Here is a 115343-nt window from a genome sequence, read left to right on the forward strand (position 1 = left end):
GCCGGTGTCACGGTCGAGGCCGGCGATAGGCGAGCTCCGCCGTCCCGGAGCCGCCCGTTCAGTGGCAGGGGAACCCGAGGAGATGGCGTCCGTCATGGACGAATTCGTGGACATAGGCGCTGTTGAAGATCGCAGCCGCGCCCTCTTCGACGCCGACGAAATAGATGCCGAGCACGAGCATCAGGCCACCGAAGATCGCCCACGGCAGAATCTCGCGGACGGGAATGGCGGGCAGAGAGACCGGAAGAGACGTCGCTGTTGCCACGGTGAGGCTCCTTGAATTGCATCTTAGATTGCGGCGCGGGTCGCCGAGGCGGCGCCGGACCGGCGCGCCAGGGCAACATTGATCACGACCGACACTATAAGCGCGGCCACCGGGGGTCGGAAGTCGAAAATGATCCTCAGCGCCTCCGGGGACGCGGCGAAACCGTCACGGCCTGCGTCAGCTGTCGAGAAGCCGGACAGGCCGATTGACATCATCGAGGATGGGCTCCTAACCTGATTTCCGACGGTGCCCCTTGACCGGGGCTCAAAAGGGAATGCGGTGCCGGACACGTCTCGCAAGGGACATGATCGAAGGCCGCAGCTGCCCCCGCAACTGTAAGCGGCGAATCTCGCGCCAAATGCCACTGGGAAATCTCGGTCCCGGGAAGGCGGCGTGGAGGTGACGACCCGCGAGCCAGGAGACCTGCCGTCAGCCGTGGTCACACGCGAAGGTGCCGGTCGGGGCGTCTATTGGCATCGTTTCTACGTCGGATCGCATTGTCCGGTGTGGAACCTCGTTCGCGGTGACGTGCCACTGACGTCATGCCGAGGTTCCCTCGTGTTCTCCTTCCTGTCTGTCGCCCGGCGCGAACGCGCCGGCCTGTTGTCGTCGACCGTCCTGTTCATCATCACCACGCTCGGCACGGTTCCGGCCGCCGCCCAGCAATCCGCCTCTCCCAGCCTGTTGCCGCCGGTCGAGGTCGACGCGCCGCGGCCGCTGGCAACGCCAAAGCCTGCCGCGCAACGCGGGGCGCAGCTGCCGCGCGCACGCTCATCGCAGCCGGCAGCCGCGCCAAACGCCGCCGCCAACGCCCAGCTGGTGGTCAGCCCGACCGGCATCGTGACGCCGGCCGCCAACGTGGCCAACGCGATCACGGTCGTCACGGAGAAGGACATCGCCACGCAGCAGTTCCGCAGCGTACCGGACATCCTCGCGGCCATTCCCGGACTGAACGTCGGGCAGGCCGGCGGCCCCGGCGGCCAGACCAACGTCTTCATGCGCGGCACCAATGCCAACCACACCAAGCTGATCATCGACGGCATCGATGTCGGCGACGTCACCAATGGCAATGGCGCGTTCGATTTCGCGCATCTCCTGGCCGCGGACATCCAGCAACTCGAGGTGCTCCGCGGGCCGCAGAGCGGCCTTTATGGCTCGGATGCGATCGGCGGCGTGATCTCGGTGATCACCCGCAAGGGCGACGGCCCGGCGCGGGCGACCGCCTCGCTCGAGAGCGGCGCGTTCAAGACGTTCAACCAGAGCGCCGGACTGAGCGGCTCCCAGGACAATGTCAACTACGCGGTCAATGTCGCCCATCTGCATGCCGGCGACGTGCCGGTGACGCCGTGGCAATTGCTGCCGGCGGGACAGAAGGCGATCGGCAACGCCTACGACAACCTCACCGCCTCGACCAAGCTCGGCGTCGACCTCAACGAGGCCTGGACGCTGAATTCGGTGATCCGCTACACCGACGCAACCCTGCTGTTCACCGGCGACAGCGGCTTTCCCAGCACTCCCGACACGACTCAGAGCAACCACACCATCCACCAGCTTGCGATGCGCGAGGAAGCCGTCTGGTCTCTGCTCGGCGGCCGCATCAAGAACTACTTCGGCGTCAACTATGTGAACGACTGGTCGTCCGACCTGACGGCCGGCAATCCGGTGGCAGCGGTCGCGACCGGCGAGCGCTTCAAATATGACTGGCATGCCGTCACCGAGCTGGCGCCGCACAACAACCTGATCGTCGGCCTGGAGCAGCAGACCGAGCGGCTGAAAACAGCCGATCTATCCGCCGAGAACGGCAACAACGCCGGCTTCATCGAGCTGCAGACCGAGTTCGCAAGACGGGTATTCCTGGTCGCGAGCCTGCGCAACGACGTCAACGACCAGTTCGGCAGCCATGGCACCTACCGGATCGCGCCGGCGGTGATCCTGCCGGTCACCGAGACCAAGCTGAAGGCAAGCTACGGCACCGGCTTCAAGGCGCCGACCTTGAGCCAGCTCTACCAGGATTTTCCGGTCTTCAACTTCTTCGCCAACCCGAACCTCAAGCCGGAGGAGAGCACCGGCTACGATGCAGGGTTCGAGCAGCCGCTGTTCGACGACCGCTTCCGCTTCGGCACGACCTACTTCCACAACAGCATCACCAACCTGATCAACTTCAACGACACGTTCACCTCCTACGCCAATGTCGGGCTCGCCACCACCGAGGGCACCGAGAGCTTCGTGGCGGCGAAGCTGACGGACCGGCTGTCGCTGCGTGCCGACTACACGTTTACACGCGCGGTCGATGCGGCGACGGGTCTGCAGCTGCTGCGACGGCCGAAGGAAAAGTGGAGCGCGACGGCGGTGTGGACGCCGCTGGACGCGTTGACCTTGTCAGCCACGGTGCTGCGCATCAGCGACTGGCTCGACGTCAGCCGCGACGGCATGACCACCGGCCTCGTCGCGCCCGGCACCACGGTGGTGAACCTGCGCGCCGACTACGCGGTCTCCGACCAGGTCAAACTGTTCGGCCGCATCGATAACCTGTTCAACCGCCACTATCAGAACCCGACTGGCTTCCTGGCCCCAGGCCTCGGCGTGTTCGGCGGCATCCGCGTGGCGAGTTTTGGGGTGCAGTAGCACGTCCCCCAGCCAGCGAAGCCCTGTCATCGACGTCACGAATGCACTACCATCAACCCAAGAGGAGACGACCCATGGCTCTCGATAACATGACATCATCAGCGGAGGCCCGCCTCACGCCCGTCCCGCAGCGGCATGCTGCCGTGTTCTGCTTCGCGTTGCTGGTCGTCGCCTGTGGCCTGGCGAGCTTCGCCTTTGCCTGCGCCACGCCATTTGCGGCCTTCGCCGTGATCGCCGCCGCGCTGCTGCCGCTGCGGTCGGCACTGCCGGTGATGCTCGGCGCCTGGCTGGTCAACCAGGGCATCGGCTTCGGCGCCCTGCACTACCCGGTCGATGCCACCACGCTGGCCTGGGGCGCGGTGATCGGCACGGCCGCGCTGGTTGCCACCGTCGCGGCCCGCGGCATTCTGCAGGCCCTGCGCGCAAGCCCGGCTCCAGTCGCCTTCGTCGCCGCCCTGCTCGGCGGCTACGCGGCCTACGAGCTGGTGCTGCTGGCCGCCACGCCCGCGCTCGGCGGTGGCGCGAGCTTCACGCTGCCGATCATCGCCCGCCTCGGCCTCACCAGCGCCGCCTGGCTGGTCGGCCTCGTCGCCGTCAGCGAAATCGTCCGCCTGCTGAGCCCGCTGGCCTCGCGCCGCGCGGCGTCCTGACTGGCGCTCTTTTTCGATCGATCAAACAAAAACGGCGGGCCGAGGCCCGCCGTTTCCATGTCTCGCTTGTCGTCGTAGACGCTCAGTTCTTGGTCTTGTCGACCAGCGCGCCCTTCTTGATCCAGGGCATCATGTCGCGCAGGCGGGCGCCGACTTCCTCGATCGGGTGCTGGGACAGGCGGGCGCGGGTGGCCTTGAACGAGGACTGGTTGACCTTGTTCTCGAGCATCCAGTCGCGCGCGAAGCGGCCGGACTGGATGTCGTCGAGCACGCGCTTCATCTCGGCCTTGGTCTCGGGGGTGATGATGCGCGGGCCGGTGACGTACTCGCCATACTCCGCGGTGTTGGAGATCGAATAGTTCATGTTGGCGATGCCGCCTTCATAGATCAGGTCGACGATCAGCTTCACCTCGTGGAGGCACTCGAAATAGGCCATCTCCGGGGCGTAGCCGGCCTCGGTGAGGGTCTCGTAGCCGGCCTTGATCAGCTCGACCAGGCCGCCGCACAGCACGGCCTGCTCGCCGAACAGGTCGGTCTCGCACTCTTCCTTGAAGGTGGTCTCGATGATGCCGGCGCGGCCGCCGCCGATCGCCGAGGCATAGGACAGGCCGAGGTCATGGGCGTTGCCCGAGGAATCCTTGGCGATCGCGATCAGGCAGGGCACGCCGCCGCCGCGCTGGTACTCGGAGCGGACGGTGTGGCCGGGGCCCTTCGGCGCGATCATCAGCACGTCGAGATCGGCGCGCGGGTCGAGCAGGTTGAAGTGCACGTTGAGGCCGTGCGCGAACACCAGCGCGGCGCCCTGCTTCATGTTGTCGTGCAGGTGCTCGCGGTAGATGTCGCCCTGCAGCTCGTCCGGGGTCAGCATCATCACGAGGTCGGCCCACTTGGCGGCCTCGGCGACTTCCATCACCTTGAAGCCGGCGCCTTCGGCCTTCTTGGCCGAGGCCGAGCCCTTGCGCAGCGCGATCGCAACGTCCTTGACGCCGGAATCCTTCAGGTTGAGCGCATGGGCGTGGCCCTGGCTGCCGTAGCCGACGATGACGACCTTCTTGCCCTTGATCAGGTTCAGATCGGCGTCGCGATCGTAGTAGACACGCATTGTCGTTTCCTCTTTGAGATGGCCGGAATTGGCTGAAAAGTCAGACGCTTGGGTGAGGCACGGGCGGCTGCGCCCGGACAAAATCCGGCCCGTGTCTAGAGCATTTTGGGCTCCGATGGAAACCCCGATCTCGCATGGCGCTGGCGTCCCTCATGCGTCCATGAACACGGGATAGAGCGAGGCCAGGAGCAGCACCGCCATCAGGATGTTGAAGCCGCGCACCGCACGCTCGGAGCTGAGCAGCGGCCGCAGCGCGGTGCCGAACAGCGTCCAGGTGACGGTCGAGCCGATCGCCATCACGAAGCTGATCGCGACCTGCAGTGCAACATTGGCGGGAAAGCGCGCGATCGCGGCATAGGCGGTGATGGTGCTGATCACCATCACCCAGCCCTTGGCGTTGACCCACTGAAACAGCGCCGCGCCCCAGAACGACATCGGGCCACGCGGCGTGGTGTCGTCGGGCTTGGCGGCGCCCGAGAAGGCGATCGCGACCGCCAGGTAGATCAGGTAGGCGGCGCCGAGATATTTCAGCACCTCCTGCAGCACCGGATAGGTGATGAACACGGTGGCGAGCCCGACGCCGACCGCGCCGACCATGAAAGCGAAGCCGAAGCTGACCCCCATCATGTGCGGCACCGTGCGGCGGAAGCCGTAGGTCACGCCGGACGACAGCAGCATGATGTTGTTCGGCCCGGGGGTGAACGACATCACGAAGGCGAAGGCGACGAAGGCGATGAGGAGCTGCTGGGACATCTAGTGCGCTCCCACTGCACGGGCACTCTTCACCCTCCCCTGGAGGGGGAGGGTCGATCGCGCATGAAATGCGCGATCGGGGTGGGGTGGGCCCCAGGCACAGCTCGCGCGTGGAGGCATCACCCCACCCCGTTCCACATCGCGGCTTCGCGCGATGTGGAACGACCCTCCCCCTCCAGGGGAGGGTGGCAGCGTGCTCGCCTCACCGTCTCGCGCAAACATCAACACGCTCGCTTCAGCCCTGCCCCGCCGGCTTCTGCAGCACATACGTGGCGTGCATCGGGGCGTGATAGTCCGCGGACATCGTGATGAACCCGACCTCGCTCAGCATGCGCTCCATCACCCAGGCGAAGGTCGAGTTCTCGTCGCGCATGTGGGTGATGACGCTGTCGCGGGCGAGGTCGTGGTTCTTGATGTTGAAATCGGCCCATTGCTCGACCGAGCGCTCGGCGCCGTCGGGCATGGCGACATAGACGATGTCGCGCAGGAAGAACTGCGCGCCCGGCTTCAGCGCCGCGAAGATCCGCGCCAGCGCCACCGCCTTCCAGAAGTCCGGCAGATGATGCAGCGTGAACTCGCTGGCGATCAGGTCATAGGAGTTCGGCTCGTAGGCGAACGACAACAGGCCGGCCGCATGCATCCGCACCGCAGTGCGGCGGTCGCGGGTGTAGATCCTGGTCAGCGCCAGCATCGCCGGCGAGATGTCGATGGCGTCAACGACAGCGCCCATCAGCGCGGCTTCCGTCGCCAGCACGCCGTTGCCACAGCCGATGTCGGCCACCCGCCAGCCCGGCCTGACGCCGAGCATCCTCAGCGCGGCGCGCGCGCGCTCGTCGGCATCCTCTCCCGAGCCGTAGATCGAGGCCACGGCATGATCGAGTCCGAACCGGTTGCGTTCGTTGTAGTACCAGTCGCGCGCCAGCATGGCTCACATCCCTTCCGGTCCCCGCCCGATCGCCGCAACGCCCGTCCTGGCGACTTCGACCAGGCCGAGCGGACGCATCAGATCGATAAACTGCGTGATCTTGTCGGTATTGCCTGTGATCTCGAACACAAAGCTCTCGGTGGTCGCATCGATCACGCGGGCGCGGAACGCATCCGCCAGCCTGAGCGCCTCGACCCGCGGCTCGCCGACGCCGCGCACCTTGACCATCGCCAGCTCGCGCTCGATCGCGCGTTTGGTCAAGGTCATGTCGACGACGCGATAAACCGGGATCATGCGGTCGAGCTGATGCTTGATCTGCTGGATCACCATCGGGGTACCGGTCGTCACGATGGTGATGCGCGAGAGATGCTTCTGGCTCTCGGTCTCGGAGACGGTGAGGCTCTCGATGTTGTAGCCGCGCCCCGAGAACAGGCCGATGACGCGCGCGAGCACGCCGGGCTCGTTCTGCACCAGGACGGAGAGCGTGTGGGTCTCGTTCGGATCGTGGCGGTCTTCGATGAAGTAGGCGGAGGCTGGCTGGTTCATTGGTGTCCCCTCAGAATTTCATCCGTCATGGCCGGGCTTGTCCCGGCCATCCACGTCGAGCGTCGCGCGTGCGGCTCGTGGATGCCCGGGCCTTCGCCGCGCCGAAGCGGCTTCGGCCGCGCAGGCGGGTCAAGCCCGGGCATGACGGCGGTATTTGGAGTTGGCCGGGTGCCCATCATGCAGCCCCCGCTTCGGCATGGGCGGCCGCCGGCATGACCCAGCGCCTGAACAGGTCGAGATCGATGTTGCCGCCGGTCAGCACCAGGCCGACGCGCTTGCCGGCCAGCCTTTGCTTCTCCTGCAGGGCGGCCGCGAGCGGCGCCGCGCCGGCGCCCTCGGCGAGATTGTGGGTGTCGGTCCAGAGGATGCTGATGGCCTCGGCGATCTCGGCATCGCTGACCTGCACGATGCGCGAGGCGCCCTTCAGGATGATCGCAAGCGCCTCGGCATCCGGGCTGCGCGTCGCGAGCCCGTCGGCATGGGTATCGGCGCTGTTGGTCGTCACGACGGTGCGCGCCGTGAACGACAGCGCATAGGACGGCGCGCCGGTCGATTGCACGCCGACGATCTCGGTCTTCAGTCCCAGCAGATCGCGCGCCAGGATGCAGCCGCAGATGCCCGAGCCCTGCCCGATCGAGACGTAGAGCACGTCGAGATCGGGAGCGCTGCGCAACAGCTCCAGCGCGTAGGTGGCGACGCCGCGGACGAGATCGCGATGGAACGACGGCACCATCTGCAGGCCGTCGCGCGCGGCGTGGCGGCCGGCCTCCTCGCGTGCCTCCTGGAAGTCGCTGCCATGCTCGATCAGCTCGGCACCGAACGCCGCCATGGCGCGGTTCTTCTCGACCGAGTTGCCCCTGGGGACGTAGATCGTCACCGGCAGCCCGTTGCGGCGGCCGGCGAAGGCGACGCTCTGGCCGTGATTGCCGCGCGTCGCGGTGATCAGCCCGCGGACATCCGGCTGCGTGCGCTTGAGAGCGTCGACGTAAACCAGCCCGCCACGCACCTTGAAGGCGCCGGCCGGCGTGTGGTTCTCGTGCTTGACGACGACCTCAGTCCCCAGCCGCTGCGCCAGCAGCGGCCACGCGTGCGCCGGCGTCGCCGGCACGGCGGCCGCGACGATGGCGTGAGCCTGCTCCAGCTCTGCTAATGTGAACATGGCCGCCCCCTCATACGAGCTGTCATGCCCGCGAAGGCGGGCATCCAGTACGCCGCGGCCGTCGTGGGACTCACGATGGCCGCGGCGTACTGGATCGCCCGGTCAAGCCGGGCGATGACAGTGGAATTTTGGGTTGGCGTCGTGCTCACGTTACGTCCTCACACCAGCGCCTTGCCGCCCGCGAACGCGGCAGCCGGATCGCTCGCCTCGGCCGGCAAGATCATCTCGTTGTGCGCCTTGCCCGACGGGATCATCGGGAAGCAGTTCTCCAGCGCCGCGACGCGGCAATCGAACAGCACCGGCTTCTTGACCGAGATCATCTCCTTGATCGCGCCGTCGAGATCGCCGGGCTTCGACACCTGCAGGCCGACGCCGCCATAGGCCTCGGCCAGCTTGACGAAGTCCGGCAGCGCCTCCGAGTAGGAATGCGACAGGCGGTTGCCATGCAGCAGCTGCTGCCACTGCCGCACCATGCCCATGTACTGGTTGTTCAAGATGAAGATCTTGACCGGCAGCTCGTACTGCACGGCCGTCGACATCTCCTGCATCGTCATCTGCACCGAGGCGTCGCCGCCGATGTCGATGACCAGGCTGTCGGGATGCGCGACCTGGACGCCGATCGCCGCCGGCAGGCCGTAGCCCATGGTGCCGAGACCGCCCGAGGTCATCCAGCGGTGCGGCTCGTCGAAGCCGAAGAACTGCGCCGCCCACATCTGGTGCTGGCCGACCTCGGTGGTGATGTAGGTGTCGCGGCCGCGCGTCAGCTCGAACAGCCGCTGGATGGCATATTGCGGCATGATGACGTCGCGGTTCGGCCGGTAGGCCAGCGAGTTGCGCGCGCGCCAGACGGCGATCTCCTGCCACCACGACTTGATGTCGGGCTTCTTCGCTTCCGCCTTGAACACCTGCAGGATGTCGGCGAGCACGTCACCGCAATCGCCGATGATCGGCACGTCGACGCGGATGTTCTTGTTGATCGACGACGGATCGATGTCGATGTGGATCTTCTTGGAGTTCGGCGAGAACGCGTCGGTGCGGCCGGTGATGCGGTCGTCGAAGCGCGCGCCGACGCACAGCATGACGTCGCAATCATGCATCGTCATGTTGGCTTCGTAGGTGCCGTGCATGCCCAGCATGCCGAGCCAGTTGGGACCCGACGCGGGATAGGCGCCCAGCCCCATCAGCGTGGAGGTGATCGGAAAGCCCGTGACCTCGACCAGCTCGCGCAGCAGCTTCGAGGCTTCAGGTCCCGAATTGACGACGCCGCCGCCGGAATAGATCACCGGCCGCTTGGCGCCGGCCAGCAGCGCCACGGCTTTGCGGATCTGCATCGCATCGCCCTTGACGCGCGGCGAATAGGAGATGTGGACGTCCGACTTGCGCGGCGGATGATAGGTGCCGGTGGCGAACTGCACGTCCTTCGGCACGTCGACGACGACCGGACCCGGGCGGCCCGTGGTCGCGACATAGAACGCCTCGTGCAGCACCTTGGCGAGATCGTTGACGTTGCGGACCAGCCAGTTGTGCTTGGTGCAGGGCCGGGTGATGCCGACGGTGTCGCACTCCTGGAACGCGTCGTTGCCGATCAGATGCGTCGGCACCTGGCCGGTGATGCAGACCAGCGGGATCGAGTCCATCAGCGCGTCCGCCAGCGGCGTCACCATGTTGGTGGCGCCCGGGCCCGAGGTCACCAGCACGACGCCCGGCTTGCCGGTCGAGCGCGCATAGCCTTCGGCGGCGTGGCCGGCGCCCTGCTCGTGGCGGACCAGGATGTGCTCGACCTCGCTCTGCTGGAAGATCTCGTCATAGATCGGAAGCACCGCGCCGCCGGGATAGCCGAAGATGTGCTGCACGCCGTGGTCGATGAGCGCGCGCACGATCATCGCGGCGCCGGTCATCTGGTTCGGATCGTGGCTCTTGTCGGTCATGGTGGGCTCCGGATCGCTGGGTCTCAGCGGCTTGTCGTTTTGGTCGGTCGGATGGTTTCGGGCGGTTCAGCGTGGTCGAGGTCGTTTCGGGCAATAAAAAAGGGCCCTGGAAGGCCCTGCGCACCGCTCGGATCATGGATGGCCGCTAGCCATCCCCGGCGATGCGCCTGGGTACGACTACGATAAGGAGGGCAATAAAGTTGCGCATGATGCCGAGCAAGCTTCCCAAAGGTTGCGCGAAACATAGCCATGGTTGCCTCGATGTCAAGGCAAAGCCGGCTCATCAGCGCGATTTATAGATGTTAACGCGGATTCCGCTGTTCGGCGAGCGGTAATTTGGCCGTTGCCGAGGCAAAGGGCCATCGCTCACGCCGACCTAGTTTTCCCAAGGGTTGATCAATGAAAGACCGAGCCCGGCGAAGTCGCCGACATTTCGGGTCGCGAGGTCGAGACCATAGGCGGACGCGATACCCGCGATCTGCAAATCAGCAAGCTTCGTTGGGATCTGATGGAGCGGGAGTCCGCTCGCCCTCGCCTGGGCGAGCAAACGCGCTGCGGCCTGCGCTGCGGCTGCATCGAACGCGTAGATGCGGCTTCCAAACCGCCTGACCGTCCGTACAATCGCATTCTCCAGCGCATCCTTGCGCTTACCGGGGCTAAGCATCGCGAGCCCGGCACCGAGCTCGAATATCGTGATGCTCGAGAGCGCGCTGCCGGCAAAGTTCGAGTCGAGCCAGTTGACGACATGAGCCGATGGCGCAGGCTTCAACGCCTCAGAAATGACGTTGGTATCGAGCAGGATCATTCCAGCACGGCGGGCCGGATCGGCGCAGAACGCAGTTGATCGAGCACTTCATCGAGATCGACACCCGGCCGGGAAATCGCCACCAGCCAGCTGCCGAACGGCTCAGCATCGTCAGGCGATTCTGCTTCCTCGCGCGCGAGCCTCTCCAGCGTCTCCCTGAGATCAGCCTCCAAGCTCTTGCCACGGCGTTCGGCGCGAAGCCGCAGCAGCTCCTTGGTCGCGTCGTCAACTTTGCGGATCAAGATGTCAGCCATCGGAGCCTCCATCGGTTTGATATCACGATATCAATTCTCCTTCAACGACGCCACCCACGCCTTTGCCGCCTCCGGGCTCATCCATTCGAACTCCGGCAACTGGTGGCGAAACCAGGTGAACTGGCGCTTGGCGTAGTGACGGGTATCAGCCTTGCCGATGGTGGCCGCCTCCTCCCGCGTGATCTCGCCCTTGAGGTAGCGGATCAGCGCCGGGACGCCGTGGGCCTTCATCGCCGGCAGCAGCGGGTCGAGGCCGCGGCCGGCGAGCCGTTCGACCTCTTCCAGCGCGCCGCGCTCCAGCATGATGTCGAAGCGGGCATCGATCCGCTGATAAAGCGCTTCCCGCTCCGGGGCCATGAACAGCGCTTTCGTGCTGCCCCCGGGCAGCAGCGGCGGCGTGGTCTCGGCATGCCAGTCGGCCAATGGCCGACCGGTCGCCTCGATCACCTCCAGGGCCCGGGCAATGCGGGTGCGGTCGCGCAGGTTGAGCCGCGCGCCCGCAGCCGGGTCGCGCCGCGCCAGCTCGGCATGCAGCGCCTCGACGCCGTCGCGCGCGAGCCTGCGGCGCACCGCCTCGCGAACGTCCTCCGGCACCGGCGGCACCGCTGAGAGCCCTGATGTCAACGCCTTGAAGTACAGCCCGGTGCCGCCGATGAAGATCGGCAGCCGGCCCGACCGCCTGGCATCATCGAGCACCTCAGCGGCATCCCGGACAAAATGGCCGGCCGAGTAGTTCACGGCGGCGTCGACGTGACCGTAGAGCCGGTGCGGCATGGCCGCTTCTTCCTCGACTGTCGGCCGCGCCGTCAGAACCCTGAGATCACGGTAGACCTGCATGGAATCGGTGTTGATGACGACCCCGCCCGCTTTTTGCGCAAGTTCCATGGCCAGGGCCGACTTGCCGCTGGCGGTCGGCCCTGCGATAAGCACCGCTTTATTGTTGTCTGGCAAAGTCACCTGATGTCTCTCGTCGCCACCTTCATCTGCAATCCCGCCGATCCCGCGTTGGATACCACGATCGTGGAGGCCTTCCTGGCCGTGTTGCCAGAGCCGGGCACGCCGCGCTGGCTGTTCGACGAAGTCGCCATCGACATCCCGTTCGGCGGCGACGGCGAAGTTCACAAGATCGAGGCCCGCTTGCGCGACCTGCGCGGCGACATGCCGATCGACATCGTCGTGCAGGCGGAAGCCGTCAGGCGCAAGAAGCTTTTTCTCGCCGACATGGATTCCACCATGATCGGCCAGGAATGCATCGACGAGCTCGCCGATTTCGCCGGCCTGAAGCCGCACGTGGCTGCGATCACCGAGCGGGCGATGCGCGGCGAGATCGCGTTCGAGCCGGCGCTGCGCGAACGCGTCGCCCTGCTGAAGGACCTGCCGGTCAGCGTGGTCGACGACGTCCTGGCCAAGCGCATCGCGCTGACGCCGGGCGGCCGCCATCTGGTGATGACGATGCGCGCCAACGGCGCCTATACCTGCCTGATCTCCGGCGGCTTCACGCTGTTCACCAATGCCATCGCGGCGAAGATCGGCTTCCAGGAGAACCGCGCCAACGAGCTCGTCGTCGCCGGCGGCAAGCTGACCGGTGAAGTCCGCGAGCCGATCATCGGCCGCGACGCCAAGCTCGCCACCCTGATCGAGCTGCGCGAATCATTTGATCTCGACGCCATCGACACGCTGGCGGTCGGCGACGGCGCCAACGATCTCGGCATGATCGAGGCCGCCGGCCTCGGCGTCGCCTACCACGCCAAGCCCGCCGTCTCCGCCGCCGCGTCAGCCCGCATCGACCACAGCGATCTCACCGCCCTGCTCTACGCCCAGGGCTACACGCGCGATCAGTTCGTCGACTGACAAGGCTGCCGCCAGAGTCCTGTAGGGTGGGCAAAGCAGCCGCCCGCAGGGCGGTCGCGTGCCCACCGTCCGTCCGCACGGAAGCAGGAAACCAATCAACCTCGCCGCGAGCGCGACGGCCGTGACTGCGCCCTCGCCCCTTGTGGGAGAGGGCATGGACGGCAGCGCAACGAGCTCGGTCGGGTGAGGGGTCTGTCTCAACGAGTCGCGCTCGCGGAGAGAACCCCTCACCCGACCGAGCCTGCGGATCAGCCAGCGCTGCCCTCTCCCACAAGGGGCGAGGGCAATGCATCGCGCAGCGGTGCGGAGGATCCAGGCTGGTTCGAATGCGATCATCAAAGGACAGCGGGAAGAGGGTCCGGCTCAAAGGCCAGAGCGCCACACGGTCTGCGAGCAGCGTGTTGATGGAGGGCAGCCACTCGCTCGTCATTGCGAGCGCAGCGAACGGTGAACGCTGCGATCATCCGTGACATTTTGATGAACTCTGCAAATGCTGGACGATCGCAATCGCGCCTCGTGCCTTTATCGCGACCGCAAGCGAGATTCGCTCCGAGAGGACGCGATGTCATTGGCACTCGCGATCAGCTCCGCAGGATTTTATTTCAATCCCTAGCGCTCTCGCGCAACACCATTCCAATTCATTCCGGATCGCAAATCAGATCATTCGCTCTCCACATCGAAGCAGGTCGCGCGTCACAGGATTAACCGCATCACCATCAGATGAATTGCAAAATCATGCTGCATCGCATATAAATCTGACTGCGCTAGGGAGCGTCCAAGGACACGAAAACGGTTGCACGACGATGCAATCGATCATCGTTACAGAAGGACTCTCCCGATGACCATCAAACACATCATTCCCGGCTCTCTCGTCGCGCTCGCCTTGCTGAGCGGCGCCGCCGTCGCGGCCGAGCTGCCGAACTACGAAGTCGGCGCACTGCCGGCCACCCCGCATCAGCTCTCCGTCGTGGGCGCGTCGTCCGCGCAGGAGATCGCTGCCGTCAAGACCGACAGCACCGCCTCGCCGCACCAGCTCGCCGTGCTCACCCATCATCGCCGCAGCGCGGCTCTCGTCGTTCCGACCACGGTCGGCAGCGTGCGCAACTGAGCGAGCGGCACGGCGTCCTGCCTGATAGGTGGCGCGCGCCTTGCTGAGCAAGGCCGCGCTTCCTCTCCCACCATACGTGGCCGCCGATACGACGTAGCGGGACTGCCGGACGACAATGGCATCCGGCCGCCGCGATCGACGACTTCGCCTCGTCCGCGTCCGCAATTCGTGCCGCGACTTCGTGCCACGCACATCCCACCCATCCTGCGCCGGAGCTTCTGAGCTGCGGCATTGAAGCCGACGGGCGGGCCGCAGGAATGCAGCGGCGTTGCAGCCGCCGCTGATTCGGCGCATCAGCGTCGCCTGCGACACTCATCCGGCTTCATTCCCGTCGCGCCTGCATCGTTGTCAGCTTCGCCGCGCTGCGCACGCGTCAGCCGTCGTCGGCAACTGGCGAAACCTGCCCACCGCCTGTCGCGATCCGCCATGCATTCCATACGCGGCGCTTATTATATGCGCTATTGCGCAAATACGAAATTATGAATATGTTTCCGCCATGTTCGATCCTGTCCCGTTGCTCGCGGCTCTCGCCGAGCCGACCCGTCTCGCCGCCCTGCGCATCCTTTCGGATGGTGGCGAGCACTGTGTCTGCGAGCTCACGCAGCGGCTCGGCGCCAGCCCGTCGCGCATGAGCCGGCACATGGGCGCGCTCAGGAGCGCCGGTCTCGTCATCGACCGGCGCGACGCCCAATGGGTCCGGTATCGACTGAGACCCGATCTTGCGCCGGAGCGGCGCGCCATCCTCGACGCCGTCATGGCGGCCATGATCGAACCGGACAGGAGCGCAGCATGACAGAGGACGTCCCGACCTATGCCGACGGATCGGCATCGGCTCCGATCTGGGTCATGGCCACGGCGACCGCCATCGCCATCTGGTTCGCGGTCTACTGGCAGCTGCAGCCGTTTTCGGCCTGGCTGGTGTCGGCGCTACCGGTGACGCCCGGCAGCCATCTGGACGAAGCGGCGCGCTTTTTCGTGTTCGACGCGCCCAAGGTCCTGATGCTGATGACGCTCGTCGTGTTCGGCATGGGCATGGTGCGCAGCTTCTTTTCAGCCGAGCGGACCCGTGCATTGCTCGCCGGTAGGCGCGAGGGCTTCGGCAACGCCGCAGCGGCAATCCTCGGCGTCTTCACCCCGTTCTGCTCGTGCTCGGCGGTGCCGCTGTTCGTCGGCTTCGTCTCGGCCGGCGTGCCGCTCGGCGTGACCTTCTCGTTCCTGATTGCAGCGCCGATGGTGAACGAGGTCGCGCTCGGCCTGCTGTTCGCGCTGGTCGGCTGGAAGATCGCGGCGATGTATCTCGGCTTCGGCCTGACCTTGGCAATGCTCGCCGGCTGGATCATTGGACGTCTGCACCTCGAAGCATGGCTCGAGGAATGGGTGCGCAACGTTCGCGCGAGTGCGGCCGACCTGCCAGCGAACGCGCACACCGTCGTCGATCGCATTCAGGCCGGCATCGAGGCGGTGCGCGACATCGTCGGACGGGTCTGGGTCTGGATCGTCGTCGGCATCGCCGCCGGCGCGTTCATTCACGGCTATGTCCCGAACGACCTGCTGGCCGCGATCATGGGCAAGGGCCATTGGTGGTCGGTGCCGGCGGTCGTGCTGATCGGCATTCCCATGCACGCCAACGCAGCGGGCATCATTCCGGTGGTCGAAGCGCTGCTCGACAAGGGCGCCGCGCTCGGAACCGTGCTCGCCTTCATGATGAGCGTGATCGCGCTGTCGTTCCCCGAAATGCTGATCCTGCGCAAAGTCCTGACGCTGCGGCTGATCGCCGTGTTCGCCGGCGTCGTTGCCGCCGGCATCGTCGCCGTCGGCTATCTCTTCAATGCCCTGTTCTCTTGAAAGGATTGATCCAATGAAGAACGTGAAGATTCTCGGCTCCGGCTGCAAGCGCTGCATCCAAACGGCGGACATGGTCGCGGCCGAGGCAAGCCGGCTGGGCATCCGGGTCGCGCTCGAGAAGGTCACGGACCTCGCCACGATCGCACAATACGGCATCGCCTCAACGCCAGGCATCGTTGTCGACGGCCGGGTGGTCCACACCGGTGGACTGCCAAAGCCGGAGGAGATGGCGAAATGGCTGACCGCGTGATCACATACCGAGGCCGGCGGCCGGCAGGTCGGAGCGTCCGGCGCGCCGGGAGGCGACAATGACGATGTCTGCGCGAAGGCCGGCATCGAGTTCTGATCGCGCTTGCCGCGCTCCGGTTTCGTTGCGAAATACGACGCGCAGAGCGTGATCCGGAGGAGCGCAACGGCTCTCCGAGAGGATCACGCTCCAACCGAAGGATCAGAGCATGACGCGATTGCCTGGAAGCGCCCTGCTCCGGCCTTGAAGCGCGAGGATGCCGCATTGCCTGATCGCCTGCCGCAGTTGGATGAAGCCTCGTTTCAGCCGATCGATCACGCGAAGCTGCTGCAGCCCGCGCGCTCGTCCCACCCGCCGCGTATTCTGCTGCTCTACGGTTCGCTGCGGCAGCGCTCGTTCAGCCGGCTGCTCACCGAAGAGGCCGCGCGGATCCTCACCCGCCTCGGCGCGGAAGCGCGCACCTTCAATCCACGCGGACTGCCGCTGGTCGACGATGCGGAGCCCGATCATCCCAAGGTACGCGAGCTGATGGACGTCGTGACCTGGTGCGAAGGTATGGTGTGGTGCTCGCCCGAGCGGCACGGTGCGATGACCGGCGTGATGAAGACCCAGATCGACTGGATCCCGCTGTCGATTGGCGCCGTCAGGCCGACACAGGGCAAGACGCTGGCGGTGATGCAGGTCAGCGGCGGCTCGCAGTCGTTCAATGCCGTCAACCAGCTTCGCGTACTCGGGCGCTGGATGCGCCTGATCACCATCCCCAACCAGTCCTCGGTGCCAAAGGCGTTCGCGGAGTTCGACGACAGTGACCGCATGAAGCCGTCGCCCTACTACGACCGAGCCGTGGACGTCATGGAGGAGCTCGTCAAGTTCACGCTGCTGACCCGCGACCGCGCCGACTATCTGGTTGACCGCTATTCCGAGCGCAAGGAAAGCGCCGAGGAGCTCTCGAAACGGGTTAATCAGCGAGCGCTGTGAGCCGCCAGGTGCATCGACAGCGGCTCGGGGCGCCGTATCGCACGTGCGGCGAGCGACCGCTTTGATTCTGATAAAAATAAATCACTTGCTATTTTTCAGAATTCATGATTGTCTGCGCCCATCCCGCCTCACTGCAAGGGGCGTTGCGCGCGATCGTCACGACACGCGAGGCGGGGAGGCGGTGACCGCGGGAGATCGCAGCATTCTCGGCAACGAGGGTGCGGACGAACGATCGCTTGCGGACGTGAAGTCGCAGCGGCCTGACACCCCGAAGCTGGTGTCCCGCACAGTGCGCAAGCATTGTCGCGAATGGTGGCCAACAAGCCCGGCGCACCAGGGCGACTGCGTATAAGCGTGAAGACACCGCGCAGGGAATGCCGGATGACCGGCTTTGCCTGTGGTACCTGCCGCCTGCATTTTTTTCGCAGGCGGGCCATGGGTGGGGCCTTCACCCGGCATTCCCTGCGCCCTTGCACTATCAGCAAGGGACGACCTGATGACAGACCTCGGGCGCACGCGCCGCGAGGCCATAGCGCCATGTCGATCGCTGTTTGAGATGTGAAGCAGTCTCTTTCCACGCGTCGTCCCGGACAAGCCGCGACGCGCGCAGCGCGGCGTGGCGCCGATCCGGGATCCATACGCCGCGGCGGTCGTGACGGGCAAAATGCCAACGACCCGCCTGCCTCAAACCGCTCCCTGGGGGTATGGGTCCCTGCGCCGCGTGCGCAATTGCGCACACTAGGCCGGGACGACAGCTGAGTGTCCGGCTGCGTAGGGTGGGCAAAGGCGCGTAGCAGGCTGTTAGTTGTGGCTGGTGGTCTTGCGCGCCGTGCCCACCGTCCATCCGCGAGCGCGGGCGCCGATGGTGGGCACGGCGCGGGATGGATCGAGGTAAACAAACGGCAGCGCGGGCGCGCCTTTGCCCACCCTACAGCACCGTGCCCTACTGCAGGCTCAGCGCGACGAACCGCAGTTCGCCGTCGGCGTTGGAGACCAGCAGCAGCACGGACTTCTTGCCGTCTTTCTTGAGCTGATCGACGCGCTTCTTGATGTCGGCGCCTGACGTGACCGCTTCCTGGGCAACCTCGACGATGACGTCGCCGGCCGAAAGCCTCTTCTCCGCGGCGTCGGAGGCCTGGTCGACGCCGGTGACGACGACGCCCTTCACGCTCTCCTTGATCTTGTAGCGGGTGCGCAGATCCTTCGAGAGCGCGGCGAGATCGAGGCCGAGCGCCTTCTGGGTCACCGGCTTGTCGGCCGGCTCGTCCTTCTTGATCGCCGCCTGCTGGACCTTCTCGTTGTCCTCGAGCCGGCCGAGCTTGACCTTGAGCGTCTGCTCCTGGCCCTTGCGAATGACGATGATGTCGACTTCCTTGCCGACGGCGGTGTCGGCGACGATGCGCGACAGGTCCTTCGGCTCCTTGATGTCGTGACCGTCGAACTTGACGACGACGTCGCCAGGCTCGATGCCGGCCGGCTTGGCCGGGCCCTTGTCGTCGACACCGGCGACCAGCGCACCGCGCGCCGGCTTGATGTTCAGGCTCTCGGCGATCTCGTCGGTGACGCCCTGGATGCGGACGCCGAGCCAGCCGCGGCGCAGCTCGCCGAACTGGCGCAGCTGGTCGACCACACCGGCGACGGTCTTCGAGGGCACGGCGAAGCCGATACCGATCGAGCCGCCGGACGGCGAGATGATCAGCGTGTTGACGCCGATGACCTCGCCTTCGAGGTTGAACAGCGGACCGCCGGAGTTGCCGCGGTTGATGGCGGCGTCGGTCTGGATGTAGCTGTCATAGGGGCCCGACGAGATGTCGCGGTTCTTGGCCGAGACGATGCCCGCGGTGACGGTACCGCCCAGGCTGAACGGGTTGCCGATCGCGACCACCCAGTCGCCGAGCCGGAGCTTGTCGGAGTCGCCGAACTTGACCACCGTGAGCTGCCGCGTCGGCTTGAACTTGAGCACCGCGAGGTCGGTCTTCTTGTCGACGCCGACCAGCTCGGCCTTGATCTTGGTACCGTCGTTCATGATCACGTTGATCTCGTCGGCATCGGCGATGACGTGGTTGTTGGTGACCACGATGCCGCTGTCGTCGACGATGAAGCCGGAGCCGAGCGAGTTGGTGCGGCGAGGCGAATTGTCGGCGCCGCCCCGGCCGCCCGGACCGCCGCGGCGGTTCTTGAAGAAGTCGTCGAAGAACTCCTCGAACGGCGAGCCCGGCGGCACCTGCGGATTGGCGTTGCGGCCCTCGCCTCCCCCGCCGCCCTTGGCCTCGACGGTCTGCGAGGTCGAGATGTTGACGACCGCGTCGATCACCTTCTCGGCGACGTCGGCGATCCCCTCGGGCCCCCGCGCCGAGGCCGGCACCGGCGCGAACGCCCAGCCGGCGGCAAGCACGGCCGCGGTCAGGACCGGACGCAGGCGACGGCTGAAAGCAAGGGTTGCGGTCATCGGGCGGATCTCCAGAAAATTCGGCAAATTCAACCGTTACAGTGCGCCGGAACCGGGCGCAGACGCAAGCGCGCCGGACCGGACGCGGGATTCATCATTGAAGGCGACCTAATACGGCAAAATGGCGCAGCCATCGCCTCACAATGGCGTTGGCCGGGCAGCGCAAGGCAATCGCCAGGATCGACCAGGGTTCCTGCTGCGAGGCTCGCGCCGGGGTACCCTCGAATCAGATCGGGCGCCGGATCACCCAGATCAGCACCAGACCAGCCACCGCCGAGCCGATGCCGACGGCGCGCAGCACGTTGTCAGGGGTGGTCATGGCCGTCTTCATGGCACGGCGCATCCAATCCGGACTGGCCGCGAACATCAGGCCTTCGAGCACGAACAGGATACCTAATCCGATGAGGAAATCGGAAAACGCAATGGACCTCATCGGACCCGGACCTCCCGTTTGATCTTCTTGTATGCGACGGGGCGAAGCAAAAGCTTCGCCCCGTCCGTGTCAACTCCTATTCGCCGGGATCGACGCCCGACGATGTCAGGGTTTCGGGGCCTGTGCCGCCGCCGAGGTCGTGCTCGCCGCCGAGGGCGTCTCCGAGCCCCCGCCGACCTTCCCCGAAGGGTTGGCGAAGTAGCGGAAGAACTCCGAGTCAGGCCGCAGCAGGAAGCGGGTGTCGCCGGACTTCAGGCCGTTCTCATACGCCGTCATCGAGCGGTAGAAGGCGAAGAAATCGCGGTCCTTGCCGTAGGCCTCGGCGAATAGCCGGTTGCGCTCGGCGTCGCCGGCACCGCGGGTCTGCTCGGCCTGCGAGTTGGCCTCGGCGACGATCACGGTCGCCTCACGGTCGGCCTTGGACTTGATCTCCTGCGCCTTCTGGCCGCCGAGCGCCCGGAACTCGGCCGCCTCGCGCTGCCGCTCGCTATTCATGCGGTCGTAGACCGCCTGGCTGTTGGCCTCCGGCAGGTCGGCACGACGGATGCGGACGTCGACCACCTGAATGCCGTAGGCGTCGGCTTCCTTGTCGAGCTGGTCGCGGATCTTGCGCATCAAGGTCTCGCGCTCGTCGCGCACCACCTGGGTGAACGTGACCTCGCCGAGCACGCGACGCAGCGCGGCGTTGAGCAGCGTGCCAAGCTGGACGTTGGCATTCTGGATCGTGCCGGCGCGCTGGTAGAACTGCAGCGCGTTCTTGATCCGGTAGCGGGCGAAGGCGTCGACCACCAGCCGCTTCTGATCGAAGGCGATGACCTCCTGCGAGGGGTTCTCGAGGTCGAGGATGCGCTTGTCGATCGAGATCACGTTGTCGAAGATTGACAGCTTAACGTTGAGTCCGGGCTCGGTAATCACGTCGACCGGCTTGCCGAACCGCACGACGAGCGCCTGCTCGGTCTGCGCCACGGTAAACAGCGAGCTGTACAAGATGATGCAGAGCACCAGACCGGTGACCAGCGCGACGATGCCTGTGACGGGCGATCTCATCGGACGCCTCCCTGCTGCGTGGTGCTCGGGGCAGCCTGGCGGCGCGGCGCCAGATCGCCGAGCGGCAGCAGCGGCACGGGACCGCCGCCAGGGCCGCTATCGAGCACGAGCTTCTCGGAGCCGGAGAGCACGCGCTCCATCGTCTCGAGATAGATACGTTCACGGGTCACGTCGGGCGCCTTCTTGTACTCTTCATAGACCTTCAGGAAGCGCGCGCTCTGGCCCTTGGCCTCGGCGATCGCCTGCTCCTTGTAGCCTTCGGCGACCTGCAAGACCTGCGCGGCGCGGCCGCGTGCGTCGGGGACCACCTTGTTGGCGTAGGTCTGGGCCTCGTTCTGCGCCTTTTCCAGGTCGGCTCGCGCCGCCTGGACGTCACGGAACGCCGCGATCACCTGCGCTGGAGGGTCGACCTTCTGCATCTGCACATTGTCGACCTGGATGCCCGAGCCGTAGGTGTCGAGCGTCTTCTGCATCAGCTCGAGCACGCTCTGCTCGATCTGGGTGCGGGCGCCGGTCAGCACCGGCTGAATGTTGGAGCGGCCGATCACCTCGCGCATCGCGCTCTCGGCCACCGCCTTCACGGTGCCCTCGGGGTTCTGGATGTTGAACAGGAAGTCGGCGGCGCCCTTCGGCTTGATGCGCCACAACACGGTGACGTCGACGTCGACGATGTTCTCGTCGCCGGTGAGCATCAGGCTCTCCTCGGGCACGTCGCGCCCGCCGCGGCCGCGCCGGCCGGGATCGTCATTGGCCGTGAAGCCGATCGAGATCGAGTTGACGCGCAGCGCCTTGGGCAGCAGCACGGTCTCGATCGGGTAAGGCAGGTGATAGCGCAGGCCCGGCTGCTCATCGCGGACATATTTGCCGAACCGCAGCACGACGCCAAGTTCCTCGGACTGCACGCGGTAGAAGCCGGACAGCAGCCAGATGGCGATCGCGCCGACGACGATCAGCAGCACGCCGGCAGCCCCGAAGCCGCCGCCGGGAACGAACTGCTGGAGCCGGTCCTGACCGCGCCGCAGAAGATCTTCCAGGTCGGGTGGCCTTGGACCGACCGGTTGCGGTCCCGAGCCCCAGGGTCCCTTCGGACCCGGACCCCACGGGCCTCCGCCCTGATTCTTCCACGCCATCGATCGATCTCCTCCGAGAGGCTGATAGTGCACAAACGCCGGCCGCCGACGGTCGCCGGTTTATAAGGGACGGCCTCGCCCCTTACAATGTAGCGCTCCAGCTAAGCCCGAACCGGGTTTTGTCAATGTAAACAGCGGCCGAAGCGCTGGTTTGCCGCGGCCAGAACGGCTTTGGGCGGCTCGGCCATGCGACTTCATCATTAACGGATGGTCTTGACGTGGCGGCATGCCGGGCCGCAACGGCTCACCGCCTGCGGCGATAGGTGACGTAGGAATAGTCGGCCTGATCGTCCGGACCCGACGGGTGGCGCTGGCGTCCGACCTCGTCCCACTGGGCGGGGTCGATGGCCGGAAACAGGGTATCGCCGGCCGGCCGCGCATGGACCTCGGTAATCTCCAGCCGGTCGGCCAGCGGCATCGTCGCCGCGTAGATTTCGGCGCCGCCGAGGACCGCAATTTCCGCGGCTGAACGCCGCAGCGCATCGCCGCGAGCAATGGCGAGTGCCTCACTGACGGTGTGGGTCACGATCGCACCACTAGCGCGAAAGGCGGAATCGCGGGTGATGACGATGTTGGTGCGGCCGGGCAGCGGCCGGCGCGGGAACGACATGAAGGTCTTGCGCCCCATCACGATCGGCCGCCCCATCGTCATGGCCTTGAGGCGCTGCATGTCGCTCTTCTGCCGCCACGGGATGCCGCCGGCGGCCCCGATCACGCGGTTGTCGGCGATCGCGACGACGACAACGATCTCGATCATGGCGCCCTCTCCGCGAGCTGCGCCAGCGCCTCGCCGGTCACCTTGCACAGCGTCCAGTCGTCCATCAGCTCGGCGCCCAGCGATTTGTAGAAAGTGATCGACGGCGCATTCCAGTCGAGCACGGACCATTGCAGCCGAGCCCAGCCCTCGGCGACGCAGGTGCGCGCGAGATGGCCGAGCAGCGCCTGGCCGATGCCGTTGCGGCGGAACGCGGGACGCACGAACAGGTCCTCGAGATAGAGGCCGGGCCTGCCGGCAAAGGTCGAGAAATTGACGAACCAGACCGCGAAGCCGGCGACCTCGCCATTCCACTCGGCGACATCACAGAACAGCGTGGGATGATCGCAGAACAGCGCCGCGGCGATGTCGGCCTCGCTGGCCGTCACCTCGTGCGCGAGCCTCTCGTACTCGGCAAGCTCGTTGATCAGCGCAAACACGACGCCGATGTCGGACGGGCTCGCGCGGCGGATGGACAACGACATGCGCTAGACCGCGACCGCCGCCTTGATGTGCGGATGCGGATCGTAGCCGGCGAGCGCAAAGTCCTCGTAGCGGAAGCCGAAGATGTCCTTGACGTCGGGATTGAGCGTCATGGTCGGCAGCGACCGGGGGCTGCGGGTCAATTGCAGCCGGGCCTGCTCGATGTGGTTGGAATAGAGATGGACGTCGCCAAAGGAGTGCACGAACTCGCCCGGCTTCAGCCCGGTCACCTGTGCCACCATCATCGTCAGCAGCGCGTAGGAGGCGATGTTGAAGGGCACGCCGAGGAAGACGTCGGCCGAGCGCTGGTAGAGCTGGCACGACAGCTTGCCGTTGGCGACGTAGAACTGGAACAGGCAGTGGCACGGCGGCAGCGCCATCTTCTCGACGTCGGCCGGATTCCATGCCGTCACGACCAGCCGGCGCGAATCCGGGTTGCGCCGGATCATGTCGATGACGTTGGTGATCTGGTCGATATGGCCGCCGTCGGGCGTCGGCCAGGAGCGCCATTGATAGCCATAGACGGGTCCGAGATCGCCATTGGCATCGGCCCACTCGTCCCAGATCGTCACCCCGTGGTCGTGCAGGTACTTGATGTTGGTGTCGCCGTTCAGGAACCACAGCAGCTCATGCACGATCGCCTTCAGCGGCAGCCGCTTGGTGGTGAGCAGCGGGAAGCCGGCGGCCAGATTGAAGCGCATCTGGTGGCCGAACACCGACAGCGTGCCAGTGCCGGTCCGGTCGTGCTTCTCAGCGCCGTCGGACAGGATGCGTTCGAGCAGATCGTGATACTGGTGCATGGCCGGGAGGTACGGTTTCCTGAAGCTGCAGCTTTAGCGGACCTGCCCTGTCGCCGACAGGTCCCGCCCAGCATGCCGCCTGACCCCCGTGAAATATGCTGGGGAAAAGCCGTTCACCAGGGGCCGCAGCCCCCGGCAGACCAACGCGGGAACCGAAGCCCTACCCCTCGACGAACACCTCGTCGCGCTTGCGGCGGAGCGCGGGCAGCACGGCCAGCACCAGCAGCGCGGCGGCGATGGCCAGCAGCGTCGCCGACAGCGGGCGGGTCAGGAACACCGACCAGTCGCCGCGCGAGATCTGCAGCGTGCGGCGCAGGTTCTCCTCCATCAGCGAGCCCAGCACCATGCCGAGCAGCAGCGGGGCCGGCTCGAAATCGTGCTTGATCAGCCAGTAGCCGAACAGGCCGAACGCTCCGGCCAGGATCACATCGACGGGCGCGTTGTTGATCGAATAGATGCCGATCGCGCAGAACACGACGATCGAGGGGAACATCAGCCGGTATGGCACGCGCAGCAGCCGCACCCAGATGCCGACCAGCGGCAGGTTGATGATGATCAGCATCAGATTGCCGATCCACATCGAGGCGATCATACCCCAGACTAGGTCCGGCTGCTTCATCATCACCTGGGGCCCGGGCTGAATGCCGTGGATGGTCATGGCGCCGACCATCAGCGCCATCACGGCGTTGGGCGGAATTCCGAGCGTCAGCAGTGGAATGAAGGAGGTCTGCGCGGCGGCATTGTTGGCGCTCTCCGGCGCCGCGACGCCCTCGATGGCACCGCGGCCGAACCGCGACGGATCGCGCGCGATCTTCTTCTCGAAGGTATAGGCGGCGAAGGAGGCGATCACCGCGCCGCCGCCGGGCAGGATGCCGAGAATCGATCCGAGAATGGTGCCGCGAACGATCGCCGGGGCCGAGTCGCGGAGGTCCTTGCGCGTCGGCATCAGCCCCGTGATCTTCTGCTGCACGAGCTCGCGATCGGCTTCGGCGCCGCCGTCGAGATTGCGAATGATCTCGGCGAAGCCGAACACGCCCATCGCCACGGTGGCGAAGCCGAGCCCATCGGCGAGCTCGGGGATGTTGAAGGCCATGCGCGAGGCGCCGGTCTCGACATCAGCGCCGACCATCGACAGCAACAGGCCGAGCGCGATCATCGCCACCGCCTTGAGCACGCTGCCCTTGGCGAGCACGACCGCGAAGATGAGGCCGAGCACCATCAGGGAGAAATACTCGGCCGGCCCGAACAGCAGCGCAAGCTTGGTCAGGGGCGCGCCGAGCACCGCGATCAGCACGGTCGCGGCACAGCCGGCGATGAAGGAGCCGATCGCCGCGATCGACAGCGCCGGGCCCGCCCGCCCCTGCTTGGCCATCTGGAAGCCGTCCAGCGTGGTCACGACCGATGTCGCCTCGCCCGGAATGTTGACGAGGATGGAGGTGGTCGAGCCGCCATATTGGGCGCCGTAGTAGATGCCGGCGAGCATGATCAGGGCGCCGACCGGCGGCAGGCCGAAGGTGATGGGCAGCAGCATGGCGACGGTGGCGATGGTGCCGATGCCGGGCAGCACGCCGACCAGCGTGCCGACCAGCGCGCCGACCAGACAGAGCAGCAGATTGATCGGGCTGAGCGCGACGCCGAAGCCGTGCAACAGATTCTGAAACAGATCGAGCATGCCGGCCTCACTGCACCAGGAAACGTGGGAACAACGGCATCGGCAGACCGAGCACGTACGGGAAGAGCAGCGCACAGCCGAGCGTCAGGACGACGCCGACGATCAGCGTCTCACCCCAGCGCGTCTCCGAGGTGCCGAGCGCCGAAATCAGGAAGCTCGCCAGCGCCGCGACGATCAGCCCCAGCGGGCGGATCGCGACGGCAAACGACAGGATCGCCAGCGACACGAACAACGGCCCGCGCCAGTGATAGACCTGAAGCGATGGTCCCTCCGTTGCCAGTCCGATCACCGCGACCGCCGCGCCCATGCCCAGGAGCAGCACGCCCAGCATGCGCGGCGCCGTGCCCGGACCGAAATTGAAGCCACGCATGCCCGACAGATCGCTCGCGGCCCACAATGCAAACAGCGCAATGGCCATCAGCGCCACACCGCCGAAATAATCCTGCGGCGCGCGCGGACGCGCCAGGAAGGTGAACAGCGCGATGGCAAGGAGCGGATAGGTGTAGATCAGCGCGAGCAGGGCGTCGGATCGCAAGGTGATCTTGCCGCCGTCGCCCCATTGGCGAAGCAGCGCCGGCAGCGATTCGACCAGGGCGGCGCCATGCGCTGAAACGACCTGCAGCGGTGAGCGCGCCGACAGCGTAGCAACGAGGCTCGCGAGCGAGATGGCGAGTTCGACGAGTTGTGGCGCGAAAGCGAGCAGCAGAATGATCAATGCGCCAGTCGCGTTGCGCGCGGACGGCACGGCCGCCCCGCCCGACAACTGGCCCGTGGTTTCGGCCATGCCTCATCCTCCCCGATCGGCCTTGATGGCCGGCATTGTTCTCATTCGCCGGGTCCGGCACGCGGCCAGACCCACTCTGTTTGCCTAACGGCTTTCCCTAGAGAAGGCCAGCGAAACCCAGACAACCACCCGCGGCCAGGAGCCAGAGCGGATTAAGCCGGGTCATGGACGCAACAATGGCAGCGATGACGGTCAACGCGAACGCGGCCCAGGTCTGGTCGGAGGCCTGCCCCAGAATCCAGGCGCTCGCGGCCATCAGGCCGATCGACAGCGGCACCAGGGCGGCCTGCAGCACGACCGTCCAGCGCGCGTCTCGCGCATTCGCAAGCCAGCGGCTGACGAAATAAGACAGCACCGCCGTCGGGCCGCACATGGCGAGCGTTGCGACAGCCGCGCCCGCGACACCTGCGACGGAGTAACCGATCAGCGCCACGATCAGGACGTTGGGACCCGGCGACAATTGCGACAGCGCGAACACGTCCGCAAACTGCTTGTCGGTCATCCAATGCCGGACATCGACAGCGACCCGGTGCAGCTCGGGAATCGCGGCAACGGCGCCGCCCACGGCAAACAGCGAGATCAGGGCAAACGTCCAGAACAGCTGGGCCAGCGGATTGTCGTCCCCACTCATCGCGCCCACCGCAGTCTGGCGTAGGTGACGAGGAGGCTGATGGGCACGGCCGCCAGCAGAACCTCCTGCAGCGGCAGGCGCGCCAGCCCGATGGCGGCGAACACCGCGGCCATCACCACGAGCGCGAGCACGTCGCGCTTCTTCAGGAGTGGCGACATCATGCGGAACACGACCGAGGCAAGCAGCCCGACGGCGACACAGGATACGCCGGCCAGCGCCCGTCTCAGCGCATCGACCTGGCCGAAATGTCCGTAGAGCGCGGCCAACGCCGTCACCAGCAGCATCGGCGGCCCGAGCAGGCCGGCAAACGCCGCAATGCCGCCGGGAATGCCGCGCAGCCGCGCGCCGAACACCATGGCGAGATTGACGATGTTGGGGCCCGGCAGGAAGTGGCAGATCGCGAAGGTCTCGTTGAACTCCTCCGCCGTCATCCAGTGGTGCTCGTCGACGATCGCCCGCCTTGCGAACACCAGCACGCCGCCGAAGCCCGACAGCGACATTTTCGCAAATGCGAAGAAGAGCGTGCGAAGGCCGGGCGGGTGTTTGACGATGTTGGCGGCTGAAGCGACAGCCGGCGCAGTTTCGGAAGCCATGCCGGCACTCTAGGAGGTCGGAATCGGTGCTGCCAAGATTGAAGGAAAGGTTCCCCGGAGCAGCCCACATTTTTGTCGAGCACCGCGGCATCTCGGCCCTGTCCATCCGCCGGCGGGCGGCCTATATTGGGGGTGCCGGCTTGCCGGCTATGGAAATAAATCGCCGTCGAAATAAACCATTCGGACCCGGGGGCGGTACCCGGCGCCTCCACCAAAGCCCGTCGCAACGAGCAAGTGAGTGAGACGGGTTTTGGCGGGGGCGAAATAGGATCGACGAGGGCGTAAAGGGCGAGCTTTTTCCCGGTATTGTTCCGCCGTTATCGGGCTACTGCAATAGTTGCCAACGACAACTTTGCTCCGGTTGCTCAGGCTGCGTAACGCAGTTTGAAAGACCACCTTAAAGTCCTAACGGGTTAAGCTCCGTTAGGCGGGGTTCGGAGGCACCTGGCAACAGAAGCCTCCACTTTCATTTCATTCCTCAGCCGGCTCAGCGGGCGCCACTCTCCCCAACTTTTTGATGCCCCGTCTCGTTCATTCCTTCATTGACCCGACTTCCGTGGGCTTCTACGCGTTCCCATATCTTGCGGCGGGCCGGCTTCGCTGCTGACCTTCGCGCCAAGCCGGGGTACGATGTGCCGGACACGAGTCGGGAGCGCTGCTGCCCGTAACGGCGCAGCGATCTGACGAGGGCGGAGCGCGGCCCAGACGACACAGGACCGATCATGGCGACAGATCATATTCGATACGATGTGCTGGCGCGCGACGCGCTGCGCGGGGTTCTGCGCCGGGTGCTGACCGACGCCGCCACCCACGGCCTCCCCGGCGAGCATCATTTCTTCATCACCTTCGTCTCCAAGGCCGAGGGCGTGAAACTGTCGCAGCGGCTGCTCGCGCAATATCCCGAAGAGATGACGATCATCCTGCAGCATCAGTTCTGGGACCTGGTTGTGACCGAGGATCGTTTCGAGGTCGGCCTGTCGTTCGGTGGCATTACTGAACGCCTGGTGGTGCCGTTCCACGCCATCAAGAGCTTTTTCGATCCTTCGGTGCAGTTTGGTCTGCAATTCGAGCCGTCCGAGGCGATCGCAGAAACGCCGGCCGCACCGAAATTGCCGTCTGCTCCGGCTTCGTCAGCAGTCGCTGCGCCGCTGCCGGCTCCGGCCGCCAAGGCTGGCGACAAGCCCGGCGACGACGAGCCGGCCGCGCCGGCTCCGTCCGGAGAAGGCGCCGAGGTTGTCCGCCTCGACCGCTTCCGCAAGAAGTAGGCGCATTCGTCGCGAGCGGAACGGCCGCGGAGCCCATAGATTGAAGCAAGCTGGAACCGGCCGACGCCGGTTCACGATCAATCATGGGCATCCGTCATGGCAGACTCAGCGAGTTCATCGTCTTCCGGATCGACACGGACGGAGACCGACAGCTTCGGCCCGATCGAGGTCGCGGCTGATAGCTATTGGGGCGCCCAGACCGAGCGCAGCCGACAGAACTTCCGGATCGGCCATGACCGCATGCCGCTCGGGATCGTGCATGCGCTGGCGCTGGTGAAGCTGGCCGCAGCCAGGACTAACCTCGAGCTCGGGCTGCTGGAGCCGCGCATGACGGAAGCCATCGTCCAGGCCGCCCAGGAGGTGATCGACGGCAAGCTCGACGAGCATTTTCCGCTGGTGGTCTGGCAGACCGGTTCCGGCACCCAGAGCAACATGAATCTGAACGAGGTTATCGCCAATCGCGCCAGCGAGCTTCTGGGCGGCGAGCGCGGAAGCAAGAAGCCGGTGCATCCGAACGATCACGTCAACATGAGCCAGTCGTCAAACGACTCGTTCCCGACCGCCATGCATGTCGCGGCGGCCCGGGCGATCGCCGCCGATCTGGTGCCCGCCCTGTCGGAGCTGCTCGCCGCGCTGCGCGCCAAGCAGGACGCGTTTGCCGACATCGTCAAGATCGGCCGGACCCACACCCAGGACGCCACGCCGCTGACGCTCGGCCAGGAGTTCTCAGGCTATGCGGCACAGGTCGAGAGCGCGATCGCCAGGATCGAAACGGCAGCGCGTGATCTCTTGCCGCTGGCCCAGGGTGGTACGGCCGTCGGCACGGGACTCAACGCCGACGCCAGATTCGCCGAGCTGTTCGCCAAACACGTCGCCGACATCACGGGACTGCCGTTCACCAGTGCAACTAACAAGTTCGAAGCCCTCGCGTCGAACGACGCCTATGTCTATGCGCATGGCGCGCTCAATGCGGCAGCCACCGCCCTGTTCAAGATCGCGAACGACATTCGCTTCCTGGGATCCGGCCCGCGCTCGGGACTGGGTGAACTGATTCTGCCCGAGAACGAACCGGGCTCCTCGATCATGCCCGGCAAGGTGAACCCGACTCAGTGCGAAGCACTAACGATGGTGTGCTGCCAGGTGTTCGGCAATCACACTGCGATCACGGTGGCGGGCAGTCAGGGCCATTTCGAACTCAACGTCTACAAACCACTGCTCTCACATTGCATGATGCAGTCCATACAATTACTAGGTGACGCGGTGCGTTCATTCAGTGAACATTGCGTAATCGGGATTCGAGCCGATAAAGTCCGGATTCGCGAGCTGATGGAGCGTTCTTTGATGCTGGTGACGGCGCTCGCGCCGAAGATCGGCTACGACAAGGCCGCAAAGGTCGCGAAGACCGCGCATGAGCGCGGCACGACGCTGAAACAGGAGGCTTTGCGGCTCGGTTTCGTCTCCGAGGACGAATTCGACCGCCTCGTTCAGCCGGAGAGGATGACGAGACCCGGGAGAGTCTGACGGTAGTCCCGTAGTACTACGGGGGGTGATGCAATTCTCGCCGTTAACCCCTAAAGGATACTCTCGACTACAAGTTCTGCTGCGTTTGATGAATACGAACCCCGCTCGCGATGAAGCGAATGGCTATTGAACTAACAGGGAGCGATGACGTGATTGTCTGGAGAAAGCCAAGGCTGATCTGCACAACGCGTTCGCTCTCACCGCGACATTCGATGGCTTGATAGATCGGAGCGAGCATGGGGGACATCATCAACTTGAAGCGTTTTAGGAAGCGCGTAGAGCGCGAACAGGCAGCGAAGGTCGCCGAAAGCAACCGTGCTCGCCATGGCAGGACGAAGTCCGAACGCGCAACTGACGCACAACGCGACAAGCGCGCGAATGAGTTACTCGATCAACATCGTATCAATGGCGAGGACGCGTGATGAAGTCGCCCGTCGTAAAACGTTCTATCGTGGTCGCAGGTCACAAGACCAGCGTCAGCCTCGAAGAAGCGTTCTGGAACGGAATGAAGGAAATTTCGGGTCTCCGTAATATGACCCTGTCGGAACTGGTCGGGGAGATCGACAACAATCGCCAGCAGGGCAACCTGTCCTCGGCGATCCGTCTGTTCGTTCTCGACCACTTCAAGAACCGCGCCGTGGCCTCCTCGGGCATTGAGCCGAAGGCGACGGTGGACAGCCGGCACTCGGCAGCCGCCGCGGCTCCTTGAGGCAGATCAGAGGGCGGCCCGCCCGGTCTGTTTAAAATCGCTCTAAGAAGCCGCGGCATGTCCCATGCCGCGCTTGACCTCTTGGCACGCGATTGAAAATACAGGCTATGAGCGAAATCTGCGATACGCGGCCGCCCCTGCCGCTCGGCTTGGCCCGGCGGGGCTATACCGGAACGATTCAGCATCTCGCGGCTGGCGGCACGACATCGTCGCTGCCGGACGTCGAGCTGGAGAGCCGGCTGATCGAACTCGGCTTCGTCGAAGGGGCCCGGGTCGAGATCCTGCATGAAGGGATCGTCGGGCGCGACCCGATTGCCGTCCGTGTCGACAACATCACCGTCGCGGTCCGCCGGCGTGAGGCCATGGCCGTCATCGTGGCATGAGCCGCGCGGGAAGCGTTGCCATGGAAAGCTCTCTGCTGCATCTGGCCCTGGTGGGTACGCCCAACAGCGGCAAGACCTCGCTGTTCAATGCGCTGACGGGAAGCCGGCAGAAGGTCGCGAATTATCCCGGCGTCACGGTGGAACGCAAAGAGGGCGGCTTCGTCACCCCGCAGGGTCGTCAGGTTTCGCTGGTCGATCTGCCCGGAACCTATTCGCTGCGCGGCCGCAGCCCGGACGAGGAAATCACCCGGGATTTCGTGCTGGGACGCGCCACCGGCGAGGTCCTCCCCGACCTGGTGTTGTGCGTTGCCGATTCCACCAACCTCAGGTTGACGATTCGCCTGCTGCTGGAGCTCAAGAGCACCGGCCGGCCGCTGGCGCTCGTGCTCAACATGTTCGACATCGCCAAGCGGCGCGGCGTGACGGTGGACGTCGCCGCCCTGTCGCAGGCGCTCGGCGTCCCGGTCGTGACCTCGATCGCAGTCCGCAAGGGCGGCACCGACGACCTGCTGCAACTGACCGATCGCCTGCTGGCGCAGGCGACCGCGGCCACGGGCGAGCGGGCCAACACCTGGCGCCCCCTGACCGTGCCCGAGCTGCGCGCCACCCAGCGCGAGGCCGACCGCATCATCGCCGCCACCGTCAGCCTGCCCGAGCGCCCGGACACCTGGACGGCCCGGATCGACGCCGTTGCGCTGCATCCGGTCGGCGGCCTGTTCATCCTGCTGGCCATCCTGTTCGTGATGTTCCAGGGGGTGTTCGCCTGGGCGCAGCCGCTGATGCAGGTGCTATCGGCGTCGTTCGACGCGCTTGGCCAGCTCGTGCACGACCAGCTGCCTGAAGGCCTGCTGCAGAGCTTCCTGCAGAATGGCGTGATCTCCGGCGTCGGCAGCGTCATCGTCTTCCTGCCGCAGATCATCATCATCTTCCTGTTCATCCTGCTCTTGGAAGATTTCGGCTACATGGCGCGCGCGGCGTTCCTCATGGACCGCATCATGGGCGGCGCCGGGCTGCATGGCCGCGCCTTCATCCCCCTGCTCTCCAGCTTCGCCTGCGCCATTCCCGGCATCATGGCGACGCGGGTGATCGACAATCGCCGCGACCGGCTCACCACCATTCTGATCGCGCCGCTGATGACCTGCTCGGCGCGCATCCCGGTCTACACCCTGATCATCTCCGCCTTCATCCCTCCGACCAAGGTCTGGGGCCTGGTCAACCTGCAAGGCCTGGTGATGTTCGGGCTGTATGCGGCCGGCATCGTCAGCGCTCTGCTGGTGTCGTTCCTGGTCAAGTTCTTCCTGATGCGCGACTACCAGCCGGCGCCGTTCATGCTCGAGCTGCCCGACTACAAGATGCCGCGGCTGCGCAGCATCGCGATCGGCGTCTATACCCGCGCAAAAATGTTCCTGCAGCGCGCCGGCACCACGATCTTCGCGATGATGGTGCTGATCTGGTTCCTGGCGTCGTTCCCGCAGCCGCCGGTGGGCGCCTCCGAGCCGGCGATCAACTACAGCCTGGCGGCGATGATCGGTCAGGCCATCGCCCCCCTGCTCTCCCCGGTCGGCTTCAATTGGCAGATCGCGGTGGCGCTTGTCCCCGGCATGGCCGCCCGCGAAGTCGCGGTCGCCGCGCTCGGCACCGTTTATGCGATCGAAGGCGGCAAGGAGGCGGCCGAGCAGATCGGCCAGGTGCTGGCAAGCAGATGGAGCCTTGCCACGGCGCTGGCGCTGCTCGCCTGGTACATCTTCGCCCCGCAATGTGCCTCGACGCTTGCCGTGATCCGCCGCGAGACCGGCAGCTGGCGCTGGATGGCCGTGACGTTCGTCTACATGTTCGCGCTGGCCTATGCGGCGGCGTATGCGACCTACCACATCGCGGTCGCGATGGGCGCGGGCTGAAGCGTCCCGCGCCCATTCGCGTCAGCGCGATGACTCGACATGCAGAGCGAAACCGCGTGCGTCGGTCGCACCAAGCCCCGGCCGCAGCTGCATCGACGGGATCAGATAGTCGCCGTGGTTCTGCCGGCGGTATCGGATCGGCTGATCCGTGAACAGCGTCCGCATCCGCCCGCGCAGTCGCTCGGCAATCGTGGCAAATCCAGCATCGTCCAGCCGGCTCGCCTTGTGCGCCACGAAGGCCGGCAGCACGTCGAAGCCGGGATAGAACAGGATGCCGTGGTTGATCGGGAACAAGAGGTCGTCGATCGGCCCGTTGATGCCGCGCTCGGAATAGTGCTCCTCCCAGCCACCCGTGGTGACGATCAGCATCGCGCGTTTGCCGGCGAACACACCCTCGCCGTAGCGGTTGCCCCAGCGCTTGTCGCTGTGCTCGCCGACACCATAGGTGAAGCCGTAGGAATAGACCCGGTCGACCCAGCCCTTCAGGATCGCCGGCATCGTGAACCACCAAAGCGGAAACTGCAGGATGACAGCGTCCGCCCACAGCAGCTTGTCCTGCTCGGCCCGGACATCGGCGGTGAGCGTCTGGGTCTTGAAGGCTTCGCCCGAGGCGGCGGCGACGTTCAGGCGCGCGTCCGGCGGTAGCTGTGGAAAGTCTTCGCGGTCGGCGGCCGGCTTCCAGCCCATGGCGTAGAGGTCGGAGACCCTGACCTGATGCCCCTGGGACTCCAGCTCGGCGACGGCAACGTCGCGGAGGGCACCGTTCAGGGAGCGGCGTTCGGGATGGGCAAAGACGAAGAGGACATTCATGGCTGAGTTCCTTTGATCGAATGGCCACGACATAGACGGCGCCTCACCTATCCACTATACAACTTAAATCGATAATATTATGCCGTCTAATGGATAAGTCTGAGGTCAGCATCGCGCATATGCGCAGCTTCGTCCGGGTCGCCGAGCGCGGCAGCCTCTCGGCCGTGGCGCGCGAACTCGGCGTCGGCCAGTCCACCGTCTCGCGCCATCTGCAGGAACTGGAGGACACCGTCGGCGTGCCGCTGCTCAGCCGGACCACGCGGCGCGTGACCCTGACCGACGAGGGCAGCCGCTACTATGCCCACTGCGTCCAGATCCTGCGGCTGATCGAGCAGGCCGGCGACGAAGCTCGGGGCACGCGTGGCGCCGCCGCCGGCACGATCCGCATCTCCTGCACGGCCGCGTTCGGCATCCTGCACATCACCCGGCTCGTGTTCGCCTTCCAGGATCGCTATCCAGACATTGCGATCGATCTCAACCTGACGGACGAGCGCATCGACCTCGTGCGCGACGGCGTCGACATCGCGCTACGTCTCGCCCCGCTTACCGACAGCTCCCTGAAGCTGCGGTCGCTCGGCTACTCGCACCGTCTGCTGGTCGCCTCCCCGGACTATCTCGCCAGGCGCGGCACGCCGCGGGCGCCGCAGGAGCTGGTCGGCCATGACGGCATCCGCATGACCAATGTCGCCGGCAGCGAGGTGCTCGCCGTCATCGGACCGGATGGAGCGCGCCATGAGGTGCCGTTCAGAGGCTGTTTCCGCACCAATCACGGCCTTGCGGTTCGTGAGGCCGTGCTGGCCGGGCGCGGCATCGGCGGCAGCCATGCCTGGCTGGTCGACGACCTCATCGCAGCCGGCAAGTTGACGGTGATCCTGCCCGACCACCGCCTGCCGTCGACGCCGCTGAACATGCTGATCGTGCCGGAACGCGCCGGCATCGCCCGTGTGCGGCTGCTGATCGACCATCTGGCCGAGACGATCACGCGCCTGCCGGGGATCCGGCCGGAGCCGTGAGCTACAGCCGCGGCATCGTGTCCGGCCGCACCTCGCGCGCCTGCGCCGCCAGGCGGATGGCGGCGTTCGGAGCGCCGAAGCCCTGGTAGTTGCGACGCTGCACGATCTCGAAGAAGAAGCGTTCCTCGAAAATGTGAGTGTAGACCTGGAAGAACTCGGCGTCGCCGTCGCGGTCGTACAGGATCTCGTTGGCGCGGAGAGCTGTGATCGTCTCGGGCGCCAGATCGTATTTGGCTTCGAGATCGTCGTAATAGTTGTCGGGAATGTCGAGGAAACCGGCTCCGCGGGCGCGCATCTCGGCGACGGCGGCAAAGATGTCGTCGCAGGCGAAGGCGATGTGCTGGACACCAGAGCCGAAGAACTCCGAGATGAAGCGCGACGACAGCGTCCGCGTCGCGGTCGAACCGTTGAGGATGAAGCGCAGGCTGCGGTCGCCGTTGACGATCGCCTGGCTCTGCACGAGACCTCTGGGGTCGGCGATCTCCATCTGCGGCAGGCGCGAGAAGTCGATGATCCCGGCATAGAACAGCAGCCAGGACAGCATCTCTTCATGCGGCATCGACTGCGCGATGTGATCGACGGCCAACAGCCGATCAGTCGTCTTGTCGCTGGCGACCGCTTCGAAGTCGACATCCCAGTGCCGGCCGTGGGTGTCGAGGAAATACAGCAGGCTGCCGCCGACGCCGTGGATTGCCGGAATCTCCAGCTCTCCCGGTCCGACCGGCTGCGTGAAAGTGCGTGTCCTCAGGGACTGTGCCCGCGCCATGGCGCGCGCAGCGCTGTCGACGTCCAGCGCCAGGGCGCAGACGCCGGGCCCGTGCGTGACGTAGTGAGAATGCGCAAAGCTCGCGGGCTCGCAATTGATCACCAGCTCGATCTTGCCCTGCGACCAGCGCTGCACTGCCTTGCTGCGGTGCCGACCGGTGTTGCGGAAGCCAAGCTGGCCGAACAGTGTCGCGAGAGACTCCGCCTTGTCAGCACTGACCGCGAATTCGACGAAGCCGATGCCGTGGCTCTTCACCCGGGGCTCGAAACGCGGCTCCGACGCGGCGGGCATCTTTCCGGCGAGATCATCCTGCAGCAACAGCAGCGAACGCATGCCGTCGACAGCCGTGCGCGGCGCCGAGCCGGCGCGGAACTGGTCGTTGAAGATTTCAAGCGACAGCGGTCCGGAATAGCCGGTCGCGGCGACGGCCTCCATGAACTCGCCGACCGGCAGATCGCCCTGCCCCGGAAAGCTCCGGAAGTGCCGGCTCCAGGAAAGCACGTCGAGTTCGAGCTTCGGCGCATCGGCAAGCTGCACCAGGAAGATCTTGTCGGCGGGAATGGCGCGGATGGCGTTGGTCGGCAGCGCCGGCGCCAGCGCGTGAAAACTGTCGAGGATGACGCCGATCGCCTTGTGATCGGCGCGGCGCACGATCTCCCAGGCATCGCGATAGTCATGCACGTGGCGTCCCCAGGCGAGCGCCTCGTAGCCGACGCGCAGGCCGCGCTTGGCGGCGCGCTCGCCGAGTTCGTGGAAATCGGCTGCGGCGCGGTCGATGCCGCCGAGCGAGAGCGGCGAGACGCTGCTGCAGATCAGCAGCAGGTCGGTGCCGAGCTCCTGCATCAGGTCGAACTTGCGCTCGGCGCGGACGAAGTTGCGCGCGCGCTGCGGCTCCGGCATGCCCTCGAAATCGCGGAACGGCTGATAGGCGCAGATCGAGAGGCCCAGATCGCGGCACATCTGCCCGATCTCGCGCGGACGCATCCCGAACGCGACGAGATCGTTCTCGAAGATCTCGACCATCTCGAAGCCGGCAGCGGCGATCGCCTTGAGCTTCTCGTCGAGCGCGCCTGAGATGGAGACCGTTGCGATCGAGCGCTGGTTCATGCCGCCGTCTCCTCCATCGCGCCGCCAAGAAACAACTGTCCGACCCGCGGATCCGCCAGCACGCGATCGGCCTTGTCGATGATCCGGGTGCGGCCGAGCTCAAGCACGATGCCGTAGTCGGAGATCTCCAGCGCCGAGCGCGCGTTCTGCTCGATCAGCAGCACCGACACGCCTTTGTCGCGCAGCTGTTTCAGCATGTCGAAAGTCTGCTGCACCATCAAGGGGGAGAGGCCGATCGAAGGCTCGTCGATCAGCACGAGTTGCGGCTCCAGCAGAAGACCCCGGGCGATCTCGAGCTGCTTCTGCTCGCCACCCGACAAGGTCGAGGCCTGCCGGTCGGCCTTCTTGCGCAGCACCGGAAAGACGTCGAGGGCGGACTCGACGCGGGCCGGAAGATCGATGTTGGCTGGTGCGGCGACGCCGCCCAGCTCGATGTTATGGCGCACCGACAGCTCGCCGAAGATGTTGCGCCCCTGGGGAATGTAGCAGATGCCGGCGCCGAGGAGCGCGCGCTGGCTGAGGCCGGTCACGTCGCGGCCCTTGAAGACCACCTTGCCTTCACGCAGCTTCAGGAGGCCGAAGATCGCCTTGAACACGGTCGACTTGCCGGCGCCGTTCGGACCGATCACCGTGGTGATCGATCCCTTCGGCACCGAGAAGGTGGTGCCGTTGAGGATCGTCATCTTGCCGTAGCCGCCGACGAGGTTCTGGACGTCGAGAATGGGTTCGCTCACGGCCGCCTCCGTCAATGTCCGAGATAGGCTTCGATCACGGCCGGATTGGCCCTGATCTCGTCAGGCTTGCCGATCGCCAGCACCTTGCCTTCCGCCATCACCATCACGCGCGAGCACAGCGACATCACGAATTCCATGTTGTGCTCGATGACGACGAAGGTGGCGCGGCGCTCGCGGTTGATCGCGATCAGGCGCTCCTTGAGATCGCCCAGCATGGTCGGATTGACGCCACCGGCGGGCTCGTCGAGCAGCACCAGCCGCGGGCCGCCCATGAACGCCATCGCGGCATCGAGCAGCTTCTGCTGACCGTAGGACAGGCCACCGGCCGGTTCGTTGGCAAGATGCTCCAGCTTGAAGAATCCGATCATCTGATCGGCGGTCGCGGTGAGACCCGCATCCGACGGACCGAGCAGGCGCGACAGCATGCTGCCGCGATGCTCCTGGCCGGCCAGGATGAGATTGTCGCGCACCGACAGCTTGGGAAACACCTGCAGCAGCTGGAAGGTGCGACTGACGCCGAGGCGATTGAGCTCCGACGGCCGTTGGCCGGTGACGAGCTTGCCGTCGACCCTGACCTCGCCGGCGCTCGGCACCAGCTGGCCGAGGATGCAGTTGAAGAGAGTCGACTTGCCGCAGCCGTTGGGGCCGATCAGGCCGAGGATCTCGCCCTCCTGCACGTCGAAGCTGACGCCGTCGACGGCGGTGATGCCGCCAAAGCTCTTCTTGACGTCGCGAACGTCGAGGACCGCGCTCATTGTGCCGCCTCCAGCTTGGATTGAGCCGCCGCGCGCAATGCAGACGCCGCCTGGGTCCGACGCGAGCTGAGATAGCGGTCGAGAATGCCGAGGATGCCGGTCGGCGAATAGATCAGGAGCAGAATGACCGCCACGGCATAGAGCATCAGGTAGTAGCCTTCGGCGACGCGCAGCCACTCCGGCAGCAGCACGGCGATCATCGCGCCGAGGAACGGACCGAACATGAAGCCGGAGCCGCCGACGATCACCATCATCAGCAGATCGAGCGAGAGCTGCAGGTTGAACGGCACCGGATCGACATACTGCGTCAGCGGCGCGTAGAGCACGCCGGCGATGCCGCCGAGCACCGAGCCGATCGCGAACGCCATCAGCGTATAGCGGCGCGTGTCGATGCCAAGCGACTGCGCCCGGATCGGGTTCTCGCGCAGCGCCATGAAGGCGCGGCCCCAGGGCGAGCGGATCAGCCACCACATCGCGAGCGTCACCAGCCCGAGCGAGCCGAGGCAAAGGTAGTAGAACGGCAGCGGCTTGCGGAACGCGAAACCGAAAATTTCAGGGCGCGGGATGTTGCTGATGCCGTAGATGCCGTTGGTGAGCCAGCTCTCGTTACGGAACACCAGGAACATCAGCGTCGAGAAGGCGAGCGTGACGAAAGCGAGATAGTGATGCTGCACGCGCAGTGCCGGATAGCCGAGCAGCCAGCCGACGGCGAAGCAGATCACGATCACCAGCCCGAGTGCCGCGATCAGCGGCCAGCCCTGGGTCGTCAGGATGGCGGCGCCATAGGCGCCGATGCCGACGAAGGCGCCCTGCGCCAGCGACACCTGCCCGGCATAGCCGAGCGTGAGGTTCAGCCCCATCGCCGCGATGGTCATCACCGCCCACTGGCTCAGGATGTAAAGGCCGTAGCGATTGAAGTTCATCGGGATGACGATCAGGCCTGCGATGACCACGACGGCCAGGGCAGCGAGGAGCAGTCTGCTGTGCTTGCTCATACCGTGCGCTCCTCGGCTCGTCCGAGCAGGCCCTGCGGCCGGAACAGGATCATCAGGATCAACAGCAGCATCGGAACGGCGGCGCGATACTGGGTGGAGACATAGGCTGCGGCGAGGTTGTCGACGACGCCGATCAGCAGGCCGCCGGCAATCGCGCCCCGGACCTGGTTGAAGCCGCCGACGATCGCGGCGATGAAGGCGGCCTGTCCGAGCACCTCGCCGCTGGAGAACTTGGCGAGATAGATCGGCGTGATCAGCAGCGAGGCCAGCGCGACCAGCACGGCGTTGATCAGGAAGGTCAGCAGGATCATGCGCTCGACCGGCACGCCGATGATCCGCGCCACCGTCGGGTTCTGCGCCGCGGCCTGCATTTGATGGCCGAGCGAGGTACGGTTCAGGAGCGTGGTGAGGCCGACGACGGCCAGGATCGCCACAGCGAGGACGCCGAGGCTCTGCAATGAAATCGCACGTCCCAAGATGGAAACGTCACCCACCGGAACGATCGAAGGGAATGGCGAAGCCTCGGCGCTGAAGAACTGCTTCACCGCCTCCTTGATCCCGATCGCCAGCGCCATTGTGGCGATCGCGAGCGGCAGCACGCCGTGCCGCAGCATCGGGTCGACCAGCAGCATCTTGAAGGCGAGACCGAGCAGCAGCGCCGACAACAGCACGCCAACGAGGATCGCGAGCCAGAAGGGCGCGCCGAGATGCATGACGGCGAGCATCAGGAAGGCCGGCAGCATCACGAACTCGCCTTGCGCGAAGTTGATGGTCTGCGAGGTCTGCCACAGCAGCGTGAAGCCGACGGCAACGAGCGCGTAGATGGCGCCGGTGGCGAGACCCGCCACGATCAGATCGAGCAGATTGGACATGGTTTCCCCGTGAGCCCTTGGGTGATGGCGGCGCTGGGCATCCCCTCCCGGCGCCGCCGATCGACCGTTGTCCTCAGTTGAGCTTCGGCAGCACCTGCTTGACGACCTGCTTGCCTTCGACGACCTCGACCAGGAAACCCTGGCGGTCGATGTCGCCGTTCTGGTCGAAGGTGACATCCATCAGGATGTTCGGCTCGGCCGAAGTCTTGATGGTCAGGCCGTGCAAGGTGTCGGCGAAGGCCTTGGAGTCGACCTTGCCCATCTTCTCGGTCGTGGCCTTGACCATGTAGATGGCGAGATACCCCTTCAGTCCGTTGTGGTCCGGGACGTAGTTGTACTTCTTCACGAAGCGGTCGCGGAACGCCTTGATGGCCTCGACCGGCGCATCGGTGGTGAGGCCGACATGGCCGCGGGCGCCGTTGGCGGCGTCGCCGGCGAGCTCGATGACCTTCTGGCCGACCAGCGTGGTCTCGCCGATCAGGGGCGCGGTCACGCCCTGGCGCTTGATCTCCTTGAGGATGCGCGCGCTCTCTTCCTCGTTGACGTAGATGAAGACTGCATCCGGCGCAGCCGCCTTGATCTTGCTGACGTCGGCGGCGAAGTCGGCCTGGCCGGCTTCGGTCGAGAGGTCGGCCGCGACCTTGATGCCGAGACGGTTGAACTCCTTGGTGATGACGTCGCGTCCGCCGCGGCCAAAATCGTTGTTGACCCAGACCACCGCGACCGACTTCGCCTTCAGCTCGTCGTTGACGTATTTGGCGACCTTCGGCATCGACGATTGCTGGCCGAACGAGGTGCGGAACAGGAACTTGTTGCCGGCCTGGGTCAGCTCGGCCGCCTCGCCGCCCATGATCTGGGTGATGCCGGCTTCGGCAGCCAACGGCGCCGTCACCTTCACCGAGCCGGAATAGCCCGGCCCGAGCAGAACGTAGGGCTCGCCGTCGAGCGCCTTCTGCACCTGCGCGCGGGCGACGCCGGGGTTCGACTGCGAGTCGGCGTGACTGACCTCGATCTTGCGGCCGAGAATACCGCCCTTGGCGTTGATCTCCTCGACGGCGAGATCGATGCCGTTCTTCCAGTTGGTGCCGACGGTGGCGCCGCCGCCCGAGAGCTCGGCGACGTTGGCGATCTTGATGGGGGCGCCGGACTGCGCGTAGGCGGCTCCGGACAGCAGTACGGCCGAGCAAAGGCCAGCCAGGATGATCGATCTCACGTTGTTTCCTCCTCTGATTAAAACGCTTGTTTGCGTTTCTTGCTTGAACGACTTGTTCCGGCGCGTATTGGCCGTCGTCTCAGGCGGCGTCAACCGCCCGATATCTCTCCGCCATGTGATTGTCGAAGGCCGCGCCCATCGCTTCGGTCGACGGCGCAAGACCGGTGAACAGCTCGAAGGCATCCGCGGCCTGATAGATCGCAAGCTCGCGGCCGAGCAGGACCTGCGCGCCTCTGGCTTTGGCGGCCTTCAGCAGCGGCGTCCATAGCGGCGAATAGACAGCATCGGCGACCCAGAGATCGCCACGCAGCAGATGATCCGGCACTGGCGTACCGCGGTTCGGCAGCATCCCGATCGGCGTGCCGTTGACGACGCCGACGGCGCCCTGCAGCGCCGCTTCGACGCTGTCGGCGACCGTCACCGTCGTGCCGGTCGGCAGCAGGCTCGCGAGCTTCTCGGCGCGCGACCGCTCGGTGTCGTAGATGCGCAAGGCTGCGACGCCGAGGTTCGCAAGTGCGAAAGCAATCGCCTTCCCAACCCCGCCCGTTCCGATCAACGCCACGACGCCGCGACCGGTCTGGCTGACCAGCGGCGCTGCAGCGCGTTCGAAGCCGGTCGTATCGGTGTTGTGGCCAATCAGCCGGCCATCGCGAACAACGACGGTATTGACGGCGCCCATTGCCGCCGCCTTCGGCGCGAGCTCGTCGAGCAGCTCGACCACGGCTTCCTTGTAGGGATAGGTCACGTTGACGCCGGAGAAGCCCAGCCGGCGCACGCCCTCGAGCAGCAACGTCAGACCCGCCCTGTCCGCGCCGGCGACCTCGATCAGCTGGTAATGGCAGCGCACACCGAGCGCCGCCGCGGCATGTTCGTGCATTGCGGGAGAAGCCGAATGCGCGATCGGCGCACCGATCAAGCCGGTCAGGAATTTGCGGGCTTTGAGCGCGGAAAGATCAGGCACGTTCGCTTCAGTCTCTGCTGCCGCTCCGCGCGATCGCCGCACGAGCGATGAATGTCGCTGCGGACGATAGCGCGTTCGCCAGCTAACACAATTACCCAAATATCCGCCAAACCTAACATCATGTTACTTTTTACCGGCAGCCGCCTTGACCGGCTTGACCACCTGACGGCGGCCCGGCTCCAGCGCGCGCATCTCGGCGCGCAGGCAATCGATGAAGTGCTCGGCATAGAGCGACAATGGCGTATCGCGCTTGACGGCGATGTAGGTGTCGAAGCGCGTCGGCTCGGCAATCTTGATCAGCTCGATGCCGGGATAGCCGCCATGGGCCACTGTGAACTGGTCGATCACGGCGATGCCGAGCCCGGCCTTCACCAGCGCACACACCGTGGTGCCGAAGCGCGCCTTGATCGAGATATTGTAGCTCAGTTTGTTGCGCGCGAAGATCTCGGCCATGATCCGCCCGTAGGGATCATTCGGATCGATGCCGATCAGCGGATAGCGCGTCATCTCTGCCGCCGAGACCTGCTTGCGCCCGGCGAGCTCGTGGCCTTCAGGCACGATGCAGAACAGCTCGCCCGAGGCCAGCGGCATGAATTCGAGTCCGGAATGGTCGAGCCGGTAGCTCATCGCCACGCACTCGCCCTTGCCCAGCATCAGATAGTCGATCGCCTCCTCGATCTTGAGGATGTTGATGTCGATGCCCAAATCAGGATAGCGGCGGCGGACGCGCTCGATCGCGCGCGGCACCATCACCTGCGAAATGCTCGGCACCGAGCCGACGCGCAACTCGGACAGCGCGCCGCGGCCGATGTTGGAGATGATGTAGCTGAGATCGTCGACCTTTTCGTAGACGCTGTTGATCTGCTCGAAGATGTTCTGCGCCTCTGGGGTCGGAAAGTAGCGGCCGTTCTGGCGCTGGAAGAAGCGGATCCCGAGCGAGCGCTCGGTGTACTTCACGAGACGGCTGACGCCGGGCGCCGACACCTTCAGGAGCCGCGCGGCGCCGTTGATGGTGCCGGTCACCATGACCGCGCGGATCACCTCGACCTGTCGCAATGTCATCATCGGCGCGGCCCCTGCCCGACGCGCCCGGCCGTCACGGGCTGCCCGGCGGCGTCAGCACCACCGGCGGCCGCGGCACGGGCCTCGGCCGCGGCGGCAGCGCGCCCGGCGCGGGCTTGATCTCCACCGGCGGCGGCAGCGGCGCGACCTGAGACTGGCTTGCGGCAACAGGCGGAACGGCCGCCGCCGGCGGAGCAGCGGCCGGAGCCGACAGTGGCGCGGTGAGCGGCGGCACGGCCGCACGCGGGCCGCCGAGCCGGGCGCGCGGATCGCGCCGCGGGTCGCGCCCGGGCAACGGCACCTCAACGTTGCCCGGCACGGCCGCATTGGCATCGGCACCGCCCGGCAATGACGCCGTCGACGAGGGGTAGACCGGCGGCGCCTCGCCGCGCGCGATCGCGTCCAGGCGCCGCGTTTCGCGATCGATCGCGCGGACGGCGAGCCACGACGACAGCGACGTGACGTCCAGCGCCCGCGTCAGAGCGTCCGGGGTGCCGACCACGAACAGCTGCAGCTCCGGACGGCTGTTGGCATTGCCGACCGTGTTCGAGCTCAGGCTGGCGCGGATGTCGGCCTGATCGGCCGGAATGTCGAAACCGCCGGACACGATGGCGCGCGCGCCTTGCGACTCCAGCGTGGTGGCGCCGACGCGCAAGCGGCCATCGCGGATGATGAAGGGGATCTGTGCCGAGGCCACCGGCAGGCTGCCGGAGGCCAGCGCCGGCTCGACCACCTGCCGGAGCTTGCCGTCGTCGCCGAGCTGTCCTGCGTCGGCGGCACGCAAGGCTGCGTCGAACGCGCGCGGATCGAGATTGGGAATCGATGCATTGTCGAGCGTCACGGTGCCATTGCCCGAGAGCGCATTCACCAGCCCCTGCACGCTGCGTCCCTCGGCAGCCAGCGTCATCTGCGCCGACGCCCTGCCGGCCGGCATCTTGAGGCCGCGATAGCGCAACGCGCCGCCATCGATGCCGGAGAGCTCGACGCGGCCGTTCAGCACCAGGCCATTGGCATTGGGTCGCGCCTCGACGGTGGCCGTCACCTCGCCACCGCCGAGCTTGCCCTTGAGGTTTTCGATGGTCAGCGACTGACCGTCGCTCTTGATGGCACCGCCGAACGGACGCAGGTCAGTCCCATTCATCACAGCGCCGTTGAGCGACTGGAACGCGACGCGGCCGCGCCAGCCCTTCAGCAGGCCCGCCCCCAGCGGCTCGGCCTGCTCGCGCCCGGCTGACCCGATCAGCACCGAGAAGATCTGCGGGACATCGATCGTGTCCAGCCCGAGTTCGCCGTCGACCTGCTTGTCGTCGTCGAGGTTCATCGCCAGCCGGCCCCGCAGCCGCGAGCTGCCGATCGTGCTGTCGATGTCCTCGAGCGTCACCCGGTTGGCGGCGAGTGCAAGCCGCCCGAACAGGCGGATGTTCTGTGCCGCCGTATCCTGCGGCTTCAATCCCAAAAGCGGTGCCAGATTGGCCGTGCGCAGACGCAGGTTGACGTTGGCCTTGGTGGCATCGCCCCAAGGCTCGACCGTGCCCTGAGCTTCGCCATCGAGTCCTGCGCCGGACAATTTCGCGTTCACGCGCAGCGGCGTCCGCCAGCTGCCGGTCACGCTCGACTGGAACTCGGCCGGGCCGTTGCCAACGGCCGCGACGCGATCGAGCCCGAGCAGCGCCAGTACGACGTTGCCCTGCTCGGCCGAAACCCGGCTTTCGACGCTGAGCTCGGTGCGATCGATCGCGTCCACCTCGAAGCTGCGCAGCGCCGCAGCCGACGGTTTTGCGATCAGCGTCGCGGAGCCTTTCAGTTGCGGGGCGTCGAGATCGAGCACGGCCTTGGCCTGGCTGCGGTCGGCATTGCCGGGGTCCTTGGCCAGATCCAAGGTCAGCTTCAGCCGTGCCGCGCCCGCAGGCGTGCCGAGCGCATCGAACCGCGCTGAGATCTGCGGCGCCAAAGGTTGCACCAGGGCGGTGATCTCCTTCAGCGAGCCGGCCAGCGACGTGACGACCAGACGTCCGGTCGCGTCAGTCCGGTCGAAGCGCCCGGAGCCTTCACTCGTCACACCGCCGCTCTGGCCGAACTTCAACTGATCGACGGCAATCGTCTTCGGATCGTAGGAGAAGCGCGTGGTGAGCGGGGTCAGTTCCTGGCCACTCAGTCTGGCGCGGCCGACATCGAGCGCGACGCTGGCTTCCGCCGGCCACTCGCCGGTGACGCCGACCAGCGACCGTGTCATGGCCATCGCCGCATCGAGATCGAGCCGATCACCCTTCAGCACGGCCTCGAAACGCGTGCCGCCTCCGGTGGGACGGTTGATCAGGGCGACGCGGCCGTCGACCGAGCCGCCGTCGATATCGGCCTTGAGGCCGTTGATCGCGACACGCTCCGGCGCCACGTTGAGGTCGCCGCGCAGACGCAGCGGGCGCTGGGTCCGATAGCTGGTGTCGCTGCGGCCCTGCAGCCAGGCGACGAGGGCGTCGGGCTCCGAGGAGTCGAGATCGAGCGCGCCGGTGAAGCCTGATGTGACCGACGTCGAGATGCCGATGGTCCGGAACGTCAGATGCGTCGAGCCGGGCGCGCGCAGATCCACCTTCTCGAGGCTCCACGCGGTGGTCTCATTGTGCAGGTTGGCAGTGAAATTCTGCACTGGCCGTCCCGAGAGCATGATCTGCTCGGTCGAGAACTGCACGCTGGCCGGCACCGGCAGGGTCGGCAGTTGCGCGATCCAATTGCGCAGCGCCGGCAGCACACGGGCCGGCGCCATCGCGCGCCTGTCCTTGAGGTCCCCGCCCGATAGCAGCTTGTCGGCATCGAGCTGGCGCGCGGAGAGCGAGGCGCGCAGCATCGGGGCGGCGCCGAACTTGATGTCGCCGCTGCCGGCGAATTTCAGCGACCGATCCTCCTCGCCGAACGTCACCTCGATCTGGTCGAGCTTGGCGGCGGTCGGATCGCCGCCGACCTTGGCGGCGATCCGCCACGGTGTGGCGCCGGCCGGCAACGTTGCGGCGGCCTTGGCAGCAGGAGCCCTGTCAGAAGGAGCCTTGTCAGAAGGAGCTTTGGCCGCAGCGGCCTTGCTACCGGCTTGATCCGGCGCGGCCTTGTCCTTGCCGTCGCCCTGCTCCTTGGGCGGCGACGACAGCGTGAATGCACCATCGAAGCGCGGCGCCCGGCTGGCGAAGCTGATCAGCCCCTCGAGATCGACCATGACCGGACGCTCGCCCGGGTCGACATTGAGGTGAACGCGCAGGCCGCTGGAGTCCTTGTCCTGGCTAGAGGACACCCGGAACGGGTAGCGGCCGCCGCGGATCGACACGGCTCCGTCGCCGCGCAGCGAGCCGGCGAGCGAGCGGACGTCGCCGGAAAAAACGATGTCGGTCAGTTCGAGCGTCGAACGGCTGGCCGCGTCGTGCAGCGCGACCCGGCCGGTCAGATTGAGCCGATCGATCGCCAGCGACGCGAGGTTGAAGCGGCCCGAGGCGGCCGGCAGGTCGACCTGGCCCTTGGCGTCGAGGCCGAAATCGGCGGCCATGCCGCCCACGGTGAGCTCGTTGGCCCGCCACTCGCCGCGCATCAAATCGCCAAGGCTGAGCTCGAGGTCGAGCTTGTCGGCGCGCAGCTTGCCGAGATCGTTGGCGCCGCCGAAGGTGACCTGGCGCAGCCGCAGCGTGGGGGTCGGCAGCAGCCGTGCGTCCAGCGCACCGGCGACCCGCACGGGCACGCCAATGATCTTGCTCGCCTCGGCCTCGAATTGCGGCCGGAACTGGTTCCAGTCGACGAAATACGGGCCGATCAGCGCAGCAAGGAGCGCAAGGATGAAGGCAATCGCCAGGCCGAGCAGGGTCGTCTGCACGGGGTCTCCCTCAAAGGACAACGCTCCGGCGTCCTAAAACCTTCAGCCCATGCGGGCGCGGCCCCACGGACGTCGATACCGGAGCGCTGCATCATATAGGATTAAGTATGGCGAAGTCACAGCGCTGTCGGTATTTCCGGGGGCGTTGCACAAGTCCGTTAACAAAGATGGTTACCAGTGCGCCGGCAGCCGCTTGAGGCCGCGCAGCACGAAGGTCGGCCGCCATTCCGGGTTGTCGGAATCGTCGAGCTTCAGCTCCGGCAGCCGCCGCAGCAGGGTTCCGATCGCCACCTCGGCCTCGATGCGGGCGAGCTGCGCACCCAGGCAGTGGTGGATGCCGCCGCCGAACGACAGCGGCTTGACGTTCGCCCGGGTAATGTCGAGCTGCTCCGGATGATCCGGATAGACCGCCGGATCGCGGTTGGCCGACCCCAGCAGGCACAGCACGGTCTCACCCGCCGGAATCCGGCGGCCGCCGAGATCCTCGATGTCCTCGAGCGCAACCCGCCCGGTCAGTTGCACCGAGGAATCGTAGCGCAGGAATTCCTCGATCGCATTGGTGATCAGCTCGGGGCGCGCCTTCAACAGCGCCAACTGGTCGGGATTGCGATACAGCGCCAACAGCCCGTTGCCGATCAGGTTGACCGTGGTCTCGTGTCCGGCGCCGAACAGCAGGATGATGTTGGCGGTCAATTCCTCGTGCGAGAGCTTGGCGCCGTCCTCCTCGGCCTGCAGGAGCTGCGTCGTCAGGTCGTCGCCGGGCTGCTTGCGGCGGAGCTCGAACAGATGCTGGAAATAGGCAATGGAGACCGCGTTGCCGGCATTGCCCTCGGCGATCTCGGCCTTCGACAGCGGCACCGGCTCGAGCAGCCGCCCGCCCTCGCGCGAGCTCTTGTAGAACGCCTCGCGATGCTCCTCGGGGATCCCCAGCATGTCGCAGATCACCGTGACCGGCAGCTTGAAGGCGAAGTCCTCGATCAGGTCCATCCTGCCGCGCGGGATGATCTCGTCGAGCGTGCTATCGACGATCGCCTGGATCCGCGGCCGCATGTCCTCGACCCGGCGCGCCGTGAAGGCCTTCACCACGAGGCCGCGCAAGCGCGTATGATCCGGCGGATCCTGCTGCAGCATCCAATGGCTCATGCTGCGGAAGATCGGCTCGTTCATGATCTCGGGGCCGTAACGGCGAATAGACCGCGCCACGAAGTCCTTGCCGAAGCGCTTGTCGCGCAGCACGAGGCTCGCTTCGGCATGCCGGCTGGCGAGGAACGAGCCGAACGGCGTCACATGCACGGGGTCGTTGTCACGCAGCTGCTGATAGAACGGATACGGATTGCGGATGAACTCCGGCGACAGCGGATTGAACAGCGGCGCGGCCTTGGCAGCCTGGACATGCTCGTTCATGTGGTCTCTCTCCCAGATCTGGCCGGATTAGCTCACGGCCCCGTCGCTATGGCAAGTCGGCCAGCTCACACATCATGCCGCAGTTCCGGCCACCGTCTTTAACCTGTGCAACTGGCCGGCAACGACGCGAACGCGGCGCGGCGCCGCGATCCAGACCGCGGCGGCCGAGACGAACGCGCCGGCGAAGGCGATCGCAAAGCCCGGCGTGTAGCTCGATGTGTGATCATACAGCACGCCGGTCACCCACGGCCCAGCAGCGCCGCCGCACAGCCCGATCATCATCAGCGTCCCGAAGATGCTGCCGAATTGCGCGCCCTGAAATATTTCCAGCACGACCGCGCCCATCACCGACGTGATGCCGTAACCGAGCGCCCCCTGCGTCGCGACCATCACGTAGACCAGCACGAACGATGGCGCGGCCTTGAGCGCGATCAGCGCGGCGAAGCAGATCGCGAAGCCGAGACAGCCGAGGCCCCATACCGCCTCGCGGCCGAGCCGGTCGGACAGATGGCCGAGCGCGATCTGGCCGGGAATGCCGAGCAGGCTGACGGCGCCAAGCGCCCACACCGCGACGTTGGAGCTGAAGCCGATCTCGAGCAGGTATTTCGTCTGATGCACCTGCACGGCGTACCAGACGTAGAGGCCGAAGAAGTAACCGAGCGCAAGCCACCAGAACCGCGTCGTGCGCAGCGCGCGCGACAACGTCCAGTCGATACCGGCCCAAGCAGGGTCGACGATGTTCGACACCGGCTTGGCGGCATTGGCGAGCGGCGCGGCGTCGCCGTCGGGACGCAGGCCGATCTCCTCCGGCTTCCTGCGCAACAACAGATTGATCGGCGCCAGCACGACCAGCACGACGATGCCCATCGCGGTGCAGGCTGTGCGCCAGTTGGTCTGCGCGATCATGTGCTGCACCCAGGGGAGCAAGGTCATCGAACCGATGCCGACGCCGGCGAACGCGATGCCGATGGCGAGGCCGCGGCGGCGGATGAACCAGTTCGGCAGGAACAGCGACTGGCCGGAATAGCCGAGGCAGACGCTGCCGGAGCCAACCATCACGCCGATGGTGATATAGAGATGCCAGGGCTGCGAGGTCAGTGGCGCCAGCAACAGGCCGCCGGCCATCAGCGCGACACCGAGTTCCATGACCGCGCGTGGACCGCTGCGATCCATCAACCGTCCGATCAGCGGACTGACGACTCCGGAAGCGACGAAGCCGAACGAGAACGCGCCGGCGGTGACGCCGCGGTCCCAGCCGAATTCGGCAAGGATCGGCGGATAGAACAGCGAGAATGCGGTGCGCGCATTGACGCCGACCGCCATCGTCACGAAGGTGACGGCGACGATGACCCAGCCATAATAGAACGGCAGGCGCATTGTTGTTGTTTCACTCCCTGGTGCATCCTTCGCATCATTTGCATGCGAACGGGTCAAGGATTATCTGCTCTTTGCACCGGCGGCGTCAGTTACCTCCGAGGTCATGTGTGCGGCGCACCGTCCTATCGCTCGGTGTCGTCCCGGCCTCCGCGCCGGGACCCATACCGCGTGATCTCACGAGGAACGTGGCTGGCAGTAACTCGTCTCACGGCATCCGGTGGCTATGGGTCCCGGCTCAAGGCCGGGACGACACCGAATGTGTGGCGCGCCGTCAGTCATGGCCGCATGGCCCCGCGACGCGATCACGCCCGGGTTCTGCTGATTGGTTCACCCTCCTCCAACAGGAGGGTGCAGGGAAGGCCGGGCGCTGGCCGCGCCCGTGGCCCGCCTGCTCAAAAAAATGCAGGCGGCAGTACCACAGGTTTGGCCAGAAACGCCCGGCCCTCCCTGCGCGATGGTCTTAACGCTTATATGCAGGCTTCCTGGCGCTCGGCTTGTTGGCCGCCATGCGCGACAACGCGTTTGACGCGTTGCGCGGTGATACCAGCGTCGAGGTATCAGAACCCTGCAACTTCACGTCCGCAAGAACGTCGTTCGTCCGCACGCTCTCTCGAGCCTGCTGCGACATCTCGCGGCCACCGCTCCCCGCCTCGCGTGTCGTGACGATCGCGCGCAACGCCCCTCCAAAGTGAGGCGGGATGCGGGAGAAGATCGCGGTGATTTGCCCGACGGTGCAAGGAAAATCGGCTGCGACAAAGTAACCCGACGGGCAAGCCTGCCCGAAGCTCAGCACAACTACGTACTCGACGAGATCCTCTTAAGACCAACGGTCGCTGTGGGTCGAGCTCTGTCCGTATCCACCGCTGTCATGCTCCGCGAAAGCGGGGCATCCAGTACGCCGCGGCAGAGGACATTGACCGAGACGTCACGGCGTACTGGATCGTGCGCTGGAGCCTGTCATCCGGCCGGCCGGAGGCCGGACCGGGTGGCGGACGATGACAGCGGAGGTCTGCACGTCCATCTCGGTCGTCTCTTCGACCGCGCAGGCTTACGCCGCGGCCTTCGCTTCGTCGGCGCCATGGAAGGCATAGACGTCCATGCGCAGCACGCCGTAATTGGCGCTGTTGTGCAGGCGCTCGACGCGGGCGCCTTCGCCGGCTGCGCCCAGCGCGGCGAACAGCGGCAGGAAGTGTTCGTCGGTCGGATGGTTTTCGCGCGCGTGCGGCGCCAGGCGCCGGTAGTTGACGAGATCGTCGACGCGGCCTTCGATCGCGGCCTTGTGCACCCAGTCGGCGAAGTCGACCACCCAGGACGGCGCGGGATCGTCGAGGTCGAGACGGCGCTTGCGGAACTCACCGAGATTGTGGGTGAAGCTGCCGCTGCCGATGATCAGCACGCCCTCGTCGCGCAGCGGCGCCAGCGCGCGGCCGAGCGCGAGGTGATGCGCAGGCCCCTGCTCGGTCTGGATCGACAGCTGCACGACGGGAATGTCGGCCTGCGGATACATCAGGAGCAGCGGCACCCAGGCGCCATGATCGAGGCCGCGCTCGCGATCGGCGCCGACGGGAAAGCCGGCCGCGTGCAGGCGCTCCGCGACGGCGCGGGCGAGGTCGGGCGCGCCCGGCGCGGGATAGCGCAGCTGATAGAGCTCGGGCGGGAAGCCGTAGAAATCGTGGATCGTCTCGTTCGCGGCGACGACGTTGACGGCGGGAATGTCGGTTTCCCAATGCGCCGAGATCACGAGGATGGCCTTCGGCCGCGGCAGGCTGTCGCCGAGGCCGGCGAGGAAGTCCCGCGCCGCCGAGGCCGTCAGCGGCAGCATCGGCGAGCCGTGCGACAGGAAGATGCTGGGCAGGGTCATGTCATGGCTCCTCGTTCTCTCCGGGTATCTCAGCTCGCGCCTCAAACCACAACTGTCATCCCGGGCAAGCCCGAACGTCGCATTGCGACGGTCGGGCGCCGACCCGGGATCCATACCGCGTGATCGCAGTTCGAGGCAGGCTGGGCGTCGACCATCGTGCTCACTCACCTCGGCCTGGGCTATGGATCCCGGCGTTCGCCGGGATGACAGCGGTGGGTGTGGGGACGGCCGGTGGACCACAGGTCTAGTTCAATGGGCGCTGCGCAGCTGGCCGCCGGCAAGGCTGGCGCGGAGGCTGCCGAGGGCGTAGGCGCCGTCGCCGAGCAGGGCCTGGATCACCAGGGTGACGGCCCAGAACGCCGGATACTCCCAGCCGCCCTTGGGATTGTTGAAGAAGAAGCCGGCGGAGCCGTGCACGGTGAAGATGGCGCCGAGCAGGATCGGCACGGCGGCGAGCGCGACCCAGCGGGTGTAGACGCCGAGGATCAGGGCGACCGCGGCGAGGAGCTCGGCGGTGATCGTGACATAGGCGAGCTCGGGCGGCAGGCCGATGCTGCCGAAGAATTTTGCGGTGCCGGCGGGCGTGAAGACCAGCAGCTTGAGACCGGCGTGGGCCAGGAACAGGCCGCCGAGCGTCAGGCGCAGCACGAGCGCGGCATAGGGGGCGGTGCGGGAATCGATCATCAAAACCTCCGTGGGGACCCCCGCGATATGGATCATTTCCCCCTGGGCGATAATCCGGTATCCTGGAAAATCAATTCACACTGGCAGAGTGAGATCAATCCTTGCTCGACCGCCTCACCGGTCTTGAGGTGCTCTCCAAGGTAGCCGGGTCCGGCAGCCTGTCGGGCGCGGCGCGCCTGCTCGGGATGTCGCCGACCATGGTGACCAAGCACCTTGCCGCGCTCGAGACGCGGCTGGGGGCAAAGCTGTTTCATCGCACCACGCGGCGGCTGACGATCACCGAGGCCGGCCGGCGCTATCTCGATCTTGCCGAACGCGTGCTCGGCGATTTCGAGGCCGCCGAGAATGCGATCGCCGCTGAAAGGGTCGAGCCGCGCGGCCTGCTGCGGCTCAACGTCCCGCTCGCCTTCGGCACGCGGCAGATCGCACCGCTGCTCGCCAGGTTCGCAGAGTTGTACCCGGGCGTCAGCGTCGAGCTCGGCCTCAACGACCGTCTGGTCGACCTGATCGAGGAAGGCTGGGATCTCGCGATCCGGATCGCGGCGCTGAAGGACTCGACCCTGCGGGCGCGGCGGCTGGCGCCGTGCCGGATGATGATCTGCGCCGCGCCCGCCTATCTCGCAGCGCATGGCACGCCGCGCACAACAGCCGATCTCGCCGGGCATAATTGCCTTGGCTACACGCTGGCCGCCGCCGGCCCGTCGCGCTGGCGCATGGGCGGCAAGCCGGCGGTCGATGTCGCCGTGAACGGCAACCTGCGCGCCAACAACGGCGATGCGCTGCTGGCGGCCGCGCTTGCCGGGCAAGGCCTGATCTACCAGCCGACCTTCATCGTCGGCGACGAGCTCCGCTCGGGGCGGTTGCGGCCGGTGACGCTCGATGTGCCGCCATCGGACCTGCTGGCCGTTCATGCCGTCTACCTGCCGGACCGCACCCCCTCGGCCAAGGTGCGCGCCTTCATCGACTATCTTGCCGCGGCGTTCGCGCCGGAGCCACCTTGGGATCGCGACCTCGCATGACCGGCGACCAGTTCGCTTGTCATGCGTCTGGAGACATCGACATGACGAATCAACCGCCTGATCACGCGCTGCACTGGCCGATGTTGCGCTCGTTGCAGGGCTGGCGGGTCAGCGCCCTGCCCGCCGATCTCGCAGCGGGCCTCACGCTGGCGGCGATCGCAATTCCCGAGCAGATGGCGACCGCCAAGCTCGGCGGCTTCACGCCGGAGATCGGCTTCCTCGCCTTCGTGGCGGGGTCGCTCGCGTTCGCCGTGTTCGGTGCCAACCGCTTCCTGTCCTGCGGCGCCGATTCCACCATCACGCCGATCTTTGCCGGCGGGCTGGCGCTGCTCGCCGCGACCGGTTCGCCCGAGTATGGCAGCCAGGCCGCGGCGCTGGCGCTGCTGGTCGGAATCCTGCTGGTGCTGGCCGGCGGCTTCAGGCTCGGCGGCATCGCCAATCTCCTGTCGGTGCCGGTGACGGTCGGCTTCCTGGCCGGCATCGCGGTGCATATCATCGTCTCGCAATTGCCCGGCGTGCTCGGCCTGCCGCAGCCGAGCGGGCCGACCCTGGCGCGGATCGCGACCATCGTCGGCGAACTCGGCAAGACCAACGGCTACACGCTCGTCATCGGCTTCGGCGTGCTCGCGACCGTCACGCTGTGCGAGCGGATCAGCGCCCGCATTCCCGGTGCGCTGATCGCGCTCGTCGCCGCGACGCTGTTCGTGATCGGAGCCGGGCTCGAGGGGCGCGGCGTGCCGGTCATCGGCACCCTCTCCGGCGCCGTGCCGATGCCATCCGTGCCGCTGATCGGACCCGAGCAATGGGTCAAGCTGGTGCCGCTGGCGTTCCTGATCGCGGTCGTGGTGATGATGCAGACGGCGGCGACGACACGGTCGTTCCCCACCGAACCGGATCGCCCGGCCGATGTCGACCGCGACTTTCTCGGCGCCGGCGCCGGCAGCGTGCTGGCCGGGCTGTTTGGCGCGTTTCCCGTCAATGCCAGTCCGCCGCGCACCGGCATCGTGGTCGAAACCGGCGGGCGCTCGCAGGTCGCCGGCCTGCTCGCGGCCGCCGTCGTGCTGCTGCTCGTGCTGTTCGGCGCGCGGCTGCTGTCGCATGTGCCGGAGGCGGCGCTGGGCGGCGTGCTGCTGTTCGTCGCGCTGCGCATCATCCGCATGGCGCAGATCGTCACGGTGTACCGGCAGTCGAAGGGCGAATTCCTGCTGATCCTGGCGACGGCGGCCGCCATCGTGGTGCTGCCGATCGAGCAGGGTGTCGCGCTCGGCATCTCGCTGTCGCTGCTGCACGGCATCTGGAGCACAACGCGCGCGCATCTCATCACGTTCGAACGCGTGCCGGACACCACGATCTGGTGGCCGGCCCATCCGCACATCCGCGGCGAGGAGCTGTCCGACATCGCCGTGGTCGGCTTCCAGGCACCGCTCAGCTTCCTCAACGCTGCCACGTTCCGCGCCGACCTGCAGCACATGCTGCGGCGCCGCCGTCCCCAGCTCCTCGTACTCGAGGCGAGCGCTATGGTGGAGATCGACTTCACGGCGGCGCAGGCGCTGCGCGACGTGATCGCGTTGTGCAATGGTGAAGGCATCGTGTTCGCGGTGGCGCGGCTGGAATCGCTGCGCGCGCAGGCGGCGTTCGACCGCTTCGGCCTCTACGACGTGCTGCCGCGCGACCGCGTCTTCCGCAGCGTCGATCTGGCCTTGCAGAAGCTCCGACCGGCCTGAGTTGAGCGCGATCAGCAGTGCGGATACAAATCGTTACGAATTGCAGTGCGGCATGACACATCCGGGCAAAGTTCAGCGACGAGAACTCCTCCCGTCATGACGCCCCGAGGCCTACCACAAGGATCATTGTTCATGCGCAAGCTGCTCCCGTTGCTGTTCATCGCCGGCACGATTTCCACCGCACAGGCCCGGGACACGAGCGCCGTGCGCCAGGCTTGCGGCAGCGAGGTGCGCACGCTGTGCGCCGGAATCATGCCGGGCGGCGGCCGCATCAAGCAGTGCATGATCGAGAAGTTCGACAAGCTCTCCGATGGCTGCAGGAATGCGCTGAAGGACGCGAAGGCGCAACAGGGCGGCAAATGAGTCCGCGTGCGGCAGAATGCCCTGCAGGACGAACCAACGGCCGTCGTTCATGTTCCGTGCAGCAAAGAAGCCGTAGTGATCGGGACGCGGCGATGCTGCAGCGATGCGTCGCATGATCAGCAGAAATGCGCGGCATGAACATCGCAGCGCCACCCGCTATGGTATCAGAGCGAGGTTTCGCGACGTCGAAAAAATTGCGAAACCAATTCGCGTGCGACAACGTCTAACGACTGTACTGATTCCCAACCAACGAGAGGACCGCACCGCAATGCGCAATCTGTTCACCTCCGCCCTGCTCGGCGCGACCGTCATGCTGGGTGCATCGGCGGCGCAGGCCTTCACGCTGCCGGCCCAGCCGGCTACCCCCGACAGCAATATCGAAAGCGTGGCCGGCGGCTGTGGTCCGGGCTGGGCCCGTGATCGCTGGGGCAACTGCCGCCCCGCCCCGCGCGCCTATTACGGTTATGGTGGCTTCGGCCCGCGCACCTGCTGGATCCGCCCGACCCCCTACGGGCCGCGCCGGGTCTGCCGCTGATCCGATCCCAAGCAAAAGCGCCGCCGCATCCAGGATGCGGCGGCGTTTTTGTAGTTGAAGATTGTCACAACGGCTTGGATCCGAGCTATCACCGCGCGGACGCTGAGCGAGAGCTCGGGACAGATGTGGACTCAGTTCGCCGGAATGATCTTGCCGGGGTTGAAGATGTTCTGCGGATCGAGCGCCTGCTTGACGGCGCGCATGGCGTCGAGTGCTTCCTGGCCGAGCTCGGACTTCAGATATTTCTGCTTGCCCTGGCCGATGCCGTGCTCGCCGGTGCAGGTGCCGCCCATCGCCTGGGCGCGCTCGACGAGGCGATGCATGAACTCCTCGCCGCGCGCCATCTCGTCGGCATCGTCGACGTCGCACATCAGCGAGCAGTGGAAATTGCCGTCGCCGACATGGCCGACGATCGGCGAGGTCAGATTCAACCGCGCGAGATCCTCTTCGGTCTCGCCGACGCAATCGGCGAGCCGCGAGATCGGCACGCAGACGTCGGTCGCGACCACGCCGGCGCCGGGACGGATCGCCTTGACGGACCAATAGGCGTCGTGCCGCGCCTGCCACAGCTTGGTGCGGTCCTCGGGCTTGGTCGTCCAGCTGAACTCGCCGCCGCCGCATTCCGCAGCGATCTCGGCAAAGTTCTTGGACTGCTCGGCAACCTCGGCCTCGCTGCCATGGAACTCCAGCAGCAGCAGCGGCGTCTCCGGCAAGGTCAGCTTCGAATAGGCATTGCACGCCCGCACCTGCGCCGCGTTGAGCAGCTCGATGCGCGCCATGGGAATGCCGGTCTGGATCGCGAGGATGGTCGCCTGGCAGGCGCCGCGGACGGTCTCGAACGAGCACGCGGCGGCGGCGATCGTCTCGGGAATGCCGCGCAGCCGGATGGTCATCTCGCAGATGATGCCGAGGGTGCCTTCGGCGCCGACGAACAGATGCGTCAGATCATAGCCCGCGGCGGATTTCTTGGCGCGGGTGCCGGTCTTGATGATCTCGCCGTCGCCGCGCACGACCTTCAGCGCCAGCACGTTCTCGCGGATCGTGCCGTAGCGCACCGCATTGGTGCCCGAGGCGCGCGTCGAGGCCATGCCGCCGAGCGAAGCGTCGGCGCCGGGATCGATCGGAAAGAACAGGCCCTGGTCGCGGAGATATTCGTTCAGCGTCTTGCGGGTGATGCCGGGCTGGATCACGCAGTCGAGATCCTCGGCATGCACCTCCAGCACCTTGTTCATGTCGCGCATGTCGATGCAGATGCCGCCGGCGGGTGCATTGACCTGCCCCTCGAGCGAGGTGCCGGTGCCGAACGGAATGATCGGCACGCCCCGGGCAGCACAGATGCGGACGACGTCCTGGATGTCGGCGGTCTCCTGCGCCAGCACGACGCCATCCGGCGGCTGCGTCGGCAGCCAGGTCGTGGTATGGCCATGCTGCTCGCGCACGGCCTGCGAGGTGATGAGCCGGTTGCCGAAGCGGGCCGCGAGCGCGTCGAGCGCGCTTTTTAGCGCCTCCGGCGCCGGCCGTTTCAAATCGTGATGAGGGATCGTCGTCGCCACAGCTTCCTCCGAAAGTTGGGCGGACGGTGGCAAAGGACGCAACGAGGGTCAAGGGAGCAAACGGAAGAGCCGATGAGCGATAATGCAGTGCCCACACATGCAATGCCCGCAGAGCCCGGCGCGGGGCCGTTCCTGTCGTCCATCATGCAGATCGAGCCGCAATGGATCGACTACAACGGCCATCTCAACATGGCCTATTACAACGTGATGTTCGACCGCGCGATCGACCAGATCTGGGCCGAGCTCGGCATCGGCCCGGCCTACATGAAGGAGCGCCACGGCTCGACCTTCACCGCCGAATGCCACGTGCGGTACTTGCGCGAGATCCATCTCGGCGATCCCGTCCAGGTCGCGGTGTGGCTGATCGCCGCCGACGAGAAGCGGCTGCACACCTTCGAGGAGCTGCGCCATGCGGAGGAAGGCTGGATCTCGGCAACCTCCGAGAACATGTCGGTCCACATCGACATGACCAGGCGCAAGGTCGCGCCGTTCCCGCCGGACATCCAGGCCAACATCGCGCGCCTGCTGCAGGCCCATGCCGCGCTGCCGCGGCCGGATGGCCTCGGACGCGCCATCGGTATGCCGAAACGCTGACCTTGCGCTGACGAGACTCCGGCAAGGCGCCGATCATTTGGCTCGCGAGAGCACGTCGGCGGCCGTCAGCGCCGGCGTCGGCGGATCGGCAGTGACGATCCTTGCGAAGCTCGCGAACAGGCTGCCGGAGACGAGATGACGCGCGGCGGTCTCGATTACGCCTAAGGCTCCGGTGAGCGTGGCGGCCTTGGGATCTTCCGGCTTCAACCCACTGCGCCACATCTGCATCTGGGTGACGGCCATGCGTAGGCTTGCTGTCAGCAGCGGCGGGCCCTGCTCGGCGCTCTTCACGAGATACGAGAAAGCCTCGTCCCGGATCGTCGGATCGAGGGCATGCCCCTCGGCGCGCCGCAACAGCGTCTCCGCCCACAGGATGCTGCCATCGGGGAGCCATGGAAACCAGCTCGCCAGATTGCGTGGCCAATCCTGCAGGACATCGAGATTGCCCGAGCGGATCAGCAGGCTCATGGCGATGGCGGCCGCCACCGGCGACTCCACTTTGCGGACGACGATATCGAGCAGATCATCGAGACGGCGGATCTTGAGGCCAGCGGCCGCGAGATCGGAGAAGGCCTCGATGCGCTGCAGCTCCCACAGCGGATGCCAGACCATCCTGCTGGCGGCATCGTCGGCTCGAGGCTCGCCAAGGCGGGCGCTGACCTGTTCCACGGCCCAGTCCCGGCCCTGGCGGCTGAAGCCGACGTCGAGCCGCACGGGGATGGTCAGCGTCGCGTCGCGCGGGATCGCGATGCCGAACGAGACCTCGCCCATGCCCGCGACGCCGAACCACACCGCCCGCCCCTTGCCCGGCGGGATCTCGACGTCGATCCATGAGGTCAGGCTGTCACCGACCTCGTTGCTGCGCCCCTGCGTCAGCTTGAACTCCGCGGGGGCGAGCTTTTCGCCAGTCCACGCGTCGCGGATCGACAACGCGTTCAGGAACGGTCCGGTCACGCTCTCATGACCGAAAATCTCGTGCATGGTCTGGTAGTCCAGCAGATCGCCGCCACTGCCGGGCGCAGCCTCGATCCCCGGCCTCGCCGTGTTGAAGCGGCGCAGCATGATGTCAGCGCGCTTCTTGACGAGGCTGTCGAGCGCGAGCTCGTCGAACTTGATCTCCGGGATCTGCACCGGCTGCGCGGCGGGGCCGCCGGTCGGACCACCAGGCTCGAACGGCGGAGCCGTGTCCGGCGGCGCGGCTTCCGGCGGCGGCACCGGCTCCGCGGTGACCATGGCGGGCGCGCGCTCGGCGACGATCATCGCGCCATCATAGGGAATGCCGGAGGGCTCCACCGGCTGGATCTTGGCGGCGGTGTGGGCCGCGAGCAGCTGGCGGACCCTGTTCTTGACGTGGCTCTCCAGGCTCGCGAACACGAGCCGCCAGGGCGTGCCCTGAGTGTCGTAGGGAATGAATTTGGGCGCCACGCCCTCGAGCGCCTCGAGCAACGCCCGGCCGAAGATCGTGGCGTCCTCGCCAGCCGCCTGGAACGACTGCAGGCCGGACCGGGTCGACTGCAGGCTGATCACCGCGTCCGGGCTCTTGGTTAGATATGGCTGCGGCTTGAGGATCTCATCGCCGACGATGTTGAGGGTCATCGCCAGCGCCGGCGCGTTGCGGCAGGCATCAACGAAGAACAGCGCGCGATCGATGCCCGAGGTCTTCACCGCACGCGCCACCGCCTCGATGGCGACCGCTCGCGCCTCGCTGCCGGCCGCGTCGGGATCGAGGATGTCGGCCGCGAGCAAGGCCGGCGATGCGAGATGCTCGACGCCGTGGCCCGAGAAGAAGAAGAACGCCGTGTTCTCGTCGCCGGTGCGGCCCTTGAAGATGGCGTCCCGCCAAGCCTCGATCGCGGCGCGCAACGTCGCGAAGTCCGGCCGCGCGAAATGACCGTCGGTGATCCGGTTGACCTCTGCCAACTCGCCGGCCGACGGCGCCAGCAGCAGACGGCACGAGGCGATCGGCGCGCCGGCGACGCGGGCAGCATCCCGAAACCAGTCGAACACGCGCGCTGCGGTCACCGCGCTGAGCGCCAGCTGGCCGAGGCCGCCGGAGTTCGGCGCCCTCTGCGGCGCGCTCCCGCCGGAAAGATAGGGATAGTCGCTGATGCCGACGATCAGGGCGTGCGTCCCCGAACTCGGCTTGTCGACGGCGGTCCAGAGGCCTTTGGCGTCGGGCACGGCAATGAGCGGCACGGGGCGACCTCCTTCGCTGCAGATCAGAGCCGCGCCGCGAGCGCCTGGAAGAAGCTCGGCCGCGCCAGATAGCCGGTATGGGCAAAGGCGAGACCGTAGCCGGTCGAATAGTCCTTGTCGGTGACGCCGTCGAACACCGGCGCCATCACGAAGCCGAACAGATCATTGCCGTCGTAATAGTTGGTCCAGTTGCGCACGCCGGCGGGACGCGGCAGCTTGTCCGGCCCGCGTCGATCGGGCTGGCCCTTGAACAGCCTGAGCTCGGCGAACAGCGACACCTGTGAGCCGCAGGTGAACCAATGGTCGATCTCGAGACCGGCAAGCGCGGGATCCTGCGCGGCGAAGTAGGTCACGGCGTCGTACAGCAGCTGGCCGCCCATCGAATGGGTGAGAACGACGATTTTCTCGCCAGTTTGCTGCCGCCGCTCATGCGCACGCTTCAGCGCCGCCAGGACCCGCCGCGGGATCTCGCCCGGCTGGCCGCCCTGCTCGCGCCGGTCGAGGTAGGAGAAGACATCGCCGACGAAGTTGGCGACGAAGCTGTTGATCGTCGGGCGCAGTTCCGCCGCCACCGTCGACAGCGCATCGCCGGGCAGTGCCGCCGCGCGGCCCAGGACCTCCCCGGCCCATTCGGTCCAGTCGGACCAGCCGCCCATGCCGACGAGCGCATCGCCCGCGAGCTCCTGATCGACCGCGGCGAGCAGCGCCTTGGCGCGCGCCGCCTCGCTCTGCTCCTGGGCCACGACCGCGTCCCACTTGGCAGCGACCTCGGCTGCAGCGGCCGCGAGACCGGCCGCGCGCGGCTCGTCTGCAATCGGGTCCGCATAGCCGGCCGGCTGCTGGCTTCGCCGCGACCGCGTCCGCACCGCGAGATAGAAATCGGCCAGGAAATCGGCGCGGCGATCGACAGGGATCGACGACAGCGGCGGTGCCGCGACCGCGGCGCCTGCCGGCGCGGCAGCACCGAGCACAGGACCGGCGTCGACGACCGGAGACGGCTCGAACGCACCGGTGCCGGCCTCGCGCACCTGGCCGAGCGACTCGAAGCCCATCGTGCCGCCCATGCCGAGCAACGCGGTGCGCGGGCGCGAAGCGAGCTTCCAGCGAAAATCGGAGGCCAGATCGCCCCAATAGACCGGCTCGTAGCTCGCCGTATTGCTCTCCGACACCTTGGCACCGAGCCAGCGCAGGAACGGCTTCTCGAGCTGGATGCCATGCTCCGGCGAGCGGACGTTGACGCCGTGAATATAGATGATCGTCATTGACATCTCCCTCGCAACCACAGGCAGTATAGCGAGGGAGACTAACTTCAAAAAGGTCTTACGATGTCTGGGCGGCCGCTGCTGCACCCCCCACCCAATCCGGCAGGCGCTCGAACCACGGCTGAGCCTGCTCGAGCTGGCGGGCCAGCTGCAGCAGCCGGGCCTCGTCGCCGAGCCGGCCGACGAATTGGACGCCGAGCGGCAGGCCGTCGGCGGTCCAGTGCAGCGGCACGCTCATCGCCGGCGTTCCCGTGAGATTGGCGAGTTGCGTGAACGGCACGTATTGCAGGCTATCGCGGGCGATCTTGTCGATCATGCCGTCTAGCGCGCCCCAGCGCGTCAGCATTCCGAGCAAGCCGATGCGATCGAGCATGTCGAGCAGGGTCTGCTCGGCGGTGGACGGATCACCCTGGCCATGCCGGATCGGCGGATGGGCGAGCGTCGGCGTCAGCAGCAGGTCGTAGCGCGCGTGGAAGCGCGCCAGCGCCCGCGCGAACACGTTCCACTTCAACAGCTGCGTCGTCAGCGCGCCGGCCGAGATCGCGCCGCCGAGCGTCGCCAGCACCCGCGTCAACAGCTCGAAATCCTCGCCCTTGGCGCCCTTGCTGCGGGCGTCGGCGACGAACGCTGCGACCTGGCCGAAATAGACGTGCAGGAACGACGTCGCCAGCGCCGCACCGTCGATGTCGGGCGTGGCCTCCTCGACCTCGTGGCCAAGCCCCTGCAGCAGCTTCACGGCATGTTCGACCGCGAGCTTCGCTTCCTGATGCACCTCCGTTCCGATTGGTGAAACGGTGCTGAAACCGATGCGCAGGCGCGGCGGGTCGCGCGTCACCGCATTGGCGAACACCGTGCCAGGCTCGGCAACGAGGAAAGGATCGCCAGGCTCGGCGCCGGCGATGACATCGAGCGCCAGCGCGGTGTCGCGGACGCTGCGCGAGATCACGCCCTCGCTCGACGCGCCATACCAGTACTCGCCGAAGCCCGGCCCGGACGAGATCAAGCCGCGCGACGGCTTCAGGCCGAACAGGCCACAGCAGGCGGCCGGGATCCGGATCGAGCCGCCGCCATCATTGCCGGCCGCCATCGGCACGACGCCCGATGCGACAGCCGCGGCAGCGCCGCCGCTGGAGCCGCCCGGCGTGTGCGCACCATTCCAGGGATTGTTGACCCGGCCGAAGGCGCGCGAATCCGAGACGCCCTTCAGCGCCAGCTCCGGCAGGTTGGTCTTGCCGAAGATCACGAGGCCGGCAGCGAGATAGCGGCGCACGACATGGGCATGATCGCCGGCGACGACGCGCGACAGCGCCTTGCTGCCATAGGCCGTCGGCAAGCCGGCATAATCCTGCGCACAATCCTTGATCAGGAACGGCACGCCGGTGAACGGACCAGCCGCCGGCTTTGCCAGCTGCGCGCGCGCCTCGCGCTCCATCAGCGCACAGATGGCATTGGTGCGCGGCTGGGCGCGCGCGTTCTGCGCAAGAGCAAGCTGCAGCAGCTCAGCCGCGCTGGTCTCACCTTTTTTCACCGCTTCGGCCAGCGCCGTCGCGTCGCGCTGCAGATAGTCCTGAACGTTCACATTGCTCTCCCGAACTGCAACGGACAGCCATCATCGTAGCTGATTCTGGCTGCAACAGCGGCGCACTCGCAGCGATCACGGCGATAATGCGGCCTAATCAGGACGGACACGGCGGTGTGGCGACCTCTGTCAGCCAATTCCATGGCAGGACTGTGCCAGATGATCGCGATTTTCTTCAATTTGATTCAGATCATTCGTGGCGTCCCTTGTGACGACCTAACGTTACGCACCGTTGGTTGCGTAGAGTGGTCAAGAGAGCGATGGGACGTCTCGCAAGCCTGCTGAGCAGAGCGCATGGACCCCACGAGGATGCTTCAGCCATCCCCGTGACCACCGCCGACTACTTCATCGTGCTGTCGCGCGCGATGGAGAACCTGCCGGAAGCGACGCCCGAACGCCGGGCCGAAGTCTATCAATCGGCGCGCCAAGCGCTGGTGGCCCAGCTTCAGGCCATGGATCCGCCGGTCTCAAGATCGCGCATCAAGGCCGAGCAGCGCGCGCTCGACGACGCCGTCGAGACGATCGAGACCCGCGCGCTGACGGTGCCGGACGACGATCCCGACCAGGCGACGCTCGCCCCCGACGAGCCGCTTCATTCAATTGCTGCCCCATCCGACATTTCCCACGCGTCCGTTTCGACAGCCCACACTGACGACCAGGATCCCACCATGGCTCAAACTCAGTTTCATTCCAGGTTTACCCCGCGCGCCATCGAGGAGAAGCCGATGTCACGACTCGATGAAATCAACCGGGTGCTGCGCAAGCTGCAGAGCGATTCGTTCGGCGTCGAGGCCTGCGCCCTGATCTCGGAGGACGGGCTGATGATCGCCAGCGTGCTCGCCGCCGACATGGAGGAGACGCGGGTCGCCGGCATGACCGCGACCTTGCTCTCGCTCGGGGGGCGCGCCGCGATGGAGCTCGGCCGCAGCCATCTGCAGGAAGTGATCATCCGCGGCGAGTCCGGCTATGCGGTGCTGGTCAGCGCCGGCCGCGGCGCGCTGCTGCTCGCGCTGACCAACGAGAACAGCAAGCTGGGCTTGACCTTCTTCGACATGCGCGAGGCCGTCCGGTCGCTTCAGAAAGTGCTGTAGCGCAGTCGTATTACACGTGAGCCGGCGCGCGTTGCGCCGGCGGGAGTAGCGTACATGGCCAATACCGTCCTCTATGACGACGGCGTCCACAAGAACATCCTGCTGGAGGATTTCAGCGCCGGCGATCTCGCGGTGCAGGCGAACCAGCACCTGATCATCCACGACCGCGTCGGCATGCTGCTCGATCCCGGCGGCCACAAGGTCTATTCGCGGGTGCTGGGCGAGACCTTCAGCGAGCTGTCGGGCGGCCGGCTGAAATATCTGTTCCTGTCGCACCAGGATCCCGACATCGTCGCGGCGATCAACGGCTGGCTGATGACCACGGATGCAGACGCCTACATCTCCGCGCTGTGGACCCGTTTCGTGCCGCATTTTGGCTTCGACCACATCGTCGCCGACCGGCTGAAGCCGATCCCCGACGAGGGCATGGTGTTCGACCTTGCCGGCTGCAAGCTCTACGCGCTGCCGGCGCACTTCCTGCATAGCGAGGGCAATTTCCAGCTCTACGATCCGATCTCCAAGATCCTCTACAGCGGCGACCTCGGCGCCTCGATCGGCGTTGACTACACGGTCACGCGCGACTTCAAGGCGCATACCCGCTTCATGGAAGGCTTTCACCGCCGCTACATGGTGTCGAACCGCGTCATGAAGGCGTGGGCGCAGATGGTGCGGCCGCTCGATATCGAGATCATCGCGCCACAACATGGCGCGCTGTTTCCGGACGCGGCGATGTCGCGCCAGTTCATCGAATGGTGCGCCGGCCTCGAGTGCGGCATCGACCTGATCACGCCGAAGTTCAAGGTGCCGGCGGGCTGACATGCTGGCGCCCTCCCCCAATGCCGCGTTCCCAGCGCCAGCGGCGCGCGCCGGTGCGTATGTCGTGGCCGGCGAGGATGCCCCGGTCTGGCTCGCTGCCGCCTTTGCCGTCGCGGGCACGCTGGTCGCCATCATGTCGGCCGCGTTGTGGCAACAGGCCCCGGCTGCGCCGCAAGTGGTGGCCGCGATCCCGGCACCACAGCCGATCGTCGCCGAACCGGCACGGAGACCGCCCGAGCCCCCGTCGCCTCTCCCCGCTCTGATCGTCGCGCCTCCGATGCCGTTGCCTTCCGCCACTCCGGCCGAGCCTCCCGCTGCCCCCGCCGCACCGGCGGCGCGCGCCGAGCCGCCGAGCGCCGCGCAGGCGAGCACCGAATGTTTCGCGCCACTGGAGATCGCGTTCGAGCGCGGCAGCACGCGACCGAATCCGGCCGACATGAAGCGTTCGCGTGCCATCCTGCAGAAGGCGCTGTCACGGCACGCCGACGCGACCCTCGTGATCGAGGGACATGCCGATGCCAGCGGCAGCGAGGATCTCAACGTGCTGCTGAGCTATTCGCGCGCCAAGGCCGTCGCCGAGCTGTTGCGGAAGGACGGCATCCCGGCCCAGCAGATCGCGGTGCGCGCCGCAGGCGCCGGCGCGGCGCATGGCGATGCCGAGGCGGTCGCCGCGGACCGCAAGGCACTGCTGCGCATTGCCGGCGTCGACGATTGCGATCACCTCACCGAGGCCAAGCGACCATGACGATCTATGCCATCGTGAGCGGCCTGGGCGCCGCCATCCTGCTGCTGACCGCCGGCTATCTGTTCGGCGTCCGGCGGGGCGTGCTCGCGCGCGATCAATTGCGCCGGCAGGTGCAATTGCAGGCCACGAGCCTCGATCAGTTGCAGGAGCAGAGCAGCCACGACGCGACCGAGCGCGAGACCAGCCTGCGCAGCGCGATCGAGGACGTGCTGGCGCCGCTGGTCGAGCGCGAGCGCATCTCGCTCGACCTGGCGCAGCTGGCAAGCCGCCCGGGCCGCCGGCGCGAGCTGGTGCCGCTGCTCGACAGGATCGCCGAGGTCGGCCGCTTCGAAACCGTGCTGTTGACGAACGAGGAAGGCTTGCCGCTCGCGGCCAATACGGCCGGGCGTCACACCGAACGGCTGGCCGCGGCCGCGACGCGGCTGTCGCTGGTCGCCGAAAAGGTCAGTGGCGAGCACGATGTGGCGCCGCTGTCCGTGATGCTGCGCGACGCCTCGGAGGCGACGACGCTGTGCCGGATCTTCCGCGTGCAGGACCAGACGCTGACCTTGACCGCGCTTTCCAATGATCCGCGCCTCGCCTCGGTGGCGCTCGATCCCGCCCTCGCCAAGGTTCAGGTGGCGCTGACGGCGCCGGCCTGATCGAGCGGAAACGCAAAGGGCGCAGCACCTCTTTCGAGGCACTGCGCCCTTCGCCGGCCTCACGCGGCAAACGATTTCACCGACCCTGCCGAAGTCACACTTTCAGCGAATATCGTACAACATCCGGGCGGCGCCTCCATATACCGCGGATCCGACCGCCATAATCTGGGCGACGAAATGCGATCGCCGCCGCAATGCGCAGCCGCCGCAATCGTATTGAGTCCAACAGGATCAGGCGAGCGGGGACCGGCCAGTGCGACGCCCCTGGCGCATTCGAAATCCAGCGAAGGTGTGGCGAGTCTGTGCCAGACCCTCCGTTGAGCGCAAAATTCGTGCGACTTGAAAATCCACCAACCCCGGTTGAGCGACCTGCTTTCGACAAGAAATTCCTCAATCATTCCACAGGTTGGGATCTGTCTTCTGACGAGAGCGCGTCGTGTTTCTTCGCAAGGGCCCGATCGGGCTCGCACTTTGCTGGCTGATCGTCGCGTGTCCGGCTCCAGCGATCCGGGCGCTGGAGATCTCGCCGTCGGCACAGGCGACGCCGCCGTTGGCAGCGATCGCGCCTCCTCCGACGCCCGTGCCGCTCGAGAATGCGCTGTCGAAAGCGGCCCATGACCTGCTGTCCAAGTTCAAGGACGACGCTGCGCAGGGCCAACTCGAACTGGTGATCGACCCGTTGATCGACGGCGTCACGCGGGTGCAATCGGCAGCAACGCTACTGGAGCAGCAACGCATCACCGCGCTCATCGCGGCGAACTACCCGCGGATCCGCACGCTGCCGTTCACGGTGGCCTCGCTGTTACGAAAGCCGCTGGTCCTGATCGGCACCCTCACCCCGATCAACAACGACGGCTTGCCCACGGGCCCCCGCGATGCCTACCGGATCTGCCTTGCGATCGCCGACTTGAACCGTAACACGGTCGTCTCAAAGGGCGTCGCGCGCGCGCTGCCCGACGACGTCGATCCGACACCGGTCCCCTTCTTCAAGGATAGCCCGGTCCACACCAAGGACCCGGCCACCGAGGCCTATGTGAAAAGCTGCCAGGGCGCCAAGCCGGGCGACGCCGTCGACCAGACCTACACCAATCACATCCTCGCCTCGGCTCAGGTCAACGAGGGAATCGAGGCCTACAACGCCGGCCGCTACAAGGCCGCGCTCGAACTCTATCAGACTGCGCTGCGGATGGAGGGGGGCGAGCAGCTGCGTATCTACAGCGGAATCTACCTGTCGGCCCTTAAACTCGGCCGCACGCAACTCGCCATGCAGGCATTCGACCGGCTGCTCGATTTCGGGCTGAAGAACAGCGATCGGCTCGCGATCAAGTTCCTGTTCAAGCCGGGCACGACGTTGTTCTACTCCGATCCAGAGGCGCGCGCGCCCTATCAGGCCTGGATCGGCAAGATCGCGCAACGAACTGCCGCCAACCATGTCTGCCTCGAAGTGGTTGGTCATACCAGCGCGACGGGATATTCCGGCATCAATGACCGGCTGTCCATCCTGCGCGCCGCTTATATCAGGGATCAGGTGCAGGCCCAGGACAGGAGCCTGGAGGGTCGACTGATCGCCAGCGGCCGCGGGTCCCGCGAAATGATTGTCGGAACCGGCCGCGACGATCCGAGCGACGCACTCGACCGTCGCGTCGAACTCAGGATCATCAACTGTTTGAGCTGATCCGGATCGATTCGTCGGCGCAAACGGACCGCGCTCTCCAATCATCCGCGCCTCGGTGGCGCTTGATCCCGTCCTTGCCAAGGTTCAGGTGGCGCTGACGGCGCCAGCCCGAGGGTGCGAAAACGCAAAGGGCGCAGCACCTCTTTCGAGGCACTGCGCCCTTCGCCGACCTCATTGTCAGGGGATGAGGCCGACTACACGCGGGTGCGGCCGCGGGCGAGGCCCACGACGGCCGACACCAGAAACAGCACGATGGCGATGAAGAAGATGATCTTGGCGATCTCGATGGAGGCACCGGCGACGCCGCCGAAGCCGAGGATGCCGGCGATCAATGCGATAACCAGGAAGGTAACGACCCAGCCTAACATGACACGACCTCTGTCTCTCGATTGCGGTTCAAAGCGACGCGGAGCAAGCGCCGTTGCCTGAACAATCGTGGCTGGGAACAATGGTTCCGCCGGATTCAGCCGGTAAAAATTCATGGTTTGCCGGAACATTCGTTCGTTGGCGCGCGGGATGATGTCCCGGGCCGCCCGCATTTAGGGCTGTAAAACACTCCGGACGGCCCCATATCACCGTCAATCCCTGCTATGAGGGCTCCTTCCTGCAGACCTCTTGATACCGCCCTATGATGCGGTCAGAGGACGAGACTGATTCGCTGATGACCGAGCCGAACCGCGTGAGCCCGCTTCCTGCGCCTGACCACCAGCCCGTTGCCGGCGGCATCGCCGCGCGCGCCCGCGCCGCCGCGACCGGCGGTGCGCGCTATCTCGGGGGCCTCAATCCGGAGCAGCGTGACGCGGTGGAGACACTCGACGGCCCGGTGCTGGTGCTGGCCGGCGCGGGCACCGGCAAGACCCGCGTGCTGACGACCCGCATCGCGCACATCCTGAGCATGGGCCGCGCCCGCCCGGGTGAGATCCTGTCGGTGACCTTCACCAACAAGGCCGCGCGCGAGATGAAGACGCGGCTCGCCGAGATGCTGGGCCAGGCCGTCGAAGGCATGCCGTGGCTCGGCACCTTCCATTCGATCGCCGGCCGCATCCTGCGCAGCCATGCCGAGCTTGTGCAGCTCAAGTCCAACTTCACCGTGCTCGATGTCGACGACCAGATCCGGCTGCTCAAGCAGCTGTTGCAGGCCGAGAACATCGACGACAAGCGCTGGCCGGCACGCATGCTGGCCGGCCTGATCGACGGCTGGAAGAACCGCGGCCTGGCACCGTCGCAGGTGCCCTCGGGCGAAGCCGCCGTGTTCGGCAACGGCAAGGGCGGCAAGCTCTATGCGAGCTATCAGGAGCGGCTGAAGATCCTCAACGCCGCCGATTTCGGCGACCTGCTGCTCGAGAACATCCGGCTGTTTCGCGAGAACCAGGACGTGCTGCGGCAGTATCAGAGCCGGTTCAAGTTCATCCTGGTCGACGAGTATCAGGACACCAACGTCGCGCAATATCTGTGGCTGCGGCTGCTGTCGCAGGCGCCATCGTCTGGCTCGTCATTGCCGGGCTCGACCCGGCAATCCATCGCTGCGTCGGAAGAAGATGGATCACCGGGTCTCGACGCTGCGCGTCGGCCCGGCGATGACGACAGAGGTGTTGCCGCGCCTGGGTCTGCGCCCGCGCCCAAGAACATCTGCTGCGTCGGCGACGACGATCAGTCGATCTATGGCTGGCGCGGCGCCGAGGTCGACAACATCCTGCGCTTCGAGCACGATTTCCCCGGCGCCAAGGTCATTCGCCTGGAGCGCAACTACCGCTCGACCGGCCACATCCTCGCCGCCGCCTCACACCTGATCACGCACAACGAAGGCCGGCTCGGCAAGACGCTGCACACCGAGGATGTCGAGGGCGAAAAGGTCACCGTCACCGGCGCGTGGGATTCGGAAGAGGAAGCGCGCGGCATCGGCGAGGAGATCGAGGAGCTGCAGCGCAAGGGCGAGCATCTCAACGACATCGCCATCCTGGTGCGCGCGTCCTATCAGATGCGCGAGTTCGAAGACCGTTTCGTCACGCTCGGCCTGCCCTATCGCGTCATCGGCGGCCCGCGCTTCTACGAGCGCGCCGAAATCCGCGATGCGCTGGCTTATCTACGTGTCATCAACTCGCCGGCCGACGACCTCGCTTTTGAGCGCATCGTCAACGTGCCCAAGCGCGGCCTCGGCGATGCCACGGTGCAGATGCTGCACGACCACGCGCGCAAGCGCCGCATCCCGCTGTTCGAGGCGGCGCGCGCGGTGGTCGAGACCGACGAGCTGAAGCCGAAGGCACGCGGCTCGCTGCGCGGACTGATCCTGCAGTTCGAGCGCTGGCGCGCCCAGCGCGAGGTGACGCCGCACACCGAGCTCGCCGAGATCGTGCTCGACGAGAGCGGCTACACCGAGATGTGGCAGAAGGACCGCTCGGCCGACGCGGCCGGCCGGCTCGACAATTTGAAAGAGCTCGTCCGCTCGATGGAGGAGTTCGAGAACCTGCACGGCTTCCTCGAACACATCTCGCTGGTGATGGACCGCGAGGGCAGCGCCGACGAAGAGGCGGTGTCGCTGATGACCCTGCACTCCGCCAAGGGCCTCGAGTTCGACAACGTGTTCCTGCCGGGCTGGGAGGAAGGCCTGTTTCCGAGCCAGCGCACCCTCGACGAGCAGGGCCGCGCCGGCCTCGAAGAAGAGCGCCGCCTCGCCCATGTCGGCCTGACCCGGGCACGCCGTCGCGCCAAGATCTACTTCGCGACCAACCGCCGTATCCACGGCACCTGGACGACGACGATCCCGTCACGCTTCCTCGACGAGTTGCCGACCGCAAGCGTCGAGATCACGGAATCCAAGGGCGGCTCGGGCTGGGGCGGCGCCGGCGGCTACGGCCCGTCGCGCTTCGACAATGTCGAATCGTTCGGGTCGAGCTATTCCACGCCCGGCTGGCAGCGCGCACAGGCGCGCCGTCCCGGCACGCGCGGCCCGTCGGACGGCGGCTTCCAGGAAGAACAATCGCCGTTCTCGGGGCGCGATCCGTTCGGCGGCGGCTTCGGCGGTAATTTTGGCCGCAACAAGCGCGGGCCGCTGACCATCGAGGGCGAACTGGTGGCGAAATCCACCGGCACCACGTCGGAGTTCGGGCGTGGCGACCGCGTGTTTCACCAGAAGTTCGGCTACGGCCACGTGATCAAGGTCGATGGCAACAAGCTGACCATCGCTTTCGACAAGGCCGGCGAGAAGCACGTCGTCGACAGCTTCGTGCAGCGGGCGTGACCTGTCGGCCACGGTGCGCTCATCGTGATGTGGCCGGCGCCGATTGTGGCAATCGAACTTCACGCTTCGCCTTGCTTAGGCCTTGACCGTGGCAGTGCGCATCGTATGAGATGCAACCATGGTCCGGACATGCATCCTGTTGAGTGTAGCGCTCGCGCTGTCGGCATCGTCGCTCGCGACGGCGCAGACGATGAGCTTTGGCGATTCTGCGGGGCTGATCGCATCGAGTTGCGGGGCCGACATCACCGCCAATTGTCGCGGCGTCAATCTCGATTCCAACCGCCTCAAGGAATGTCTGTCGCGCAATCAGGACGTCGTCTCCCAACAGTGCAAGGCGACCTACTTCAAGGCATTCGAGGCCATCCAGAAGCGCATCTCCGCGCGCGTCGCCGTGGCGAATGCCTGCCAGCGTGAGATCGTCAAGCTGTGCGGCGGCTCGACCAAAGAGACCAGCAAGTCGATTCCGTGCCTGATGACGGCGAACGGCGTCAGCCCGCGCTGCCAGCAGTCCCTTGGCGAGGCGGGGTATCGCTGATGCGACGTCGGACGATGTCATTGCTGTCTACGCTGTTGGCCGCTTCGGCTGTCGTCGCTTGCCTACCCGCGCGCGCGCAGGAAGTGTCGCGCGAGGACATCGTGCGGCAGCTCAACCGTTTCGAGACCGCACCGACGCTCGATCTGGCGGCGCTGAAACAGCAGACACAGGAGCGCTCGAAGATCCGCAGCCGCAACGAGCCGCCGCCGCAAAAGCGGACGCCGATCGCGCCGGAGCTGACGACGCTGCCGACGTTCAACGTCGACATCCAGTTCGACGTGGACACGCCGATCGTCCGTCCCGAATCCTATCAGACCGTCGGACGGATTGCCGACGCGATGGTCTATTCCGATCTGCTTCCCTACACGTTCCTGATCGTCGGCCACATCGAGGCCAACGGCAAGCGCGAGTCCAACGTCATTCTCAGCCAGCGCCGCGCCGACGCGATCCGCGACATCCTCGCAAACACCTTCAAGATCTCGGTCAAGCGCCTGCAGTCGATCGGGCTCGGCGAGGAGCAACTGCTCGACCCTTCCAAGCCGACGGCTACCGTCAATCAGCAGATCCAGATCATTACGGTCGCCAAGGCTGCCGAGGAGGCCGCAGCGCCGCCTCCGCCCCCTGCCCCCGCGGCTCCCGGCAAGCAGGCGCCGCGCAAGCATCGCAATTGATGCAATTGAGACCTGCGCGCAGGCCATGAACCTGAGGCGCTTTCGGCGCGACTGCTGTGTCAGGATGTGGCATCGGCACCGTGGTGTTGCCGCTCATGGAACCCGTTCGCAGACCGCGTATGGTCCGGCGGCGCGCCATCGCGGTGGTATTCCGATTGCCGATTTGTCGCTACAGCTGCTTGTGGTATAGCCCGGTCTTTACGGCCGTCGATTGAGCGGTGGTCGATGTCATTGACGAGCGAGCCAGCCATGAATGCCATGTTCCGACGCCAGATGATCGACTATGTCGAATATCATCGCGATCCGCGCAACGGCATGATGCATGTACTCGGAATCATCCTGCTGTTCCTCGGCGCGGTGCTGCCGTTGAGCTTGTGGCATTTCGACGCGCTCGGCATCCGGGTCAGCCTGGGCGCCGTTCTGGCGTTGCCTGTGCTGATCTATTGGCTGCTGCTCGATGCCGCGCTCGGTGCGGGCATCCTGGCGTTCGCCATCTTATTCCTTTCTGTGGCCATGATGATTGCCGATTACGTTCATGGCCCGGCCCTGTGGGCCTTGTTTGCCGCGCTCATCATCCTGGGACTCGTGTCGCAGGCCGTGGGACACAAGCTGTTCGAGCGCAACAATCCGTCTCTGCTGGATCATCCGGCACACCTATTTCTTGGACCGATGTTCGTGATGGCGAAACTGTACATGGCGTTGGGATTCCGGCCTTCGGTGGCCGACCTCGTGGCGCCGAACTGGTCGTCGGATCGGCTCGCATCGGACCACCTTCAAGGCGATCAGCACTCACGCTCCTAATGAAAGTCCTCGTCACCGGCGGCAGCGGCTTCATCGGCCATCACCTCGTCTCTGCGCTCGCCGCGCGGGGTCTCGAGGTGCGCGTGCTCGACATCCGCAGCCCGACCCACATGATGGCCGAGGTGGAATACCTCGAAGGCTCGGTGCTCGATGCCGCCCTGGTCAGGCAGGCGGTCTCGGGTGTCGATCAGGTCTACCACCTCGCCGGACTGCCCGGCATGTGGATGCCGGACCGCGAGGATTTCTACCGCGTCAACTGCGTCGGGACGGAAACGGTGCTGGCCGCCGCTCGCGCCGGCAAGGTGCGCCGCTTCCTGCACTGTTCGACGGAATCGATCCTGTTCGACTACCCTGGCTCGACGGGTGCGGCCGCAGCCGTTGCCGCCCCGCCGGCGGACGCCATGCCGGGCGCCTACACCCGCTCCAAGGCGCTCGCCGAGGCCCGCGCCATGGCGGCAGCCGCGGATGGGTTCCCGGTCGTCGTCGGCACGCCGACGATGCCGATCGGCCCGCATGACAGCAATCTCACGCCGCCCTCGCAGATGCTGCGCCATTTCCTGGACAGCCGGGTGCAGTTGTACCTCGATTTCATCGTCAACCTGGTCGACGTCCGCGACGTTGCGGCCGGCCTGATCCTCGCCATGGAACGCGGCAAGATCGGCGACCGCTACGTGTTCGGCGGCGAAAGCCTGCACCTGAGCCGCATCCTCGCACTGATGGCTACCATCAGCGGCCGCAAGCATGTGGCCATCGCGGTGCCCGGCCGGCTGGCCGAACTCTCCGCCGGCATGCTGGAGTTCATCTCCGATCACGTCACCAAGCAGACGCCGTCGGGCACGGCCGAGGGCGTGCGGATCGCCCGTTCGGCCTCGGACCTGTCGATCGACAAGGCCAGGCGCGAGCTCGGCTACGCACCGCGCCCGATCGAGCCGACCTTGCGCGAAACCATCGCGTTCCTGCTCGGCTCCGAGCCGGGCAAGCGGCTCGACGAGAAACAACACCCTTTTCGCAGCGCGGCCGAATAGCTAAGACCAGCCGGTCTCGCGTCTCACAAGGGTTCCCAAGACATGTCCGGCGATGCCAGCCCCATCTCGTCAGTCGCATTCAGCGGATGGACCACCACTTGGCCGACTTCCCTGCTGGCGATCATCTGGCTGATCTGGCTGGCCAGCTGGGTCGGAGCCTCGTTGTGGTCCGAACGGACGCGCAAGCACGTCTCGGTCGTGAAGACCAGCCGCTATCATGCGCTGATCGTGCTCGGCGGCATCCTGTTCACGCCCTGGACCTCCCGCCTGCTCGGCGAGAAGCCGTTCTGGAACCCCGGCGAGACCGGCGTCTACCTGTTGACGGTCGTGACCCTGCTCGGCATCGCCTTCACCTGGTGGGCGCGGATCCATCTCGGCCGCTTCTGGTCGAACGCGATCACCCACAAGGAAGGCCACAAGGTCATCGATACCGGCCCCTACGGGCTGGTTCGCCACCCGATCTATACCGGCCTGATCCTGGGCATGATCGCCACCGGGATTGCGGTGGGGACGGTGACCGCCGTACTCGGCGCCATCCTGATCTCGCTCGGCATGGCCTGGAAGGCCAAGATGGAAGAGGTGTTCCTGGGCCAGGAGCTCGGCCCGGATTACGTCACCTATCGCCAGCGCGTGCCGATGATCATCCCGTTCCTGCCGCCGGGCTGAAGCTGAAATTCAGCTATCTCCGGATCGGCGTATCCGGCGTCGGCGCCGCGGGCTGGTTGGCGGCCTGCGGCAGCAGATGGCGCGGCAGGATGATGCGCTGTCCCGGGATCAGCGGCGCGCTGCCGACGCCGCGATTGGCCTGCTGCAGGGCCCAGAGCGGAATGCGATAACTCGCGGCGATCTGGTCGAGCGTGTCGCCAGGGCGCGCTGACAACGGCGTCCCGCTGTCCCACAATTCGACGGCCGTCTTCGGCGGCACGAGATAGCGCAGCGGCACCGCCTCCGCATCGGCCGTGGCCGAGGTCTGCGACAACTGGCTGATCATGGCGACCAGCTGGGCATGCACGTCTGCCATTTTGTCGATGTTGATGTGCGTGACCTCGTCATGATCCTTCATGTCGAAGCTGGCGTAGTGGCCGCGAAAGCCCGGCTCGGGCTTGACGTCGCCGCCGCCGAGGATGTTGTCCGACAGGAACAGGTTGATGAAGCGCTGCACGTTGGGCGGCACGTCCTTGGTCGCATGTGCCGGATCGACGGTGACGACCAGGCTGACCGGGATGTTCTGCTCCTGCAGCGCGATCGCGATGCGGACACTGCAAAGCCCGCCCATGGAATGGCCGATCAGCACGATCGGCCCCTGATCCTGGCGGTAGTTCTTCGCGACCTGGAGCGCGATCAGGTCGCACAGGGTGAATTCGTAGACGCTGGCCCAGTATCCGGCCTTCTCGATCTTCTCGGCGAGACGGTCCATTCCGGTCGAGAACAGCGGACCGAGCGCACCGCGGAACAGATAGACCCGTGGCGGCCCCTGCGGGGGAGCGGGCTCGGCGGGCCGTTCCGGCGCCGGACGGATGGCCGCTTGGGTCGGGGACGTCACGGCTTTGGCGGATCTGCTGGGAGCGGTCGCGGCCGCGGCGCCGGCCTGGGCGCTCTGCGGCATGGCGGCGGCAGCGAGCGCTGCGGCCAGCAGCGCGGGCTGGCTCCGCCTGGCTGCGGCGAAAGCGCCCTCGAGCCAGCCTCTCGCGTGTCGCGCCACGCCGCTCATTCGCGCTCCCCGGGAAAGCTCAGGTCAAGCAGGGTCATGTCTCCCTGCCATACCGCTTGTCGTCACCGAATGGGAGCATTTTGGGGCGCGCGCCGGCGCCCCCTCCCGGCCTAGCGGTACCCCGTGGCGCTCGCAGCACGCTGCGGAGCAGCCATCCGGGTGGGCGGCGCGGCCGCAGGCCGGCTGCCCTTGCCGCTGAACACGACCGAGTCGATCGCGCCGATCACCTTCTGCTGCATGATTACGTTCTTCTCGATGGTGATGTGGCCGACGCCGGGAACCGCCTGCACGTCCACATTCTCGACCTTGCCGCGGAAGCCGTCGTCATGGCGAACCGGCTCGCCGGCGCCGCTGGCGATGTAGAAGTTGATGTAGCGCTCGGCATTGCCGCCGACGAGCTTGGTCTTGAACACCGAATCGAGGCCGATCGCGAGCTTCACGGGCACGCCAAGCTGGCCGAGCTTGTTGATCATGTCCGGCAGCGCCGTGGCGCCCGAGGAGTGGCCGACCAGGATGATGGTCTTGATGCGGCCGGCCTTGTACGCGGTGGCGGCCTCGTCGGCCAGCGACGACCATGACACGAAATTGGCGACCGTGTTCGGGATGCCCTGCGAATCCAGCTTCTTCGCGATGTCATCCAGACCCAGCGAGAAGATGTTGAGCACGCCGCGCAGGAGGTAGACGTGGGTGGTGCCGGCGGCGCTCGCGGCCGCGGGGCTCGGCGCGGCGCGGACCGATCCGGTGCCGAGCGGGAGAGCCAGGGCCATCGCCAGCGCGACCAACCCGAACCAGCGCGCCGACCGGCTGCGCGTCGCGTTGGTATGACTGGTGCTGAAACGTGGCGTCATCGGTCCTTCTCCGCGGCGGATACGTCGAGACGGCGCAAACCGTACCCGAGATGCTCGCGGACGCAACATCGTGCAACACTGTCCGAGGCGTTCATCGGCATGACGTTGCCGCACGGCAACACTCGCCGCAATCCGTCACGGAAAAGCCTGATAACTGACACGAACAGGGACAGGCGATTCGATTGCAGGAACGCGCCCCCGTTCCTATCTCAGCGCTTCGCGCGCCTCGCGCGGCTTCCCGCACACAATGCTCCCCACCCGCCTTCGAATCACCCAGCACGATCATCCCGCAATGGCTCCCGTCATTTCCGTCTCCAACCTCTCGAAGACCTATCCGTCGGGCTTCACATCGCTCAACGACGTCAATCTCGTGATCGAGCGCGGCGAGATCTTCGCGCTGCTGGGCCCCAACGGCGCCGGCAAGACGACGCTGATCAGCATCATCTGCGGCATTGCCAACGCCTCGTCCGGCAAGGTCGCGGTGGGCGGTCACGACATCAACAGCGACTATCGCGCCGCCCGCGCGCTCATCGGGCTGGTGCCTCAGGAACTGCACACCGATTCGTTCGAGAGCGTCTGGGCCACCGTCAGCTTCAGCCGCGGCCTGTTCGGCAAGCCGAAGAACCCTGCCTTGATCGAGAAGGTCCTCAAGGACCTGTCGCTCTGGGACAAGAAGGACGCCAAGATCATCACGCTGTCAGGCGGCATGAAGCGGCGCGTAATGATCGCGAAGGCACTGTCGCACGAGCCGCAGGTGCTGTTCCTCGACGAGCCCACAGCGGGTGTCGACGTCGAGTTGCGCAAGGGGATGTGGGACGTCGTGCGCGAGCTGAAGGCCGCCGGCGTCACGATCATTCTCACCACGCATTACATTGAGGAAGCCGAGGAGATGGCCGACCGCGTCGGCGTCATCAACAAGGGTGAGATCGTGCTGGTCGAGGACAAGGCCAAGCTGATGGCGAAGCTCGGCCGCAAGCGGTTGAGCCTGCACCTGCAGCAGCGGATCGACGCCATCCCCGAGACGCTCGCGCCGTATCGGCTCGCGCTGTCCGACGACGGCTGGCGGCTCGCCTACGACTACGACACTAAGGGCGAGCGCACCGGCATCACCAGCCTGCTCGGCGATCTCCGCGCCGCCGGCATCCGCTTCGTCGATCTCGAGACCAAGCAGTCCTCCCTCGAGGACATCTTCGTCAGCCTGGTGAGCCAATGAACCTTCGAGCCGTCGGCGCAATCTACAAATTCGAGATGGCGCGCACCTGGCGCACGATCCTGCAGAGCATCGTGTCGCCGGTCGTATCGACCTCGCTGTACTTCGTCGTGTTCGGCGCCGCCATCGGCTCGCGCATCAGCGAGGTCCAGGGCGTCAGCTACGGCACCTTCATCGTGCCGGGCCTCGTCATGCTGTCGGTGCTGACGCAGAGCATCGCCAACGCCTCGTTCGGCATCTACTTCCCGAAATTCATCGGCACCATCTACGAAATCCTGTCCGCGCCGATCTCGCATTTCGAGATCGTGCTCGGCTATGTCGGCGCAGCCGCGACGAAATCGATCCTTCTCGGGCTGATCATCCTGGCCACCGCCGGCCTGTTCGTGCCGCTGCACATCCAGCACCCGGTCTGGATGCTGTCGTTCCTGGTGCTGACGGCCGTCACCTTCAGCCTGTTCGGTTTCATCATCGGCATCTGGGCCGACGGCTTCGAGAAGCTGCAGATGATCCCGATGCTGGTGGTGACGCCGCTGACCTTTCTCGGCGGCAGCTTCTACTCGGTCAACATGCTGCCGCCGACCTGGCACTCGATCGCGCTGCTCAACCCGGTCGTCTACCTGATCTCCGGCTTCCGCTGGAGCTTCTACGAGATCGCCGACGTGCGGGTGGAGGTCAGCATCGCCATGACGCTGGCCTTCCTGGCGATCTGCATGGCCGTCATCTCGTGGATCTTCAAAACCGGCTACCGGCTGAAGCGCTGAGTGGCCGCCGACGCGGCCCGCTCAGTTGGTGCAGTGGAAATGGCCGGCCCCGTCGCGATACCCGCGGCAATGATAGTGCCGGTGATAATAGGACCGGTGCGGGATTCCGAGCACGCCCTCGACCGCTCCGACAGCCCCACCGACACCGGCGCCGACCGCGCCGCCGACGACACCGCCCACCGGCCCGGCGATGCGGTTACCCTCGTGGGCGCCCTCATGGGCGCCGCGGATGATGCCCTGGGCATGGGCGAATTGCGGAAGCGCCAGCCAGGCCAGCGCGAGAATAAGCAGCGCGAGCGCTGCGAGTACATAGGTCAGCCGTTGCGGCGCGCGGTCGTCGAGCACCGCCGTCTTGGCCTTCATGGTCAGCATTTTCAATCCTGGGAACCGCATGGATAAGTCAATGAAACGCCGATGCGGCCAAAAAGTTGCGTGCGCGGGACAAATGCGGCGGATTAGAAAGGTACTAAGAGCCCGCACGGCCGCCGTGCCGCGGGTCGCGGAAATGTCACCACGGGTGAACGGCGGAAGGCTTTGCCTCAGCCGTGGCCGACATTAAGGTTGAGACTGTCCCTGACTGGAACAAAGCCTGCACTTCCGACATATTGCACGCCGGCTCACGAGCCGCGACCCCTGTTGAATTCAGTCGACGTCCAGTTGAGCGTCCAGCGGCCCGGAGGCCTGAGGTTCGATGCGTACCACTTTACTTGCAATTGCCGGACTGATGCTGCTGTCGGGCTCGCCGGCACTCGCCAAGATCGACATTACCGTCGACAAGGACAATCAGGTCATGACGGTCGCCGTCGACGGCGTGCAGCGCTATCGCTGGCCGGTCTCGACCGGCATCCCGTCACGCGAGACGCCGAACGGCAATTTCCGCGCCTTCCGCATGGAAGCGGATCACTACTCGAAGGAGTTCGACGACGCGCCGATGCCGCATTCGATCTTCTTCACCAAGATCGGTCATGCGATCCACGGCACCGAGTCGGAGGGCCGGCTCGGCACCCCCGCCTCGCACGGCTGCGTGCGGCTATCGAAGGCCAATGCCACGACGCTCTACGATCTCGTGCAGAAGGACGGCGTGCTCAACACCACCGTGACGCTCACCGGATCGGCCCAAGTGGCGCTGGCGCGCAACCCGCGCCGCGGCACCGCCGTGGCCCGCCGCGAGGCGCCTCAGCAATATGAGGATAGCGGCGAGCCGGTCATGCTGACGCCGCAGCCGCAGCTGCTGCCGGGTCGGCAGGCCGTTCCGCAGCAGCGTCCGGATGACGGCTACATCTACCCCGCCGACGGCAGCGACAACGGTGTGCGCTATCCGGCGCCGCGCGGCACCAGCCGCCGCGTCTACGACGCCCAGGCGTATCCGCAGCAGCAATATTACTACGACAGCGGCAGTCCAAACTACGCACAGCCGCGCTATTACCAGCCGCGTTCGTATCAGCCGCGCGGCTACTACACCTACCAGGATTGACGCACGATTTTCTGTCGAAGGCCGGGCCCGCTATGCGGCGCCCGGCCTTTTCTATTCCGCGTTGACGCGCTCGAGCGCGGCGGCCGGCGGCTCGGCGGCGGCTTGACCGCGCGCCGAGGGCATGCGCTTGCGGCGCTGCACGAAGTACTGGTCGGCGAGCACACCAATCAGGATCACGGTGCCCATCACGGCGAAATTCAGCGAACTCGGAATGCCCAGCAGGTTGACCAGGTTCTGCAGCACCTGCAGCAGGATCGTGCCGAGCACGACGCCGATGATCGATCCCTCGCCGCCGCGCAGCGAGCAGCCACCGAGCACCGCCGCGGCGATCGCATAGAGTTCATAGAACGAGCCATGCACCGCCGGTGAAATCGAGCGCGTGTACATCGCGATCAGGATCGCGGACAGCGCCGTCAGACCACCGCAGATGACATAGGCCGAGATCGTAACGCGGTCGGAGCTGATGCCCGAATAGCGCGCCGCCTCCTCGTTCTTGCCGACGGCGTAGAAATAGCGGCCATAGACCGAGCGGTGCAGAACCAGCCAGGCGATGCCGGCCACGATCACCAGCGCGACGACGCTGTGCGGCAGAGGAAAGCCGAGCACGTTGGTGCGGCCGGCCGTCAGCCATTCCAGCGTTGGAAAGCTCGCGCCGTAGCCGAAGCCCGCGGTCGCATCCTCGGTGTAATAGCGAGCGGCGCCACGATAGATCAGAAGCCCGCATAAGGTCACGACAAAGGGCTGAATCTTCATCTTGGTGATCAGCGTGCCGTGCACGGTGCCGATCGCGATGCCCGCGGCGATGATGAGCGCAAAGGCCAGGATCCAGTCGACGTCGCGGTTGACGATCAGGTCGATGAACAGCACGCCGAGCAGCGCGATGACCGATCCCACCGCGAGCTCGATGCCGCCGACGATGATCACGAAGGCCTCGGCGATCGAGAAGATGCCGAACATGCCGACCTGGTTGGCGGTGTTGGAGAGGTTGCCGACCAGCAGGAAGCGCGGGTTGATGAAGGCCACGACGGCGCCGACCACCAGGATCAGGATCAGCAGGCTGAGATCTTTCTTTTGCAAGTGCGCCTCGCTCAGACGGAATGGCCGACGGCGAGCTGGAGCACGTTGTGCTCGCTGAACTCGCTGCGCGCCAGAAAACCGGAAATCCTGCCTTCATGCATCACGGCGATCCGGTCGCTCACCCCGATGACCTCTTCCATGTCGCTCGAGATCATCAGGATCGCGACGCCGGCGTCCGCGAGCCGCCGCAGCATATCATAGATCTCCTGCTTGGCGCCGACGTCGATGCCGCGCGTCGGCTCGTCGAAGATCAGGACCTTCGGCCGCATCGACAGCCATTTGGCGAGCACGACCTTCTGCTGGTTGCCGCCGGACAGGGTGCCGACCTGCATCTTCACATCCGTCGCCCGGATCTTGAGGCGCTCGCGCTGCCGATCGGCATTCGCGGTCTCGCGCGCGGTGTCCACCAGCCCGAAGCTGGAATAGGACGCGAGGTCGGGCAGTGAGACATTCTCGGCGATCGTCAGGTCGAGCAACAGACCGCAGGCCTTGCGGTCCTCCGGGATGAGATAGATGCCGCGATCGATGGCGGTGCGCGGAGTCGCAATGCGGATCGGCTCGCCCTCGAGCTTGAGGGCGCCGCCCAGCAGCGGCTCGACCCCGAAGATGGCGCGCGCCAGCTCCGTGCGTCCCGAGCCGACAAGCCCCGCGAGCCCGAGAATCTCGCCGCGCTGCAGCTGCAGACTGACGGTCCGGCTGGGATAGGTGGATGTCACGGCATCGACGATGTCGAGCACGGCTGCGCCCGGCGCGGCCGCCGGCGGCACATACAGCGACCGCAGATCGCGCCCGATCATCAGCCGGATCATGGCTGCTGGATTGAGCTCTTCGCGGACCAGGCTGCCGACCATGCGGCCATCGCGCAGCACGATCGCGCGATCAGCGCATTGCATCACCTCGTTGAGGCGATGGGTGATGAAGATGACGCTGACGCCGTCGGCCTTCAGCCCGGCGATGACCTGCATCAGCCGCTCGGTCTCGGACAGCGTCAGGCTCGAGGTCGGCTCGTCCATGATGACGCAGCGCGCATCGAGCGACAGCGCCTTGATGATCTCGACGAGCTGGCGCTGCGCCAGCGACAATTCCGCAATCGGCGTGTCCGGGGCGAAATCCGCACCAAGGCGCGCGATCAGCGGGCGCACCTTGGCCTGCAGCGTCTTGCGGTCGATCAGCCGCAGCGGCCCGCCATACACCGGCTCGCGGCCGATGAAGACGTTCCCTGCGACATCGAGATTGTCGAACAGGTTCAATTCCTGGTGCACGAAGGCGATGCCGGCCGCGATGGCGTCCGCCACCGCGTAGCTCGTCCGCGCCTTACCATCGATGCGGATCGTACCGGTGCTCGGCGGAACAACGCCGCCGAGCACGCGCATCAAGGTCGACTTGCCGGCGCCGTTCTCGCCGAGCAGCGCAATGACCTCCCCCGGCGCGACCGACAGGCTGACGTGGTCGAGAGCGACCACGCCAGGATAGGTCTTGCCGATGTCGATCAGTTCGAGGAAGGGCTCGCGCACGCCGGCCGTCGCGTTACTTCTTCAGCATCGTCTTCATCTGGCCCATGAAGTCGTCGACGTTCGACTTCTCGATCACCTTGCCGGGGACGATGATGATGCCGTTGGCCGGAACGCCCGACTTGTCGCCCTGCACCACCTTCGCCATCAGCTTCATGCCCTGATAGCCCCACTCGAACGGCTGCTGCACGACGGTGCCTTCGATGGCGCCGTCCTTCACGCCGCCGAGCGTGATCGGATCCTCGTCGAAGCCGATGATCTTGATCTTGCCGAGCTTGCCGGCCTCCTTCAGCACCTCATAGATGCGCGGGGTGTTGTAGGAGTAGAAGCCGACCAGGCAGCTGACGTCGGGCATCGCCGCCAGGATGTCCTCGACGTTGCGCTTGGCGCGGGTCTGATCGATCTCGTCGCCGCGGACGTCGACCAGCTCGATCTTCGAGCCCTTGATCGTCTCCTTGACGCCCTCGATGCGCTCGCGGGCGTTGTCGGCGCCGAGCAGGCCGACGAAGCCGACGCACTTGCCGCCATTCGGCAGTGCCTTCAGCATCAGCTTGCCGGCATCCTTGCCGAGCTCGACGTTGGACGAGCCGATATAGGCGATGCGCTTCGATTGCGGGGCATCGCTGTCGGTGGTGAGCAGCACCGTCTGTGCGGCAACCTTGTTGAGGTGCTCGGTCTGGTTCTTCGGATCGACGGCGCTCACCATGATGCCGGCAGCGCCGGCGGCGACGAGGTCATCCATCATGCGCTGCTGCACGGCGGCGGCCGCCTGCTCCGGATATTTGAGCTGCAGATTGTAGTCTGGCAGTTCGCCCTGCGCCTTCTTCACGCCAGCCTCGGCGATCTTCCAGAAGTCCGAGGCGCCGTTGACAACGAAGGCCAGGACCTTCTTGTCCGCCGCTCCCGCCGAGCCCACACCGACCGCCATTGCCAACAGAGCAGACGCACCGGCCATCCAAAGACGCTTCATCGAACCCCTCCCATGTGAAACCGGCCTGCTTGTTGCGGCCGACGTTTTGTCATCGCTCACACAAACGCGTAGTCACGAGGCTTGCCGTTACCACGCCATTGCCGCCCCGAGAGCGGGGCGACCGCCCACCACAAACTGAGGCGCGCACCTCAAGGTAGCATGCTCATGTGAGGCCCGCAACAGAGACAGCATAACCACGTGGAACGGCTTTTTTTGCGGTGCGGCACGTTCAGTGGATCGGCTCACGCATCGGCGGCATCGAATTGATCGAGACAGGCCTTCGCTCGACGAGGTGCGCACCTCGCGCCTAGCGTTTGGAGCGGCGGCTGGGAATCGGGTTAGCAACCTTCTGCGGCAGCGGAGGTGGTGTACTCCGCGGCACCGCAGCAACCGCTTCGCCGGCGCCGGCCGCGTGAGTGCTGAAGACGTCCTCACCCGGGCGTGGCAGGTGCACTTCGTCGGGCGGCGGATCGCCGCCACCAGGCGCTGACGTCGAACCGCCGATGACGGATGATCCGAGGCTCGAGCCGGTCAGCAGTCGCGCGCCCTGGAGGAGGCTGCCGACAGGGCTGTCCACGCGTGTGTCGTATGCGATCGTGACGTCGGTGCCGGCGCTCGACAGCTGGGCCAGCCGATCGGCGTCGTCCTTCTCCAGAACGAACAGTCCGGACTCACCTGCCCCAGCCGAGATGAACCAGAGCCGGATGTCGTTCGAGAGAAGAAGCGGCGTCACGCGTCCGACCAGCCGGGATCCGGCGCGTACGCGATCGAGCGCGGAGGCGACGTTGAGCCGGCCCCAGCCGAGGAAATCGTTGCGTCCGCTCGCATCGTAGCCGCCGGACCCGACCTTGTCGGCGGCGCCCGTCAGGGCGCGCGTCACTTCATCCGCAGTCAGGCCCGGCGCCACCGACAGGACAAGCGCGGCCGCCCCTGCCACGATGGGGCATGCCGCGGAGGTGCCGTTGAAATCGTCGCGCCAATCGGTCGGGCTCCGACCGATATCGCCGGTGATGTCGGTGGTCTTCACCCGGACACCCGGCGCCGCGATCGTCAACTCGGGACCCGTGCTGGACGCCCACCAGTTCTCGCCGTCCGAACTGGCGAACGTCTTCGGCTCGTCTGCCAGGTTCACCGCCCCGACTGCAATGGTGCCTTCGAGGGTCGCCGGGAATTCGACGGGACCACCACTGTTGCCAGCGGCAAACACCATGACGACGCCCTTCCCACCGCGGCCGTTCTCGCGCGCGGCACGCACACCGTCGGACACGATCGTCGAGGGCGGACATCCCCATGAATTGGACAGCACGTCCGCGCCGTTTGCCACTGCCCAATCGATCCCGCTGCGCAGGATGCTGTTGGATGAGGCCCAGGGCTGGCCCTGGGCGGGACTTTGCGCGATCCGCACAGCGAGCAGCTTTGCACCGCCGGCAATGCCGCGGAAATCCGGCTGCTTCGAAAGGCCGGTCATCACACCGGCGCAAGCAGTGCCGTGATAGTCCCATCCATTCGGTTCGATCGGCTGCTCGCTTCCGTTCACGGCGTCGAAGCTGGCAACCACAGCACCTGCGAGTGCGGGATGCTGGATGTCGACGCCGTCGTCGAGCACCGCGATGCGTACGCCGGCCACCGACCCGGCTGCCTGCCAGGCCTGCGGCGCGAACACGTTGACGAACGCAGCCTGCGGTCCCGGCTCCGCCGAGAACGAGCGTGCGGCCGACGCTGGCGGCCTGATATGTCGTCCGATCGTCACGAGATCGGGTTCGGCATAGTTGACCCCAGGCAGGGCGCTGATCTCCTGCACCACACTCAGCAGGTTCGCGGTGTCCTCCAGCGCCAGGATCACATAGTCGGGTCCGGTCCGCACCAGCCGCAGGCCCGTCACGGCCGCGATCCCCGCGGCGTCGATGCGGCTGGGATCGAACCCGACGGAGATCTGCGGCGACAGCACCACGCGCTTGTCGCCCCAAACGAACACCGGTGTGGTCGTGGCCACTTCAGGGCGGTCGCGGATGGCGTCCTCGGCGCCCAACGGCCCAAGTCTGGTCATGGCCGGCGTCGCGTCCAGATCGAGCATCGTCATCGCAAAGCCGGGGACCTCGAAGCGCCGCGCCGGCGGCTGTCCCAAGGCGTCTTTCTCGGTCGACATGCGCGCGGCGCGCGCGACCGTCCTTCGATATACGACACCGCATTTGGTTGGATCGCGTTGCAGGACGAAGCGGCGGCGGCCGATGCGAAGCGCGAGCGGATGCGGTGAGGAGGCCATGCTGCATGTCCTTAATTCGGTTGAAGGAGCAGGCTGCCCCGCTGGGCGGGAAAGTGGACCTTGTGGGACATGAACCATGGCCACCCGAGATAGGCATCCGCGAGCCTCGGCAGCGGCCGCAAACGCTGCGGTGCTGTCGCTTTGACATACAGCGGCTGAAGGAGCGCGGGCATGTTCGGCAGCATGATCGTCGCCGAGCCGAGCGCGGAGACGATCACCGAGCCCATGGCCGTCACACTCCTGAACGGCTCGCCGCCGCTGCCCATCCGGCTTGCGGCTTCGTCGGTCACGACGGTTGCGCCCGCGCCGCTGTCGATCAGCGCAAACATCGTCTCGCCCGCAATATCGACGCGGATGGAGGCGCTGCCCTCCGACCAGAACAGCCGTTGCACGACTGCGTCGGCGGGAGGCAGCTCACCGATATCCAGGCGGCGGCGGTCATGATCGAAGGTCAGAGAAACCCGGCCGAACAGATCGAACGGCGAGACGATGCCGTCCACTCCGAGCGCTGCGCTGAGCGGCATGGTCTCGAATGGCAGATTCGCACCGTCCCAGTCGTCGATGCGGACGGCAGCAGCAACGACGGATGAGATCTCGGTGCCGTTGCCGGCGCCATCATAGGCCATCCGCGAGCCCGGCCGCCTCGCAAGACCGGCTCGTTCGCTGAACTCAGGCGTGATGACGGAGGACGGAGCGCCGGTGTCGAGGATCACGACGCCGCTCACATCATTCAACTCGATCCTCGCGCATGGAAGCGGGCTGCCGGAGATGAAACGCACAAGGCCCCGGCCGGCACGTTGCTCGGCCGCCGCATGCCGGCGCCGTCCGAGCATCCACGCCTGGTCGTCCTGCCACCGCTTCAGGGTTGGAGGACGTGCAGCAATCGGCGAGGGCCATTCGGCACCAAACGCCCAAAACCCCGCCCAATCGGCGAGGAATTGCAGATCAGCGTCGTCGACGCGCCCGGCCGCAGCGATGTGGTCGGTGAGGACGGTCGTGTCGCTGAGCAACGCTGCCACGCTCAGTTCCCAGGCCACGACGACGCCGGCAGCGGCTGATGGCGGCTCTGGCCGCCCTCCCCTTGGCCACGCGCGCAGGCGCCGATGCAGCTCTGCGAACGGAATGGACATGGCCGACGTGGCGTCGGCCTCAACTGGCGGAAGCATGAGAGCTCAACTCATCGTTCAGCAGCGTCGTTTGCAACAGCGCCTCGAGCGCGTCGAGCTTGGTGGCAACGGCGGTCGAGGCGGCACGTACCCTCAGTGCGTCGGCCTCCGCTTCACTGAGCAGTGGCCACATCGCAACGCAGGCTTCGCAAGGATCGTCCGAGAAGCGGGCCGTGGCAACGGGCGTGTCCTGCATCCAGCCGTCGAGCGCGGCAAGCGACGCGACACGCATGAGCCGCAACAGTGGATCCGCCCGCCAGGCCCGCCACGCATCGTGCAGCGCGCCGGCGCTCCGCACGCTGCCGTAGCGAAGCGGGTGCCTCCCTACGGCCTCATAGGCCAGGCCGGAACAGCAAGGGCCGGTGCTTCCATCGGCGCGCACGAACAGTCCCGTCGAAACGCAGGGACGCCGGGGCAGCCCCCCATCGTCCACCGCGTCGTGCCCCGGGTCCTGTCGCCGCGCCCGTCCAATCTGGCGGACGGACTGGATGAGGATCGGCGCGCGCCCATCCACGAGGACCTCGATCTCGTCACGCCAGGCGCGCGTCGTGGCCGGATCGGAACTCTCGCACATGCGAACGATCGCGCCTCCGCCGGCCTCGATGATCGCCGTCAACGCATGGCCGATCCTTGCGAGAGGCATCTGCTCGGCATGCCAGCCGTCGACTCCGATGTCCCAGCGCGCCACCGGCCCGGCGCGAGCGACGACGTTGCGCGCCGCCGCGGGTGTCGTGGCCCAGGCGCCCGACGTGACGACGAACGGCAGAATGCCCTCGGCAGCGGCGGCGCGGACCAGAAGCCCGACGGCGTCGAGCGCGAGGATGGGCTCACCTCCGGTCAGCGTCAAATGGCGCAAGCCGTCGGCGGCCATGGCGGGGAAATCGGCGCTCCAGATCTCCGCCAGTTCGGGACTGAGGATCGCCCCTGGCGCATCGCGGCTGCTCGACGTGATGCAATGAGCGCAGGATAGCGGACATTTCTGCGTCGCGCTGATCACCACGGTATGCCGCGCAAGAAGCTGCAGGCGCCAGAGGTCGGCGGCGGTGCCGCGGCCTTCCCTCGCAGCACCCTCGTTCATTCGGCGGCGGCCTGCGCTGGCGCGCTGTCGCCGAGCACGAACGCACGCAGCTCGTCGACGAGCCGCGTGTGCCGGGCGATCGGCAGCATCAGCACCGAATTCTCCTCCTGCATCAGCAGGCCGGACGACACCATCTCGGCTACGCACGCCTTGACCGCACCGCTTGCGACCTCGTTCGGATACAGCGGCGCTAGGTCGTGCTCGAGGCGTTCGATCGTCATGATCTCGTCGCAGAGCAGGAACACGTCCTGATGCAGGCCGGCAAGATCGACATAGCGATCGGCAAGGCCGCGGTTATCGACCACGCGGGTGAAGCCGGGCGCGATCATGTAGTGGAATTGCGGAGGCGACATCGTCTTGTGCGCGTCGATCCAGTCGGACAACGTGGCCTTCAAAGAGCCGACATAGTGGTCCGGATCAAGCACGGTGCCGGCGGAGAAGGAGAAGAAGTAGCCGATCTTGAGCGGATCGATGAAGCCGTCGGGAAAATTGAAGCAATAGTCCTGACGCAGCTGATAGTCGTCGACGCCGAGCTCATCGCGGCTCCGGAACAGCGGCGAGAAGCGATGCATCTCGACCCGGTGCACGTTGTGCAGCGGCGGCTGCAAGTGACGTATCTGCGGAAGGAACGCCGCCATGTCGGCATACCATTCGGCCTTCTCACCTGGAAATCCGTTGAGAACGTTATAGCTCAGATGGATGCCGTATTCTTTCGCCCAGCGCAGGAACTGGACATGCCGGATCCGGCTGGTGCCCTTCTTCATCAGCCGCAGCAGCTCGGTCGAGAACGATTCGATGCCCGGCTGGACCTTGACGACGCCGGCGTTTCGCATCTCCCGGATCTCGTCCTTCTTCAGGTCGGCGCGGACCTCGTAAAAGCACTCGATGTCCAGATCGAGCTCGGCCAGCCGCGCGAACAGCTCTCGGCGGTGTTTGCGCGAGACGATGTAGTCGGATGCCGTGAGATTGACGACACGATAGCGTTGCGCGAGCCCGACGATCTCGGAGATCACGCGTTCGACCGGCTTCTCGCGAAATCCCATCAACGACGGGTTGATGCCGCAGAAGACGCAATGATTCTTCTGACCCCACCAACAGCCGCGCGCGCCTTCGAACGGGATGAATTCGATGTTGAAGACCTTTCCAGTGGCCTCGCGCACGCGCTCGCGCTCGACGAAGAAGTCGTCGTAGTCGGGCGCCGGACTGTCGTTGAGGTCGGCGAGCGGGCCGCCCTGGATCAGCCGGACCTCGCCCTCCTCCCACCATGTCACACCCGGAATGCCGCGTGTGGATTCGCCCTTCTTGTGCCGCGAGAGGAATTCCCTGAACCCCGCCTCGGCCTCGCCCATGAACACGTGATCCAGCACGCCCGGCATGGCCCTGTGATATTCCTGTCCCATCTCGTCGTCGAAACAGGCGCCACCTGCCAGCACAGTTACTCCGGGCATGACCCGCTTCACGCGGGCGGCGATGGCCAGCGATCCCATGACCTGGTTGAAGGTGGAGGACAGGCCGAGCGCGGTCGGCCTCGCCGCCACGATGCGCGCCTGCAGCGCGTCGAGAAAGGCGGGCACGATCTCGTCGCGCAGATGCCGGAGATAATCGAGGTCCTTGAACTTGTCCGGCAGCGCGAGCTCGGCCAACGCCTGCAGATACGTGTCGGACGACAGCATGTCGGCGCCGAACATGTCGCAGGCGAAGAGATGTTCCGACAGGCCGTAGAGGCAGCGCTCGTTCGACATCCGCCCGGCGGCTTCGAAGCCGATCATGCCGGACATGTCGAGATTGGCGTACAACGTGCGGACCGGAACCTGCTGCTCCTGGCACAGCGACGTGAGAATTCCCAGCGCAAGCGATGGCCGGGTGGTCGTCGCCCACGGCATGTAGGCGAAGACGACGTTGGGACTGCGCAGCTCGGCTCGGCTGATCATGTTCATGGATGACACTCCACCTCACGGACAAGCGCTGCATCGCCATGGGCGCGCAGCATGTCGAGTTCTCCCAGGACCTTGGCGGCGATGATCGCGATCTTGAGGGGCGTGTCCCCCTGCCCGGCACGCTCTCTGACGAAGGACGCGAGCGCCGGCTGATGCATGATCGCGGTGCAGAGTTCGCAGGCTTCCTCGGGCGCCGGGCTCGGCAGAAGATGCTCGAGCCCTTCGCTGCGAATCCATTCCTGGAGCGGCCCGAAGCCAAGCGCGCGGATCAGCTGGAGCAGCGGATCGGTGGCAAACCGGCCGTGCACGTTGACGAGGTCCTCGACGCGCGGATCACCGAAGTCGAACGGATGCCGGCGCGACTCGACGAGATTGAGGCAGCAGGGCGAGACCGAGCCGTCGTAGCGCACCACCATGCCCTGGGTGAGACATGGCTTGATCCACGGCGACCAGCCGTGCTCGGTACCCTCATGCAAGTCCGCGCCGCGGCCGACCGGACGCATCGCCTGCATCACGACATCGTCCATGCCGATCGCCTGCAGATCCGCCAGGATCTGCATGTCCTCGGCGGTCATCGGGTCGGAATAGGTGAACCGCAGCGTGAACTTGTGCCCGGCATCGCGCACGACCTGCGACGCATGGCGGATGTGTGCGATGTCCACCCAAGGCAGATGATGCGCATCGAACGAGACGTCCCAGCAGGAGATCATCGGAAATTGCGCCACGAGCGCCGCCGCCCGTTCCGGTGTTGCCGCCCAATGCGCCGCGGTCACGACGGAGACGTCGAGCCCGGCATCGGCGGCGGCGCGCGCGATTACCTGCAGCTGACGGCGCGCGACGAACGGTTCACCGCCGGTGAAGCAGATCCCCTTGATGCCGTACTCGGCCAGCTCCGGCATCTGGGCTGCATAGCGCTCGGCCATGGCGAGCGGCATGGTGGTCGCGGTCTTCTCCGGGCCGGCATCGACGATGCAATGCGCGCAACTCAGCGGGCAGGCCAGCGTCAACGAGAAGGTGATGTGGGTGCGCGCCAGATGCTGGCATGCAGTGAGCTCGGACAATGTGAGCGCGATCTGCGGGTTGGGCTTCTCGATGACAGCCGTCATTGCGCGGCTCCTTCGGAACGATGGTCCTGATCGGCGTCGTCGGAGGAAAACAGGGCTGCCGCCAACGCCTCGACTTTGTCACGTGCGGCCGGCTGCGAGGCACGCGCCCGCACCGCGTCGCGCGCGGCCGGCGAGGACCACAGCGCAGTGCAGTAGTCACATGGATGGCTCGGCGCGGGTGTCGGCAGGCGCGCCCCGGCATCGCGCGCCCACTCCGCGGGATAGGCAAAGCCGAGACAGCGGACCAGCGTCAGCAGCGGATCGCCGCGCCACGCGAGCAAGGCAGCAGGAAGCCCGATGCGGCCAGCGTCCACGGTCGCGAACGGATTGATGTCACGGCGTTCGGCGAGGCCCGAGCAGCACGGCAACAGGACGCCATCATGGGCGATCAGCGGCCCGGTCGTCACACACGGCGAATCCGGCACCGTATTGCCGGCGCGTTCAGGCGTGAAGCCGATTTCGCGCGCGCGGCCGACGGGACTGATCGGCTGCAGGGTGATCGGCAAATCATCGGGCAGCCGTTGCCGGATCCAGTCGACCAGGCTCCGCTCGTCCGGACGCGGCGTGCGCGCCACGGCCATGCGAATATGGGCCTTCGCGCCGCGCTGCCGCACCGCCAGCGCAGCATGCACGACCTGCTCCGGATCCAGGTGATCGGCGTGATACAGATCAGTCGAGAGATGCCAATGGGTCAGCCCGGGAAAGCGCGCAACCGTGCGCTCCGCCGCCGCTCGCGTCTTGGCCCAGTGACACGCGCTGACGACGGTCGCCTCGATGTCCGCTGCGGCTGCCGCTTCCGACATCACCGCCAACTGATCACCGGCGAGGAACGGCTCGCCGCCAGTGAAGCTGACACGGCTGACTCCCATGCGGGCAACGTCGGCCATCTCGCTCGCGAAGCGTCGAGCGATCGACATATCCAACGTCACCGCCGCTCCCTGCCGGGGAGCCACAGTCGCCACCATGCAGTGGGCGCAACTCAACGGGCACGCCAATGTCAGACTGAAGGAGAGGTGCCCTGCTGTCCTAATCTGGAAGCGCGCGAACTCCCGCCCAGTCATGGAAGGACCAAGCTTCGTCATGTCTGATCTTCAGTCGCAATGGCCCGACCTTTGAAAAAGGGTGGGCCGGGCCAGCGATGGTCAGGTCATCAGACCTTGTCAGGCCTTGAACGGATCGCTTCCGCCCGCTCGGAAGACGTCGTCCGTCCCGAGCTGGACATCATTTGCGCTTGGTGCGTCGGCGGAGAAGCCCTGCACCTGCGCGCCGAGCTGCGTCCGGATGGTATTGAGCTTTGATTGATTGATGACCTGGCTCACCGCGCGATCTGCTTGGATCTTGCCAAGTGCGGCAAGAGCGGCCGAGGTCGTTGCCGAGACGTTGTCGGTGACAGCGTTGACTTCCCAGGTATCCGCAACGGCGGAACCGGGACGCAATTGCACGAGCTCTGAAACGGTCAATTGCTCGAAGGGCTTGGTAAGGCCCGGAATTCTGACGTTCTTGAGATCGAGAGGATTGCTAGCTACGACGCGATTGATCTGATCCTTTGATGGCATTTCACTCTCCTTAGAGGTATTCTCCTTAGAGTGGTATGAAGAGTATCAGACAAGTTCTCTTAGATGACAAGCGCATTTTTCCTCAATGCGCGTAGAGATAGCCTACGCAGGTGCGACATTAAGTCTGCTGCGCACCAATCTTTTGAATGAACCCGGGCGCAGCTTTCCCGCCGATCGAACTCTTGCCGGAACGTTTTCAAGTTGCACGGCGACAGCGGTTTCGACTGACTGCACCTCCTGCCGCATCACGCGTTGCGCGAGATGAGGCGACGCGCAACGATGCTCTGCTCACGGCGTGCCGCCATTCGAACTACTCCCCATCGCGCAGCCGCCGATAGACGGCGCCGAGAATGTTGGAATAGTCGTCGGTCCACACCCGCTCGCCGTCGGTCGGTTCGGTCTCGGTCCACTTGTCGGATGACGCCAGCCTGCCGATGTCGGCCTCCTCTCGCGCGCTGATCACGACATCGGTCGAGAAGATGTACTCGTCATCACGGCCGGAGTCCTCGTTGTAGACCCAGCTCTTGAGATCGTTCTCGTCGGCGATGCCGACCACGACGCTCTCGAGTTCGAGGTGGCGGTTGGAGACGTGCATCACCACCGCGCCCTGCGGCGCCAGCTTCGCCTTGTAGATCGCCATCGCCTCCTCGGTCGCCAGATGGATCGGGATCGCATCGGACGAATAGGCATCCACGATGATGAGATCGTAGGCGCCGTCCGGTTCCTTGGCGAAGGTGAGGCGGGCATCACCGATCACCGGCTTGAAGTCCGGCGCGCAGTTCCTGATGTAGCTGAAGTACTTTGGATCGCTGGCGGTATCGACCATGGTCTGGTCGATCTCGAAATAGGTCCAGCTCTCGCCGGGCTCGGCCGCGCAGGTCAGCGTGCCGGCGCCGACGCCGATCACGGCGACCTTGAGCGGCGCGCCCTTGCGCTCGCGGATGGCGGTGATGGCGCGGCCGATGCCGCCGTCCTTGTGATAGTAGGTGATCGGCTCGGGACGTCCGGTGACCTTGGAGCCGTCGGCGTTGAGATATTTCTGCGCGCCATGGATGGTCGTGCCGTGCATCAGCACGTGATAGTGGCCGTCGGACGTGACCACGATCTTGTGCACGCCGAAGAAGCTGCGCACGGTCTCGACGCGGCCATCGTCGGCGGGATAGGCACGGATCAGTACGAGCGCGAGCGCCGCGGTCGCGAACACCTTCCAGCGGCCGGCGTTGAGCAGCAGAGCGACCAGCGCCGCCAGCACGCCCACCGCGCCCGCGACATAGACGCGGTGATCTTCCAGATAAGTCGTCACCTTGCCGGTCATGCCCGCCGGCACCAGCAGCGCTGCTGCGACGAGCGCGAGCAGGACCCAGTACCAGCGCGTGATCCCCGGCCAGCGCTCGGCCACGGCCGGACGGCACAGCGCCGCCATCGCCAGCAGGATCGGGTATTCCGCGACCCAGGAGAAGGTGAACGGGGCGATCAATCCGGCAAACAGGCCGCCGACCATGCCGCCGAACGACAGCGCGACATAAAAGCCAGTGAGGTATTTCGCCGGCGGTCGGGTGCGCGCGAGCTCGCCATGACAGGCCATCGCGATCACGAAGAAGCAGAGCTGATGACCGCCCAGCGTCAGCGCCAAATTCTGCTCGCCGCCGAAGGCGAGCAGAAAGACGACGCCGGCAATCGCCAGCGGCTGCAGCGCCAGCATCCATTTGTGCGGCAGCAATGGCCGCGACTGGAACACCAGCACCCAGGTCAGGAGATAGAGCGACAGCGGCAGCACCCATAGCAGCGGCGCGGCCGCAACGTCGGTGGAGATGTGCGCAGTGACCGCGATCAGCAGGCCCGAGGGCACCGCGGCCAGGAAGATCCATCGGATGCGCAGCAGCCAGCGCGGCGCCGGCGCGTCGGTGTCATCGCCTTGCAGCAGGCTTGCCACCGTCACCGGCGAGCGCAGCAGCAGCACGCCGCAGAGGGCGATGAGCGCGATCAGCACGCCATAGCCGCCGGTCCAGATCAGGTTCTGCATGCGCAGGCTGAAGATCGGCTCGATCAGCAGCGGATAGGACAACAGCGCGAGGAAGCTGCCGATGTTCGACGATGCATAGAGAAAGTAGGGATCCGGCCCGTCCGGATGGCCCGTGCGCACGAACCACGCCTGCAGCAGCGGATTGTTGGCGGCGAGCGCGAAGAACGGCAGGCCGATCGACGCCGCGAACAGGCCGAGCAGCCAGAGCGCATAGCCCGAATTCGGCGGGTCGCCCCAATGGCCCGCGATCGACAGCGGCAGGCTCAGCATGGCGAAGCCAAGCAGCAGGAGATGGATCGCCACCGGGATCACCCGGCTGCGCAGCTGGGTGAGAAAATGCGCATAGGCATAGCCGGCGAGCAGCAGCGCCTGGAAGAACACCATCGCCACCGACCATACCGCCGGCGAGCCGCCGAGCCGCGGCAAGACCATCTTTGTGAACAGCGGCTGCACCGAGAACAGCAGCAGCGCGCTGACGAAGATCGCGGCGGTATAGACGACCAGGACCAGCCGGTTGCGGGATGTGGTCGGCTGGGCGACGGCGGCGGATGGTGCGATTGTGGTCATGACAACTCCAGCAACGGCGCGGCCAGCATCGGATAGCAGGACTGCGACGTGCCAACGACACATAGCGGATCGCAGGGTGGTATGGCGAGGTGGCAACGGACGTGCGGAGTTTCGCTTGACGGCGCGCCGATCCGGCGCGACAGCACGGTCCGCGGCGCCAGTTCCCCGCATCGACAGGTGCTTAATCAGGGCTTTTTGAAGCGAACATGAACGAAACCGACGTCGTCATCATCGGTGCCGGCCATAATGGCCTGACCTGCGCGGCCTATCTCGCCAAGGCGGGTCTGCGCGTGCACGTCGTCGAACGGCGCAAGGTGGTCGGCGGCGCCGCAGTGACCGAGGAGTTTCATCCGGGCTTCCGCAACTCCGTCGCATCCTACACGGTGAGCCTGCTCAATCCGCAGGTGATCGCCGATCTCGGACTGCACGAGCACGGGCTCGAGATCGTCGAGCGCCGGGCGCAGAATTTCCTGCCCGCGCCGGATGGACGCTATCTGCTGACCGGAGAAGGCCGCACCCACGACTCCGTCGCGCGGCTCAGCGGGCGCGATGCCGAAGCGATCGGGCCGTTCTCGGCGCGCCTCGAGGCGATCGCCGACGTGCTGCGCAGTTTTGTGCTGCGCGCGCCACCAAATCTCGTTCCGCAGTTCGGGCTGTCCGCGATTCGCGAGGCCTTCAATGCGCTGGGCACCGCCAACACGCTGCGCGCGCTGTCGCTGGAGCAGCAGCGCGATCTGCTCGACCTGTTCACGCGATCCGCCGGCGAGATGCTCGACGAGATCTTCGAGACCGATCTGGTGAAGGCGCTGTTCGGCTTCGACGCCATCGTCGGCAACTATGCCAGCCCTTACGCCGCCGGTTCGGCCTATGTGATGCTGCATCACGCGTTCGGCGAGGTGAACGGCAAGAAGGGCGTCTGGGGCCATGCGATCGGCGGCATGGGCGCGATCACGCAGGCGATGGCCCGCGCCTTGAAGCAGCTGGGAACGCTGGTCGAGGTCGAGAGCGGCGTGCGCGAAGTGATGATCGAGCGCGACCGCGCCGTCGGCGTCGTGCTGGAGGATGGCCGCGTCATCCGCGCCCGCTACGTGGTCGGAAACGTCAATCCGAAGCTGCTGTATACTCGCCTGGTGCCCGCCGGTGCCCTGCCACCGGACTTCCTGAGCCGCATCAAGAATTGGCGGAACGGCTCCGGCACGTTCCGCATGAACGTGGCGCTGAGCGCGCTGCCGTCCTTCACCGCCCTGCCCGGCACCGGCGACCATCTGTCGGCCGGTATCATTCTGGCGCCGAGCCTACAGTATATGGACCGCGCCTATCTCGATGCGCGGGCGCACGGCTGGAGCCGCGATCCCGTCGTCGAGCTGCTGATTCCTTCGACGCTGGACGCCACGCTGGCCCCGCCGGGGCAGCATGTCGCCAGCCTGTTCTGCCAGCATGTCGCGCCGGAGCTGCCCGACGGCCGGTCCTGGGACGACCATCGCGATGAGGTGGCCGATCTCATGATCGCGACCGTCGACCGCTACGCACCGGGCTTCGCCGCGAGCGTCCTAGGCCGGCAGATTCTGTCGCCGCTCGATCTGGAGCGGCAGTTCGGCCTGCTCGGCGGCGACATCTTCCACGGCGCGCTGACGCTGAACCAGCTGTTCTCGGCCCGGCCGATGCTGGGTCATGCCGATTACCGCTCGCCCGTAAAGGGGCTTTATCATTGCGGATCGGGCAGCCATCCCGGCGGCGGCGTCACGGGGGCTCCCGGCCATAACGCCGCCCAGGCCATCCTCGCCGACCACCGCGGCCTGTTCAACTGAGGGACAAGCCGGGGGAAGGCCTGTGGCTAACCAGCCGGCAAGCTGTGGACAACAAGGTGGATGGCGCGCGGATAACGCGCCGAAGCTGCTGTGATGAACCAATGAACGGGCTGTGGAGAGCTTGTGCCCGGAGACCAAAAAACCGGGAACTAGGCCCGGTTTTTCGAGAACGCCGCGTTGCGACCAGCCTTACTTCAGCGACGTGTTGATCGAGTCGAACTTGCTGCTGAGCGAGGTGCCCAGACCGTTGACGGCAGCAATGATGGCCAGCGAGATGCCGGCTGCAATCAGGCCGTATTCGATGGCGGTTGCACCCGATTCGTCACGCAAGAACTTCAAAAGAAACGTCTTCATCTTTTACCTCGTTTCCCAACCCAGGAACCGAGGCTCGACCGGTTCCCATGGCAGGAACGTTAGGGGTCGAGAACCTAAGGTTGAGATAACGACCGTCTATCGAGTCGTTCGGTTTTTTTTCCGCAATTGAACGTCAAGTTTTAAGGGCGTTAGCCCTGGCCAAAAACAACCGTAAAGTGCAGCGCTTTGCCAGATTTCCGACGCTACGGCTTGCGTTGACGACAAAATTGCTTAACCACGCCAGCAATTGTCGCTCGGATCCTGCTGATGACTTCCACCGCAACACCCGCCACCCATAAGGCTGTTTTCACCGTCGCGGACGAAATGACCGCCCGCCAAGCGGTGGACGTTCTGACCGAGGTGTTCTTCGACGGCGATGCGGCGGTTGCCGCGTTCGAGCGGCCCGATCTGCGGTGGGATGTCACCGTTCATTTTGCCGATCCTCCGGATCAGGAACTGGTCCGGGAGCTCGTCGGGGGCGCCGCCGGCCCTGAGGTGGCCGGAACGCTCGCCTTCGCCGTGGTCGAGGCCAAGGACTGGGTGAAAGCCAGCCTGGACGATCTGGTGCCGGTCCCTGCCGGACGCTTCGTCGTCCATGGCGGCCACGACCGCAACCGTGTTCCCGCAAACAAGCTCGGCATTGAGATCGAGGCGGCGCTCGCGTTCGGCACCGGCCATCACGGCACCACCCGCGGATGCCTGTTGCTGCTGGATCACGTGCTGAAGTCGGCCAGACCGCGGCGCGTGCTCGACCTCGGCACGGGAACTGGCGTGCTGGCCATCGCGGCGGCCAAGGCGCAGCATCGGCCGGTGCTCGCCAGCGACATCGATCCGCCGTCGGTGATGGTGGCGAAGGAAAATGCGAGGCTCAATGGCGCCGGGCCTCTGGTCCGCGCGATACGTGCCACGGGATTCGCCGCGGAGGATTTCGCCAAGGAAGGTCCCTTCGACCTCGTCCTCGCCAACATCCTGGCCAATCCGCTGCGGCAGTTGGCGGGTCCGATGCAGCGGCATCTGGCGCCCTCGGCCAATGTCATCCTGTCTGGATTGCTGACCTCGCAGGCGCGCAGCGTCATGGCAGCCTATCGCGCGCGTGGACTGGTGCCAGTGCGGCATCTGCGCATCGAGGGCTGGAGCAGCCTGTTGCTGCGCAAGGTCAACTGAATTGAAGACTCATCACGGCGTCCTGCCGCAGGGCATCGGTCGATAGTCGTTCTGGGTGTTATTTCTTGGGCTTGGGGTGCGAGTCGCTCGATGGCAGCTGCCCGCCGGATGAACGGCGTATGCGCGGTTCGACGAGTCGATTGACGAAACCGGCAAGCCGGCTGCGCGGCTTCTCCGTCGTCGCAGGCGCCGGGCTGTGTGGAGCAGGCGCCGACAGCTTTTCGAAGGTAAATGCAGGCATCGTGCGTCCCCTCGCCGTTGAGTTGAGGCACTCCCCGGATTGTGCGACCGTGGCTGATCGATCTCCCGATCGTGGTCGCCGATCCCTACGTCTCCTCGTCACATCTCTTTCGGATGACTGACATACGACAGCAAATCTTTTTGCACTGGCGAATGCAAGGAGATTCTTCGTGCACTGCACGCCTGCGTGAAAGAGTATCCACTCGCAGACGAGCCCCCTCTCCTAAAGTATGAGACCGATGTTCGAAGCACACTTCCAGACGTTCGAGGATCCCGAAGCCGGTGTTGCCCTGACGGCCCGCCTGGCGGCGCTGCGCGAGGAACTTGCGCGCCGCAAGCTTGCCGGCTTCATCGTGCCGCGCGCCGACCAGCAGCAGAACGAATATGTGCCGCCGTCCGATGAGCGGCTGGCATGGCTGACCGGCTTCACCGGTTCCGCCGGTCTCGCGATCGTGCTGACGAAGGAAGCCGCGATCTTCGTCGATGGCCGCTACACCTTGCAGGCGGGCAAGCAGGTGGACGGCAAGGCCTGGGTGGTGGAATCGCTGATCGAGCCGCCGCCGGAGAGCTGGCTGACACACCATCTGCAAAGCGGCGACCGCGTCGGCTTCGATCCCTGGCTGCACACCACCGCCGCTGCCGAACGCCTGGCCGCCGCCTGCGCCAAGGCGGACGCCGAGCTGGTGCCGGTAGAGGGCAACCCGATCGACAGCGTCTGGACCGAGCGCCCGCAACCTCCGCTCGGGCCGGTGTCAATTCATGGGGCTGACCTGTCCGGCGAGACCGAGGCGGACAAGCTCGGCCGCATCCGCCTGGAGATCGAGCGGCTCGGCGTCGAGGCGCTGGTGCTGTCCGATTCCCACAACGTCGCCTGGACCTTCAACATCCGCGGCGCCGACGTTTCGCACACGCCGCTGCCGCTGTCCTATGCACTGGTGCCGAAGAGCGGACGGCCGACCGTCTTCATCGATCATCGGAAGCTCTCCAACGTCGCGCGCGACCATCTCGAGCACAGCGCCGACGTCGCCGAGCCGGATGCGCTGACGCCGAGCCTGGCCGAGCTGGCCCGGTCGGGAGCCGCCATCGCCCTCGACACCGCCACCGCAGCCGATGCACTCACGCGACTCGTTCAGGAGGCCGGCGGCAAGGCCGTGCGCGGCGCCGATCCGGTCAGCCTGCTCAAGGCCGCCAAGAACCCGGTCGAGATCGAGGGCACGCGGCGCGCCCATCAGCGCGACGCCGTGGCCCTGGTGCGCTTTCTCGCCTTCATCGACCGCGAGGCGCCGAAGGGCAAGCTGACCGAGATCGATGCGGTCGAGGCGCTGGAGACGTTTCGCCGCGACACCGGCGCGCTCAAGGACGTGTCGTTCCCGACCATCTCCGGCACCGGGCCCAACGGCGCCATCGTGCACTACCGTGTGACCCGCAAGAGCAACCGGCGCATCATGCCCGGCGATCTCCTGCTGATCGATTCCGGCGCGCAATATCAGGACGGCACCACCGATGTGACGCGCACCATGGCGGTGGGCGAACCGACCGCCGAGATGCGCGACCGTTTCACCCGCGTGCTGCGCGGCCACCTGGCGATCGCGCGCGCGATCTTTCCCGAGGGCACGACGGGCGCGCAGCTGGACACGCTGGCGCGGCAGTTCCTGTGGCAGGCGGGCATCGATTTCGAGCACGGCACCGGACACGGTGTCGGCAGCTATCTGTCGGTGCATGAAGGGCCGGCGCGGATCTCCAAGCTCGGCACCACGCCGCTGAAGCGCGGCATGATCCTGTCCAACGAGCCCGGCTACTACAAGACCGATGCGTTCGGCATCCGCATCGAGAACCTCGAGCTGGTGGTGCCGAAGGACGTGCCGGGGGCGGAGAAGCCGATGAACGGCTTCGAGGCGCTGACGCTTGCGCCGATCGACCGGCGGCTGATCGATGTCGCGATGCTGAGCGGCGAGGAGCGCAGCTGGCTCGACGCCTATCACTCCCGCGTCAGGGAGACGGTGCGCGCCGCGCTCGACGAGGCGGATCAGCTCTGGCTCGACCAGGCGACGGCGCCGCTCTGATCCAAGCGGCGCGCCGTCGCTCACCGCATGGGCATATGCGGAAACAGGCATTTCCGCGAGCCGGAAGCACGCTACAGTCGGCGGCGTTCGAAACGATCTGAGCGACGCCTCGATGCATGGAATGATCAGCAGACCGCCCGAGGTCGCGCCACAGCGCGTCGCGCCCTCGCGCACGGTGCTGGTGCTGCTGGTCGTGATGACCGGACTGGCGCCGATCTCGCTGTATCTGCTGGTGCCGGCGCTGCCGCTGCTGGCGACCACGTTCGGGCGTGACGCCTCCGTCGTGCAGATGACGGTGTCGTTCTACATGATCGGCATCGCGATCTCGCAGCTCCTGCTCGGACCGCTGTCGGACCGGTTCGGCCGCCGTCCGGTGATGCTCGGCGGCCTCGCGCTGTCGATCGTCGCGAGCTTCGGCTGCATCACAGCCGATACGCTGCCGCAGCTGATTGCGGCGCGTTTCTTCCAGGCGCTCGGCGGCGCCAGCGGCATGGTCATCAGCCGCGCGATCATTCGCGATCTCTATCCGCGCGAGCGCATCGGCGCGATGATCAGTCTCGTCGTGGCCGTCATGATGATCGCGCAGATGCTGTCGCCGCTCACCGGGGGCCTGATCGAGATCGCGTTCGGCTGGCATGCGATCTTCTACGTGGTGGCCGCGCTGTCGATTGCGATTGCGATCGCGGTCACCATGGCACTGCCGGAGACCCGCCCTGCCCGCGTCGAAGGCGCGAGCTTCGGCCGCGACGTCGCGATGCTGGTCAGAAGCCGCGCATTCCTCGGCTACATGCTGTGCCAGGTTCTGGCGTCGCAGATCATCTTCGCCTTCGCCGGCGGCGGCCCCTACATCGTCGAAGTGCAGATGGGCCGCTCATCGGCCGAGTATGGCGCGTGGTTCGCGACCACCGGCTTCGCCTACTTCGTCGGCAACCTGTTCTGCGTCAGATATGCGCCGCGGCACTCGCTCGACCGGCTGATCTGGTTCGGACTGGCGCTGCAGCTCACCAGCGCCGCGTTGAACTTCGCCTGGAGCCTGTTCGGCTTCAACCAGGTGCCGTCGGTGCTGTTCGGCACGCAGATGCTCTTGATGTTCGCCAACGCCTTCGTAATGGCCAATTCCGCGGCCGGTGCCATCAGCGTCCGGCCGGGGGCCGCCGGGACGGCCTCCGGCGCGATGGGCTTCCTGCAGATGGGCCTGGGCGCGCTCACCTCGCAGCTCGGCGCTTTTCTCGGCGGCCATTATGGGACGACCCTGCCGCTCACCTCGGCGATGCTCGCGCTGTCGCTGGCCTGCGCCTGCACCATGATCTTCCTCGTCCCGCGCACGCCCGTGGTGGTGACGAAGGAGCTGATCGAAGCGGCGGAGGAGGATGAGGCCGGCGTGATGTGAGGGACCCGCTCGCGTCCCTCTCGGTGTCATACCCGCGAAGGCGGGTATCCAGTACGCCGCGGCCTGTCGGTTCTATCAGGACTGCCTCTGGAATACTGGATCATCCGCCTTCGCGGATGATGACAATTGTGGGTGTCGCAACCGGCGTTGACGGCAGCCAACACCGCGGAGCTTCTACTCCCCGATCAGCTGCAGCCACTCGTCCTCGGTCAGCACCTTCACGCCGTGCTTCTCGGCGTCCTTCAGCTTCGAGCCAGCGCCGGGACCGGCGACGACATAGTCGGTCTTCTTCGACACCGAGCCTGAGACCTTCGCCCCGAGCCGCTCGGCCGTGGCCTTGGCCTCGTCGCGGGTCATCTTTTCCAGCGTGCCCGTGAACACCACCGTCTTGGTCGCGATCGGCGAGTTGCGCTTGGGCTTCTCCGCATCGAGGATCTTCACCTCGTTGGTCAGCCGGTCGACGATGCCGCGGTTGTGGTCCTCGCCGAAATAGGCACTGATGCTCTTGATCACGGTGTCGCCGATCTGGTCGAGCGCATCCATCTCCGCAATCGCCTCCTCGTCGCCGGCCGTGACCTTCAGGCAGGCCTCGTGGAACGCCTCCCACGAGCCGTAGCCGCGGGCCAGCGCCAGCGCAGTGGTCTCGCCGACATGGCGCATGCCGAGCGCGTAGATGAAGCGCTCCAGCGCGATCTCGCGCCGTGCGTCGATGGCATTGAACAGGTTGCGCACCGAGGTCTCGCCATAGCCTTCGACCTCCTCCAGCTTCAGCTTCGCGTTGCGCTTCTGCAGCGAGAAGATGTCGGCCGGCTCCTTGACCCAACCCTCGTCGAAGAAGAACTGGATCTGCTTCTCGCCGAGGCCGTCGATGTCGAAGGCGCGGCGCGAGGCGAACAGCTTGAGATGCTCGATCTTCTGATAGGGACAAGCGAACTCGCCGGTGCAGCGCGCCCGCGAGCCCTCCTCGCCGGCCGCGGTCTCCCCGCGCACGACATCGGTGTGTAGCGGGCACGGACAGGTCTTTGGAAACTCGAATGGCTCCGAGTTTTTAGGTCGCTTGTCGACGAGGACATCGACCACCTGCGGGATGACGTCGCCGGCGCGCTGGACCACCACGGTGTCGCCGATGCGGATATCGCGGCCTTCGCGCAGAACCTCGCCCTTGTTGCCGATGCCCTTGATGTAGTCCTCGTTGTGCAAGGTCACGTTCTGCACGATGACGCCGCCGACGCCGACCGGCTCCAGCTTGCCGACCGGCGTGAACGACCCGGTGCGCCCGACCTGGATCTCGATGTCCTTGAGCACGGTCATGGCGCGCTCCGCCGGGAACTTGTGCGCGATGCCCCAGCGCGGCGTGCGCGAGACGAAGCCGAGCCGCTCCTGCCAGTCGATGCGGTCGACCTTGTAGACGACGCCGTCGATGTCGTAGTCGAGCTCGGCGCGCTGCTCCTCGATCGAGCGGTGAAACGCGATCAGCTCCTCGACCGAGTGGCAGAGCCTGGTCAACGGGTTCGTCGTGAAGCCGCAATGCTCGAACCATTTGATCATGCCGCTCTGCGTCTCCGCCGGCATCGCGCTCATCTCGCCCCAGGCATAGGCGAAGAAGCCGAGGGGCCGCGAGGCGGTGATGGTCGGATCCTTCTGGCGCAGCGAGCCGGCAGCGGAGTTGCGCGGATTGGCGAAGATGGTGTCGCCGGCCTGCTTCTGGCGCTCGTTGAGCGCGAGGAAGGCCTGCTTGGTCATGTAGACCTCGCCGCGGACCTCGCAGATGTCGGGCAGGTTGCGGCCGTGCAGCTTGTGCGGCACGTCCTTGAGGGTACGAATGTTGGCGGTGACATCCTCGCCCTCGGCGCCGTCGCCGCGCGTGGCCGCAGTGACCAGCTCGCCGCCCTCGTAGCGCAGCGACATCGACAGCCCGTCGATCTTCGGCTCGGCGGAGAAATCGATGCGGTCGTCGGCGAGCTTGAGAAAGCGCGCGATGCGGCCGGCGAAGTCGCGCACGTCCTCCTCGGCGAAGGCGTTGTCGAGCGATAGCATCGGCACCGCATGCCGCACCTTCTTGAAACGGCCGGACGGCGCAGCGCCGACCTTCTGGGATGGGGATTCGGTGCTGACGAGTTCGGGAAAGCGCGCCTCGATCGCGTTGAAGCGTCGTCGCAGCTCGTCATAGGCGGCGTCCGAAATCTTCGGCGCATCGTCCTGATAATAAAGCCTATCGTGGGTTTCGAGCTCCAGCGCCAGCCGCTTCCATTCCACCTTGGCCTGCGCCTTGGTGAGATCGGCGACGTCGACGGGCTGCTTGGGTTTCGCTGTCTTGGGCATGCTGCGTGTGATCTGCTCGTCATGACGGGGCGAGGCCCGGGACCTCACCGACATGACGGTGTACACAATGCGCGCGCCGGAGCCAAAGCGTTCGGGCGCAGGCGCGGCGCGCTAGGCCGCAGCGGCCTCCAGCAGGCGGTCGGCGGCGGCGCGGGCTTCGGCGGTGACCTCGGCGCCGGCCAGCATGCGCGCGATCTCCTCGCGGCGGTGCAGGGTGGCGAGCGTGTTGACCCGGGTGACGACGCGTTTGCCGCGGTCGAGCGCATCCTTCGAGATCAACAGGTGCTGGTCCGCCCGCGCGGCGACCTGCGGCGCGTGGGTGACGGCCATGACCTGGACGCCGTGCGCGAGCCGCGCCAGCCGGGCGCCTATGGCGTCCGCGACAGCGCCGCCCACGCCGGTGTCGATCTCGTCGAACACCAGGGTCGGGGCTGAGCCGCGATCCGACAGCACGACCTTGAGCGCGAGCAGGAACCGCGACAGCTCGCCGCCGGAGGCGACCTTCATCATCGGGCCCGGCCGCGTGCCCGGGTTGGTCTGGACCCAGAACTCGACGCGGTCGATGCCTTCCGGCCCCGGCGCATCGGCGTCGCTGTCGACCTGGGTCATGAACTTGGCGCGCTCGAGCTTGAGCGGACCGAGTTCGGCAAGAACGGCGCGGTTCAACTTCTCCGCCGCCTTGGTGCGCACTGCCGACAGCTTGGCTGCCGCCGCGGCATAGCGGGCGTCTGCACCGGCCGCTGCGGCCTCCAGCTTCTTGAGCTGCTCCGCACCGGCATCGATCAGCACGACATCGGCGGCATATTTGGCCGCCAGCGCGGCCAGCCCATCGACCGGGGTCGAATATTTGCGCGCGGCCGCCCGCAGCGCGAACAGCCGCTCCTCGATCCGCTCCAGCTCCAGCGGGTCGAAATCGGTCGCCGTGAGCGCCGCCGTCAGATGCTGGTCGGCCTCCTCCAGCGCGTTGATCGCGGCATCCATGGCCTTCACGGCGGGATCGACCAGCGCCGGCGAGCTCACCGCGCGCCGCTCCAGCCGGCGGACCGCGGCCGCAAGTGCTGCGATCGGCGACTGGTTGCCGCTGACTGCATCCTGGGCGTCACGCAAATCGCCGGCGATCTTCTCGCCTTGCATCATCGCGGTGCGCCGGGCGGCAAGCTGGGTCTCCTCACCCTCCTTCGGCGCGAGCTTCTTCAATTCGTCCGACGCATGTCGCAGATAGTCGGCCTCGCGGGCTGCGCGCTCCATGCCCGCACGATGCTGCTCGAGCGCGGTCACCGCCATCCGGCGGGCCGCGAACAAGCTCTCGACAGCCGCGACATCCTTTTCCAGGCCGGCGAAGGCATCCAGCAGCCGGCGGTGGGTGGCAGCATCGACCAGCGCCCGCTCGTCGTGCTGACCGTGGATCTCGACCAGCGTGGCGCCGATCGCCTTCAAGGTCTGCACGCTCACGGATTGATCGTTGATGAAGGCCCGGGTGCGGCCATCGCCATACTGCACACGGCGCAGGATCATCTCGCCGTCGGCGTCGAGGCCGTTGGCGGCCAGGATCCGGGCGGCCGGATGATCCTTGCCGATCTCGAACACGGCCGTGACCTGGCCCTGGTCGGCGCCATGTCGCACCAGACTGGCATCCCCACGGCCGCCGAGGGCCAAAGCGAACGCGTCGAGGAGGATCGACTTGCCGGCACCGGTCTCGCCGGTCAGCACCGCAAGCCCATCGGAAAACTCGAGATCGAGTCGTTCGATCAGGACGATGTCACGGATCGACAGTCGCGCCAGCATGGAACCGAGGTCCTTCGTAACGGGGCAAAACGCCCCTGAGCGAACGACTCAATGCTAGCAGCAAATTGAGAACAAAACAAGAATATAGAACAAAGCAGGATCAACCCGAACTGATCCTGAGAGTTCGCTCAACCCAGACCGAGCTTCTTGAAGGCACGCGAGATGTAGGAGCCCTTGTTCTCCTCCGGCTCGACGCCGCCGGACTTCACGAGACTGTAGGCATCCTTGTACCACTTGCTGTCCGGGAAATTATGCCCGAGCACGGCCGCCGCGGTCTGGGCCTCGCCGACGATGCCGATCGTCATGTAGGACTCGGTCAACCGGAACAGGGCTTCCTCGACGTGTCGGGTGGTCTGGTACTGCGTCACCACCGTCTTGAAACGATTGATGGCCGCGGTGTAGTCGCGCTTCTGCATGTAGTAGCGGCCGACGTCCATCTCCTTGCCGGCGAGCTGGTCGCGGGCGCCTTCCATCTTCGCCTTGGCGCTGGTGGCGTATTCGGAGTTCGGATATTTGCGCACCACCTCCTCGAGCGAGGCGATCGCCTTTTCGGTACGGCCCTGGTCGCGGCTGATGTCCGGGATCTGGTCGTAGTGAGACGCGGCAATCAGGTATTGCGCATAGGCAGCGTCAGGGCTGCCGGGATGCAGCGTCACGTAGCGCGAAGCCGCGCCGATGCAGCCGTCATAGTCGCCGGCCTGATATGACGCGTAGGCCGACATCAGCAGCGATTTGCGCGCCCAGTCGGAATAGGGATGCTGGCGGTCGACCTCTTCGAACTTCTTGGTCGCAGCCTTGACATCCTTCTTCTCGTTCATGAGGTACAAGCCCTCATTGTAGAGCCTGTCCGCGGGCACATCGGCGAACGTATCGTCCTTGGCCATGAACTTGTCCCACAGCGCACCGGTGCCGCATCCCGCCAGAGGCAGCGCAAGCACAGCCAACGACGCCGCGAGCCGCAGATGGCGGCCAGCCGGGATGACGGAGGGACGGAGTTCGCGCGTGAGACGCTGGTTCGACATGCTGCTTTGGAACCCGATGCCTGTGGTTTGATCTACGCCGCGCATTATGAGCGCCGTCTCATGAACGCGAAGGAGAAGTCCGGCGCGGATCACGCTGCCCCGGCCTCTCTATCTGAAAAACCATCATCGACCAACCGCATAGGCAGCCAATTCGCCCGGATTAAGGCGAGACCTGGACGACGGTATCGGAACGTGGTTAGCGCTGAAAAAGCCTTCGTAGCGTCCAAAATGCCTTGGGAAAACGCGCAGATGCCTCCACAACGGAGGAGTCGCGGCGCGCCCGGAAACGCGCAGTCACGAAAATATTGGTGACGACATTCTGCCACGTGTAACCGCGCCATTTGGCGCCAGACCGGGCAGACGGATCGAAGCTCTCAGGACACGTCCGGCCCGAAGGCCGGCGCGATCATGCCACCGACCATGCCGCCAGCGACCTCGGCCGCAACGCGCGGACGGCGCACCGTCTCGCCCTCGACCACCCGCCAAGCCGTACGATCCGCCATCAGCGCGGTCAGCACGGCATGATTGAGCTTGTGGCCGCCGCGAACCGAGCGATAGGTGCCGAGCATCGGCAGGCCGGCCAGCGCCAGGTCGCCGATCGCGTCGAGCACCTTGTGGCGGGCGCATTCGTCGGCGTAGCGCAGGCCTTCCGGGTTGAGCAGGCGCTCCTCGTCGAACACGAGCGAGTTCTCGAAGGAGGAGCCGAGCGCGTATCCGGCGCTCCAGAGGCGGGCGACGTCGCTCATGAAGCCGAAGGTCCGCGCCCGCGCGATCTCGCGGCGGAAGCGCTCCGGATTGAGCTCGAAATTATAGGCCTGACGGCCGATCACGGTGTTGGCGAAGTCGACCTCGATTTCGACCCGGAAGCCGGTGGCATTCGGACGAAGCTCGCCGCTGGACGCGCCCATCGTTACTTGAACGGGCTTCAGGACCTGGATGTAACGACGCGGAGCGGACTGATTGATGATCCCGGCCTGGTCGATCGCGGCGACGAACGGTGCAGCGCTGCCGTCCATGATCGGAACTTCGGGTCCGTCGATCTCGATCAGGGCGTTGTCGACGCCCATGCCGCGCAGGGCGGACAAAACATGCTCTGCCGTCGCGACGAGCGGGCCATTGCGGTCGCCCAGAACGGTGGCAAGCTCGGTGGAAATGACGGAATTGAAGGCCGCCTTGACTTCCCGGTCAGCCCCGTCGAGGCCGGTCCGGACGAACACGATACCGCTGTCGATCGGCGCCGGCCCAATGGTCAGGCTCACGGGAGTCCCGGAGTGCACTCCAATACCAGTGACGGTGGCTTGTGATCGAAGCGTTGTTTGCCGGCTGAATTTCATCGACTATCGCCCAAGACCCCACCTGATCGCCCCGCCGGCCGCCCCTCGCGAAACCGACTCACTCTCAGGCATCCCCAAGTCACGACGGACCTTACCGACGGCCCCAAAGAGCGCCAACTCACGCTTCTTTACGGATTGTTACCCCATCTCTGCCGTATTCGCGCCAACCCTTAACCAATTTGGAACGTGGCCTTCACCCTCCTCGTTCCCCATCCAAGCACCGAAAGAATAATTAATCATTTAAAATCAGTTAGTTGAGCACCTACTCATCGCATGCCGCGGCGCACTAAAAAGGCCCGACTCTCGCGAGCCGGGCCTGTTCAGCACCTTCGGGGCTGTAACAATTCTCAGGTTGCCTGCCGGCGGAGGAAGGCCGGGATATCCAAATGGTCGTCGCCCTGTGGCGCCGGCGACACAGGTGCCGGACGGCCATGAGTGTCCAGACCCTGCGGAGCAGGACGGCGGGCGTATTCGGAGACAGGCGATTCGTGGCTCGCGATCTGCTGGGCAACGTTCCGCTGCGGCTTACGGTCCGGCAGCGGCGGCATTTGCGGCATCTGCGGCATCGCCGGGCCTGCGGTACGAGCTGAGATCGGCTGCTCGTTGTCCTCGTCGCGACGGCCGAGGCCGACATTGGCGAGGCGCTGCAACAGTGACATCCGGGTCTTCTGCGGATGCTCCTCGCCTTCGTCGCCCCTCGCCTGCCGGATCTCGGCCTGCGCGGGCATCGGCAGATCCTCGAACTTCGGCATCCGCGGCGCGCGCGTGGGAACCCGCTCCGCGGCCTGCGGAATGAAGGTCTCCGGCGGCGCGGCTGGCTCGACCGGAGCGGCACGCTGCGCCTCGGGCTCGGGGAACAACGACGGCTTCTGCGCAATCGGCCGCACGGTCACGTCGCCATACGACGCCGGCTGCACCGGTGCCGTCGACGCGGGCTCGCTCGCCATCGCGGCGGCCACCGCGGCCAGCGTGTCGCGCTCGAGGTTCGGAGCCGGGCGTTGCACCGGCGCGACGGGTGCCGGCGCGGGCGCCGCGACGGCCGGAGCCTGCGACGCCTGCTGCTCGAGCTTGGCGGCGCGCTCAGCCAGCCGCTGATTGTCCGCGCGCAGCCGCGCGGTCAGATCAGCGAGGCGGCTTTCGGGGTGTCCCGCGTGAGCGGTCGGGGCGGCGGCAATCGGAGCGACAGCCGCCGCCGGCTGTGCAGTCGTCGTGACGCCGCGGTTGAACTGCGCCTGCTCGATGCCGGTGGCAACGACGGAAACGCGGATCAGGCCGTCGAGCGATTCGTCGAAGGTGGCGCCGACGATGATGTTGGCGTCCTGGTCAACCTCCTCGCGGATGCGGGTCGCGGCTTCGTCGACCTCGAACAGCGTGAGGTCCTTGCCGCCGGTGATCGAGATCAGCAGGCCGCGGGCGCCCTTCATCGAGGAATCATCGATCAGCGGGTTGGCGATCGCGGCTTCCGCCGCGGTCAGCGCGCGCTTCTCGCCGGAGGCCTCGCCGGTGCCCATCATCGCCTTGCCCATCTCGCGCATGACGGCGCGGACGTCGGCGAAGTCGAGGTTGATCAGGCCTTCCTTGACCATCAGGTCGGTGATGCAGGCGACGCCGGAATAGAGCACCTGGTCGGCCATCGCGAAGGCGTCGGCGAACGTCGTCTTCTCGTTGGCGACCCGGAACAGATTCTGGTTCGGGATGATCAGCAGCGTGTCGACGACCTTGTGCAGCTCGGAGATGCCGGACTCCGCGGTGCGCATGCGGCGCGCGCCCTCGAAGTGGAACGGCTTGGTGACGACACCCACGGTGAGGATGTTCATCTCGCGCGCGGTCTTGGCGATGACGGGAGCTGCACCGGTGCCGGTTCCGCCGCCCATGCCGGCGGTCACGAACACCATGTTGGCGCCCGAGAGATGATCGCGGATCTCGTCGATCACCTCCTGCGCGGCGGCAGCGCCGACGTCCGGCTGCGAGCCGGCGCCGAGGCCCTGCGTCACCTGCGTGCCCATCTGGATGATGCGCTGCGCCTTCGACATGGTCAGCGCCTGCGCGTCGGTGTTGGCGACGACGAAGTCGACGCCCTGCAGGCCGGCCGTGATCATGTTGTTGACGGCGTTGCCGCCCGCGCCGCCGACGCCAAACACGGTGATCCGGGGCTTCAGCTCGTGGATATCAGGAGGGGTAATAGTGAGTGCCATGGGTGCCTCTCGAGTCACGCGCGCGTGGGTTCGCCCCGGCCGCCGGCCGTGGGTGGTGTTGGTGAAAATGGCATGGTGCGGAAAATGGTCATCAGAAGCCCTCGCGTAGCCATCGGCCGACCTTCCCGAAATATCCGTCCGTCCCTGTCCCAGCCTGCCGCGTATGCCGCGGTTCGACGTGTTCGAGGTGCGCATATTGCGGATAGACCAGGAGCCCGGTCGGAACCGCAAAGGCTGCGTTCTTGGCCTCGTTGGGAAGGCGGCCGAAGCCGAGCGGGCGGCCGATGCGGACCGGGCGGCCGAGGATCCGTGTCGCGAGCTCGACCAGACCCGTCAGCTGGGAGGCGCCTCCGCTGAGGACGACGCGCGCCTTGGGTTCTGCCGCAAAGGGCGAATCCTTCAGCCGGTCGCGGACCATTTCAAAAATCTCCTCTGCGCGGTGCCTGACGATGTTCGCGATGGTGGCGCGGGACACGATCTGCGGAACATCCCGCTCGTTGTCACCCGCCGTCGGAACAGACATCAACTCACGCGCGTCGGACCCGCCAGTCAGCACCGTGCCATATAACGTCTTGATTCGCTCGGCATCTGCAATGCACGCTGATAGTCCGCGCGCAAGATCCATGGTCACGTGATGCCCGCCGAGCGCAAATCCGGAGGCATGCACGAAGCGCCCGCCGGAATAGATCGCGATCGTCGTGGTGCCCGCGCCCATCTCGACGACGGCGGCACCGAGATCGGCCTCGTCGTCGGTGAGCACCGAGAGACCGGCAACATACGGGCTCGCCGCCATCGCCTCGACGTTGAGGTGGCAGCGCTCGACCACCAGCATCAGGTTCTTGGCGACGGTCGCGTCGGTCGTGACCACGTTCATGTCGACGCCGAACTGCCGGGCCAGCATGCCGCGCGGATCGCGAATGCCCTTCACGCCGTCGAGCGTGTAGCCGACGGGAAGCGCGTGCAGCACCGAGCGACCCTCGCCGGTGGCGTGATGCATGCCGGTGGAGGTGACGCGGCTGACGTCGGCCTGGGTCACGGCACCGCCGCGGATGTCCGAGGTCGCCTCGATCAGATGCCCCGTTAGGCGACCACCTGCGACCGGCAGCAGCACCGACTCGACACGCACCTTGGCCATGCGCTCGGCCAACGCGACCGCCTGGCGCACGGCCTGCTCGCACTCGACCGGATCGACGACGGCGCCGGCCTTGACGCCACGCGACTGGATCTGGCTGTAGCCGATCAGCTCGACGGCATGGGTGCGGCCGCGCAGCGCATCGCTCGGCGGCGCCGGCTTCAGCCGCGCGATCATGCAGGCAATCTTGCTGGTGCCGACGTCGAGCGACGCGACCAGAGCGGTGCGCTTCTGCGCCATCGGGCGCGTCTTCGGGGTCTGGCGATCGAAGCCGGTCATGCGTCACCGGCCTTCTTCTTGGACTTCTTGTCCTTGAACAGTTCGTCGCGCGCCTTCGCGGCATCGTCGCCGAGCTGCACGGTCAGCCGGTCCGACAGGCGCATGTCGATCGCGACGATGTCGCGCGAGAACAGCTTGTCCTCCTGGTCGAGCTGGCTCAGCGCCGCCAATGCATTGCCGACGTCGTTCTCCGGCAGCCGGATATCGAGACCGTCCTTGGTGCGCAGGTTCCAGCGGCGCTCACCGACGAAGATCGCGGCCTTGGTCACGGCGCGCACCTGCGGATAGCGCGCGAGCAGCGCCAGGAAGTCGCGGGCCCTGCTCTCGGCGCCCTTGCCGACGACGAGCGGCAGAGTGAGGAAGCGGCGCGACACATATTGTTCGAGCACGGCGCCGTCATCGGCGATCACCGAGAGCCGGCCGTCCTGCTGCCACAACGCGAACGCCTTGCGCTCGACGATGTCGATCTGCAGCTGGTTCGGGAAGAATTTCTGCACCGTCGCTTCGGCGATCCACGGGTTGGCCTTGAGCTTGTCGCGAACGGCTGCGGCGTCGAGGAACAAGAGCGACGAGCGGCCGGAGACGCCGCCGATGGCGAGCACCTCGTCCTGCGTCAATTGCTTGCGGCCATTGATCGCGACCGCGGTGATGCGAAACCCGGCCGCGTTGGCCAGCGCGTTGCGGGTGTCGGCGAAGGCGATGCTGACATCCTGGGCGTGGCCGCCCTTGACGATGCCGAGCCAGACACTGCCGAACAGCAACCCTACGGTCGCAACGGTGCCGAGCCGGCGCGGCAGATAGCGCTCGACGAAATCCACCACACGTGGCGGCGCGTCGCGCTCGACCATCGGCGCCAGCGCAGACTGCATCTGCGTACGATCTTTGCGCGTGGACCTGCCGTGCAGATCCTTCTTGCGCTCTCGCGACAGTTTGAAGCGCGGAAGATGGGCTGAGACATACTCGCGCAGCAGGATTGCCGCGCCAAGGGCAGCGGCTTTGAGGTCAGCTTGAGGCCTCTGCGTTCGAGCGAGGCGTCCTGCACCATCCATTGCACGAGCTCATCAACTGTTGCGCCCGCAGATACTCGCGGACCCACGCCCACGGTCTCGACAGGCCGGACACTCGTGACCATCCCAATGCGGTTCGTCACGACAGCTCGACCCGGCAGCCGAGCACCACTGAGGCGCCAGCGTTAACCTTCGGACGTCCTGGTAAACAAAAAGTAAAATAGGTCCGGAGAGGCGATTTTTTTCTCCGATTTATGAGGACCTTGCCCGAAATTCTTAAGCATTTTACGGGTTACAGGAACCTCCGGGGGACGCCGGGCCGGGTTCCTCCGGTGCGACTACCGCACATTTTCAACGGCGGAGGCGGCGTTCCGCCAGGGCGATCTGCTGCTGCAGGAAATCGACGAAGGCGATGCCCTGCGCCGCCAGGGCCTTCGGATAGAGCGAGGCGGCGGTCAGTCCCGGCAGCGTATTGGTCTCGAGATAGACCGGGCCATTGGCCGAGACGATGAAGTCGGTCCGCGAATAGCCGCCGCAGGACAGCGCGCGATGCGCCTTGATCGCCTCCGCCTGCAGCGCCGCCGTCACCTCCGGGCTGAAGCGCCCCGGACAGATCTCCTTCGTGGCCGTCGCGAGGTACTTCGCGAAATAGTTGAAGGCGCCGTCGGCCGGCAGGATCTCGATCGGCGGCAACGCGATCAGCGCGCCATCGGCCTGTTCGAGCACGCCGCAGGTCGCCTCCGTTCCGGTGACGAACGGCTCGATGAGATACTCCTCGGTCGCCGCCGCTGCCTTGACCGCGATGAGGTCCTGCCTGGCGTTGACGAAGATCAGCCCGAAGCTCGAGCCGTCCTTGACGGGCTTGGCGATCAG

Annotated in this window: 102 protein-coding genes, 1 other RNA gene and 1 riboswitch (1 of these 104 running past the window's edge); of the genes, 39 read left to right on the top strand and 64 right to left on the bottom strand. The window is 66.1% G+C overall.

Annotated features, from left to right (window positions below):
• Positions 1 to 58: 58 nt before the first annotated feature.
• Complete coding sequence (locus tag ACQR07_RS06975) at positions 59 to 265, bottom strand: CbtB domain-containing protein (RefSeq protein ID WP_434901567.1); 207 nt, start codon at positions 263 to 265, stop codon at positions 59 to 61.
• A 23-nt stretch (positions 266 to 288) separates the two neighbouring features.
• Entirely contained in the window at positions 289 to 480 is a 192-nt protein-coding gene (locus ACQR07_RS06980) for a hypothetical protein (RefSeq protein ID WP_434901568.1), read from the bottom strand.
• 12 nt (positions 481 to 492) lie between these two features.
• Positions 493 to 710: riboswitch (cobalamin riboswitch) on the top strand.
• A gap of 113 nt (positions 711 to 823) precedes the next feature.
• Between ACQR07_RS06980 and ACQR07_RS06985 the strand changes: the two genes are divergently transcribed.
• On the top strand, positions 824 to 2890 hold the full coding sequence (locus tag ACQR07_RS06985) for a TonB-dependent receptor plug domain-containing protein (protein ID WP_434901569.1): 2067 nt from the start codon (positions 824 to 826) through the stop codon (positions 2888 to 2890).
• Between the two features lie 74 nt (positions 2891 to 2964).
• Positions 2965 to 3540 carry a hypothetical protein gene (locus ACQR07_RS06990; RefSeq protein WP_434901570.1) on the top strand — a complete coding sequence of 192 codons (576 nt, stop codon included), beginning with the start codon at positions 2965 to 2967 and terminating at the stop codon, positions 3538 to 3540.
• An 82-nt stretch (positions 3541 to 3622) separates the two neighbouring features.
• On the opposite strand, the gene ilvC is transcribed toward ACQR07_RS06990, so the two are convergent.
• The 9 genes from ilvC to miaA form a co-directional block, all read right to left on the bottom strand.
• Positions 3623 to 4642 (bottom strand): ketol-acid reductoisomerase, encoded by a 1020-nt coding sequence (gene ilvC / locus ACQR07_RS06995; protein ID WP_434868920.1) that lies wholly within the window; start codon positions 4640 to 4642, stop codon positions 3623 to 3625.
• 150 nt (positions 4643 to 4792) lie between these two features.
• Positions 4793 to 5395 carry a LysE family translocator gene (locus ACQR07_RS07000; protein ID WP_434901571.1) on the bottom strand — a complete coding sequence of 201 codons (603 nt, stop codon included), beginning with the start codon at positions 5393 to 5395 and terminating at the stop codon, positions 4793 to 4795.
• A gap of 235 nt (positions 5396 to 5630) precedes the next feature.
• Positions 5631 to 6320 (bottom strand): class I SAM-dependent methyltransferase, encoded by a 690-nt coding sequence (locus ACQR07_RS07005; RefSeq protein ID WP_434901572.1) that lies wholly within the window; start codon positions 6318 to 6320, stop codon positions 5631 to 5633.
• 3 nt (positions 6321 to 6323) lie between these two features.
• Positions 6324 to 6866: an acetolactate synthase small subunit gene (gene ilvN, locus ACQR07_RS07010; protein ID WP_434901573.1), complete on the bottom strand. Its 543-nt coding sequence runs from the start codon at positions 6864 to 6866 to the stop codon at positions 6324 to 6326.
• Between the two features lie 175 nt (positions 6867 to 7041).
• On the bottom strand, positions 7042 to 8025 hold the full coding sequence (locus ACQR07_RS07015) for a threonine dehydratase (RefSeq protein WP_434901574.1): 984 nt from the start codon (positions 8023 to 8025) through the stop codon (positions 7042 to 7044).
• A gap of 158 nt (positions 8026 to 8183) precedes the next feature.
• Complete coding sequence (locus ACQR07_RS07020) at positions 8184 to 9953, bottom strand: acetolactate synthase 3 large subunit (protein ID WP_434901575.1); 1770 nt, start codon at positions 9951 to 9953, stop codon at positions 8184 to 8186.
• A gap of 376 nt (positions 9954 to 10329) precedes the next feature.
• Entirely contained in the window at positions 10330 to 10758 is a 429-nt protein-coding gene (locus tag ACQR07_RS07025) for a type II toxin-antitoxin system VapC family toxin (RefSeq protein ID WP_434901576.1), read from the bottom strand.
• The gene (locus ACQR07_RS07030; protein WP_434901577.1) at positions 10755 to 11012 is read right to left on the bottom strand and encodes a FitA-like ribbon-helix-helix domain-containing protein; all 258 of its coding nucleotides are present in this window, start codon (positions 11010 to 11012) and stop codon (positions 10755 to 10757) included. Before ACQR07_RS07030 ends, ACQR07_RS07025 begins: the two co-directional genes overlap by 4 nt.
• A gap of 30 nt (positions 11013 to 11042) precedes the next feature.
• Positions 11043 to 11969 carry a tRNA (adenosine(37)-N6)-dimethylallyltransferase MiaA gene (gene miaA / locus ACQR07_RS07035; protein WP_434901578.1) on the bottom strand — a complete coding sequence of 309 codons (927 nt, stop codon included), beginning with the start codon at positions 11967 to 11969 and terminating at the stop codon, positions 11043 to 11045.
• Positions 11970 to 11972: 3 nt separating this feature from the next.
• Between miaA and serB the strand changes: the two genes are divergently transcribed.
• The 6 genes from serB (at position 11973) to arsH (ending at position 17041) form a co-directional block, all read left to right on the top strand.
• Positions 11973 to 12863 (top strand): phosphoserine phosphatase SerB, encoded by an 891-nt coding sequence (gene serB / locus ACQR07_RS07040; protein ID WP_434901579.1) that lies wholly within the window; start codon positions 11973 to 11975, stop codon positions 12861 to 12863.
• A gap of 838 nt (positions 12864 to 13701) precedes the next feature.
• Positions 13702 to 13971, top strand: coding sequence for a hypothetical protein (locus tag ACQR07_RS07045; RefSeq protein ID WP_434901580.1), 270 nt, complete (start codon positions 13702 to 13704; stop codon positions 13969 to 13971).
• Between the two features lie 268 nt (positions 13972 to 14239).
• A complete protein-coding gene (locus ACQR07_RS07050; protein WP_434901581.1) occupies positions 14240 to 14764 on the top strand; it encodes an ArsR/SmtB family transcription factor in 525 nt (174 codons plus the stop codon).
• A gap of 53 nt (positions 14765 to 14817) precedes the next feature.
• Entirely contained in the window at positions 14818 to 15816 is a 999-nt protein-coding gene (locus ACQR07_RS07055; protein WP_434901772.1) for a permease, read from the top strand.
• A gap of 13 nt (positions 15817 to 15829) precedes the next feature.
• Complete coding sequence (locus ACQR07_RS07060; RefSeq protein ID WP_434868931.1) at positions 15830 to 16066, top strand: thioredoxin family protein; 237 nt, start codon at positions 15830 to 15832, stop codon at positions 16064 to 16066.
• Positions 16067 to 16327: 261 nt separating this feature from the next.
• Positions 16328 to 17041 carry an arsenical resistance protein ArsH gene (gene arsH, locus ACQR07_RS07065; RefSeq protein ID WP_434901582.1) on the top strand — a complete coding sequence of 238 codons (714 nt, stop codon included), beginning with the start codon at positions 16328 to 16330 and terminating at the stop codon, positions 17039 to 17041.
• A gap of 943 nt (positions 17042 to 17984) precedes the next feature.
• Here the strand turns inward: arsH and ACQR07_RS07070 are convergent.
• The 11 genes from ACQR07_RS07070 to ACQR07_RS07120 all read right to left on the bottom strand — a co-directional run bounded on the left by ACQR07_RS07070 (position 17985) and on the right by ACQR07_RS07120 (position 27817).
• Positions 17985 to 19490 carry a Do family serine endopeptidase gene (locus ACQR07_RS07070; RefSeq protein ID WP_434901583.1) on the bottom strand — a complete coding sequence of 502 codons (1506 nt, stop codon included), beginning with the start codon at positions 19488 to 19490 and terminating at the stop codon, positions 17985 to 17987.
• 226 nt (positions 19491 to 19716) lie between these two features.
• Complete coding sequence (locus ACQR07_RS07075) at positions 19717 to 19923, bottom strand: DUF2065 domain-containing protein (RefSeq protein WP_284420711.1); 207 nt, start codon at positions 19921 to 19923, stop codon at positions 19717 to 19719.
• A gap of 105 nt (positions 19924 to 20028) precedes the next feature.
• The gene (hflC, locus tag ACQR07_RS07080; protein ID WP_434901584.1) at positions 20029 to 20970 is read right to left on the bottom strand and encodes a protease modulator HflC; all 942 of its coding nucleotides are present in this window, start codon (positions 20968 to 20970) and stop codon (positions 20029 to 20031) included.
• Positions 20967 to 22100, bottom strand: coding sequence for an FtsH protease activity modulator HflK (gene hflK / locus ACQR07_RS07085; protein ID WP_434901585.1), 1134 nt, complete (start codon positions 22098 to 22100; stop codon positions 20967 to 20969). Before hflK ends, hflC begins: the two co-directional genes overlap by 4 nt.
• Positions 22101 to 22344: 244 nt before the next feature.
• The gene (locus ACQR07_RS07090) at positions 22345 to 22857 is read right to left on the bottom strand and encodes a dihydrofolate reductase (protein ID WP_434901586.1); all 513 of its coding nucleotides are present in this window, start codon (positions 22855 to 22857) and stop codon (positions 22345 to 22347) included.
• Complete coding sequence (locus tag ACQR07_RS07095) at positions 22854 to 23339, bottom strand: GNAT family N-acetyltransferase (RefSeq protein ID WP_434901587.1); 486 nt, start codon at positions 23337 to 23339, stop codon at positions 22854 to 22856. Before ACQR07_RS07095 ends, ACQR07_RS07090 begins: the two co-directional genes overlap by 4 nt.
• Positions 23340 to 23342: 3 nt before the next feature.
• Positions 23343 to 24137: a thymidylate synthase gene (locus ACQR07_RS07100; protein ID WP_434901588.1), complete on the bottom strand. Its 795-nt coding sequence runs from the start codon at positions 24135 to 24137 to the stop codon at positions 23343 to 23345.
• A 160-nt stretch (positions 24138 to 24297) separates the two neighbouring features.
• The gene (locus ACQR07_RS07105) at positions 24298 to 25809 is read right to left on the bottom strand and encodes a tripartite tricarboxylate transporter permease (protein ID WP_434901589.1); all 1512 of its coding nucleotides are present in this window, start codon (positions 25807 to 25809) and stop codon (positions 24298 to 24300) included.
• A 7-nt stretch (positions 25810 to 25816) separates the two neighbouring features.
• Positions 25817 to 26593, bottom strand: coding sequence for a tripartite tricarboxylate transporter TctB family protein (locus ACQR07_RS07110; protein WP_434901590.1), 777 nt, complete (start codon positions 26591 to 26593; stop codon positions 25817 to 25819).
• A 97-nt stretch (positions 26594 to 26690) separates the two neighbouring features.
• Positions 26691 to 27224, bottom strand: coding sequence for a chromate transporter (locus ACQR07_RS07115; RefSeq protein WP_434901591.1), 534 nt, complete (start codon positions 27222 to 27224; stop codon positions 26691 to 26693).
• Positions 27221 to 27817 carry a chromate transporter gene (locus ACQR07_RS07120; RefSeq protein WP_434901592.1) on the bottom strand — a complete coding sequence of 199 codons (597 nt, stop codon included), beginning with the start codon at positions 27815 to 27817 and terminating at the stop codon, positions 27221 to 27223. Before ACQR07_RS07120 ends, ACQR07_RS07115 begins: the two co-directional genes overlap by 4 nt.
• 95 nt (positions 27818 to 27912) lie before the next feature.
• On the opposite strand from ACQR07_RS07120, the gene ssrA reads away from it, so the two are divergent.
• The 7 genes from ssrA (at position 27913) to feoB (ending at position 33593) form a co-directional block, all read left to right on the top strand.
• Positions 27913 to 28282: a transfer-messenger RNA gene (ssrA, locus tag ACQR07_RS07125) on the top strand.
• 257 nt (positions 28283 to 28539) lie between these two features.
• Positions 28540 to 29082, top strand: a complete 543-nt coding sequence (locus tag ACQR07_RS07130) for an SspB family protein (protein WP_434901593.1) — start codon at positions 28540 to 28542, stop codon at positions 29080 to 29082.
• A gap of 96 nt (positions 29083 to 29178) precedes the next feature.
• Positions 29179 to 30603 carry a class II fumarate hydratase gene (fumC, locus tag ACQR07_RS07135; RefSeq protein WP_434901594.1) on the top strand — a complete coding sequence of 475 codons (1425 nt, stop codon included), beginning with the start codon at positions 29179 to 29181 and terminating at the stop codon, positions 30601 to 30603.
• 236 nt (positions 30604 to 30839) lie between these two features.
• On the top strand, positions 30840 to 31025 hold the full coding sequence (locus ACQR07_RS07140) for a DUF4169 family protein (RefSeq protein ID WP_434901595.1): 186 nt from the start codon (positions 30840 to 30842) through the stop codon (positions 31023 to 31025).
• The gene (locus ACQR07_RS07145) at positions 31025 to 31312 is read left to right on the top strand and encodes a ribbon-helix-helix domain-containing protein (RefSeq protein ID WP_434901596.1); all 288 of its coding nucleotides are present in this window, start codon (positions 31025 to 31027) and stop codon (positions 31310 to 31312) included. Before ACQR07_RS07140 ends, ACQR07_RS07145 begins: the two co-directional genes overlap by 1 nt.
• A 107-nt stretch (positions 31313 to 31419) precedes the next feature.
• Positions 31420 to 31695, top strand: coding sequence for a FeoA family protein (locus tag ACQR07_RS07150; RefSeq protein ID WP_008963599.1), 276 nt, complete (start codon positions 31420 to 31422; stop codon positions 31693 to 31695).
• 20 nt (positions 31696 to 31715) lie between these two features.
• The gene (feoB, locus tag ACQR07_RS07155; protein ID WP_434901597.1) at positions 31716 to 33593 is read left to right on the top strand and encodes a ferrous iron transporter B; all 1878 of its coding nucleotides are present in this window, start codon (positions 31716 to 31718) and stop codon (positions 33591 to 33593) included.
• Between the two features lie 21 nt (positions 33594 to 33614).
• Here the strand turns inward: feoB and ACQR07_RS07160 are convergent, their stop codons facing one another.
• Positions 33615 to 34403 carry an NAD(P)H-dependent oxidoreductase gene (locus ACQR07_RS07160; RefSeq protein ID WP_434901598.1) on the bottom strand — a complete coding sequence of 263 codons (789 nt, stop codon included), beginning with the start codon at positions 34401 to 34403 and terminating at the stop codon, positions 33615 to 33617.
• 89 nt (positions 34404 to 34492) lie between these two features.
• On the opposite strand from ACQR07_RS07160, the gene ACQR07_RS07165 reads away from it, so the two are divergent.
• Positions 34493 to 35416 carry a LysR family transcriptional regulator gene (locus ACQR07_RS07165; RefSeq protein WP_434901599.1) on the top strand — a complete coding sequence of 308 codons (924 nt, stop codon included), beginning with the start codon at positions 34493 to 34495 and terminating at the stop codon, positions 35414 to 35416.
• 1 nt (position 35417) lies between these two features.
• Here ACQR07_RS07165 and ACQR07_RS07170 read toward each other — a convergent pair whose 3' ends face one another.
• The 13 genes from ACQR07_RS07170 to ACQR07_RS07230 all read right to left on the bottom strand — a co-directional run bounded on the left by ACQR07_RS07170 (position 35418) and on the right by ACQR07_RS07230 (position 53054).
• Complete coding sequence (locus tag ACQR07_RS07170) at positions 35418 to 37289, bottom strand: bifunctional sugar phosphate isomerase/epimerase/4-hydroxyphenylpyruvate dioxygenase family protein (RefSeq protein ID WP_434901600.1); 1872 nt, start codon at positions 37287 to 37289, stop codon at positions 35418 to 35420.
• A complete protein-coding gene (locus ACQR07_RS07175; RefSeq protein ID WP_434901601.1) occupies positions 37286 to 38023 on the bottom strand; it encodes an ABC transporter ATP-binding protein in 738 nt (245 codons plus the stop codon). Before ACQR07_RS07175 ends, ACQR07_RS07170 begins: the two co-directional genes overlap by 4 nt.
• A gap of 11 nt (positions 38024 to 38034) precedes the next feature.
• On the bottom strand, positions 38035 to 38778 hold the full coding sequence (locus tag ACQR07_RS07180) for an ABC transporter ATP-binding protein (protein ID WP_434901602.1): 744 nt from the start codon (positions 38776 to 38778) through the stop codon (positions 38035 to 38037).
• Positions 38775 to 39773 carry a branched-chain amino acid ABC transporter permease gene (locus tag ACQR07_RS07185; RefSeq protein WP_434901603.1) on the bottom strand — a complete coding sequence of 333 codons (999 nt, stop codon included), beginning with the start codon at positions 39771 to 39773 and terminating at the stop codon, positions 38775 to 38777. Before ACQR07_RS07185 ends, ACQR07_RS07180 begins: the two co-directional genes overlap by 4 nt.
• On the bottom strand, positions 39770 to 40645 hold the full coding sequence (locus ACQR07_RS07190; RefSeq protein ID WP_434901604.1) for a branched-chain amino acid ABC transporter permease: 876 nt from the start codon (positions 40643 to 40645) through the stop codon (positions 39770 to 39772). The genes ACQR07_RS07185 and ACQR07_RS07190 overlap by 4 nt, the downstream gene beginning before the upstream one ends.
• 73 nt (positions 40646 to 40718) lie before the next feature.
• Positions 40719 to 41858, bottom strand: coding sequence for an ABC transporter substrate-binding protein (locus ACQR07_RS07195; RefSeq protein ID WP_434901605.1), 1140 nt, complete (start codon positions 41856 to 41858; stop codon positions 40719 to 40721).
• 79 nt (positions 41859 to 41937) lie between these two features.
• A complete protein-coding gene (locus ACQR07_RS07200) occupies positions 41938 to 42819 on the bottom strand; it encodes a shikimate dehydrogenase (RefSeq protein ID WP_434901606.1) in 882 nt (293 codons plus the stop codon).
• Between the two features lie 123 nt (positions 42820 to 42942).
• Positions 42943 to 43884, bottom strand: coding sequence for a LysR family transcriptional regulator (locus tag ACQR07_RS07205; RefSeq protein WP_434901607.1), 942 nt, complete (start codon positions 43882 to 43884; stop codon positions 42943 to 42945).
• Between the two features lie 31 nt (positions 43885 to 43915).
• Positions 43916 to 47728: an AsmA family protein gene (locus ACQR07_RS07210; RefSeq protein ID WP_434901608.1), complete on the bottom strand. Its 3813-nt coding sequence runs from the start codon at positions 47726 to 47728 to the stop codon at positions 43916 to 43918.
• A 171-nt stretch (positions 47729 to 47899) separates the two neighbouring features.
• The gene (locus ACQR07_RS07215) at positions 47900 to 49132 is read right to left on the bottom strand and encodes a cytochrome P450 (protein WP_434901609.1); all 1233 of its coding nucleotides are present in this window, start codon (positions 49130 to 49132) and stop codon (positions 47900 to 47902) included.
• A 72-nt stretch (positions 49133 to 49204) separates the two neighbouring features.
• Complete coding sequence (locus ACQR07_RS07220) at positions 49205 to 50509, bottom strand: MFS transporter (RefSeq protein WP_434901610.1); 1305 nt, start codon at positions 50507 to 50509, stop codon at positions 49205 to 49207.
• A gap of 1048 nt (positions 50510 to 51557) precedes the next feature.
• Positions 51558 to 52370, bottom strand: coding sequence for a DODA-type extradiol aromatic ring-opening family dioxygenase (locus ACQR07_RS07225; RefSeq protein ID WP_434901611.1), 813 nt, complete (start codon positions 52368 to 52370; stop codon positions 51558 to 51560).
• Positions 52371 to 52619: 249 nt separating this feature from the next.
• The gene (locus ACQR07_RS07230) at positions 52620 to 53054 is read right to left on the bottom strand and encodes a DoxX family protein (protein WP_434901612.1); all 435 of its coding nucleotides are present in this window, start codon (positions 53052 to 53054) and stop codon (positions 52620 to 52622) included.
• Between the two features lie 101 nt (positions 53055 to 53155).
• Between ACQR07_RS07230 and ACQR07_RS07235 the strand changes: the two genes are divergently transcribed.
• The 4 genes from ACQR07_RS07235 to ACQR07_RS07250 all read left to right on the top strand — a co-directional run bounded on the left by ACQR07_RS07235 (position 53156) and on the right by ACQR07_RS07250 (position 56695).
• Positions 53156 to 54073 carry a LysR family transcriptional regulator gene (locus tag ACQR07_RS07235; protein ID WP_434901613.1) on the top strand — a complete coding sequence of 306 codons (918 nt, stop codon included), beginning with the start codon at positions 53156 to 53158 and terminating at the stop codon, positions 54071 to 54073.
• 41 nt (positions 54074 to 54114) lie between these two features.
• Positions 54115 to 55797: a SulP family inorganic anion transporter gene (locus ACQR07_RS07240; RefSeq protein ID WP_434901614.1), complete on the top strand. Its 1683-nt coding sequence runs from the start codon at positions 54115 to 54117 to the stop codon at positions 55795 to 55797.
• Between the two features lie 132 nt (positions 55798 to 55929).
• Positions 55930 to 56160 carry a hypothetical protein gene (locus tag ACQR07_RS07245; RefSeq protein ID WP_434901615.1) on the top strand — a complete coding sequence of 77 codons (231 nt, stop codon included), beginning with the start codon at positions 55930 to 55932 and terminating at the stop codon, positions 56158 to 56160.
• 268 nt (positions 56161 to 56428) lie between these two features.
• Positions 56429 to 56695, top strand: coding sequence for a GCG_CRPN prefix-to-repeats domain-containing protein (locus tag ACQR07_RS07250; RefSeq protein ID WP_434901773.1), 267 nt, complete (start codon positions 56429 to 56431; stop codon positions 56693 to 56695).
• Between the two features lie 131 nt (positions 56696 to 56826).
• Here ACQR07_RS07250 and ACQR07_RS07255 read toward each other — a convergent pair whose 3' ends face one another.
• Positions 56827 to 58248 carry an FAD-binding oxidoreductase gene (locus ACQR07_RS07255; protein ID WP_434901616.1) on the bottom strand — a complete coding sequence of 474 codons (1422 nt, stop codon included), beginning with the start codon at positions 58246 to 58248 and terminating at the stop codon, positions 56827 to 56829.
• 72 nt (positions 58249 to 58320) lie between these two features.
• On the opposite strand from ACQR07_RS07255, the gene ACQR07_RS07260 reads away from it, so the two are divergent.
• On the top strand, positions 58321 to 58842 hold the full coding sequence (locus tag ACQR07_RS07260) for a thioesterase family protein (RefSeq protein WP_434901617.1): 522 nt from the start codon (positions 58321 to 58323) through the stop codon (positions 58840 to 58842).
• Between the two features lie 33 nt (positions 58843 to 58875).
• On the opposite strand, the gene ACQR07_RS07265 is transcribed toward ACQR07_RS07260, so the two are convergent.
• Genes ACQR07_RS07265 through ACQR07_RS07275 form a run of 3 tightly spaced genes read right to left on the bottom strand, consistent with a single transcriptional unit; the run spans position 58876 to position 63879 of the window.
• On the bottom strand, positions 58876 to 61038 hold the full coding sequence (locus tag ACQR07_RS07265; protein WP_434901618.1) for a caspase family protein: 2163 nt from the start codon (positions 61036 to 61038) through the stop codon (positions 58876 to 58878).
• A 23-nt stretch (positions 61039 to 61061) separates the two neighbouring features.
• A complete protein-coding gene (locus ACQR07_RS07270; protein WP_434901619.1) occupies positions 61062 to 62300 on the bottom strand; it encodes a hypothetical protein in 1239 nt (412 codons plus the stop codon).
• Positions 62301 to 62358: 58 nt separating this feature from the next.
• Positions 62359 to 63879, bottom strand: coding sequence for an amidase (locus ACQR07_RS07275; protein ID WP_434901620.1), 1521 nt, complete (start codon positions 63877 to 63879; stop codon positions 62359 to 62361).
• 260 nt (positions 63880 to 64139) lie between these two features.
• Here ACQR07_RS07275 and ACQR07_RS07280 point away from each other — a divergent pair, with 260 nt between their 5' ends.
• From ACQR07_RS07280 to ACQR07_RS07300, 5 genes are all read left to right on the top strand, one after another.
• Entirely contained in the window at positions 64140 to 64970 is an 831-nt protein-coding gene (locus ACQR07_RS07280; protein ID WP_434901621.1) for a roadblock/LC7 domain-containing protein, read from the top strand.
• 54 nt (positions 64971 to 65024) lie between these two features.
• Positions 65025 to 65786, top strand: a complete 762-nt coding sequence (locus tag ACQR07_RS07285; RefSeq protein WP_434901622.1) for an MBL fold metallo-hydrolase — start codon at positions 65025 to 65027, stop codon at positions 65784 to 65786.
• Position 65787: 1 nt separating this feature from the next.
• The gene (locus tag ACQR07_RS07290; protein ID WP_434901623.1) at positions 65788 to 66531 is read left to right on the top strand and encodes an OmpA family protein; all 744 of its coding nucleotides are present in this window, start codon (positions 65788 to 65790) and stop codon (positions 66529 to 66531) included.
• A complete protein-coding gene (locus ACQR07_RS07295) occupies positions 66528 to 67172 on the top strand; it encodes a hypothetical protein (protein ID WP_434901624.1) in 645 nt (214 codons plus the stop codon). The genes ACQR07_RS07290 and ACQR07_RS07295 overlap by 4 nt, the downstream gene beginning before the upstream one ends.
• A gap of 550 nt (positions 67173 to 67722) precedes the next feature.
• On the top strand, positions 67723 to 68847 hold the full coding sequence (locus tag ACQR07_RS07300; RefSeq protein WP_434901625.1) for an OmpA family protein: 1125 nt from the start codon (positions 67723 to 67725) through the stop codon (positions 68845 to 68847).
• Between the two features lie 194 nt (positions 68848 to 69041).
• On the opposite strand, the gene ACQR07_RS07305 is transcribed toward ACQR07_RS07300, so the two are convergent.
• Positions 69042 to 69215, bottom strand: a complete 174-nt coding sequence (locus tag ACQR07_RS07305) for a DUF1328 domain-containing protein (RefSeq protein WP_008964634.1) — start codon at positions 69213 to 69215, stop codon at positions 69042 to 69044.
• Positions 69216 to 69508: 293 nt separating this feature from the next.
• On the opposite strand from ACQR07_RS07305, the gene ACQR07_RS07310 reads away from it, so the two are divergent.
• From ACQR07_RS07310 to ACQR07_RS07335, 6 genes are all read left to right on the top strand, one after another.
• Positions 69509 to 72085, top strand: a complete 2577-nt coding sequence (locus ACQR07_RS07310) for an ATP-dependent helicase (protein WP_434901626.1) — start codon at positions 69509 to 69511, stop codon at positions 72083 to 72085.
• Between the two features lie 118 nt (positions 72086 to 72203).
• A complete protein-coding gene (locus ACQR07_RS07315; protein ID WP_434901627.1) occupies positions 72204 to 72620 on the top strand; it encodes a hypothetical protein in 417 nt (138 codons plus the stop codon).
• A complete protein-coding gene (locus ACQR07_RS07320; protein WP_434901628.1) occupies positions 72620 to 73291 on the top strand; it encodes an OmpA family protein in 672 nt (223 codons plus the stop codon). Before ACQR07_RS07315 ends, ACQR07_RS07320 begins: the two co-directional genes overlap by 1 nt.
• A 249-nt stretch (positions 73292 to 73540) precedes the next feature.
• Positions 73541 to 74092 carry a DUF962 domain-containing protein gene (locus tag ACQR07_RS07325; protein WP_434901629.1) on the top strand — a complete coding sequence of 184 codons (552 nt, stop codon included), beginning with the start codon at positions 73541 to 73543 and terminating at the stop codon, positions 74090 to 74092.
• Complete coding sequence (locus tag ACQR07_RS07330) at positions 74092 to 75117, top strand: NAD-dependent epimerase/dehydratase family protein (RefSeq protein ID WP_434901630.1); 1026 nt, start codon at positions 74092 to 74094, stop codon at positions 75115 to 75117. Before ACQR07_RS07325 ends, ACQR07_RS07330 begins: the two co-directional genes overlap by 1 nt.
• A gap of 42 nt (positions 75118 to 75159) precedes the next feature.
• Entirely contained in the window at positions 75160 to 75783 is a 624-nt protein-coding gene (locus ACQR07_RS07335) for a methyltransferase family protein (RefSeq protein ID WP_434868983.1), read from the top strand.
• Positions 75784 to 75796: 13 nt separating this feature from the next.
• Here ACQR07_RS07335 and ACQR07_RS07340 read toward each other — a convergent pair whose 3' ends face one another.
• Together ACQR07_RS07340 and ACQR07_RS07345 are read right to left on the bottom strand one after the other, a co-directional pair.
• Positions 75797 to 76828 (bottom strand): alpha/beta fold hydrolase, encoded by a 1032-nt coding sequence (locus tag ACQR07_RS07340; RefSeq protein WP_434901631.1) that lies wholly within the window; start codon positions 76826 to 76828, stop codon positions 75797 to 75799.
• A 110-nt stretch (positions 76829 to 76938) separates the two neighbouring features.
• Positions 76939 to 77676, bottom strand: a complete 738-nt coding sequence (locus ACQR07_RS07345; protein ID WP_434901632.1) for a hypothetical protein — start codon at positions 77674 to 77676, stop codon at positions 76939 to 76941.
• A gap of 292 nt (positions 77677 to 77968) precedes the next feature.
• Here ACQR07_RS07345 and ACQR07_RS07350 point away from each other — a divergent pair, with 292 nt between their 5' ends.
• Together ACQR07_RS07350 and ACQR07_RS07355 are read left to right on the top strand one after the other, a co-directional pair.
• A complete protein-coding gene (locus tag ACQR07_RS07350; protein WP_434901633.1) occupies positions 77969 to 78889 on the top strand; it encodes an ABC transporter ATP-binding protein in 921 nt (306 codons plus the stop codon).
• A complete protein-coding gene (locus ACQR07_RS07355; protein WP_434901634.1) occupies positions 78886 to 79647 on the top strand; it encodes an ABC transporter permease in 762 nt (253 codons plus the stop codon). Before ACQR07_RS07350 ends, ACQR07_RS07355 begins: the two co-directional genes overlap by 4 nt.
• A gap of 21 nt (positions 79648 to 79668) precedes the next feature.
• Here the strand turns inward: ACQR07_RS07355 and ACQR07_RS07360 are convergent, their stop codons facing one another.
• A complete protein-coding gene (locus tag ACQR07_RS07360) occupies positions 79669 to 80019 on the bottom strand; it encodes a hypothetical protein (protein ID WP_434901635.1) in 351 nt (116 codons plus the stop codon).
• Between the two features lie 319 nt (positions 80020 to 80338).
• On the opposite strand from ACQR07_RS07360, the gene ACQR07_RS07365 reads away from it, so the two are divergent.
• Entirely contained in the window at positions 80339 to 81121 is a 783-nt protein-coding gene (locus ACQR07_RS07365; protein WP_434901636.1) for a L,D-transpeptidase, read from the top strand.
• A gap of 51 nt (positions 81122 to 81172) precedes the next feature.
• Here the strand turns inward: ACQR07_RS07365 and ACQR07_RS07370 are convergent, their stop codons facing one another.
• From ACQR07_RS07370 to ACQR07_RS07420, 11 genes are all read right to left on the bottom strand, one after another.
• On the bottom strand, positions 81173 to 82198 hold the full coding sequence (locus ACQR07_RS07370; protein WP_434901637.1) for an ABC transporter permease: 1026 nt from the start codon (positions 82196 to 82198) through the stop codon (positions 81173 to 81175).
• 11 nt (positions 82199 to 82209) lie between these two features.
• Complete coding sequence (locus ACQR07_RS07375; protein ID WP_434901638.1) at positions 82210 to 83712, bottom strand: sugar ABC transporter ATP-binding protein; 1503 nt, start codon at positions 83710 to 83712, stop codon at positions 82210 to 82212.
• A gap of 13 nt (positions 83713 to 83725) precedes the next feature.
• Entirely contained in the window at positions 83726 to 84679 is a 954-nt protein-coding gene (locus tag ACQR07_RS07380; protein WP_434901639.1) for a sugar-binding protein, read from the bottom strand.
• Between the two features lie 307 nt (positions 84680 to 84986).
• Complete coding sequence (locus ACQR07_RS07385) at positions 84987 to 86942, bottom strand: S8 family peptidase (protein ID WP_434901640.1); 1956 nt, start codon at positions 86940 to 86942, stop codon at positions 84987 to 84989.
• Positions 86943 to 86953: 11 nt separating this feature from the next.
• Entirely contained in the window at positions 86954 to 87961 is a 1008-nt protein-coding gene (locus ACQR07_RS07390; RefSeq protein ID WP_434901641.1) for an aspartyl protease family protein, read from the bottom strand.
• Between the two features lie 130 nt (positions 87962 to 88091).
• Complete coding sequence (locus tag ACQR07_RS07395; protein ID WP_434901642.1) at positions 88092 to 89186, bottom strand: radical SAM protein; 1095 nt, start codon at positions 89184 to 89186, stop codon at positions 88092 to 88094.
• Positions 89183 to 91123: a RiPP maturation radical SAM C-methyltransferase gene (locus tag ACQR07_RS07400; protein WP_434901643.1), complete on the bottom strand. Its 1941-nt coding sequence runs from the start codon at positions 91121 to 91123 to the stop codon at positions 89183 to 89185. The genes ACQR07_RS07395 and ACQR07_RS07400 overlap by 4 nt, the downstream gene beginning before the upstream one ends.
• Positions 91120 to 92229, bottom strand: a complete 1110-nt coding sequence (locus tag ACQR07_RS07405) for a radical SAM protein (RefSeq protein ID WP_434901644.1) — start codon at positions 92227 to 92229, stop codon at positions 91120 to 91122. Before ACQR07_RS07405 ends, ACQR07_RS07400 begins: the two co-directional genes overlap by 4 nt.
• On the bottom strand, positions 92226 to 93158 hold the full coding sequence (locus tag ACQR07_RS07410; RefSeq protein WP_434901645.1) for a hypothetical protein: 933 nt from the start codon (positions 93156 to 93158) through the stop codon (positions 92226 to 92228). The genes ACQR07_RS07405 and ACQR07_RS07410 overlap by 4 nt, the downstream gene beginning before the upstream one ends.
• Before the next feature lie 231 nt (positions 93159 to 93389).
• Entirely contained in the window at positions 93390 to 93785 is a 396-nt protein-coding gene (locus ACQR07_RS07415; protein ID WP_434901646.1) for a hypothetical protein, read from the bottom strand.
• A 310-nt stretch (positions 93786 to 94095) separates the two neighbouring features.
• Complete coding sequence (locus ACQR07_RS07420) at positions 94096 to 96375, bottom strand: fused MFS/spermidine synthase (RefSeq protein WP_434901647.1); 2280 nt, start codon at positions 96373 to 96375, stop codon at positions 94096 to 94098.
• 206 nt (positions 96376 to 96581) lie between these two features.
• Here ACQR07_RS07420 and ACQR07_RS07425 point away from each other — a divergent pair, with 206 nt between their 5' ends.
• A complete protein-coding gene (locus ACQR07_RS07425; RefSeq protein WP_434901648.1) occupies positions 96582 to 98183 on the top strand; it encodes a phytoene desaturase family protein in 1602 nt (533 codons plus the stop codon).
• A gap of 189 nt (positions 98184 to 98372) precedes the next feature.
• Here ACQR07_RS07425 and ACQR07_RS07430 read toward each other — a convergent pair whose 3' ends face one another.
• Positions 98373 to 98537: a Flp family type IVb pilin gene (locus tag ACQR07_RS07430; RefSeq protein ID WP_434901649.1), complete on the bottom strand. Its 165-nt coding sequence runs from the start codon at positions 98535 to 98537 to the stop codon at positions 98373 to 98375.
• Positions 98538 to 98804: 267 nt separating this feature from the next.
• Between ACQR07_RS07430 and ACQR07_RS07435 the strand changes: the two genes are divergently transcribed.
• From ACQR07_RS07435 to ACQR07_RS07445, 3 genes are all read left to right on the top strand, one after another.
• Positions 98805 to 99701 carry a 50S ribosomal protein L11 methyltransferase gene (locus ACQR07_RS07435; protein WP_434901650.1) on the top strand — a complete coding sequence of 299 codons (897 nt, stop codon included), beginning with the start codon at positions 98805 to 98807 and terminating at the stop codon, positions 99699 to 99701.
• Between the two features lie 479 nt (positions 99702 to 100180).
• Positions 100181 to 102004 (top strand): aminopeptidase P family protein, encoded by a 1824-nt coding sequence (locus ACQR07_RS07440; protein WP_434901651.1) that lies wholly within the window; start codon positions 100181 to 100183, stop codon positions 102002 to 102004.
• Positions 102005 to 102116: 112 nt separating this feature from the next.
• A complete protein-coding gene (locus tag ACQR07_RS07445; RefSeq protein WP_434901652.1) occupies positions 102117 to 103394 on the top strand; it encodes a multidrug effflux MFS transporter in 1278 nt (425 codons plus the stop codon).
• A 174-nt stretch (positions 103395 to 103568) separates the two neighbouring features.
• Here ACQR07_RS07445 and ligA read toward each other — a convergent pair whose 3' ends face one another.
• The 8 genes from ligA to ACQR07_RS07485 form a co-directional block, all read right to left on the bottom strand.
• Positions 103569 to 105716, bottom strand: a complete 2148-nt coding sequence (gene ligA, locus ACQR07_RS07450) for an NAD-dependent DNA ligase LigA (protein WP_434901653.1) — start codon at positions 105714 to 105716, stop codon at positions 103569 to 103571.
• Between the two features lie 111 nt (positions 105717 to 105827).
• The gene (gene recN / locus ACQR07_RS07455; RefSeq protein ID WP_434901654.1) at positions 105828 to 107501 is read right to left on the bottom strand and encodes a DNA repair protein RecN; all 1674 of its coding nucleotides are present in this window, start codon (positions 107499 to 107501) and stop codon (positions 105828 to 105830) included.
• A 128-nt stretch (positions 107502 to 107629) separates the two neighbouring features.
• On the bottom strand, positions 107630 to 108523 hold the full coding sequence (locus tag ACQR07_RS07460) for an outer membrane protein assembly factor BamD (RefSeq protein ID WP_434901655.1): 894 nt from the start codon (positions 108521 to 108523) through the stop codon (positions 107630 to 107632).
• Between the two features lie 374 nt (positions 108524 to 108897).
• The gene (gene lpxC, locus ACQR07_RS07465; protein WP_434869002.1) at positions 108898 to 109857 is read right to left on the bottom strand and encodes a UDP-3-O-acyl-N-acetylglucosamine deacetylase; all 960 of its coding nucleotides are present in this window, start codon (positions 109855 to 109857) and stop codon (positions 108898 to 108900) included.
• A gap of 347 nt (positions 109858 to 110204) precedes the next feature.
• Positions 110205 to 112052 carry a cell division protein FtsZ gene (gene ftsZ, locus ACQR07_RS07470; RefSeq protein ID WP_434901656.1) on the bottom strand — a complete coding sequence of 616 codons (1848 nt, stop codon included), beginning with the start codon at positions 112050 to 112052 and terminating at the stop codon, positions 110205 to 110207.
• Positions 112053 to 112143: 91 nt separating this feature from the next.
• Positions 112144 to 113463: a cell division protein FtsA gene (gene ftsA / locus ACQR07_RS07475; protein ID WP_434869004.1), complete on the bottom strand. Its 1320-nt coding sequence runs from the start codon at positions 113461 to 113463 to the stop codon at positions 112144 to 112146.
• Positions 113460 to 114512 (bottom strand): cell division protein FtsQ/DivIB, encoded by a 1053-nt coding sequence (locus tag ACQR07_RS07480; protein ID WP_434901657.1) that lies wholly within the window; start codon positions 114510 to 114512, stop codon positions 113460 to 113462. Before ACQR07_RS07480 ends, ftsA begins: the two co-directional genes overlap by 4 nt.
• Positions 114513 to 114821: 309 nt before the next feature.
• Positions 114822 to 115343, bottom strand: the 3' portion of a protein-coding gene (locus ACQR07_RS07485; protein WP_434901658.1) for a D-alanine--D-alanine ligase family protein. Its footprint extends 468 nt past the window's final position; 522 of the gene's 990 nt are visible here — the last part of the coding sequence; the start codon falls outside the window, past its right edge — the gene reads right to left on this strand; its stop codon occupies positions 114822 to 114824.

The sequence above is a fragment of the Bradyrhizobium sp. HKCCYLS20291 genome (assembly GCF_051167715.1).
Lineage (GTDB): Bacteria > Pseudomonadota > Alphaproteobacteria > Rhizobiales > Xanthobacteraceae > Bradyrhizobium.

Excerpts from the sequence above, each read along its gene's own strand:
- ACQR07_RS06980 (WP_434901568.1), bottom strand. The coding sequence starts at position 480 with ATGATGTCAATCGGCCTGTCCGGCTTCTCGACAGCTGACGCAGGCCGT.
- ACQR07_RS06990 (WP_434901570.1), top strand. The coding sequence starts at position 2,965 with ATGGCTCTCGATAACATGACATCATCAGCGGAGGCCCGCCTCACGCCC.
- ilvC (WP_434868920.1), bottom strand. The coding sequence starts at position 4,642 with ATGCGTGTCTACTACGATCGCGACGCCGATCTGAACCTGATCAAGGGC.
- ACQR07_RS07000 (WP_434901571.1), bottom strand. The coding sequence starts at position 5,395 with ATGTCCCAGCAGCTCCTCATCGCCTTCGTCGCCTTCGCCTTCGTGATG.
- ACQR07_RS07005 (WP_434901572.1), bottom strand. The coding sequence starts at position 6,320 with ATGCTGGCGCGCGACTGGTACTACAACGAACGCAACCGGTTCGGACTC.
- ilvN (WP_434901573.1), bottom strand. The coding sequence starts at position 6,866 with ATGAACCAGCCAGCCTCCGCCTACTTCATCGAAGACCGCCACGATCCG.
- ACQR07_RS07015 (WP_434901574.1), bottom strand. The coding sequence starts at position 8,025 with ATGTTCACATTAGCAGAGCTGGAGCAGGCTCACGCCATCGTCGCGGCC.
- ACQR07_RS07020 (WP_434901575.1), bottom strand. The coding sequence starts at position 9,953 with ATGACCGACAAGAGCCACGATCCGAACCAGATGACCGGCGCCGCGATG.
- ACQR07_RS07025 (WP_434901576.1), bottom strand. The coding sequence starts at position 10,758 with ATGATCCTGCTCGATACCAACGTCATTTCTGAGGCGTTGAAGCCTGCG.
- ACQR07_RS07030 (WP_434901577.1), bottom strand. The coding sequence starts at position 11,012 with ATGGCTGACATCTTGATCCGCAAAGTTGACGACGCGACCAAGGAGCTG.
- serB (WP_434901579.1), top strand. The coding sequence starts at position 11,973 with ATGTCTCTCGTCGCCACCTTCATCTGCAATCCCGCCGATCCCGCGTTG.
- ACQR07_RS07045 (WP_434901580.1), top strand. The coding sequence starts at position 13,702 with ATGACCATCAAACACATCATTCCCGGCTCTCTCGTCGCGCTCGCCTTG.
- ACQR07_RS07055 (WP_434901772.1), top strand. The coding sequence starts at position 14,818 with ATGGCCACGGCGACCGCCATCGCCATCTGGTTCGCGGTCTACTGGCAG.
- ACQR07_RS07060 (WP_434868931.1), top strand. The coding sequence starts at position 15,830 with ATGAAGAACGTGAAGATTCTCGGCTCCGGCTGCAAGCGCTGCATCCAA.
- ACQR07_RS07070 (WP_434901583.1), bottom strand. The coding sequence starts at position 19,490 with ATGACCGCAACCCTTGCTTTCAGCCGTCGCCTGCGTCCGGTCCTGACC.
- ACQR07_RS07075 (WP_284420711.1), bottom strand. The coding sequence starts at position 19,923 with ATGAGGTCCATTGCGTTTTCCGATTTCCTCATCGGATTAGGTATCCTG.
- hflC (WP_434901584.1), bottom strand. The coding sequence starts at position 20,970 with ATGAGATCGCCCGTCACAGGCATCGTCGCGCTGGTCACCGGTCTGGTG.
- hflK (WP_434901585.1), bottom strand. The coding sequence starts at position 22,100 with ATGGCGTGGAAGAATCAGGGCGGAGGCCCGTGGGGTCCGGGTCCGAAG.
- ACQR07_RS07090 (WP_434901586.1), bottom strand. The coding sequence starts at position 22,857 with ATGATCGAGATCGTTGTCGTCGTCGCGATCGCCGACAACCGCGTGATC.
- ACQR07_RS07095 (WP_434901587.1), bottom strand. The coding sequence starts at position 23,339 with ATGTCGTTGTCCATCCGCCGCGCGAGCCCGTCCGACATCGGCGTCGTG.
- ACQR07_RS07100 (WP_434901588.1), bottom strand. The coding sequence starts at position 24,137 with ATGCACCAGTATCACGATCTGCTCGAACGCATCCTGTCCGACGGCGCT.
- ACQR07_RS07105 (WP_434901589.1), bottom strand. The coding sequence starts at position 25,809 with ATGCTCGATCTGTTTCAGAATCTGTTGCACGGCTTCGGCGTCGCGCTC.
- ACQR07_RS07110 (WP_434901590.1), bottom strand. The coding sequence starts at position 26,593 with ATGGCCGAAACCACGGGCCAGTTGTCGGGCGGGGCGGCCGTGCCGTCC.
- ACQR07_RS07115 (WP_434901591.1), bottom strand. The coding sequence starts at position 27,224 with ATGAGTGGGGACGACAATCCGCTGGCCCAGCTGTTCTGGACGTTTGCC.
- ACQR07_RS07120 (WP_434901592.1), bottom strand. The coding sequence starts at position 27,817 with ATGGCTTCCGAAACTGCGCCGGCTGTCGCTTCAGCCGCCAACATCGTC.
- ACQR07_RS07130 (WP_434901593.1), top strand. The coding sequence starts at position 28,540 with ATGGCGACAGATCATATTCGATACGATGTGCTGGCGCGCGACGCGCTG.
- fumC (WP_434901594.1), top strand. The coding sequence starts at position 29,179 with ATGGCAGACTCAGCGAGTTCATCGTCTTCCGGATCGACACGGACGGAG.
- ACQR07_RS07140 (WP_434901595.1), top strand. The coding sequence starts at position 30,840 with ATGGGGGACATCATCAACTTGAAGCGTTTTAGGAAGCGCGTAGAGCGC.
- ACQR07_RS07145 (WP_434901596.1), top strand. The coding sequence starts at position 31,025 with ATGAAGTCGCCCGTCGTAAAACGTTCTATCGTGGTCGCAGGTCACAAG.
- ACQR07_RS07150 (WP_008963599.1), top strand. The coding sequence starts at position 31,420 with ATGAGCGAAATCTGCGATACGCGGCCGCCCCTGCCGCTCGGCTTGGCC.
- feoB (WP_434901597.1), top strand. The coding sequence starts at position 31,716 with ATGGAAAGCTCTCTGCTGCATCTGGCCCTGGTGGGTACGCCCAACAGC.
- ACQR07_RS07160 (WP_434901598.1), bottom strand. The coding sequence starts at position 34,403 with ATGAATGTCCTCTTCGTCTTTGCCCATCCCGAACGCCGCTCCCTGAAC.
- ACQR07_RS07165 (WP_434901599.1), top strand. The coding sequence starts at position 34,493 with ATGGATAAGTCTGAGGTCAGCATCGCGCATATGCGCAGCTTCGTCCGG.
- ACQR07_RS07170 (WP_434901600.1), bottom strand. The coding sequence starts at position 37,289 with ATGAACCAGCGCTCGATCGCAACGGTCTCCATCTCAGGCGCGCTCGAC.
- ACQR07_RS07180 (WP_434901602.1), bottom strand. The coding sequence starts at position 38,778 with ATGAGCGCGGTCCTCGACGTTCGCGACGTCAAGAAGAGCTTTGGCGGC.
- ACQR07_RS07185 (WP_434901603.1), bottom strand. The coding sequence starts at position 39,773 with ATGAGCAAGCACAGCAGACTGCTCCTCGCTGCCCTGGCCGTCGTGGTC.
- ACQR07_RS07190 (WP_434901604.1), bottom strand. The coding sequence starts at position 40,645 with ATGTCCAATCTGCTCGATCTGATCGTGGCGGGTCTCGCCACCGGCGCC.
- ACQR07_RS07205 (WP_434901607.1), bottom strand. The coding sequence starts at position 43,884 with ATGATGACATTGCGACAGGTCGAGGTGATCCGCGCGGTCATGGTGACC.
- ACQR07_RS07215 (WP_434901609.1), bottom strand. The coding sequence starts at position 49,132 with ATGAACGAGCATGTCCAGGCTGCCAAGGCCGCGCCGCTGTTCAATCCG.
- ACQR07_RS07220 (WP_434901610.1), bottom strand. The coding sequence starts at position 50,509 with ATGCGCCTGCCGTTCTATTATGGCTGGGTCATCGTCGCCGTCACCTTC.
- ACQR07_RS07225 (WP_434901611.1), bottom strand. The coding sequence starts at position 52,370 with ATGACCCTGCCCAGCATCTTCCTGTCGCACGGCTCGCCGATGCTGCCG.
- ACQR07_RS07230 (WP_434901612.1), bottom strand. The coding sequence starts at position 53,054 with ATGATCGATTCCCGCACCGCCCCCTATGCCGCGCTCGTGCTGCGCCTG.
- ACQR07_RS07240 (WP_434901614.1), top strand. The coding sequence starts at position 54,115 with ATGACGAATCAACCGCCTGATCACGCGCTGCACTGGCCGATGTTGCGC.
- ACQR07_RS07245 (WP_434901615.1), top strand. The coding sequence starts at position 55,930 with ATGCGCAAGCTGCTCCCGTTGCTGTTCATCGCCGGCACGATTTCCACC.
- ACQR07_RS07250 (WP_434901773.1), top strand. The coding sequence starts at position 56,429 with ATGCGCAATCTGTTCACCTCCGCCCTGCTCGGCGCGACCGTCATGCTG.
- ACQR07_RS07260 (WP_434901617.1), top strand. The coding sequence starts at position 58,321 with ATGAGCGATAATGCAGTGCCCACACATGCAATGCCCGCAGAGCCCGGC.
- ACQR07_RS07270 (WP_434901619.1), bottom strand. The coding sequence starts at position 62,300 with ATGACGATCATCTATATTCACGGCGTCAACGTCCGCTCGCCGGAGCAT.
- ACQR07_RS07280 (WP_434901621.1), top strand. The coding sequence starts at position 64,140 with ATGGGACGTCTCGCAAGCCTGCTGAGCAGAGCGCATGGACCCCACGAG.
- ACQR07_RS07285 (WP_434901622.1), top strand. The coding sequence starts at position 65,025 with ATGGCCAATACCGTCCTCTATGACGACGGCGTCCACAAGAACATCCTG.
- ACQR07_RS07290 (WP_434901623.1), top strand. The coding sequence starts at position 65,788 with ATGCTGGCGCCCTCCCCCAATGCCGCGTTCCCAGCGCCAGCGGCGCGC.
- ACQR07_RS07295 (WP_434901624.1), top strand. The coding sequence starts at position 66,528 with ATGACGATCTATGCCATCGTGAGCGGCCTGGGCGCCGCCATCCTGCTG.
- ACQR07_RS07305 (WP_008964634.1), bottom strand. The coding sequence starts at position 69,215 with ATGTTAGGCTGGGTCGTTACCTTCCTGGTTATCGCATTGATCGCCGGC.
- ACQR07_RS07310 (WP_434901626.1), top strand. The coding sequence starts at position 69,509 with ATGACCGAGCCGAACCGCGTGAGCCCGCTTCCTGCGCCTGACCACCAG.
- ACQR07_RS07315 (WP_434901627.1), top strand. The coding sequence starts at position 72,204 with ATGGTCCGGACATGCATCCTGTTGAGTGTAGCGCTCGCGCTGTCGGCA.
- ACQR07_RS07320 (WP_434901628.1), top strand. The coding sequence starts at position 72,620 with ATGCGACGTCGGACGATGTCATTGCTGTCTACGCTGTTGGCCGCTTCG.
- ACQR07_RS07325 (WP_434901629.1), top strand. The coding sequence starts at position 73,541 with ATGAATGCCATGTTCCGACGCCAGATGATCGACTATGTCGAATATCAT.
- ACQR07_RS07330 (WP_434901630.1), top strand. The coding sequence starts at position 74,092 with ATGAAAGTCCTCGTCACCGGCGGCAGCGGCTTCATCGGCCATCACCTC.
- ACQR07_RS07335 (WP_434868983.1), top strand. The coding sequence starts at position 75,160 with ATGTCCGGCGATGCCAGCCCCATCTCGTCAGTCGCATTCAGCGGATGG.
- ACQR07_RS07340 (WP_434901631.1), bottom strand. The coding sequence starts at position 76,828 with ATGAGCGGCGTGGCGCGACACGCGAGAGGCTGGCTCGAGGGCGCTTTC.
- ACQR07_RS07345 (WP_434901632.1), bottom strand. The coding sequence starts at position 77,676 with ATGACGCCACGTTTCAGCACCAGTCATACCAACGCGACGCGCAGCCGG.
- ACQR07_RS07350 (WP_434901633.1), top strand. The coding sequence starts at position 77,969 with ATGGCTCCCGTCATTTCCGTCTCCAACCTCTCGAAGACCTATCCGTCG.
- ACQR07_RS07355 (WP_434901634.1), top strand. The coding sequence starts at position 78,886 with ATGAACCTTCGAGCCGTCGGCGCAATCTACAAATTCGAGATGGCGCGC.
- ACQR07_RS07360 (WP_434901635.1), bottom strand. The coding sequence starts at position 80,019 with ATGCTGACCATGAAGGCCAAGACGGCGGTGCTCGACGACCGCGCGCCG.
- ACQR07_RS07365 (WP_434901636.1), top strand. The coding sequence starts at position 80,339 with ATGCGTACCACTTTACTTGCAATTGCCGGACTGATGCTGCTGTCGGGC.
- ACQR07_RS07380 (WP_434901639.1), bottom strand. The coding sequence starts at position 84,679 with ATGAAGCGTCTTTGGATGGCCGGTGCGTCTGCTCTGTTGGCAATGGCG.
- ACQR07_RS07385 (WP_434901640.1), bottom strand. The coding sequence starts at position 86,942 with ATGGCCTCCTCACCGCATCCGCTCGCGCTTCGCATCGGCCGCCGCCGC.
- ACQR07_RS07395 (WP_434901642.1), bottom strand. The coding sequence starts at position 89,186 with ATGAACGAGGGTGCTGCGAGGGAAGGCCGCGGCACCGCCGCCGACCTC.
- ACQR07_RS07400 (WP_434901643.1), bottom strand. The coding sequence starts at position 91,123 with ATGAACATGATCAGCCGAGCCGAGCTGCGCAGTCCCAACGTCGTCTTC.
- ACQR07_RS07405 (WP_434901644.1), bottom strand. The coding sequence starts at position 92,229 with ATGACGGCTGTCATCGAGAAGCCCAACCCGCAGATCGCGCTCACATTG.
- ACQR07_RS07415 (WP_434901646.1), bottom strand. The coding sequence starts at position 93,785 with ATGCCATCAAAGGATCAGATCAATCGCGTCGTAGCTAGCAATCCTCTC.
- ACQR07_RS07420 (WP_434901647.1), bottom strand. The coding sequence starts at position 96,375 with ATGACCACAATCGCACCATCCGCCGCCGTCGCCCAGCCGACCACATCC.
- ACQR07_RS07425 (WP_434901648.1), top strand. The coding sequence starts at position 96,582 with ATGAACGAAACCGACGTCGTCATCATCGGTGCCGGCCATAATGGCCTG.
- ACQR07_RS07430 (WP_434901649.1), bottom strand. The coding sequence starts at position 98,537 with ATGAAGACGTTTCTTTTGAAGTTCTTGCGTGACGAATCGGGTGCAACC.
- ACQR07_RS07435 (WP_434901650.1), top strand. The coding sequence starts at position 98,805 with ATGACTTCCACCGCAACACCCGCCACCCATAAGGCTGTTTTCACCGTC.
- ACQR07_RS07440 (WP_434901651.1), top strand. The coding sequence starts at position 100,181 with ATGTTCGAAGCACACTTCCAGACGTTCGAGGATCCCGAAGCCGGTGTT.
- ACQR07_RS07445 (WP_434901652.1), top strand. The coding sequence starts at position 102,117 with ATGCATGGAATGATCAGCAGACCGCCCGAGGTCGCGCCACAGCGCGTC.
- ligA (WP_434901653.1), bottom strand. The coding sequence starts at position 105,716 with ATGCCCAAGACAGCGAAACCCAAGCAGCCCGTCGACGTCGCCGATCTC.
- recN (WP_434901654.1), bottom strand. The coding sequence starts at position 107,501 with ATGCTGGCGCGACTGTCGATCCGTGACATCGTCCTGATCGAACGACTC.
- ACQR07_RS07460 (WP_434901655.1), bottom strand. The coding sequence starts at position 108,523 with ATGTCGAACCAGCGTCTCACGCGCGAACTCCGTCCCTCCGTCATCCCG.
- lpxC (WP_434869002.1), bottom strand. The coding sequence starts at position 109,857 with ATGAAATTCAGCCGGCAAACAACGCTTCGATCACAAGCCACCGTCACT.
- ftsZ (WP_434901656.1), bottom strand. The coding sequence starts at position 112,052 with ATGGCACTCACTATTACCCCTCCTGATATCCACGAGCTGAAGCCCCGG.
- ftsA (WP_434869004.1), bottom strand. The coding sequence starts at position 113,463 with ATGACCGGCTTCGATCGCCAGACCCCGAAGACGCGCCCGATGGCGCAG.
- ACQR07_RS07480 (WP_434901657.1), bottom strand. The coding sequence starts at position 114,512 with ATGGATGGTGCAGGACGCCTCGCTCGAACGCAGAGGCCTCAAGCTGAC.